We start from the raw sequence: 112698 nt of genomic DNA, 5'->3' as shown, positions 1-112698 counted from the left end.
ATTCGTCCCGGCATGCAGGCACAACACGCCGCGGGCTGTACTTTGCAGGCTGTTGCCACGACAACAGGAGGCTAGATGAAAGCACAGACACAGTGGGCGGCCGCGGCGCTGCTGCTGGCGGCCATGGCGGCGCCGGCGCGGGCGGAGCTGGTCATCATCGTCAACCCGCAAAACCCTGCCACCCGTATGTTCCCCTCGCAGGCGGCCCAGTTCTTCCTGGGCGGGTCGGTGTTGTTCACCCCCGTCGAGCAGGCCGAAGGCTCGCCGATCCGGGCCGAATTCACCAAGAAAGTGCTGGAGAAGACGCCGGCCCAGGTGGAAGCCATCTGGTCCAAGATCGTGTTCACGGCCAAGGGCAAGCCGCCCAAGGAATACAAATCCAGCGCCGAAGTGAAGAAGGCGGTGGCCGAGAACGTGAACGCCATCGGCTACATCGAAAAAGCGGCCGTCGATGATACCGTGAAGGTCATCGCCACCGTACCTTGAACGCCCTGTCCTGAACTGGAGATAGCTCGATGAAAAAAAATATCATGGCTTGGGCGATAGCGTTGCTGGCATCCGGCAGCGCCGCCGCCATCGACCTCAGCGACGATGGTTCGCTGAAACTGACCGGCTTTTACAACCTGACCGGTGCCAAGGTGCTGAGCGGCTCGGCCCAGGGCAGCAGCGCGCCGTGGACCTACCAGCAGTGGAAGTGCCCGTGCACGGTGCAGGGCTGGGAATACGCGTCCGTCTACGAGAAAAGCGAAGGCTGGCAGTTCGACCGCGAATCGCTGGTGGGCTTCCAGCTGAAGAAGGAATTCTCGCCCACGCTGTCGGCCACGGCCCAAATGCTGGTGCGGGCCAACAATCCCAACCGCGGCTCGCGCCCCACGCTGGACTGGGCTTATGTGACGTGGCAGCCGTCGGCCGATTCCGCGTGGACGCTGCAGGCCGGCCAGTTCCGCATCCCGCTCTACTACTACAGCGACTACCTGTACATCGGCTACGCCTACCCGTGGGTGCGGCCGGCGCCGGACGTGTATGGCTGGCCGATCTACTCCTACCAGGGCGCCAACGTCACCTACCGCACGCAGCTGGGTGCCAGCGACTGGGCCGGCACCTTCCACGTGTGGGGCGGCGGCTACACCCAGCACAACGACGCCTACGACACGCTGATTTACTACACCACGCCCACCCACGAATCGTGGAAGGACATGATAGGCGGCTACGTGTCGGCCAACAACGGCGTGTTCGACGTGCGCGCCATGCTGATGCACTACAAGGACACCACCTGGCAGGACGCGCCCGGCGGCGGCCGCACCACGCTGGTCGATGCGCAGGGCACGCGCATCATGGGCATCTCGGCCAACATGGACTACAAGGACTGGCTGGTCAAGTCGGAGCTGGACCGCTACGAGCAGGTGGACGACGCCAAGGGCATCAACAACGTCTACAAATACGCGCTGATCGGGGTCGGCTACCAGTACGGCGAGTGGACGCCCATGTACACCTTCTCGCGCTACACGACGGTGACCGAACCGATCGAGGCGCGCAACACCCAGTACCTGTCGCTGCGCTGGGACTTCCGCAAGAACATGGCGTTCAAGGTCCAGTACGACGTCAGCAAGGACAAGTCGCATTATTCGTATCCGTTCTTCGGCGACTCCAAGCTGCTGTCCGTTTCCTTGCAGGGCCTGTTCTAACCCACCGCCACCTCACCAGACGCCGCACGTTCCCTCCGGGGCGTGCGGCGTTTTGCATTTTGGGGCGGCCCTGCGCGGGCCAGCGCAGGGCCAAAAATTCGCTTGAATTTGGTTGACTTAGTTGTATAGACAACTTATCCTTCAAGGATGCAGCAGGCTGCGCGTGCCGTATCGCGTCCGGCCGCCCCCCATCAACTTGAGGAGACACCATGACCACCCCGACCACCGCCCTGGACAACGATCCCCGCTACGACGCCAGCCGTGACATCCGCGCCCCGCGCGGCCCCGAGCGCACCTGCAAGAGCTGGGGCGCCGAGGCGGCCTACCGCATGATCCAGAACAACCTGGACAAGGAGGTGGCGGAGAATCCCAAGCACCTGGTGGTATACGGCGGCATCGGCCGCGCGGCCCGCAACTGGGCCTGCTACGACCAGATCCTGGCCTCGCTGCGCGAACTGGAGGACAACCAGACCCTGCTGATCCAGTCCGGCAAGCCGGTCGGCGTGTTCCAGACCCACGAGGACGCGCCGCGCGTGCTGATCGCCAATTCCAACCTGGTGCCCAAATGGGCCAACTGGGAACACTTCAATGAACTGGACCGCAAGGGCTTGTTCATGTACGGCCAGATGACGGCCGGCAGCTGGATCTACATCGGCACCCAGGGCATCGTGCAGGGCACCTACGAGACGTTCGCGGAGGCGGGCCGCCAGCACTTCGGCGGCGACATGAAGGGCCGCTGGATCCTGACGGCGGGCCTGGGCGGCATGGGTGGCGCGCAGCCGCTGGCCGCCACCATGGCCGGCGCCGTGTCGCTGAACGTGGAGTGCCAGCAGAGCAGCATCGACTTCCGCCTGCGCACCCGCTATCTGGACAAGCAGGCCGCCACCATCGACGAGGCGCTGGAGCTGGTCAAGCACCACACGGCGCGCGGCGACGCGATCTCGATCGGCCTGCTGGGCAACGCGGCCGAAGTGCTGCCGGAACTGGTGCGCCGCGCCAAGGACGGCGGCCTGATTCCCGACCTGGTGACGGACCAGACCTCCGCCCACGACCTGATCAACGGCTACCTGCCGCGCGGCTGGAGCGTGGCCGACTGGAAGAGCGCGCAGCAGGACCCGGAGCGCCACGCGCGCCTGAAGGCCGCCGCCGCCGATTCGTGCGCCGCCCATGTGCAGGCCATGCTTGAATTCCAGACGCTGGGTGCGAAAGTGGTCGACTACGGCAACAACATCCGCCAGGTGGCGTTCGACCAGGGCGTGCAGAACGCGTTCGACTTGCCCGGCTTCGTGCCGGCCTACATCCGGCCACAGTTCTGCGAAGGCCGTGGGCCGTTCCGCTGGGTGGCGCTGTCGGGCGACCCGGAGGATATCTACAAGACGGACGCCAAGATCAAGGAGCTGTTCCCGCACCACGCGCAGGTGCACCGCTGGCTGGACATGGCGCGCGAGCGCATCGCCTTCCAGGGCCTGCCGGCGCGCATCTGCTGGCTGGGCCTGGGCGAGCGCCACATCGCCGGCCTGGCCTTCAACGAGATGGTGCGCAACGGCGAACTGAAGGCGCCCATCGTGATCGGCCGCGACCACCTGGACACGGGTTCCGTGGCCAGCCCGAACCGCGAAACGGAGAGCATGAAGGACGGCACGGACGCCGTGTCGGACTGGCCGCTGCTGAACGCGCTGCTCAACACGGCCGGCGGCGCCACCTGGGTTTCGCTGCACCACGGCGGCGGCGTGGGCATGGGATACTCGCAGCATTCTGGCGTGGTGATCGTGGCCGACGGCACGGACGCCGCCGCGCGCCGCCTGGGCCGGGTGCTGGTCAACGATTGCGGCTCGGGCGTGATGCGCCATGCCGATGCGGGTTACGAGACGGCCATCGCCTGCGCCAAGCGCAACGGCCTCAATCTGCCCATGATCAAATAATTCAGGAAGCACTACGATGAAACAAGCACAGAAAAACGCATGGACCCTCAAGCCGGGCAAGATCACCTTGTCTGAACTGCGGACCGTATGGAACGAGGCGGGCCGGTTGACGCTGGCCGCCGAAGCCTATCCCGTGATCGAAGCGTCGGCCGCCGCCGTGCAGGCCATCGTCGCCAAGGGTGACGCGGCCTACGGCATCAACACCGGCTTCGGCCTGCTGGCCAAGACCCGCATCCCGGACGAGAAGCTGGAGCAGTTGCAGCGTAACCTGATCCTGTCGCACTCCGTGGGCACGGGCGAGCTGCTGTCGGACGGCGTGGTGCGGCTGGTGATGCTGATGAAGATCGGCAGCCTGGCGCGTGGCTATTCGGGCGTGCGCCCGCTGATCGTGGACACGCTGATCGCGCTGTACAACGCCGGCATCATGCCCGCCATCCCGGCTAAGGGCTCGGTGGGTGCATCGGGCGACCTCGCACCGCTGTCGCACATGACGCTGGCCATGCTGGGCGTGGGCGAGGTGCGCGTGAACGGTGAGCGGATGCAGGCGGCCGACGCGCTCAAGGCCGCCGGCATCGCGCCGGTGGTGCTGGCCGCCAAGGAAGGCCTGGCGCTGATCAACGGCACGCAAGTATCGAACGCGCTGGCGTTGCACGGCCTGTTCATGGCCGAACGGTTGCTGGAAGCGGCCATGGTCACCGGCTCGCTGTCGCTGGACGCGGCCAAGGGCAGCGATGCGCCGTTCGACGCGCGTGTGCACGAGGTGCGCGGGCAGCCGGGCCAGATCGCCGCCGCCGCCATCTACCGCCAGCTGGTGACGGGCAGCGCGATCCGCGCCTCGCACCTGGTGGGCGACGAGCGCGTGCAGGACCCGTACTGCCTGCGCTGCCAGCCGCAAGTGATGGGCGCCTGCATGGACCTGATCGCCAACGCCGCGCGCACGCTGCTGATCGAAGCCAATGCCGTCACCGACAATCCACTGATTTTCCAGGACGCTGCCGGCGGCCTGCCCAACATCGTCTCGGGCGGTAACTTCCACGCTGAGCCAGTGGCCTTCGCGGCCGACACGCTGGCGCTGGCCATCGCGGAAATCGGCAGCATCTCCGAGCGCCGCATCTCGCTGCTGATTGACGCCACCCTGTCCGGCCTGCCGCCGTTCCTGGTGCGCGACCCCGGCGTCAACTCCGGCTTCATGATCGCCCATGTGACGGCGGCCGCGCTGGCGTCCGAGAACAAGTCGCTGGCCCATCCTGCCAGCGTGGACACCATTCCCACCTCGGCCAACCAGGAAGACCACGTGAGCATGGCCACCTTCGGCGCGCGCCGCCTGGACGACATGGCCAACAACACGGCCGTCATCGTCGGCATCGAACTGCTGGCCGCCGCACAGGGCATCGACTTCCACCGTCCGCTCAAGACGTCGCCGCAGCTGGAGCACGTGCACGCGCAGTTGCGCCAGCAGGTGCCGTTCTTCGACGCCGACCGCTTCTTCGCGCCAGATATCGAAGCGGCCAAGCGCATGGTGTTGAAGGGCGAATTGAGTGCCAAGTGCAAGAGCCTGTTCGCGCCGCTGCATCCCTGACGCGGGAGAGATGACATGAACTTTCAATTCAAGGCGGGCAGCATTCCCCTGCTGGTGTCGATGCCGCACGTGGGCACCGACATCCCGGACGACATCGCGGCCCGTATGACGCCAGCCTCGGTGGAGAAGGCCGACACGGACTGGCATCTGGTGCGGTTGTACGAATTCCTGGGCGAGATGGGCGCTTCGACGCTGTCGGCGCGCTGGTCGCGCTATGTGATCGACTTGAACCGGCCGCCCGAGAACACCAACCTGTACCCGGGCCAGGACACGACGGGCCTGTGCCCGCTCGACACCTTCCACCGCCAACCGCTGTATCCCGACGGCGGCGCGCCGGACGAGGCGGAAGTGCAGCGCCGCCTGCTGCAGTACTGGCGTCCTTACCACGACCAGTTGCGCGCGGAGCTGGACCGGCTGCTGTCCATCCACGGCAAGGTGGTGCTGTGGGATGCGCATTCGATCGCGTCCGTCGTGCCGCGCTTCTTCGAGGGCAAGCTGCCCGACCTGAACTTCGGCACGGCGGATGGCGCCAGTTGCGCGCCCGGCCTGACGGAAGCCATCGTGTCCCATGCGCACGCGCAGCAGCGCTACACGGTGGCCGTCAACGGCCGCTTCAAGGGCGGCCATATCACGCGCCACTACGGCAAGCCGGACGCGCGCGTGCACGCGATCCAGCTGGAGATGTGCCAGTCCACCTACATGAACGAGAGCGCGCCGTTTGCCTACCGCCCGGACCTGGCTGACCAGGTTCAGGGCCTGCTGCGCCAGATGACGCAGGCGGCCGCCGACTGGGTTCGCGCATGACGGCCGGCCCGCATACGATGTCAGACGCTGGCCGTGCGCTGTACGCACGCCACGCGCTGCTGCCCGAAGGCTGGCGTCAGGACGTGCTGCTGGCATGGGATGCGGCTGGCAATCTGACGTCCGTCACGCCCGATGCCGCGCCACCAGCCGGCGTGGAAGTGGCGCAGTACGCGCTGCCCGGCATGATCAACCTGCATTCGCACAGCTTCCAGCGCGCGCTGGGCGGCAAGACGGAGCGGGCCGGCGATGGCCCGGACAGCTTCTGGACCTGGCGCGAGCTGATGTACCGCTTCGCCCGCAACATCACGCCGGCGCAGATGGAAGCCATCGCCGCCCAGCTGTTCTCGGAATGCCTGCGCCACGGCTACACGGCCGTGTGCGAATTCCACTACGTGCAGCGCACGCCGGACGGCGCCATGTACCCGCGTCCGGCCGAGACCGCCGAGCGCGTGATCGCGGCCGCACGATTGGCCGGCATCGGCATCACCATGCTGCCCGTGTTGTATAGTTATTCCGGCTTTGGCGAGCAAGCCCTCAAGCCGGAGCAGCAGCGTTTCCGCACGGACGTGGGTGACGTGCTGGCCGTGATCGAGGTGCTGGAACCGTTGCGCGACGGGCAGACGGAGGTGGGCGTGGCCCCCCATTCGCTGCGCGCGGCCACGGTGGGGCAGGTCGCGCAGGTGCTGCAGGTGCTGCCGCCCCAGCGCCCGGTCCACATCCACATCGCCGAACAGCAGGCGGAAGTGGCGCAGTCGCTGGCCTGGAGCGGACGCCGCCCGGTGCAGTGGTTGATGGACAATGTGGTCGTGGACCAGCGCTGGTGTCTGATCCACGCCACGCATTTGCTGGAGGACGAAGTGGCGGCGCTGGCGGCCAGCGGCGCCGTGGCGGGCCTGTGTCCGACCACGGAAGCGAACCTGGGCGACGGCCTGTTCCCTCTGCAATCGTACCTGGCGGCCGGCGGCCGCTTCGGCATCGGCAGCGACAGCCACATCTCGCAGGGCGCGGTGGAGGAATTGCGCTGGCTCGAATATGGGCAGCGTTTGGCCCAACAGCGGCGTAATATTGCGGTATCGTCCGCGCAGCGCAACGTGGGCGACTTTTTGTGGCAGGGCGCCCTGCATGGCGGGGCGCAGGCGGCGGGACGGCCGCTGGGCGCGCTGGCGCCCGGCAAGCGTGCCGACGTGATCGTGCTGGACGACGATCATCCCAACCTGTTCGGGCTGGCGCTGGAGGAGGTGTTGGGCACCTTCATCTTCAGCGGCAACGACAACCTGGTGCGGGACGTGATGGTCGGCGGCCAGTGGGTAGTGCGCAAGCAGCAGCACGTGGCGCAGCAGGCCATCGCCGCGCGCTTCCGGCAAACCTTGGCCGAACTGAGGGAGTTCCGATGACCCAGCTGATCCAGTACGCAAGCCTACGGCCCACCCCATGGAAGAACGGTGGCGGCAGCACCACGGAAATCGTCGTTATGCCGCCGGGCGCGGACTTCGACCATTTCGACTGGCGCGTCAGTCTGGCCACCATCACCCAGGACGGGCCGTTCTCGCCGTTCCCCGGCATCGACCGCTCGCTGGCGCTGGTGGACGGCGACGGCGTGCTGCTGGACTTCGGCCACGAACGCTTCGTGCTTAGCCCCAGCGAACCGCTGATCGAATTTCCCGGCGAATCCACGGTCGAAGCCACCATCACGGGCGGGCTGACCACGGACTTCAACGTGATGACGCGGCGCGGCCGCTGCCGTCACCGGCTGGAGCGGCGCGTGGTGCGCGGCCGGCAGGAGCTGGTGCGGCGCAGCGCCACCACCGTGCTGTTCCTGGCCGAGGGAGAAAGCCTGACCGTGAGCAGCGCCACCGAGCGCATCGCGCTGGTGCGCTACGACGCCGTGGTGCTCGACTCGGACGAAGCGTGGACCATGGACACCATCCAGGCCACGGTGCTGGTGGCCGACATCATCCCCCATTAAAAAGAAGGACGCATGAGCGCAACCTGGGACACCCTGTTCATTAACGTCCACCTGGCCACCATGGCCGACGGCTATGGCGAAATCCGCGACGGCGCCATCGCCGTGCGCGACGGCCGCATCGCCTGGCTGGGGCCGCGCGCGGAGTTGCCGGCCGGCGCGCTGGAATCGGTCCGCGCCGTGCATGATGGCGGCGGCTGCTGGCTTACGCCCGGCCTGATCGACTGCCACACCCACATCGTCCACGCCGGCAACCGCAGCGATGAATTCGAGGCGCGCCTGAACGGCGCCACCTACGAGGACATCGCCCGCGCCGGCGGCGGCATCATGTCCACCGTGCGCGCCACCCGCGCCGCCACCGAGGACGAGCTGCTGGCGCAAAGCCTGCCGCGCGTGGCCAGCCTGCTGGCCGAAGGTGTGACCACCATCGAGATCAAGTCCGGCTATGGCCTGGACCTGGAGACGGAAGCGAAGATGCTGCGCGTGGCGCGCCGCGTGGGCCGGGAGCTGCCGGTAAGCGTGGCCACCACCTTCCTGGGTGCGCACGCGCTGCCGCCCGAGTTCGCGGGCCGCCCCGAACACTACATCGCCGAAGTGTGCGCCATGCTCGACACGCTGGCGGAGCAGGGCCTGGCCGACGCCGTCGATGCGTTCTGCGAGCGCATCGGCTTCTCGGCCGAGCAGACCGAGCGCGTGTTCGTGGCCGCGCAGCGCCACGGCCTGCCCGTCAAGCTGCACGCCGAGCAGTTGTCCGACCAGGGCGGGGCGCAACTGGTGGCCCGCTACGGCGGCCTGTCGGCCGATCACCTCGAACATCTGAGCGCGGACGGCATCGCCGCCATGGCGCGCGCGGGCACGGTGGCCGTGCTGCTGCCGGGCGCCTATTACTTCCTGCGCGAGACGGTGCAGCCGCCCGTGGCCGCATTGCGCGCGGCCGGTGTGCCGATGGCGCTGGCCACCGACTGCAATCCCGGCACATCGCCCATGACGTCGCTGCTGCTGACCATGAACATGGGGTGCACGCTGTGGCGGCTCACGCCGCAGGAGGCGCTGGCCGGCTGCACCATCCACGCGGCGCGCGCGCTGGGGCGGGCACACGACATCGGCAGCCTGGCCGTGGGCAAGCGCGCCGATTTCGCCTTGTGGCGCATCGCCCGCCCGGCCGATTTGTCGTACGCGATCGGCTTCAATCCCTGCGTGGGCGTGGTCAATGCTGGCCAGTGGCGGGCGCCGGCGATTTAGAGGGAATCCTCGAAATTCCGTCCGTGCGGCGGTTTGATCAGGTACATTATCACGAGCGTTTTTCCCGACTTACCGCTTGTGCCAGGATCGCCATGCCCGTGTTGCCGCCGTCGTTCGCCCTGAAATCCCTCGTTTCCACCGTGCTGCTGGCGCTGGCCGCCCAGGCGCTGGCGCAGGACCCCGCTCCCGCCACCGCGCCGCATACGGGCGAGGCGCAAGCCGCCGCGGCGGGCGCCAACCCTGCCGCCGCGCCGGTCAACCCGCTGGCGGCCATGCTGGCGGCGGCGGCCGCGCCCAAGCCGTTCCTGGAAGTGGTGCGCGGCGCGGCCCACGTGCCGGGCTTCCTGCCCTTGTACCAGAAGGATGAAAAAGTGTGGCTGGAGCTGCGCCCGGAGATGTTCGACCGGCCCATCTTCATGTCCATCAACACCACCAACGGCATCGGTGAACGTGGCCTGTACGGCGGCCAGATGGGCGAGAGCCAGGTGGTGTACTTCCACCGCATCGGCAACCTGGTGCAGATGATCGCCAAGAACACCCGCTACAGCGCGCGCGGCGGCACACCGCAGGCGCTGGCCGTGTCGCAGGCGTATTCGGACAGCCTGCTGGCCGCCGCGCCCGTGGCCAGCGCGCCCCATCCGCAGACCCACGGGGTGCTGATCGAGGCCAACGCGTTGTTGTTTAGCGACATTCCCGGTTATTCCACGCGACTCGAATATGCCTACCGTTTGCCGTTCGTGCTCGATGCGCGCAACAGCAGCTTCGTCACGCTGCGGGCCGACGAGTCCATGACGGGCCTGCGGGTGAGTGCCCACTACGCCGTGCCCCGGATCGCCGCCACGCCCATCACGCCACAGCCTTTGCCGCTGCCCGGCCCGCCCACCACGCTGCCCGACCCGCGCAGCATGTTCCTCGGTTTCTACTACAGCTTTATGCCGCTGCCGGCCGAACCGATGCACGCGCGCCCGGCCGATGACCGCATTGGCCACTTCGTCACCACCACCCAGGACTTCACTGACGATATCCGTCCCACCACGGCCAGCCACGTGATCGAGCGCTGGCGGCTGGAGAAGAAGGACCCGGCGCTGCCGCTGTCGGAACCGAAGCAGCCCATCGTGTACTGGCTGGACAAGAACATCCCCGAGAAATACCGTAAGTCCGTCGAGCAGGGCGTGCTGGCCTGGAACGCTGCGTTCGAGCGGATCGGCTTCAAGGACGCCATCGTCGTGCGCCAGCAAACGGAGCAGGACCATTTCGACACGCTCGACGCGCGCCATGCCTCGATCCGCTGGTTCATCGGCAGCGACGCCGCCTTCGCCATCGGCCCGACCCAGGTCGACCCGCGCAGCGGCGAGATCCTCGATGCCGACATCGCCATGTCCGACGTGTTCGCGCGCGATGCGCGCCGCGTGGCCGGCGAGAGCGGTGAGAGCGCTGGCGCTGCCGCGGCGCAGCCGGCCGCCGACGGCGAAACCCATTGCGACTACATGCTGGACTCGGCCCAGGAGATGGGCTTCGCGCTTGACCTGCTGGAAGCGCGCGGCGAAGTGGGGCTCGATAGTCCGCAGGCCGACGCCGTGGCCCAGGCCTATGTGCGCTCGGTCGTCATGCATGAAGTGGGGCACACGCTGGGTTTGCGCCACAACTTCCGCGCCTCCACCGTGTATGACCTCAAGCAGTTGCAGGATCCCGCGTTCACGGAACGTAACGGCATGACCGGTTCGGTGATGGACTACGCGCCGTTCAACTTGTCCGTCAAGGGCGAGCGCCAGGGCGAGTACGTGGCTTCCGCGTTGGGGCCTTACGATTACTGGGCCATCGAATACGCATACAAGCCGATCGCGCAGGACCAGGAGAAGGACGAACTGGCGAAGATCGCGGCCCGCTCGAACGAGCCGCAACTGGCCTTCGGCACCGACCAGGAAGTGGATGGCCGGGCGGCCGATCCTGACGTCAACGCCTTCGATCTGGGCAGCGATCCGCTGGCCTATGTGCAGCGGCGCCTGACCCTGTCGCGCGAACTGTGGGACCGCCTGCAAACACGTCAGCTCAAGCCGGGCGAGAGCTATGAATCGCTGCGCCGCAGTTTCGATTATGGCTTCGTCCAGTTCGCGCGCGCATTGCCGGTGGTGGTCAAGTACGTGGGCGGCCAGACCTATCTGCGCGACCACGCGGGCACCGGGCGGGCCACGTTCACGCCGGTGGCCTTGCCGCGCCAGCGCGCGGCGTTGCAAATGCTGACGAATAGCTTGTTCCAGGCCGACAGCTTCAAGTTCGCGCCATCCATGATCAGCCGCCTGGGACCGGACCATTTCGAAGCGCGGGGCCGGCCGGACGTGTCGGTGAGCGGGCGCGTGCTGCTGCTGCAATCGGCGGCGCTGGATCAGCTGATGTCGGATGCTGTCGCCACCCGCGTGCTCGACTCGCAGGAGAAGCTGGACGACGGAAAGAAGGCGCTCAGCCTGGACGAGCTGTATGGCACCGTGCAGTCGGCCGTATGGAGTGAGCTGAAGACGGGCAAGGAGATCACGGGCATGCGGCGCAACCTGCAGCGTGCGCATCTGAAGCGGCTGGCGAACATGCTGGTGCGGGCAACGCCAACGACGCCGGCGGACGCGCGCAGCCTGCAACGCGAACACGCGCTGGAACTGCAGCGTGAAATCCGCGCCGCGCTGGCCAAGCCGGGTAGTCGCGAGAACAAGGCGCATCTGGATGAGTGCTACGAAACGCTGAACCAGGCGCTCAAGGCCTCCATGGTGCGCCTGGGCGCTTGACGCGTCCTCGCGTACGCTCACACGCCCCGCGCCTTCGCGCCCCCGCGCTCCGCGCGCGCGAGCCCGAGCCCGCGCTCGCGCGTAGGTGGACCGGCAATGGTAAGCTTGCCCCACTGGCGGAACGATAGGGAGGGCGCGTGCTCAAACGGGGAGAACGGGGTGGGCGGGGCAACGCAGATCGGGTGAACGTCGGGCTGCGATGGCTGACCGTTTGCTGGCTCATGTGCGCATGCGCGTTGGCGGCGTCCGCGTCACCAGCCGCGGTGGCCTCGTTGGCCGATGGCGGGCAAGCCACGCTGCGCATTGGGTCCAAGCGGTTCACGGAATCGTACATCCTCGGCGAGCTGCTGGCGCAGACGGCGGCCCCTTATGCCCATACTGAGCACCTGCAAGGCTTGGGCAACACGGCCATCGTGCTGGCCGCGCTGCGGGCAGGGAAGATTGACCTGTATCCCGAATACCTGGGCACCATCGACCAGGAAATCCTGCGCCACAAGCAACCGGCGACGTTGGAACAGATCGGTCGCGAACTGGCGCCGCTGGGCCTGGGCGTAGCGGTGCCATTCGGCTTCAACAACACCTACGCCCTGGCCGTGCGCGAAGGCCCCGATGGCCCGCGCACCTTGAGCGCGCTGGCGGACCGGCCCAAGCTGCGTTTCGGCCTGTCGCATGAATTCATCGGTCGTGCCGACGGCTGGCCCGGACTGGCACAGCGCTATGGCTTGCCGCAACAACCTTCCGGCCTCGATCACGGTATCGCCTACGACGCGCTTAAACAAGGCCAGGTGGACGTGATCGACATCTATTCGACCGACGCCAAGATTGCCCGCTACGGCCTGCGCGTGCTCGACGACGACCGCCACTACTTTCCCCGTTACGACGCCGTGCTGCTGTACCGGCTGAACGCGGCGGTCCGCTTTCCCGCCGCCTGGGCCGCGCTGGGGCGGCTGCAAGGCCGCATCAGCGCGGCAGACATGATCGCCATGAACGGCGCCGCCGAGATCGACGGCCAGAGCTTCGCCGCCGTGGCGCGTGGCTGGCTGGCGGCGCATCCGTTGCCGCCGCCATCAGCCGCGCCAGTCGCTGCGCCAGCGCCATCGTCTGCCACACCATCGTCCGCAACGTCAATGCCCGCGACGCCGACTGCCCCGCACGACGGTCTGCTGGCCAAAGTCTTCGACGACAAGCTGTGGCTCCTCACGCGCCAGCACATCACGCTGGTGCTGATCGCCGTGGGACTGGCCTGCCTGGTGGGCATCCCGCTCGGCGTGCTGGCCGCTTATGTGCCGCGATTGCGGCAGGTGGTGCTGGCGCTGGTGGGCGTGCTGCAAACGGTGCCGTCGCTGGCGCTGCTGGCGTTGTTGATTCCCTTGCTGGGCATAGGCGCCGTACCGGCCCTGGTGGCGTTGTTCGTGTATGCGTTGCTGCCCGTGGTGCGCAATACCTGCACCGGCATGCTGCAGGTGCCGCCAGGGTTGCGGCTGGCGGCGCAGGCGCTGGGCCTGCGGCCATATCAACGGCTGCGTCACGTGGAGCTGCCGCTGGCGCTGCCCGTGATCCTGGCCGGCGTGAAGACGGCCGCCGTGATGAGCGTGGGCACGGCCACCATCGCCGCCTTCATCGGCGCCGGCGGCTACGGCGAGCGCATCACCATCGGCCTCGCGTTGAACGACAACGCGATGCTGCTGGCCGGCGCCATTCCGGCCGCCGTGCTGGCCCTGCTGACCCAGGGCGCGTTCGAACTGCTGGAGCGGCTGGCGGGACGCGCCACGTCACAGCGTATGTAATTTCGCGCGCACCACGGCCACTTCACGGTGCAGCAGGCGTTCCGCCTGGAAGTCGTTTTCGCGCTGGGCGGCGATGGTGTGCAGGTGGCGCTGGCAATGGTCGAGCCGCGAGCGCAGGTAAGCCTTGTAAAGCAGCAAGGCGATGGGCGGCAACTTGTTCATGGCGGGCTCCGGACGAGGTGACAGTCCATGGTACGGCCCGCTACGGAGCGGGCCTTGTGCCGCGTCAAGGGCGCCGGTCAGTGAGAGAATGTTAGGTGAATGTAAGCAAGATTGAGCTGGCGTAAGCAAATGTAAAGTACCTGCGCACGCCGTCGAAGGGAGGCTTATAGTGAAGGCGTTGCTTCAATCTCCCCTCCCACTCACATGGGTTCAATCCCGCGCGGCGCCTGGCGCTCGCGGGATTTTTTTTCGTCAGGCCGAGGCCAGTTGCTGCAGGGCGTCACCGGTGACGCGGCAGATGCGCCAGTCCGGCAGCAGGTCGGCGCCCACGCCACGGTAGAAGTTGATGGCGTTCTCGTTCCAGTCCAGCACCGACCATTCGAAGCGGCCGCAATTGCGTTCCACCGCCAGCTGGGCCAGCGCCACCAGCATCTGCTTGCCGTAACCTTTGCCGCGGCACGATTGCTTGACGTACAGGTCTTCCAGGTACAGGCCCTTGCGGCACAGGAAGGTGGAGAAGTTGTGGAAGAACAGGGCGAACGTCACCACCACGCCCGCTTCTTCGCCGACGATGGCTTCGCAGGCGGGATGGGCGCCGAACAGGCCGTCCTGCAGCATGGCGGGGTTGGCCACCACCAGGTGTTCCAGTTTTTCGAACACGGCCAGTTCGTGGATCATGCCGAAAATGGCGTCCACGTCGGCCGGGGTGGCGGGGCGGATGGTCAGGTGCGAATTGCTCATGGATTATGCGGCGCTTTCAAGTTCAGGGTTGACGGTAGGGGCGGGCGCGTCGGCCCGCAAGGCCCAGGCCACGCTGGCCAGGCAGACCAGCATGCCCAGCCATTCGAGCGGGCCGGGGCGGAAGTGTTCGAGCCGGATCGACAGCAGCACGGAAATGACCGGCGTGACAACCCCGATGTAGACGGCCTTGTGCGAGCCGATGCGCAGGATCAGCGTGAAATAGGCGGCGAAGGCGATCACGGAACCGAACAGGGCCAGGTAGAACAGGCCGCCCCAGTAGCGTACCGTGGTGGGCAGCATGAACGACTGGCCGCTGACAAGCACCCAGGCCGCCACCAGCAGCGTGCCCCACAACATGGACCAGGCCATGGTCAGCAGCACGTTGGACGATTGCGCGCGCACCTTGACCACCAGTACGTTGCCGACCGAGCTGGAGATGGTGGCGCACAGGGCCAGTCCCAGGCCCAGCAGGAAGTGGCTGTTGCCGCCGCTGGCCATGGCCGTCCAGGCGCTGGCGATGGATTGGTAGAACAGCAGCGTCACGCCCACCACGGCGGCCGCGCCCGCCGTCCAGATGCGGGCCGTCAGTGGCGTGCCCAGCATCAGCCGGCTGCAGATCGGGGTCCAGAACACCATCAGCGCGAACAGCACGGCCACGAAGGCCGACACCAGGTATTGCTCGGCCGTGTAAGTGCAGATGTAGCTCAGGCCGAAACTGGCGATGCCTTGCAGCAGCAGCCAGCGCTGGGTGCGCCACGGCAGTCGCGGGTCGTCGCCGCGCGCCAGGCACCAGGCGAACAGGACGGCCGAGGCGATGGCGAAGCGGTAGACGACCGAAACGGCCGGCGCGACCTGGCCCAATTGCAGGGTGATGGCGAAGAAGGTGGAACCCCAGATCAGGCAGGCGGCAAGGAACAGGATGGGTGAGGACATCGATGCAGTATACCGGGCTTGCGGCGAGCTTGCCTAGCAGCCACATTGTTGACAATTTAGTCACATGTGTGCTTGATGTGGCGCAGTGGCATGGGAAAAAACGGGGCGCTGGCCGGCGAACGGACTATTATAAAAAAACCATCATTATTTCCGGAGAAGATCATGTCCACCGCGCTGCGCCTCAAAGTCGCCACCCTGATCGGCTACGTGTTGCTGAGCACGGCCGTCGTCGTCCTGGCGGCCGACGACAGCCCCGCGCGCGGCCAACTGGCGTTCGCCATCGCGGGCCGGCCGTGAGCAGATCGGCCGCTGCTGGATGATGCCCCATGTCGGCATTCCTGATCCTTTACGTTTTCTTGCCCCGCAGAATGTCGGCGAAAGCCATGACGTTCGCCTGCGGCGTATCCTTCCGCCAGACCAGTAAGGTTCGGCTTTTGCGGAGCCTGGCGCTGAGTTCATGAACGCTCAGTCGTGCGCGTTCCGTGTACGTGTTCAGTACGCTGCGCGGCATTAACGCCACCCCCATGCCCGCAATGGTACAGCCAAGAATGGCATGGTACGAACCCAGTTCCACCACCCGGTCAGGCACAATGCCGCTGCCCGCGAACCAGCTCTCGAGTCGCTTGCGGTGCGGGCAGCCTTGATGGAATGCCAGCAGGGTTTTCATCGCTGCGTCCCTGGCTGACGTCATTGGTGGATGGCCGGCCATCGCGACAACAATCAGTTCTTCTTCAAATGCCGTCAGCGTCGCCAGGCGCGGATCGGCGACGGGTTCGGCCACCAGCGCCGCATCCAGCTCGGCTGTCAGAACCCGTTCCACCAGCAGCCGCGGGTCGCCGGTATGCAGTTCCAACGTCACCTCCGGGCAGGCTTGATGAAACCTGCTCAACGGCCCGGGCAGACGCGCCGCGGCCGTGCTTTCCATGGAACCGAGGCGCAGCATGCCGTGAGGCGGGCCGTCCTGCACGGACGCGCGCGCCTCATCGGCCAGCGACAGCAGCCGATCCGCATAGTCGAGCAGGATCTTGCCGGCCGCCGAGAGTCGCAGCCGCCGCCCTTCGCGCAGGAAAAGCTCGGCGCCAAGATCCGCTTCCAGCGTTTTGATGCGGGTCGTGATATTCGATGGCACGCGATGCAAGTGCTCTGCCGCGCGGATGATGCCGCCCGTGCGCGCCACAGTGCGGAAGATGTGCAGATCGGAGAGATCCATTGTTCTTTAATTAAGAATGAAATAGTCATAATAATTCATTATCTATTTATCCAATGGCCGCGTACATTGAGGACTTCTAGATTGATGGAGGTCCGACATGATCGTGACGATTTCTCGCTCGCGGGTGAAACCAGAGGCGGAACAGGGGTACAAGCAAGGGGCGGAACGGATGTCGCGGCTGGCGCGCGGCATGCCGGGCGCATGAGCCCCGCGATGGATGCTGGCCATCGCTTCGATGGGTACAGCTGGGACGTCGATTATTTGCACGTCGATGGGCGCACTTTGCAGGCCACGATTTACCAGCCCGAAGGCGCCGGCCCTTTTCCTGTCATCGTCGATGTGCATGGCGGCGCCTGGGTACGCGGCGACGTCGGCAGGACCGAACACGCGCTGATGAACCAGTCCCTGGCGGCACTGGGCATGGTCGTGGTGGCGGTCGATTTTCGCCAGAGCGAGCACAATCATTATCCCGACTCGGTAGCGGATGTGAACTTTGCGCTACGCTGGGTGCGCGCCCATGCGTCGGAATTCAACGGCTCCGCCCGCTGCATAGGCGCGCTTGGTTCGTCGAGCGGCGGGCATCTGGTCTTGCTGAACAGCTTGCGGCCTGATGATCCCCGCTACGCAACGTTGGCGCAGGATGGCGTCGCGCCGGACGGCGCCCGGCCGGATTACCTCATCCTGTTGTGCCCGATTCCGGACCCGCAAGCCCGGCTGGCGTATGCGCGCGAGGTCGGCAACCACAATATCGTGAAGTTCACGGAAAGCTATTTTTGCACGGCAGGCAGTATCGAAGACGGCAATCCCCAGCGTATTCTGGCGCGCTGCGAACAGCTCAAGCTACCGCCCGCGCTGCTGCTCCAGGGCGGTCCGGGCGCTGCCGGTGTGGTGGAAGATAAGAACGTGTCGCCGGAAATCCAGCAGCGATTTGCCGCCGCCTATCGCGCCGCAGGCGGACAGATGCAGCTGGAGCTGTTACCGGGCGCTCCGCACAACTTCGTCAACACCGCTGGCGAGCATCTCGATGCGGCGCTCGCCATGATGGAAGTCTTTATACGGCAACGGCTGCACGGCTAGCAATGTCGCGCATATAAGTTGTCAGTTGCATGTTGCATTCGCAGTGCGTTCGTGTCACGATCCACCCCTCTTTCAGGGGCAATCACTTGCCGGAACCAAGGCATGACACCATCGAGCCAGCATCAAACCGCGCGCAAACAATGCTTCGATCCTGTTGTCGACGCGCGTACCCGTCTCTTGATGCTGGGCAGCCTGCCGGGCGATAAATCGCTGGAGATCCAGGAATACTACGGGCACCCTCAGAATCGGTTCTGGCATCTCATGAGCGAAGTGCTGGGCGTCGATCTGGTCCGCGCCGATTATCGGGCGCGCCTGCGCACTTTGCTCGATCATGGCGTGGGCCTGTGGGACGTGGTGGCCGAGGCGCACCGGCAGGGCAGCCTCGACAGCCAGATCCGTGCGCGTGCGGACAATGATTTGCCGGGGTTACTCGCACGATTCCCCCAGATCCGGATCATCGCCTTCAACGGCGGGACGGCCGCCAAACTGGGATTGAAAATATTGGGCGACCATGCAGCCGCTTACCAGATCGTCGCACTCCCATCGAGCAGTCCGGCTTATACCTTGCCGTATGAGAAGAAGCTGGAACTGTGGCGCCAGCTTCGCGGGTGCTGACCCGCATCCCACGCACCTGCGCCTTACCGCAGCTGCTGCAGGATCTCGTAGCCGGCCTTCACCCGCGCAGGGATGGGGAAGCTTTTATTCGCCAGCATCACGATGCCGATCTTCTGCTCGGGCACGAACGCCACGTAAGCGCCGAAGCCCCGCGTCGAGCCGGTCTTGTTGAACAGTGTGCCGCGTGGCGCCGCTTGGGGCGGTGTCAGCGCCGTGGCGGGATTGGCGTCGTTGATCATCGTTTCCGAATTGCCGGCCAGCAGGCGCTCCAGCGTCACGGGCGCGCGATATTGTTCCCAGCCCAGGCCTTGCCGCATCTCACCGATATCGAAATAGCCGATGTGGGTGCCTTCGACCGCGCGCCGCATCGGCTCCGCCAGCCGCTCCGGCGCGATGTTGGCTTGCACAAAACGGATCATGTCGGCCGAGGTGGACTTCACACCATACGTCTCCGCAGCGAACACGTCGGGCCGCACCCGCACCGGGTGGTCGTTCCTGTCGTAGCCCCATGCATAGTCGGACATCGCGCTGTCCGGCACCTGGATGTAGCTATGCCGTAAGCCGAGCGCGGGGAACAACTGCTGCTCCATCGCGGCGCGAAAATCGGTGTGCAGCGCCAGCGCCGTCACGTGGCCGAACAGGCCCAGGCTGGGATTGGAATACCGGCGCTGGGTGCCGGGCGCCGCGTCGGGCTTCCAGTTGCGGAAGTAGGTCAGCATCTGCGCGTCGTCGTTGGCCGCCACCTCGTCCGGGAATTGCAGCGGGAAGCCGCCCGCCGTATAGGTGCCAAGATGGAGTACGCTGGCCCGGTCGACCGCGCTGCCTTTCAGCTGCGGCATGTACTTGCCGGGATGATCGTCGAGCGACAGCTTGCCCTGGTCGATGGCATGGCTGGCCAGCGTCGCCGTGAACGTTTTGCTGACGGAGCCCAGCTCGAACAGCGTGTGCTCGCTGACCGGCGCCTTGGCTTCTTTCGATGCCAGCCCATAGTTGAAGAACATGGTCTGGCCATCGACCGTCACAGCGACGGCCATACCCGGCACCTGGTACTGCGCCATCAGCGGCGTGATGATGCGGTCGACCGCCGTGCGGAGCAGGGCGGGATCGGCGGCCTGGCTTGGATTCGGTGCGCTGGACAGGGCGGCCAGCGCGATGCTCAGGCAGGTTTTCGGGAAGATGTTCAAAGCTGACTCCAGTAATTGGTTCACGGTGAAGCAGAGCTTACCGAACACGCCGGTGCCTGCGACAGCGCGGCCATCCCAGCCTTCCGGCCCCTCGTCACATGGACGCCCTGAGCGCGGCCAGATAGCGCTCGCTGACCGGTACGGCGCCGCCGCAGCGCAGCGTCAGGCGGTAGCTGCCTTCGCCGTTGGTTTCCAGGCTGGCGATCTGATCGCGCCGGACGATGGCGCTGCGGTGCACGCGCAGGAACGCTTCGGCGGGCAACTGCGCTTCCAGGCGGTTGAGCGTGATCCGGTGCAGCACCGTGCGCGATGCCATATGCAGCTCCACGTAATTGCCGGCCGATTCCACCCACAATATTTCGTCCACGAGGATGCGCTCGATGCGGCCCACCGAGCGCACGTTGACATGCGCGATGGGCTGGGTGTCGCCGCCGTCGACGTAGTCGCGGACGGCCGCGCCGTAGGCTTCGCGCTGGCGCTGGCGCAGCATGGCGGTGGCGCGCTCCACGGCCTGCGCCAGCCGGGCGTCGTCGAGCGGCTTTAACAGATAATCGAGCGCATGCACTTCAAACGCTTCGATGGCGTGCTCGCCGTAGGCAGTGACGAAGATGATCAGCGGCGGCTCCGGCATCCGGCAGATCTCGCGCGCCAGCGCCAGGCCAGATTCGGCGGGCATCTGGATGTCGAGCAGGATCATGTCGATGGCGCGGCTGTCCAGCGCCGCGCGCGCGCAGGCGGCGCTGCTACATTCGGCGGCCAGCACCCAGTCCGGATGCGCGGCCAGCGCCATGCGCAGGTTGGCCCGGCTGGGCGCCTCGTCATCGACGATCAGGTAGTGCACGGTCATGGCGCTAGTCCACCAAGGGCAGGCGCACTTCTGCCACGAAGCGGCCGTCGTGCGCAGCGGCACGCAGCGACGCGCCTTCATGCATCAGTCGCAGGCGGTCGCGCGTGTTGGCCAGCCCCAGCCCGGTGCCGGGATTGGGCGAGGCCTGGGCGCTGATCGGGTTCGTCACCCGGACGGACAGGGTGTCGCCATCGCGCGCGAACGACAGGCGGATGTCGCTTGGCCCCTCATGGCAATCGAGGTCGTGGCGCAGGGCGTTCTCAATCAAGGGCTGCAGCAGCAACGGCGGGCAGGCGACGTCGTGCAGCAGGTCGCCGTCGCCGTCGATGTGCACGCGCAGACGGTCGCCGTAGCGCAGGCGCTGCAAGGCCAGGTAATCGTGGACGAAGCGCAGTTCATCTGCCACCGTCGCCGTGTTGCGGCCGCTGGCCGCCAGCGCGTAGCGCAGCAGGTCGCTGAGGCGGCCGATGCCACCGAGCGCCAGCGGTTTGTCGCCGCCCCGCACCAGCGCGCTGATGGCGTTGAGCGCGTTGAACAGGAAGTGTGGTTCGAGCTGCGCGCACAGGGCCAGCATGCGCTGCTCCTCGAGCGCCAGCCGCAGGTTGAGCATGTCGGTCTGCGAGCGCTGCCAGGCCAGCTCGCGCTCGCGCGCCTGGCGGAAGTAGGCGATCGCCAGGATGGCGGCAAAGGTGCCGGTGGTCGAGAACCAGCCCACCAGCAGCATCTTCAACAGCAGCTGCCTGGCGTCGTCCAGGCTGGCGATATGCAGATAGCCGCGCAGCCAGGCCATGTAGGTCCATTGCGCCGGCTGGAACACCAGCACCAGGCCGAGGAACAGCGCCACCACGTTGCGCGGGCGCCGTATCAGCGCCGGCCAGCGCGCCAGCGCCGCGCTCAGGCCCGCGCTCAGCGCGATCAGCGGCAGCGCGTATTCGATGAACCAGGTGACCAGCAGGGTCGGATAGTGGCTGGAGCGGCCGACACGCAGATTGTCGCTGTAGGTCTGCAGCGCGCCCAGCGCGCTGATCGCGGTCCACAGCAGCACCGTGATGGCGAGGGCTTTCGCGTTCTTGAAGTAGGGGCGGTCCGTCATCCGCAAAAGTATAGCAGCGGCCCATGGCGCCGGTAAGGCGGGACCGGCGGCGGTCGTCACGCGGAACCGGCGTTTCATCACCCGGCTGCTGCCCGGTGCTGCGGGCTGCGCAAAAATGGTTCGCAGTCCTGCAACCCGATGGAGCGCACTTGAAACACATCCTGAACCTGATCCTTCTTTGCTGCCTGGCCGGCGGCGCCGCCGCATCCACGCCCTACCAGCTCGACGACACCGAGGTGCGCGACATCCATGCCCGCGCGCTGGACCGCGACTACCAGCTCTACGTGGCCTTGCCCGAGTCCTACCGCACGTCGCAGCGGCGCTATCCGGTGTTGTTCGTGGTCGATGCCAACTACGCGTTTCCCGTGGTGCGCAGCATCGCGCAACGGCTGAGCAAACACGCTGGTCTGGAAGAGGCCATCGTGGTCGGGCTGTCGTACGCCAGGGGCGACGGCCCGGTGTACAGCCGGCGCCGCGATTACACGCCATCGGTGCCGCGCACCGAACACTACGTCTCGGACATGCCGGGCCGCGCGCCGGCATTCGGCCAGGCCGACGCCTATGGTCGCTTCATCGCCGCTGAGGTGTTCCCCGTGATCGTGGCGCAGTACCGTGCCGACATGGGCCGCGCGGTGTTCATCGGCCACTCCTATGGCAGCCTGCTTGGCCTGCAGGTGCTGCTGACCCGTCCCGGCACGTTCGCCCACTACATCCTCGGCAGCCCGTCGCTGTGGTACGACGGCGGTGTGATGTTCGGGCGCGAGCAGGGGTATGCGCAAGCGCACCGTGATCTGCCCGCCTCGGTCTATTTCGGCATCGGCGGACTGGAGACGCTACCGGCCGGCAAGCGGCGCGCGCGCAACGAGGCCGACGCCGACATGGTGGCCGACCTCCGGGATTTCGATGCGGCGCTGACGTCGCACCGCTACCCGGGCCTGAGAACGCGGCTGGAAGTGTTTGCCGGGGAGGACCATGCCAGCGTGTTCCCCTTCCTGCTCACGCATGGTTTGCGCGCTTACCTGCGCAAGGTGAAGTAAGCCGGACCGCCGTGGCGCATGGCGCTCACGGCCCCACCGGCACGATGTTGAGCACACCGTCGTCGTTGAGCCCGATCAGCATGAAGCCGTCGCCCGAGATCGCCATCTGGCGCGGGGCCAGCTGGCGTCCCACGGGGACGAACTTGAGCTGGCGTTGCAGCACGCCGGCCGCGCTGTAGACCCACACATCGGCCGGCGCCGTCTTGCCGGCCACGCCGCAATAGACGCGGCCATCGCTGCCCACTTCCACGTTGTCGGGCGCGTTGTTGCCGCTGGGCAGGTAGGACAGCGTGCCGAGGTCGTTCGTGCCCAGCACGCTGCACTGGGTGGGACTGCTGCTGGCCGCGTACAGCACGCTGCCATCGGCGCTGGCGGCGATGTCCTGGCCGCCGCTGCCATTGCCCACGCGGGTGGCGGCCGGCAGTTGCGCCGCGAACAGGGTGCCGCCGGCCAGGTTGGCGTAATCGATGGCGTAGGTGGCCAGGTGGATGCCCGTGCCATCCTCGTCCTGCACATACAGCCGCTTGCCGTCGGCCGCCGCGCTCAGCGTGCCGCCCTGGATCGGCAGGGTGGTCAGCAGCTTGCCGCTGGCGTTGAAGATGCTGCCGTCGTTGAGCGCCACCAGGTCCACGCCGTTGGGCCGCATCAGGGCCAGGCGCGACGTGCGGTCCGGTTTGTGCGCCAGCGCCCAGCGGCCCAGCACGGCCTTGCTGGCCAGCGCGCGCACTTCCAGCCTGGCGTTGTCGAGGTCGTAGGCATAGAGCCGCGCGCCATCGGCCGACACGGCCATGTCGCCAAGGGTGCCGCCGAAGCCCGAGATGGTGCCCACCTGCAGGCCCGTGTACACGTTGTAGATGTCGACGCTGGTGCCGCCGTTGTGGGCGTACACCAGCGGCTGGACCGGGTCGGCCACGATGTTGCGGTACAGCGGATGGGGCGAGACGGGCGCGGCGGGATTGGTCGAGCCTTTCCACAGCGCCACCTGGATCGGCGCCGGCCCCACCATGGTGCCGTCGGTGGGCGACACGGTGACGGTGGCCAGGTTGATGGTGTCGGCGACCAGGCTGCTGGGGTCGGCCGTCAGGACCAGGCTGGCGCCGCTGCCGCTGACGGTCAGCCATGCCTGGTTGCTGCTGGCGGTCCAGTTGGGCGCCTGGCCGTAGTTGTCGACCATGGCGATGGTGCGCGTGAGGCGCGACCAGCCGGGCGTTGCGCTCAGGGCCACGCCCGATACGGCCGGCAGCAGCTTGTGCTGGTCCTTGTTGATGGCCAGCGTGATGGGCGCGGCCACCAGGTCGCCGTTGACGGTCACCGAGGGTAGCAGCGAGGTCGTGGTGCCGCCGGCCGGCGCCAGTGCCGGGCTGGGCGTGAGCACGATGGTGCTGCCGCCGGCGCCCACGGTGCCCGTGAGCGGGCTGGCACTGGCCCAGGCGGGCAGTGCGGCGAGCCGCCACGGCCACAGGTTGCTGCCCGTGTTCAGGCTCAGGGTCACGCTGCGCGGCGTGAAGTCGCGCCCGTAGGTGCCGCCCAGCGTGACCGTGGTGCTCGACGCCAGCAACGTGGCCGGCAACAGCTTGAGCGACACCGGCAACTGGCGCGTCGCGAGGCCGGTGGCAGTCAGCGACAGCGTGGCGTTGTAGTTGCCGCTCACCAGCGGGCCGACCGTGGGATCGATGGACAGCGTGGTCGTGGTAGGGGTGTAGCCCTGGCTGGGGTTGGCGCGCAGCCAGCCGGCGCTGCTGCTGGCGCTCCAGCGCGTGGCCTGGGCGTTGTCGGTGCCGATCTGCACGTCCTGGGGCGCGATGGGCGCGCCATTGACGGCCGTGAACGCGACCCCGTCGCTGCTGACCTGGAAGCCCGGCGCCAGTACCGTCAGCGCCACGGGCACGGTGGCCACCGCGCCGTCGCTGGCCGTCAGCGTGATATTGGTGTTGTACTGGCCGGCCGCCAGGCTGGCGGCCGCATAGGTGGCGGTGATGGTGGCGTTGCCGCTGCCGCCGGTGCTGCTCAGGCTAAGCCAGGCGGCGCCGCTGGCCGCGCTCCAGCTGCGGCCCGTGGCCTGCACGTTGATGGTGGCCGGGGCCGGCACGGCGCCGCCCTGGTGCATGGTGACCGTCAATGGAACGGCGCTGCTGGCGCCGAACGGCACCGAACCGGCTGGCGCCACGTCGATCGCGTAGGGCAGCAGCATGGGCGAGCCGGGGAACTGGCTGGCGCACGCGCTGTCGCGGCACAGCTTGACGGTGAAATTGCCCTGGTAGCTGCCGGCGGCCAGCGTGGGCGCCGTCTGCAAGGTGGCGTGATATGCCTGGCCGCTGTCCTGCACCAGTTGCGCGTTGGGCAGCAGCACGCCGGCGCCGTCGACCAGGACCGGGTAGACGGTGGCGCCGTTGAAATCGGTGGGCCGCGCCACGGCCGCATTGACGGTGGCCGTGGCCGAGGTGCCGGCGACGGCCGAGATGGCGACCTTGTCCGGACTGAAGGTGAGCGCCGCGTTGCTGGCCGGCACTGGCGTGCCGCTTGTGCTGCCGCCCCCGCCACCGCCGCAGGCAGTCAACAGGGAGGCGAGCGTGAGAGCGGACCAGAGTCGTTGCATGGCGTTATCCTTGGGCGGACAGTTTATTTATTTTGCAATTGTTGCGCATGCGCAACATCCTGTCAAGCCATCCAGGTGCCGATGCAACACCCATCCTGCGCGGCCCGGCCGGGCCAAGGCGTATTTATTGCCGGCTGGTCTGCGCCTCATACGCTTTGAGCCGGTCCAGCTTGGCCGCGTACAGGTCGTGGTCGCCGCGCGTGGTGCTATTCTCCATGGCCTGCTTCATGTGGATGTCGGCCCGCGCCAGGTCGCCCAGCTTGAACGAGGCCACGGCCAGCCAGAAGTGGAACTCATGGTAGTCGGGCGAACGGTCCAGTTCGCGCTGGAACAGGTCGCGTGCGCGCGCGTAGTCGCCGGCCCGCATGGCTTGCTGGCCCTGGTTGAAGAAATAGAACGGCGGGTACGGTTCCAGCTGGGCCAGCCGCGAACGCAGTGCCTGCGCCTCCTGCGTGCGGCCCATTTCGCCCAGCGACTGGGCCAGGTTGTACAGGAACACAGTGTTGTCGGGCGCCTGGTTCCAGGCGTAGCGCAACACCTGCTCGGCCGGCGCCAGGTCGCCGTGGTGCTGGTAGACCACGCCCAGCGTGTTGTAGGCGTTGAGGAAGCCCGGGTCCTGCGCCACGGCCCCGCGGGCCCACCAGTAGGCGTCGTCGAGCTTGTTCTGCACCAGCAGTTCGGCGGCCCGGTTGTTCATGTACATGGCCACCACGGTGCGCTCCTCAAGCGGCTGGGCCTGCTGCTTGGCCAGCGCCGGGATGGGGATGAAGTCCACCGTCATGTATTGCGCCGCGTTGTAGCCGCGGCTCATGTCCAGCTTGGGCTGCCCCAGGATCAGGTTGACGTGGCCGCTGGAGAAATACAGGTTGCCGCTGCGGCTCCAGGCGTCATCCATGGTAATGCGCTGGTATTGCACTTCCAGCCCCAGCTTGTTGGCCAGCGCGGCCGTCATGATGACCAGCGACAGGCAGTTGCCGCGCCGCGCCTCGAAGGTTTGCTGGGCGTTGCGGGTGATGGCCGAATCGTATTCCAGTTGCAGCTTGTCGCGCCGGTACAGGGCGTCGAACAAGGCCTGGCGCTTGTCCTTGCCATGCTGCTGGTGCAGCACTTGTTCCTGCAGATACGCTTCCATGGCGGGCGTGACGGTGAACAGCTGGTCGGTGCTGACGGGCGCCGACGGTGGGGCGAACAACTGGTCCTGGAACAGGCGCGCGGGCGGGGCACTGGCGACGCGCTCCGGGGACAGGCTGGCGCAGCCGGACAACAGCGCGGCGCACAGGATAACAAGGCGGCTCAACATGACGATCTCCTCCGCGGCGTCCGCGTGGGGCGCCGATCTTGTACGGCGGAGCTGTTCGCCTGCGCCGCCCAGGCCGCGGCCGGGAGCCGCTGGTGAGGCCAAGTATCCTCGGCTCCCCGGCCACTGTCAAACGGCCGCGGGTGCGTCCCGATCGGCCCGGACGTTACAGCGCCTGGGGCGCCACGGGCACGCCATCGGGGCCGAATTTCATGGCCACCGACAGCTGGCGCAGGCCGATGCTGGCCAGCGCGTCGCGCACGTCGGCCACTTCCGTCTCCAGGTCGGCGCCCAGGTCCAGCGGCTTGTCGTAGGCGGCCAGTTGGGCGCCGTCCAGGTACAGGCAGGTGCGCAACTGCATCTCATGGTCGACATCGGCCGGGCCGACGATGGCCGTGGCCTGGGCCGCGTCGGCACCGCGCGCGGCCAGCGCCTGGTTCAGCGTGGCCAGCATCTGCAGCATGTCGTGTTCGGCCACGCCCTGCTGCTTGGCGCCGAAGAACAGGTCCTGATACAGGAAGTTCAGTTCCACCGGCCGCACCCCGGCCAGGCAGCGCCGTACCAGCGGGCCGTATTGCTCGGTCCAGCGCTGGTAGCGTTCCATGCGGCGCGCAAAATAGGCGTCGGCCGCCGCCTCATCGGACGGCACCCGGTAGAACGGATCGTCCGCCCGCTTGAGCGCGAATCCGACCAGGAAGCGCAGTTCCACGGCCGCGTCATCGGGGCCGAAGCTGGTGGCGGTCCAGCCGGCCAGGCTGCGCTCGATGGCCGGCGTGGGCACCAGTTTCTTCTCCATCATCGAAGTGGCCGCGTCGCGCACCATCTCGTGCAGTGCGCTGTAGGTAATGCGGTCGATCTCGCCCAGGTCGTAGGCGTGGCCGATCAGCACCACCTTCGCCTTGGGGCTTTCCAGTTCGGCCTGCTTGAAGCTGGCCAGCAGGGCGTCGTAGGCCTCCGGATCCTGGAACTCGTGGGCAGCCTCCAGGCCGCCCGTGCTGTGCACGAACACGGGGATGGCGAAGGCGTCGATCTCCAGCTCGGGCGCGTTGTCGCGCCGCAGCAGCACGGTGCCGGCCGCCTCCTCGATGGCGTCGCGCAGGTAGTGGTAGGCGCCCACGTCCTCGTACTTGGCCAGCTCGACGGCGCCGTACAGCACCTCGTCCTTGTGCTGGTTGAGCAGCTTGCGCACCAGCTTGTGGAAGGTGGTCTCGCGCTGGCGCAGCAGCTCGCTCATGGTGTCCGGGTCTTCCTGCTCGGCCAGCTCCAGCGCCAGTTCGCACAGGTTGCGGGTCAGCAGTTCATCCTTGTGTTCGGGCGTGTCGGCCGGTTTGCGGGGCACGGGGCGCTTGTTTTTTGGCATGGTTTCCTGAAATGAAAGGGCCGCAAAGGCGGCCCCGGCGCAGGCGACAGGGTCGTGTCAGCGCTCGTTGTGAAAAGTTTCGTGCAGCTCGTCCAGCAGGTCGGCCGTCTCGTCCTCGGACAGGCCCAGGTGGCGGCAGGCCGGCGCGCCGCCTTTGTCCCACTCCAGCGAGACCGGGTTGCCATGGTAGCGCTGGATGCCTTTTTCGGCCAGCACCGACAGCGCCACCAGCGAGCGCACGGCGTCGTCGGTGGCCGGGTCGTCCAGCACGCGGTAGTCGTGGTGCAGCAGGATGGCCCACGACACGTCCGGCGACAGGCCCCAGTTGCGCGCCAGCAGGCAGCCGATGGCGGCGTGGTTGGTCTGGTGGCGCGCATCCTCCACTTCCGTGAAGCGGCGCACCGGGTCGTTGCTGGCGGCGGCGAAGGTGTCGACGTAGCCGGGGAAGCGATTCATCAGCAAGGGCACGCCGATGTCGCAGAACAGGCCGAAGGTGTGGGCGATGTCGGGCGGGGCGATGCGCAACTGGCGCGAGGTGTACACCAGGGCTTGGGCGCGCCGGGCCGAAGTTTCCCAGAACTGTTCCAGGGTGGCGCCGTCGCCTTCGATGGCTTGCTTGGCCAGCAAGCCCGTGAGCAGGGCCGCGCAGTGGTTGATGCCGAGGAAGTTGATGGCCTGCTCCACCGACTTGGCCTTGCGCCCGGCCCCGTAGAACGGCGAATTGGCCAGCTTGAGCAGGGCGCCCGACATGCCCACGTCGTTGCCGATGATGCGCGCGATGCGCCGCGGCGACGGGTCCGGCTCGGCCAGCTCCTGCTGCAGGTCGACCAGCAGGCTGGGCCGAGGCGGGATGCGGATGGAACGCAGCAGGGCGTCTTCCACCGTGTTTTCGACTGGCAAGGCTGGGGCTGCGGCTGGGGTCATGATGGTTATCGGGTTACAGGACGGCGACGGCGGCGAAAGCGGCGCGGCGCCAAAACCAGCACTATAAACCAGCCGGGCGCCTGGCGCTGAGTCCGCGCAGTTCCGATTATCGCCGCTTCCCGCCCCCCATTGCGCGGCTTTGGCGTGAAAATCTGCAGAAGATGCTGGATTTTCAGGCGCGGCGGACCTGTGGCGGCCGGTTTTGATAGCCATTTGTCATGCTTGCCGGCGTCGGCCGCAACGGTTGTGGCCGGGGTGGCAAGATTGCGGCCGGGGTGGCTGCGGGGACGCTTTCCGCCGCGTCGTCGTCGAGCTGGAACACGGCCACCGCCTGGGTCAGGTTTTCCGTCTGCTCCTGCAGGCTGGCCGCCGCCGCCGCGGCCTGTTCCACCAGCGCCGCGTTCTGCTGGGTCATCTCGTCCATCTGGACCATGGCCTGGTTCACTTCCGCGATGCCCTGCGCCTGGTCGGCGCTGGCGCTGCTGATGCGGCGGATGATGTCGTTCACCTGGCGCACCGACGCGGCCAGCTCGCCCATGCGCTCGCCGGCCTGGCGCACCGAGGCGCCGCCGGTGTCGATGGTGGCCACGGAGGCGGCCACCAGGCCCTTGATCTGGCTGGCGGCGGCGGCCGAGCGCTGGGCCAGCGTGCGCACTTCGGCTGCGACGATGGCGAAGCCGCGTCCCTGCTCGCCGGCGCGGGCCGCCTCCACGGCCGCGTTCAGGGCCAGGATGTTGGTCTGCAGGGCGATGGCGTCGATCACGCCCGTGATGTCGACGATCTGGCTGGCGCCGGCGCGGATCGACTCCATCGTCTCCACGGCCTCGCCCATGGCCGCCCCGCCGCGTTCGGCCAGTTGCGAGGCGCCGTCGGCCAGCTGGCAGGCTTGCTGCGCGTGGGCTGCGTTGTCGCGCACGGCCACGGTCAGGCTGTCCATGGCGCTGGCCGTTTGCTCCAGCGAGCCGGCCTGGCGCTCGGTGCGGTTCGACAGGTCCAGGTTGCCGCTGGCGATGTCGTGCGCGGCCAGGTCGATGTTCTGCACGGCGGCCAGGATGGTGCGCAAGGTGGCGCTGAGCTGCTCCATGGTGCCGTCGAGCAGGCGGGCCGTGTGGGCGATCTCGTCGTGGCCATCGTTGCCGCGGCCGGGCGCCAGCTTGCCGGCGGCCAGCTTTACCACCACGGCGGCGATGGCCTGGATGTCGCGCAGCATGGCGCCGCGCACCCGCATCGTCACCACCAGCGACAGCGCCACCGACAGCGCCAGCAGGCCGGCCATGGTCAGGCCCAGCGTGTGGAATTCGGCCTTGGCGCGCCCGTGGGCCTGCACGCTCAGTTGCTGCTCCAGCGCTGCCAGCTTGGCCAGCGCGCCGTTCAGGCGGCTGAACTGCTGCTCGGCCTTGGCCATGGAGTTGGCCGCGATCGACTGGTCCACCTGGGCGATTTCCATGGTCTCGCGCACGGCCTTGCGGTAGGCCGCCAGCGCCTCGGCCGAGGCGTCCACGAAGGGGCGCTCGGCCGGATCGGCCACCCGCGCCAGCGCCGCCAGCTGGTCGGCGATGGCGGCGTGGCGGCCGCGCAGCTCGCGGGCCAGCGCGTCGATGCGGTCCTGGGCGAAGCTGCCGTTGGTCCAGGCCAGCAACTGGTAGATGTTGGCGTGCGCGTGCTTGGCTTCGCCACCCACGTCGGCCGCCGCCTTCAGGCGCGCGGCGCGCACCTGCACCAGGTTTTCCAGCGACGCGTTCTGGCGCACCATGCCGTAGTAGCCGGCGCCCGAGGTGCACATCAGCAGCACCAGCACCAGGCCGGGCGCCAGCAGCAGTTTCGGACCTATCCTCAGTTGCTTCAGCATGGCGGCTCCCGGACCAGATGGATTATTTTTTGTAGATGCCCGCTTCCAGCACCACGTCGCCCACCCGCAGGATGTAGGTGGTCTTCGGTTCGATCTTGCCGTTGCTGGGGTTGCGGTACTGGTAGTCGACCCAGCCCTTGCCCTGTTTCTGGGCCAGCTCGATGATGTCGCGCCGGTAGCGCTTGCCGCTGGCGTCAGGCACGTCGAGCAAGTCCTTGCCGACGATGGAGGGGGTGATCGGATGCGCCAGCACGATGCCGGTGTGCAGGTCGCGCATATCCACGTACAGCGTGCCCTGCACGAAGTCGGGGTCTTTGGCGCTGATGCGCTTCATCATTTCGTCGCGGCCGTGGCTTTTCATGAAGGCCGCGCCCCGTTCGGCCATGGCGATGGCGTCTTTTTCAGTCGGTTCGGCGGCGGCGTGGGCCGCGCCGGCCAGCCCGGTCAGCACGATGGCGAGGGCGGCGGAGCGTGGTAAGCGGTTCATGGCGATCCTTGGTGGGGGGGGGCGGAGTAGGGGAAATGTTGCCTGTGCGCATGACGTACTGTACGCCGCCCGTGCCGCCTCCCATTTGCGCTATCGCAAGCGCGTGGTCGGGTGCGGCGCCGGTGGGCGGGGCAAGTCAAAGACTTATTCCGCAGCGCAACTTTTCAAGCAGCTAGTTGATGTGCGGCAACCCCAGGCGCACGCCACGGCCTAGCATGGAATTCCCGGCCACCCCATCGCCACAGGAGCACGCCATGACCACCGAAGCCGCCGCCGTCAAGTTCAAGCCCTATATCCGCCAGACCATCGCCCAGGCGCCCCAGTGGGCCGCCATGGCGCCCGAGTTGCGCGAAGCCGTGCAGGTGGTGTCGCACGTGCTGCCGTTCCGCACCAACGCCTATGTGATGGACCATTTGATCGACTGGAGCAACATCCCCGACGATCCCATCTTCCGGCTCACCTTCCCGCACCGCGACATGCTGCCGGCGCACGAGTACGCGCGGCTGCGCGAGCTGGTGCTGGGGCGCGCCGACCAGGCCGCGCTGGTCAAGCTGGTGCGCGAGATCCGCATGCGCATGAACCCCCACCCGGCCGGCCAGATGACGCACAACGTGCCGCGCGTGAACGACGCGCCGCTCAAGGGCTTGCAGCACAAGTACAAGGAGACGGTGCTGTTCTTCCCCAGCGCCGGCCAGACCTGCCACGCCTATTGCACCTTCTGCTTCCGCTGGCCCCAGTTCGTGGGCATGGACGACATGAAGTTCGACGCGCGCGAATCGAACGAGCTGGCCGCGTACCTGAAGCTGCACCCGGAGGTGACGGACGTGCTGATCACGGGCGGCGATCCGCTCATCATGAACACGCGCTCGCTGGCGGCCTACATCGAACCGCTGCTGGTGCCGGAGCTGGCCCACATCCAGAACATCCGCATCGGCACCAAGTCAGTGGCCTACTGGCCGCAGCGCTTCGTGACGGATGCCGACGCGGACGACTTGCTGCGCCTGTTCGAGCGCGTGGTCGCCAGCGGCAAGAACATGGCCATCATGGGCCATTACAACCACGCCGTGGAACTGCGCCAACCCATCGCCCAGCAAGCCGTCAAGCGCATCGTCGGCACCGGCGCCACGCTGCGCATGCAGGGGCCGCTGATCCGCCACATCAACGAGGACCCGAAGAGCTGGGCCGAGCTGTGGCAGACCGGCGTGCGGCTGGGCGCCATCCCGTATTACATGTTCGTCGAGCGCGACACGGGGCCGCGCGAATATTTCCAGCTGCCGCTGGTGAAGGCACACGAGATCTTCCAGGCCGCCTACCAGATGGTGTCGGGCCTGGCGCGCACGGTGCGCGGGCCGTCCATGAGCGCCTTCCCTGGCAAGGTGGTGATCGACGGCGTGGCCCACATCGGCGGCGAGAAGGTGTTCGCGCTGCAGTTCCTGCAGGCCCGCAACGCCGACTGGGTGCGCAAGCCGTTCTACGCGCGCTACGACCCGCAGGCGACGTGGATGGACGACCTGCGCCCCGCCTTCGGCCGCGACAAATTCTTCTTCGAGACGGAAGGCGACGGCCATCCGTCCGCGCCGCGCAAGGTGATCCCGCTCACGCCGGTCCGCCACGAGGACGATGGCGGCGGCGCCTGCGCGGTCCACAGCAACGTGGCCTAGGGCGCGCGCCATGGCCACGCCCACGCGGCAACCGGGCCAGCTGGGCGGGCTGGCCATGTTCTGCCTGGTGTTCCTGCCATTCGCGCTCGGGCATTACCTGTCCTGCCTGATGCGCACCGTGAACGCCATGCTGGCGCCGCAGCTGGTGGCCGCGCTGGGCCTCACGCCCGGCCAGCTCGGCCTGCTGACCAGCGCCTTCTTCTTCGCGTTCGCGGTGGTGCAGCTGCCGGTGGGGATGGCGCTGGACCGCTGGGGCCCGCGCCGCGTGCAGCCGGTGCTGCTGCTGGTGGCGGCGCTGGGCGCGCTGGCCTTCTCGGGCGGGCGCAACTTCAGCGAACTGGTCTGGGCGCGGGCCGTGATCGGCTTTGGACTGGGCGGCTGCTTCATGTCGGCCGTCAAGGCCATCTCGACCTGGATCGCGCCGGCCAGGCTGCCCTCCGTGCACGGCTACCTGATCGCCGTGGGCGGGCTGGGCGCCGCCTCGGCCACCTTGCCGGTGCGGCTGGCGCTGCACTACACGGACTGGCGCGGCCTGTTCATCGGCCTGGGACTGGCGGCGGCCGCCATCGGCCTGCTGATCCACCTGCTGTCGCCGGCGCCGCCGCCCACCCGCGGCGCGCCGCTCACGCGCGAGGCCGTGCTGGCCGTGTACCGCCATCCCGCGTTCCGCGAGACGGCGGCGCTGGTGCTGGTGCCGCACACGGTGTTCTTCGGCATGCAGGGCTTGTGGATAGGGCGCTGGCTGAGCGACGTGGCGCGCTTCTCCGACGCGGCCGTGGGCTACCTGCTGTACCTGGGCATGGCGGCCATCATCTTCGGCGCCATCTTCGTCGGCATGGTGACGGAATGGGCCGGGCGGCGCGGCGTGCGGCCGCTGACGGTGGCGGCGGCCGGCATCGCGCTGTTCATCGCCGTGCAGCTGGGCTTCGTGATCGGCTACGCGCCCAGCTACCAGCTGCTTTCGGTGCTGTTCACGCTGGTGGGCACCATCACCGGCATCGAATACGCGATCGTCGCGCAAAGCATGCCGCCAGCCCTCACGGGACGGGCGGCCACCTGCCTGAATTTGCTGATCTTCCTGGGCGCGTTCGCCGTGCAGGCCGGCTTCGGGCAACTGGTGGGCTGCTGGCAGGCCAACCTGCTGCACCAGTACCCGGCTGTGGCCTACCGCTGCGGCTTCGCCGTGCTGGTGGCGCTGCAGTTGCCGGGACTGTTGCGTTTTGTGTGGCGCCAGTGGCGCCCGCGCACGCCGGTGCGCGCGGGTGCGGCGCATGGGGGTAAAATCAACCTTCCATCCGGCAGTCCGGCGCACTGACACTGCACTCTACTGGGGAGGTAGCACATGACCACTTCCGTGTTCGCCACCCTGCCACCCGACTGGCAGGCCTGGATCAGGGACAACCTGGCGCGGGCGTGCAGCCCGCACGACATGGCCGACAGCATGGCCCGCTCCGGCCAGTACAGCATGGCGTTCGCGCGCGCCGCCATTGGCGAAGCACTGGGCGCCGATTCGCTCGCGGCGCTGGGCCAGCGCGAAGGCATGCCGCAAGTGGACACGTCCAGCAACCGGCTGGCCGTGGACGACCGCGCGGTCGACATCCTGTGCGCGCTGCGCCAGCCGCGCGTGGTCCTGCTGGGGAACGTGCTGGGCGAGGACGAGTGCGACGCCATCGTGGCCCATTGCGACGGGCGCTACGCGCGCTCCACCGTCACCAGCGAGGAGGACGGCGCCAGCACCGTGCATGACGGGCGCACCAGCGAGATGGCCTTCATCCAGCGCGGCGAGTGCGCGCTGGCCGACCGCATCGAACAGCGGCTGGCCGTGATCGCCCAGTGGCCGGTGGAGCGCGGCGAACCGTTCCAGCTGCAGAAATACGGCGTGGCGCAGGAATACCGTCCCCATTTCGACTGGCTCAATCCCGACTCGGACGGCCACCGCGCCCACCTGCGGCGCGGCGGCCAGCGGCTGGCCACCTTCATCCTCTACCTGAGCGACGTGGAGCAGGGCGGCGGCACGGCGTTTCCCAACATCGGCCTGGAAGTCTTTCCCCGCAAGGGCAACGCGCTGTTCTTCCTCAACACGGACGCCAGCCGCCGGCCGGACCAGCAGACGCTGCACGCGGGCTGCCCCGTGGTGTGCGGCACCAAGATCATCGCCAACAAGTGGTTGCGCGCGGGCGTGTACTAGCTGAGCCTTCGGTTAGAATGGCGGGCTTCAAGCTACCCGTTCAGGCAACCAAGGAAAAGTATGAGACTCGTGCGTTACGGCCGTCCCGGCAAAGAGAAACCAGGTTTGATCGACGACTTCGGCAAGCTGCGCGACCTGTCGGGCGTGATCGACGACATCGGCCCCGAACAGCTGTCAGCCAAGGCCCTGCGCAAGCTGGCCAAGCTCGATCCCGAGACGCTGCCGGCCGTGCGCGGCAATCCCCGTTTCGGCGTGCCGCTGGCCAAGGTCGGCAAGTTCATTGGCATCGGCCTCAATTACTCGGACCATGCGGCCGAATCGGGCATGCCCGTGCCCAAGGAACCGATCGTGTTCATGAAAGCCACCTCCTGCCTGAACGGCCCGGACGATCCCATCATGCTGCCGCAAGGCTCCAAGAAGACGGACTGGGAAGTGGAACTGGGCGTGGTGATCGGCACGCGCGCCCAATACGTGAGCGAGGAAGATGCGCTTAAGTACGTGGCCGGTTACTGCGTCGTCAACGACGTGTCCGAGCGCGCATTCCAGCTGGAGCGCGGCCCGCAGTGGGACAAGGGCAAGGGTTGCGACACCTTCGGCCCCGTCGGCCCATGGCTGGTGACGCAGGACGACATCTACGACGTGCAGCAGCTGGACCTGTACCTGGACCTGAACGGCAAGCGCATGCAGACTGGCAGCACGGCGACCATGATCTTCACGGTGGCGCAGCTGGTGAGCTACCTGTCGAAGTTCATGACGCTGGAGCCGGGCGACATCATCGCCACCGGTACCCCGCCCGGCGTGGGCCAGGGCCGCAAGCCGCAGCGCTTCCTGAAGAAGGGCGACCAGCTGCGCCTGGGCATCGCCGGCCTGGGCGAACAGCAGGCCGACGTTATCGCCTGGCAGGCGCGCTGAGTTCAGTCTAGCCGACGCGGGCCAGCGCCCGCGTCAGCGCGTCGTCCAGCCGCGAAACGATTTCGGCCAGGTCGGCCTCGGTGGCGATGAACGGCGGCGCCAGCAGGATATGGTCGCCGCGCCGGCCATCGATGGTGCCGCCCATCGGATAGACCATCAGGCCGCACGCCATGGCCTGCTCCTTGATGGCGGCGTGCAGTTTCAACTCAGGCGCGAACGGCTCCTTGCTGTCCCGGTCGCGCACCAGTTCCAATCCCAGAAACAGGCCGCGCCCGCGGATGTCGCCCACGTGCGGGTGGGCGCCGAACGTTTGTTCCAGCATGCCCCGCAAGGCAGCGCCACGCGCGGCCACCTGTGACAGCAGATCGTCGCGCCGGATCACCTGCTGCACGGCCAGCGCGGCCGCCGCCGCCACCGGATGGCCCATGTAGGTGTGCCCGTGCTGGAACACGCCGCTGCCTTCGCGCAGGCGTGTGACGATGGGCGCGCGTGCGAGCACGGCACCGATAGGCGCGTAGCCGGCGCCCAGGCCTTTGCCCAGCGCCACCAGGTCCGGCACCACGTCCTCCTGTTCGATTGCATACAGCGTGCCGGTGCGGCCCATGCCGCACATGACTTCATCCGCGATGAACAGGATGCCGTACTTGTCGCACAGCGCGCGCACGCCCCGGAAGTAGTCGGGCGTGGGCGGCACGGCGCCGCCGGTGGCGCCCACCACAGGCTCGGCGCAAAACGCGATCACCCGTTCCGGCCCCGTCTCGACGATGCATGCCTCCAGCTCCGCCAGCAGGGACAAGGTGTAGTCATCCACGCTCTGGCCGGGCGCGCGGTCGCGGTATTCGTAGCAGGGGGAGACGCGCGCCACGTCCATCAGCAGCGGTGCGAAATGCTGGCGGCGCCACTCGTTGCCGCCCAGGGCCAGCGCGCCCAGCGTGTTGCCATGGTAGCTCTGGCGGCGGGCGATGAACATGGTGCGCTCCGGCTGGCCGGCCTCGACGAAATACTGGCGCGCCAGTTTGAGCGCCGTTTCGATCGCCTCCGAGCCGCCGGACACGAGGTAGACATGATCGAGGTCGCCCGGCGCGTCCGCCGCCAGCGTGGCCGCCAGTTCCTCGGCCACCTCGGTGGTGAAGAAGCCCGTATGGGCGTAGGCGGTGCGGTCGATCTGCGCGTGCATGGCGGCCAGCACGTCGGGGTGGCCGTGACCCAGCGACGACACGGCCGCGCCGCCGCTGGCGTCGATATAGCTATTGCCGCTGGCGTCGCGCACCAGTATGCCGGCGGCGCTGACGGCGGTGGGCGGAAGTTGACGCAGGTTGCGGTGGATGATGTGGCTGTTTTTGCTCATGACGTTCTCTGGGTGTGGGTGCGGAATTGGATGACGGACAGCAGAAGATATACGGGAACGGCTTGTGTTCTGTTGATATATACCCGACTATGGGCGAATATTTTTACATCTTCCTTAAGGACCGCATGTCGATGACAGACCGCCTCCCACCCATTCCCTTTGCCCAGCTCAGCGCCGCCCAGCAGGTGGCGGCGCGAGCCGTAATCGACGGCCCGCGTGGTGCCCTGTACGGGCCGTTCGTGCCGTTGATACGCAGTCCGGAATTGATGGAGGCAGCCCAGCGCATGGGCGAATATTTGCGCTACCGCAGCGCCATCGGCACGCGCCTGTCGGAACTGGCGATCCTGGTGACGGCGCGACAGTGGAGTCAGCCGGTGGAATGGGCCATCCATGCACCCATCGCGCAGGACAGCGGCATCGCGCCGGCCATCATCGAGGCCATCGCGGCGCGCCAGCGGCCGGAAAACATGACGGAGGACGAGGCCCTGGTGCACGACTTCTGCATCGAACTGCAGCAGCGCCAGCGCGTCGGCGACGATACCTATGCGGCCGCGCTGGCGCGCTTCGGCGAACACGGCGTGGTCGACCTGATGGGGATAAATGGCTATTACACTTTTCTGGCGATGGTGATGAACGCGGCACAGACGCCCGCGCCACCATCGCGCGCGGCGCCGTTGGCGCCCTAGCCGGCGGCCGGCCAGGGTAAGCGGGCGCCTGGCCAACGCCGGGCATCATGCGCCGGCGCCGGCGCTGGTGCCAGCCTTATGCCAGCACGCGCTTGAGCCACGCGCTGATGTGCACCACTTCCTCCTGGCACACCGAGTGCTGCATCGGGTACTCGTGCCATTCCACGTTGTAGCCCAGTTGCTTGAGCAGGTCGCGCGACTGTTCGGCGCGCGCCACGGGCACCACCGGATCCATGCGGCCGTGGGCCATGAAGATGGGCGTGGCCTTGCTGGCGGCCGTGTGCTCGGCGATGGCCTTGTCGGCGATCGGCACGTAGCCCGACAGGCACATCATGCCGGCCAGCTTGCCCGCCTGGCGCAGACCCGTTTGCAGCGTCATCGCGCTGCCTTGCGAGAAGCCGGCCAGGATGATGCGCTCCAGCGGAATGCCGCGCGCGTTCTCGCGCGCGATCAGCGCTTCCACCTGGCCCTGCGAGGTGCGCAAGCCTTTCTCGTCCTCGTGGCGTCCCAGGTCGGTGGCCACGATGTCGTACCAGGCGCGCATCACGTAGCCGCCGTTGATCGTGACGGGCATCATTTCGGCGTTGGGGAACACGAAGCGGATGCCGGGCAGGCCGGCCAGGTCCAGTTCGCGCACCATGGGCACGAAGTCGTTGGCGTCGGCACCCAGGCCGTGCATCCAGATGATGGCCACGGTGGGATTGGGGGCCGATTCGATGTCGATGGTTTGCAGCAGAGTGCTCATGGGTTTCCTTGCTTTCTTTGCATATGACGGGACGGTGACCAGCGCGCCGGCGGCCAGCACGGCTTGAACAAACGCGCGCCGGCGCATGCGGGTCAGGTGGCTCAGGTGGCTTAGGTGGCGGCCGGGCGCAGCGCCGACTTGGGCCGGAACGCCTTGCAGACGGCGGGATCGGTTTCCATGTACGGGCCGCCGATCAGGTCCACGCAGTACGGCACGGCGGCGAAGATGCCGCCCACGATGCTGTTGCCGCTGGCGTCCTTCAAGCCTTCCAGGGTCTCCTGGATGGCCTTGGGCTGGCCCGGCAGGTTCATGATCAGGGCCGCGTGGTCGGCCGTCTCGCGGATCACGGCCGTCTGGCGCGACAGGATGGCGGTCGGCACGAAGCGCAGGCTGATCTGGCGCATCTGCTCGCCGAAGCCCGGCATTTCTTTGCTGCCCACGGCCAGCGTGGCCTCGGGCGTGACATCGCGCCGCGCCGGGCCGGTGCCGCCCGTGGTCAGCACCAGATGGCAGCGGGCCTGGTCCACCAGCTCGATCAGGGTGGCTTCGATCAGCGGACGCTCGTCGGCGATCAAACGGGTCTCGACCCGGAACGGGGTGGTCAAAGCGCGCGTGAGCCAGTCGCGCAGCGCGGGGATGCCCTGGTCCTGGTACACGCCGCCGCTGGCGCGGTCCGACACGGACACCAGGCCGATCACCAGTTCCACGTCCTTACTCATCGCCGGACTCGTCGTCTTCGTCGGCCGCGTCATCGGCGGCGGCCGGCTTGTTCTTGTTGGCCTCGATCTGCTTGAGGATCTGGAAGATCTCGCGGTAGGCCTTTGGCGGCTTGTTCTCGGCCTGCTCCTTGCGGGCGTTGCGGATCAGGGTGCGCAGATGTTGCGCGTCCAGCTCCGGGTTTTCGGCCAGCAGGGTGGTCAGGGCCTTGTCGTCGGCCAGCAGCTTTTCGCGGCGCCGTTCCAGCGCGTGCATGGCGGCCGTGTCGGCCTTGGAGGCGCCTTTCCAGCCGTCGATGGTCTTCTGGATCAGGGCCACTTCGGCCTCGTCCAGCGTGCGCATCTTCTTGCCGACGAACTGCATCTGGCGGCGCCGGCCTTCATGGTTGGTGATGGTCTGGCATTCGAGGATGGCCTCGCGCACGTCCTCGGGCATGGGCACGCGCTTGACGCGGTCGCGCGGCTCGGCCACCAGCGCCTCGCCCAGCTCCTGCAGCGCGTTCATCTGGCGCTTGAGCTCCGATTTGGATGGGCGTTCGTATTCCTGCTCGAACTCGGAAGATTGGTAGCCGACGGCACCGCGGTTTGGATTTACCATAATATTAACTTGCGGTTTGGCGCAAGGCCGCCCCTATAAACTGTAAACGACTGCTATGATAACTGTTTTAGCGGTCATCCGAAGAAATCACCACATGAGCGACTCCGTTTTTACCCATACCCAGGACCAATTGAAACAGCTCGCGCGCGACGTGCTGGCCTACGCCCGCGAGAAGGGCGGCACCGATTGCGCGGTCGAGATCAGCGAGGGCAGCGGCCTGTCCGTCTCGGTCCGCAAGAGCAAGATCGAGACGATCGAGCAGAACCGCGACAAGGGCATGGGCGTGACGGTGTTCATCGGCCAGAAGCGCGGCAATGCCAGCACCTCCGACTTTTCGCCGGCCGCCCTGCGCGCCACGGTGGAAGCGGCCTACAACATCGCCTGCTTCACGGCCGACGATGATTGCGCCGGCCTGGCCGACGCCGACATGCTGGAAATGGCCCCGCAAGACCTGCAGCTGTTCTACCCGTGGAATATCAGCACCGAGGAAGCCGTGGCGCTGGCCCAGCGCGCCGAGGCGGCGGCGTTCGCCGTCGACCCGCGCGTGACCAATAGCGAGGGTGCCGGCGTGCACGTGCAGCAGTCGCATTTCGTGTCGGCCAATTCGCGCGGCTTCATCGGCGGTTATCCTTATTCGCGCCACACGCTGTCGGTGGCGCCCATCGCCGGCAAGGGCGCCAAGATGCAGCGCGACGACTGGTACAGCTCCGTGCGCGATCCGGCCAAGATGTCCTCGCCCGAGGCGATCGGCCGCTACGCCGCCGAACGCGCGCTGGCGCGCCTGAACGCGCGCAAGATCGACACCCGCACCTGCCCCGTGCTGTTCGAGGCGCCGCTGGCCGCCGGCCTGCTGGGCGCCTTCGTGCAAGCCACGTCCGGCGGTGCGCTGTACCGCAAGTCCACCTTCCTGCTCGATTCGCTGGGCAAGGCCGTGTTCCCGTCCCACATCCAGGTCACGGAAGACCCGCACATCCTCGGCGCCGTCGGTTCGGCCCCGTTCGACGAGGAGGGCGTGCGCACCGTCAAGCGCGACGTGGTCAAGGATGGCGTGGTGCAGGGCTACTTCCTGTCCACCTATTCGGCCCGCAAGCTGGGCATGAAAACCACGGGCAACGCGGGCGGTTCGCACAACCTGTCGCTCACTTCGTCCAATACAAAGCCGTCCGACGACTTTGTCGCCATGCTGAAGAAGATGGGCACCGGCCTGCTGGTGACGGAGCTGATGGGCCAGGGCACCAACTACGTGACGGGCGACTACTCGCGCGGCGCCTCCGGCTACTGGGTCGAGAATGGCGTGATCCAGTACCCGGTGGAGGAGATCACCATCGCCGGCAACATGAAGGACATGCTGGCCCAGATCGTGGCCGTGGGCGCGGACGTGCTGGTGCGCGGCACCAAGCAGACCGGCTCCATCCTGATCGAGAAGATGGTGGTGGCCGGCGCCTGACGACCGGTCCGTATTCGCCGCAGTGCAGCACGGCCGCCTCGCGCGGCCGTCTTTATTTTCGTTGCAAGGTTTCTCCACTGCTCATACACTGTGACGTGCATCAGCGTTATGCCTTCACACACACAGAGGAGATACCCAGCATGGAACGTCGTTCCTTCCTGAAGAAAGCGGCAGCGGGCACGGGCGCCGGCGTGATCGCCGCACCGGCCCTGGCGGCCGACGCCCTACCGAACATCAACTGGCGCCTGGCGTCGAGCTTCCCCAAGTCGCTGGACACCATCTTTGGCGCGTCCGACACCTTCACGCGCCGCGTACACCAGCTCACGGGCGGCAAATTCAACATCCGCAGCTTCGCCGCCGGCGAGATCGTCCCCGGCCTGCAGGTGATGGATGCGGTACAAGCTGGCACGGTGGAGATGGGCCACAGCGCTTCGTACTACTACTTCGGTAAGGACGCCACCTTCGCCTTCGACTGCGCGGTGCCGTTCGGCCTCACGTCGCGCCAGCACACGGCCTGGTTCGACCAGGGCGGCGGGCGTGACCTGACGCGCGAGTTCTTCAAGGGCTACGGCATCATGAACTTCTTGGGCGGGAACTCGGGCACCCAGATGGGCGGCTGGTTCCGCAAGGAAGTCAAGACCGTGGCCGACCTGAAGGGCACCAAGATGCGCATCGGCGGCTTCGCCGGCAAGGTGATGGAGCGTCTGGGCCTGGTGCCGCAGCAGCTGGCCGGTGGCGACATCTACCCGGCGCTGGAGAAGGGCACCATCGACGCGGCCGAGTGGGTTGGCCCGTACGATGACGAAAAGCTGGGCTTCTACAAGGTGGCGCCGTTCTACTACGCGCCGGGCTGGTGGGAGGCGGGCGCTAATTTCTCGTTCTATGTCGGCATCAAGGAATGGGAAAAGCTGCCCAAGGAATACCAGGCCGCGCTGGAAGTGGCGACCTATGAGGCGCACGTGGTGATGCAGGCCGAGTACGACGCCAAGAACCCGGTAGCGCTGGCGCGTCTGCTGAAGAACGGCGTCAAGCTGCGCAACTTCCCGAAAGACACGATGGACGCATGCTACAAGGCGGCCAACGATGTGATGAACGACGAAGCGGCCAAGAACGCCAAATTCAAGAAGATCTACGAGCCGTGGAAGCGTTTCCGCCAGGACCAGAACCAGTGGGCTTCGGTGGCCGAGGCGACCATGCAGAACTACCTGATCAGCGCCGGCCGCGGCGGCCGTTAAGCAGCAACCGGGGTCAGGTCATGAAGGCAGGCAAGTTGCTTGTCGCAATGACCTGACCCCGGTTTTCATTTTGCTACGTGTAGTCCCTTATTGAAACGCAATTGATTGCGGAGCGATACTAGTTGGTAGACCACCCAAAGGAGACATTAACATGCGCAAATTCATTTCGGCGTTCCTGATCAGCGCGCTGTGCCTGGTCAGCAACTGCTTCGCAGAAGACCACGGAACGGCCGAGCAGGCCGTGCAGATGGTGCACAAAGTCATCGCCGACATCAAGGCCCATGGCCGCGACAAGACCATCGCAGAGATCAATACCCTCAGCCCTAACTACCGCGACCGCGACCTGTACGTGACCATCATGGACTTGAAGGGCGTGGAACTGGCCCATGGCAGCAACAAGCGCATGCAGGGCGTCAACCTGATCGACATCAAAGACCAGGACGGCAAGCTGTATATCCGCGAGCGGCTGGAAATGGCCAAGGCCAAGGGCAAGGGCTGGCAGGACTACAAGTTCGTCAACCCCGTCTCCAAGACCATCGAACCGAAGTCCATGTACTTCGAAAAATACGAAGACCTGATCGTCAGCTGCGGCATCTACAAGGACAAGTAAGCGCCTATTTGTCGCAGCGCGCGCTGGCCGGCTGGCCGCACACGATCAGCCGGTCTACGTCCGGATTGCCAAGGTAGTCCAGGTGGGCCAGGTCGGGCCGTTCCAGCAGCCCGAGCCAGGTGGGCGCGTTCGAGACGAGGATGTTGAACACCACCACGCCCGCGCCGTCGTAGCGTTGCGGCGGCAGGGTGTAGGACAGCAGGTCGTTCGGGTCGGTGAAGCCGACCAGCACCAATGGCGACGTCGCTGCGCGTACGTTGCCTGCCGACGCCTTGCCCGCACCCGTACCTGCGCCCGCACCCGCACCCGCACCCGCGCTTGTGCCCGCGCCTGCGCCTGTGCGCACGCGGCGCAAGGCCAGCAACTGCTGCAAACTGTCTTGCGATTCTGCCGGGGCGCGTAGTTCTTTTCCAGCCATGAGCGGCTGGTCGGCCATCGCCAGCAGCGGGATCTGGTTGGCCGCCATCACCAGGTAGCGCAGCCGGTCCACGGCTTGTCGCGCCAGCCGCGCCGGCGGCGAGGCCCCATCTTCATTCGTCATGCGCAGCAGTGTGTCGAACAGCAGTTTGCTGCCCATGCTGTGGGAAATCACCACCAGCGGCACTTGCGCCGCCATGTTGCCCATCCGTTCTGCATTTTCCTTCTGCCGCGCCGCCAGCACCTGCACGATGGCATCCCGCATGGCCAGCTGCATCTGCTCGCGCGCTGCGCCTTCGTAGATGATGGCGTCGGGCAGGCAGTCGTCCACCAGTGTGTCCTTGCCTCGCGCGTTCAGGCGCGCGCGCGTGAGGCCCACCGTGGGCTGGCCTGCGCATTCGGCGGATGCTTCGCTGTGGTCGTAACAGAGCTGGCTCTTGATGCGCCGGGTCAGGGGGGACCAGATCAGGGCGTCCACGCGCAGCTTGCCGTAGCGGGTGTCGAGCGTGGTGGGGATGACCTGTACGCGGCCATCTTCGGCCGGGGGCGGGGGCGGCGCCGGTTCGGCGGAGGCGGCGCCCATGGCCTGGCCCAGTTGCGTCGCCACGCGCGGGGCCCAGCTGGCGTCGTGGCTGCAGATGCCGTGCACTAGCAATACATCGACGGGTTTTCCATTGGCGTTGGCCAGCAGGTCGGCCAGGCCGGGGAAGCGGGTGTCCGCCTGCATGTTCACTGGCGGATGGTAGGGTGTGCCGCAGGCGGAGAGCAGCAGCGCGGCCAGCAGGGCCAGCGCGGATGCCGGGCATGGCGACGGGCGTGGCGTGGGGCAGGTGGGGGACTTCATGACGGATCTCCAGAGTAGCGCACGGGCGCGCGATGGAGTCCAGTGTATTTTTCCTGCGGCGGCCAGCTTTGCGGCGCCGCAGGGGAGGCGCGGGTCTAGTGGTGGTGATGCGGGTTGCTGCGCCGTCCCAGCACCACGTGCAGCACGAACAGCGCGCCCGTCGCCAGCCCCACCACCCAGTGCAGCGCCGACCACACAGGGCGGTCGCCCTCGCCGGCCAGGTAGTACAGGCCGAAGCCGGTGGCGATCAGGAACAGCAAGGTGACGATCATGCCCCAGCCCGTGGCCAGGTTGCGGCCGGCCTTGAGCGCGCGCCGGATATGGGCGTTCATCAGGCTGCCGACGAAGAACAGGGACAGCATGACAGCCGCGCCGTGCAGCTTCATCGACCACGGTTCCAGCGGGTGGACCGTCTCACCGAATTCGCCGGCCTGGCGCAGCCAGTAGCGCGCCACCAGCCACGCGGCGCCGCTGGCCAGCAGCAGGGCCAGGCTGGCGTACACGCAGCGGCGGTGCCAGCGTTCGAGCTTGAGGTTGATGTGGAGGCGGGCGGCGGCCCGTTGTTGGGTGGTCTGAGTGTGCATCGGCTAGATTATAAGCGCTGTGGCGTTCATGGCGCGCAGCGCCGGGTGTTCGCGGTCGCCGCTGGCCAGCACCACCTTGGTCAGCGCGTCGGCCACGGCGCAGCTGGCGGCGCGCACGGAGACACTGGCGCCGTCCGTGATGGGCATGCCATCGCGGCCATCGACCAGCGCGCTGATGGTGCGCCCGGCGTGCTGGCGCGCTGTGAAATAGTTGGCCGAGGTGGCCAGCGCCTCGTTGCGGATGGTGATGCGGGCGCCGGCCCGCGCCAGCGCGCGCGGATCGCGGATCGTCACCGGCCACGGCGCGTCGCCGATGGCGCGCAAGTCGCCGCCCGCGTTGACGCAGGCGCTGGTCACGCCGGCTGCGCACAGCGCTTCGATGGCCAGGTCGACGGCGTAGCCCTTGGCGATGCCGCCCAGGTCCACCCAGCCCGGCGCCGCCTTGCGCACCATGTTGTTCGCTTCGCAGCGCAGCACGGTCACGCCGGGGCGGTAGGCCGGCAGGTCGGCTTGCGGCGCGGGCAGGCACTCCCAGTCCACCAGGCGCGGCGCGCAGGCGATGTTGAAGATGCCGTCCGACTGGTCGGCCACTTGCTGGGCCAGGTGCAGCACCTGCCAGGTGTGGGGATGGACGGCGAGGGTGTCGCTGGCCCAGGCCAGGTTGAGGCGGGCCACGTCGCTGGCGCTGTCGTGAAAACTCATCAGGCGGTGCACCAGCGCCACTTGCGCGAACGCTTGCGTGACCGCCTGTTGCGCGTCGTCCGGCGCCAGCGCGGCGTCGGCCACGGTGATCTCCACCATGGTCCCCAGCCAGGGCTGGGCGCGCCGTATCATTTTTTCAGCGCCACCTGGGCGATGGCGGTGATGCGCCGCACGCCGTCCGTCAGGTGGGTGCACGACAGCGTGGCGCCGCTGATGTTGTTGATGCCGTCGCCGATGGCCAGCCCGGCCGGCGCCGTCTTGCCGACGAACTGGCGGCGCCACGCCGGGGTGCGGATTTCGCCGCCGTGGCTTTCGCGGTAGGCCAGGATTTCCACCTGGCGGATGGTGGCGTCCGGATTGAGGCCGACGGCGTACGAGATCAGCTCGAACTTGCCGACCACGTCGTCGAGCACCATGTAGCCGAGCAGGGCGTCGCCCTTGTAGGCGCCGAACACGCGCCAGTTCACGGAGCGGGCCGGCAGGCCGGCCAGCTTTTCCACCTGCTGCATCTGCGGCAGGGTGAGCGCCACGTTCTGTTCGCGGAAGCTGGTGGCGTCCGCGAACATCAGCTTTTGCGCCTGCGCCACGTCCAGGTACTGGGTGGCGAAGGCGGGCGCACAGGCGGCACCGGCCGCCAGCGGGATCAGGGCGAGGTAGCGCATGGCCGGCCCGGCGATCAGTACGAGAAGCCCACGCCCAGGTTCAGGCGGTCGCGGGTTTTGTCTTCGCGGAATTTCTGGTAGTCGGCCTTCAGCACCACGCCTTCGCCCACTTTCAGGTTGGCGCCGACGGTGGCCACTTTCTCGTCCGTGCCGGCGGCCACGTCCAGGCCCTGCGGCAGGGCGGCGTAGGTCTTGGCCGTGTTGAACTGCTCATAGCGCACGAAGGGGCTCAGCACGTAGTCGCCCGATTTGAGCAACTGGTAGGCCGCCTGCATGTACCAGCCGGCGAAGCTGCTCGGCACCGGAGTCGGGCTGCCGACCAGCGTGGCGTTCAGCGCTTCCGTGTTGCTGATCTGGCCGCGCGCATACAGGGCCGACAGGTCCCAGTGGCCCGGCGTGTAGCGGGTGTGCAGGTCGTAGACGGTGACGCGGGCGTCCTGGCCGGCGAAACCGGCGGCCTTGTGGCCAGCCTTGCCAGTGAAGACCGAGCCGCCCACCAGCAGGCCCGGCACGCCGCGCCAGTTCAGGGCCGCGTGCACGCTCAGGTCGCGCGACTTGGCTTGCTGGCCTTCCTGGTGGATGGCGCCCAGCGGCGATTCACGGCCGTCTTCCGAGGTGGCGTCCCACTTGCCCAGGTCGAAGCCGGTGGTGATGCCGGTGTCCCAGGTCAGGCCGCCGGCCGTGTCGCCCGACAGGCCCACGCCCACTTCACGCCAGGTGGAGGGGATGATGGCCGTCTCGACGAAGTTGCGCTCGACGCCGTAGTAGGCGGTCGGCTCGTGGTTGGTGTTGAGCAGGCCCGATGGGATCAGGAACAGGCCGGCCTTGCCGCGCAGGCCGTTGGAAAATTCGCGCTCGATGTACAGCTGTTCGACTTCGCTTTCGCCCTTGTCGTCGGCCGAGACGACGGCGTGTTCCCATTCGAACTCGGAGACCATCTTGGTCTTGTCGTCGAAGCGGTGGGTGATGCCGATCACGGCGCGGCGCACGTCGGCCTGGGCGGCGCTGGCGTCCTTGGTGGGACGGTTGTAATTGATCTCGCCGTAGCCGGTGACGATGGTGGCCGGGGCGGAGGCGGCTGCTGCCCATGCCGCTGCGGGAGCGGCGGGAGCGGCAGGCGCGGCCGGTGCTGCTGGAGCGGCAGGGGCTGCGGGGGCAGCAGGGGCTGCAGGGGCGGCCGGCGCGGCGGCCATGGCTTGCTGGCGCTGCTCGACGGCTTCCGTCTTCTTGACGCTGGCGCGCAGTTCAGCCTTCAGCTGTTCCAGCTCGGCGGACATTTTCTCGATACGCTGCAGCAGTTCCGCTTCGCTCGCCGTGGCGGCCAGCGGTGCGTTCAGGAAGGCTGCCGCCAGGGCCACCGCGATCACACGTTTGTTCATCATCTTGCTCGTCGTTTTGCTCATCATGTTCTCTCTATCGTCTGCAGGTCTGAAGGTTAATGCTTGTAGCCGTCGGTGAGGGTGCCGAGGAACTGCACCAGGTCGTCGATTTCGGCCGGCGACAGGGCGGGCGCCATGCCGGGCTGGCGGTTGTAGGGCACTTCCGTCACGTTGACGTTGGCGCGGTATTGGGGCGGCAGGTCGTTGAACTTCTCCACCGAGCCGTCGGCGTTGACCGGATACCACAGCGCGGGATTGGTGTCGCGCGTGACGTAGAAGCGCACCACGTCGGTCAGGTTGCTGAACGCGCCGTTGTGGAAGAACACCTTGCGCGTGGCCACGTTGCGCAGCGTGGGTACCTTGAAGGCGCCGCACAGGTCGGCGCGGTCGGCCAGGTCGGTGCGGTCCGGGCCGCACAAGCCCAGGTCGAAGTAGCTTGGATCGGCGGTGGCGGCCAGGCGCGGGTTGCGCGGCACGCCCAGGTTGTCGAAGGTGAAGTCGGTGAACAGGGGCGCCGCGCCGTCCGCACCGCGCGCGCTCGTGTGGCAGGCCGCGCAATTGCCCTTGGTGGGGTTGTTGAACAGGGCCAGGCCGCGCAGTTCGGCGTCGGCCAGTTGCACTTTACCGGCCAGGAACAGGTCGTACTTGGAATCGTAGGGGTGGAACGACGGGTCTTCCAGCTGGAACTGCTGCAGCGCGTAGGTCATGCGGCTGAAGGCCTGCTCGGGCTGGTCGAGGATGGTGTCGCCGAACTGCTGGCGGAAGCGGGCCGCGTATGGCGTCTGCTTCAGGCGGGCGATGACGTCGGCCACGCTGGCGTTGGCCATTTCGTGTGGCGCCAGGAACGGGCGCTGGCCCTGCTCGGCCAGCGACTGGGCGCGGCCGTCGCGGTCGAAGCCGCCCGTGGGCGTGCCATCCTTGGCGAAGGCGAAGACCGGGGTGCGGTCCAGGTAGCGCAGCGAGGGCGCGGCGCGGAAGCCGGGCGTGGTGCCGTCCGGGCCGCCCAGTTCCGCCGCCAAGTCGCTGGTGGGGCCGTGGGCGTTGGCCGGGTTGTGGCAACTGGCGCACGACTGGCGGCCGGAGGCGGACAGCGACTGGTCGCTGAAGATCAGCGCGCCCAGTTGGGCCGGTTCGCTCAGCTTGGCTGTGGGCGTGGGGGCGGTGCTGTTACCAGAGGAGGAACCGCCGCCGCAGGCGCTCAGGGCCAGCAGCACGGCGGCGCCTGCCAGGCGCGTCAAGGTCGCAGGAAGTGTCATTCGCATTGCAAGAGCGTTGTTGGTTTAACTGCAAATGAGAATGATTATAATTTGCGATTTGTTTGAAGGCAATACGCCGGACGGCGTAGCTTGATTTGATGCGGGTTGGAAATTGGACGGGGGCCAGGTCCAGCATGCGTACATGGGTTCCTGTATGCAGCTTGGTGCTGGCCCCCTGGTGACGAAGATGTAAGTGAGTGCTTACTGTGCGCGCAGCGCTTGCAGGACCGGCTGCAGGATGGATTTGCCCAGCTCGGCGCTACGGGCGCCGCTCCAGCCGGCTTCCGGGTCGGGATCGTTGGCGTTGTCCTTGAACGGCATTTCCAGCGTCAGCGACAGGCAGCCGAAGGCGTGGGTGACGTAGGGCGAGCCCATGGTCAGCGTCTCGGCCGTGAACGGGGTGGCGCCGTAGCCATGCTCGTCCTGGAAGTCCGGGCTGGCGATCTTGAAGTCGGCGATGAACTTCTGCTGGGCCGCCGCCTGCTCGGCCGTGAACTCGGGCAGCGATTCGCTGCCGGCCACGAACACGTAGGGCAGGCCTTCGTCGCCATGCACGTCGAGGAACAGGTCGCAGCCCACTTCGTGCATTTTCTCGCGCACCAGGAACACTTCCGGGCTGCGCGCCATGGTGGGGTTCATCCACTCGCGATTGAGGTTGGCGCCGGCCGCGTTGGTGCGCAGGTTGCCGCGCACGGAGCCGTCCGGGTTCATGTTCGGCACCACGTAGAATTCCGCCTCCGTCAGGCACTGGCGGCCGAACGGGTTGGCCGGGTCCAGCAGCGCCTCGACCATGCCTTCGACGAACCATTCGGCCATCGTCTCGCCCGGATGCTGGCGCGCGATCACCCACACTTTTTTCTCGGCGGCCGGATTGCCGATCACCAGCATGTTGAGGTCGCGGCCATCGATGGTGCTGCCCAGGTCCACCAGCTGCACCAGCGGCGACAGCTGCGCCGAGTCGAGCAGGGCCAGGTGGCGTTCCCACGAGTAGGGCTCGAAATAGGCGTAGTACACGCTGTCGTGGGTGGGCGTGTGGTCGATCGTCATCACCTGGCCATCGAAGCTGGTGGGCACGCGGAACCAGGTTTCGCGGTCGTAGCTGGCCACGGCCTCGTAGTCCTTCCAGCCGTCCGGATAGGCGCTCTGGCCGGCGTTCAGGAAGCGCATGGTGAGCGCCGTTTCGCGCGCGCCCTGCACGCGGAAGAAGAACCACTGGGTGATGTCGGCGTGCGAGTCCTTGCGGATATTGAGCTCGATGGCGGAAGGGGCGTCCGCGCGCAGCACGTCGATCGCGCCGGCATCGAATTGATGGCTGATTTTGATAGGCATTACAGGTGTCCTGTTGAATTCAGAGTGAAAGTCCATTGCGCTTGTGGCGCAATTGTCGCAATGATACTAGCTTTGGTCACGTGCAGGCCGCAAACGGGGCGTGTGCGATTGCCCGTCTGGCAAGATGGCTCTACACTTAACGGCCCGCTTGTCGTTCCGGCGAAACCAATTATTCGGAGTCCAGTTCATGCAGCGTCGTTCCTTCCTCACCAAATCCGCCGCCGGCGCCACCGCCGCCGCCCTGTCCGCGCCGGCCCTGGCGCAAAGCCAGCCCGCCATCAGCTGGCGCCTCACCTCCAGCTTCCCCAAGACGCTCGATACCATCTTTGGCGCCTGCGACAAGTTCACCAAGCGCGTGGCCGAGCTCACGGGCGGCAAGTTCGTGATCCGCGCCTTCGCGGCCGGCGAGATCGTGCCCGGCTTCCAGGTGCTGGACGCGGTGCAGGCCGGCACGGTGGAGATGGGCCACACGCCGTCCTACTACTATTTCGGCAAGGATCCGGCGTTCGCCTTCGATTGCGCCGTGCCGTTCGGCCTCACCTCGCGCCAGCAGACGGCGTGGTTCGACCAGGGCGGCGGCCGTGAGCTGATGCGCGAATTCTTCAAGGGCTACGGCATCGTCAACTTCATGGCCGGTAACACGGGCACCCAGATGGGCGGCTTCTACCGCAAGGAGATCCGCTCGGTGGCCGACATGAAGGGCCTGAAGATGCGGGTGGCCGGTTTCGCCGGCCGCGTGATGGAGCGCATGGGCGTGGTGCCGCAGCAGATCCCGGCCGGCGACCTGTATGCGGCGCTGGAAAAGGGCACCATCGACGCGGCCGAGTGGGTCGGCCCGTACGATGACGAGAAGCTGGGCCTGGCCCGCGTGGCGCCGCACTACTACGCGCCGGGCTGGTGGGAGGCCGGCCCGCAGCTGTCGTTCTACATCAACCACAAGGAATGGGACAAGCTGCCCAAGGAATACCAGGCGGCCATCGAGGCAGCCAGCTACGAGTGCCACGTGGTGATGCAGGCCGAGTACGACGCCAAGAACCCGGCCGCGCTGGCGCGCCTGCTCAAGGCCGGCATCAAGCTGCACACGTTCTCGAAGGACATCATGGACGAAGCCTACAAAGTCACCCAGCAGGTGATGGAGGAGGAAGCGGCCAAGAACGCCAAGTTCAAGAAGATCTACGAGCCGTGGAAGCGCTTCCGCCAGGACCAGAACCAGTGGGCCTCGGTGGCCGAGGCGACCATGCAGAACTACCTGATCAGCATGGGACGCAAGTAAGACGCTGTTCCAGCCAGTCGCTCACCAGCGGCCACAGGATGGTTTCCTGCTCACGGCGGAAGAAGCCGAAGTGGCCGATGCGTTTCAAGCCGAACTGGCCGGGACTCAGTTCGCGGTAGTCCACCCGGGCGCCGCGGTAGGCCTCGTGCAGCATGCGCGAGCCTGATTCCAGCAGCAGCTCATCGTCGCTGAACGTCAGCCCCAGCACGGGCTGGCGCACGCGCGCGTACGCCTCGCGCGCGCCCGGTTCCCCTTGCAGCAGGTAGTCGGGCTGCAGACACCAGTGGCGCCACTGGTACATCACGCGGCGCGGGATGTCGCCCACCACGCCGATGCGGGCGCCGGGGAAGTAGCCGAACACGGGACACAGCAAGGGCGTGAACACATGCCACATCAACGGCGCCTTGCGCCGCACGCTGGGCTGGTTGTGGCGCAGCGCGCCGCTGCCCACGGCGATGTTGATCACGCCGCTCACTTTTTCTATCGAAGGCAGCAGCGGCACAGTCTGGCCACCGAGGCTGTGGCCGAGCACGAACAGCGGCAGGCCGTCTTGCCCTGCGCTGGCGTGGTGCAGCACGGCGTCGTAATCGAGCGTGACCCAATCCGTGATGTTGGCCGTGCAGGCGCGCCGCGCGCCGTGCCGCGATTCGCCCATGCCCCGGTAGTCGAAGGTCCAGACCCGGTAGCCCTGTTTGGCGAGGAAGGTGGCGAAGTCGTTGTAGAACGACTGGGGCACGGCCATCGCCGGCCCGATCACGATGTGGGCGCGCAGCGGCTGCGCCGGTTCGTAGGAATAGGCGGTCAGCGCGTGGCCGTCGTGGGCGTGCAGGGTGTGGCGGGTGCGGGTCATTGCTTCGGCTCCTGGTGGACGGGGCGGGGCAGGGTGGCGGCCAGGGCATCGTCCGTGGCCAGGCTGCGCCAGGCGGCGGCGCTCAGTTCGTCGATGGCGGCGCGCGGGTCGTGCAGCAATCGGCCGCCCAGCCAGTGGCGCGCCAGTTCCTGCGCGGGGCCCAGCAGCAGCGGGGCGTACAGCTCGGGCGCGAGGCGGCGCAATATCCCTTGCTGGAACCACGGCTTGAGCAGGGCCAGCATGGTCTTGAAATGGTTGGCCGTCAGTTCGCGGATGGCCTGGTCGTGGGCCGGGCTCACGGCCTGGCGCCGCGCGAACAGGAAGCGCGCCAGTTCGGGGCGCGCCACGATCCATTCCAGGTGGGTGGACAGCAGGTTGTGAATGGCGGTACGCGCGTCTTCCGCGGCGCGCACGCCGGCCAGCAGGCCGTTCCAGTAATCGTCCAGCCCTTGCGCGAACAGGGCGGCGGCGATGTTTTCCTTGGTGCCGAAGTGATGGTAGATGCTGCCCACGGAGGCCTGGCTGCGCTGGCGGATGTCGTCGATGGTGGCCGCTGCTATGCCTTTTTCGGCGAATACGGCCAGCGCGGCAGCCAGGATGGCGCTTTTGCGGTCGAGTGGGATGGTGGTGTCGGCTGTTTTCATGACTAGAATATTGTTCTAGAATTTTATTCTAGTCAAGACATGGACAAGCTAACAGATAGACTCCGGGCTCTAAACCCGGGATCTGAACGTGGGGAGAGGCTGGCTTAGCGCAGCCCGCCGAAACGCTGGTAGAAGCTGTCGTCCGCCTCGGGGGCCTGCTCGTCCTCGCGGCGCAAGGTGGCCATGATGAAGTCCTCGGCTTGCGCGAATACGAGGCGGTAGATGTCGCGCGCCAGTTCGTAAGCCTGGGCGCCCGGCCACGGGTCGGGCAGCAGTTCCACCGGCAACTGGGGATCGTGCAGTTGCACGCGACGGTAAGCGTGGATCAGCAGGCTGCGCACGACGAAGGCCTGCTGGGCGGAGATGGCAGGCTGCCCGCGCAGCAAGTCCAGCAGCGGCGTGAACTGGCGCATGAAATTCTGGTAGCCCGCTCCCACGTCCGACAAGTCCCAGCCCTCGGCCACCATGTCGCTGAGCGGGCGCGCGCTCACCTGCGGCAGCGTGCTGGCGCGGCACACGTACAGCTTGCCCCGCACGCCCACGCGGCCCAGCAAGGCTTCCAGCACATCGGCCTCGGCGGCCGGATGGCCGAAGATGCCGGGCGCGATCATGCTGTAGCCTTGCCACAACAGTTCCTTGCGCAGCGCGCTCCGTTCGGCCGGCGTGATGTTGCCGCCTGCGCTCAAGAGCAGGGTCCAGTTGCCGTCCCAGTGCAGTTGTAGCGGCGCGTAGATGCGGCGGTAGGCGCGGCTGAAACGGGCCATGGCCTCGGCTGGAATCGCATACGAGCTGCGGCGCCCGTCACGCTGCGCGCCCAGCCAGCCTTCCTGCGCCAGGCGGAACACGGAAGTGCGCAGCAGCCTGTCGTTTACGCCGAACGGCTCCAGTAGGTTGATCAGGCTGCCCAGCCACACCATGCCGCCGTGCGGCACCACGGCGTCGCCGAAGATGGTCACCACCAGCGATTTGGAACGGGGTGGGTCGGTGGCGAGGAAGTGGGCTATCCAGTCGTCGCAAGTCATCGTTGTCATGGGCAAAATCGGATCCGGCAAATTGAATGATGCAAACCAGGCAGCAGTTTACTTTGCCCCGGCTTGAGCGCAGCATTATTTTCATGCTTGCCTATGACAAGATACGAAATTTCGATATGACTCAAAAAACGTGTAGCCAAACGAAAATTCGTATCGTATGATGCGTTCTCTCACTAGGAGATCAATCATGTATGCACAGATGGTGGAAACGGGGCTCAAGCAAGTTCGCAACCTGGATGACATGAGCGCGGAAGAACGCGCGTTCCAGGAACGCATCGACGCCGGTGTCAAGATCGAGGCCAAGGACTGGATGCCGGACGCCTACCGCAAGACGTTGATCCGCCAGATCTCGCAGCACGCCCACTCGGAAATCGTGGGCCAGCTGCCGGAGGGGAACTGGGTCACGCGCGCCCCCACGCTCAAGCGCAAGTCCATCCTGCTGGCCAAGATCCAGGACGAGGCGGGCCACGGCCTGTACCTGTACAGCGCGGCCGAAACGCTGGGCGTCTCGCGCGACGAGCTGCTGGCCGCCCTCCATGCCGGCAAAGCCAAGTATTCAAGCATCTTCAACTACCCCACGCTGTCGTGGGCCGACATGGGCGCCATCGGCTGGCTGGTGGACGGCTCGGCCATCATCAACCAGATCCCGCTGTGCCGCTGCTCGTACGGCCCGTACTCGCGCGCCATGATCCGCGTCTGCAAGGAGGAATCGTTCCATGCGCGCCAGGGCTACGACATCATGCTGGCGCTGTCGCGCGGCACGCCCGAGCAGAAGGCCATGGCGCAGGACGCGCTGAACCGCTGGTGGTGGCCGTCGCTGATGATGTTCGGCCCGTCCGACGCGGCCTCGGTCAACAGCGCGCAATCGGCCCAGTGGCGCATCAAGCTGTTCTCCAACGATGAACTGCGCCAGCGCATGGTGGACCAGACCGTGCCCCAGGCCGAGTACCTGGGCCTGACCATTCCCGACCCCGACCTGAAGTTCAACGCCGAAACGGGCCACTACGAATTCGGCGAAATCGACTGGGATGAATTCCACGCCGTCCTGAAGGGCAACGGCCCCTGCAACCGCGAGCGCCTGGCCACCCGCGTCAAGGCCTACGAGGACGGCCAGTGGTTCCGCGACGCGCTCACGGCCTACGCCGACAAGCACGCCCCCGCCAAGGCGGCCGCCTGATAACGATAAAACGAGGAGAATCGCATGAGCAAAGAATGGCCATTGTGGGAAGTGTTCATCCGCAGCCAGCACGGCCTGGCGCACAAGCATGTGGGCAGCCTGCACGCGTCGGACGCCGAAATGGCGATCAATAACGCGCGCGACGTCTACACCCGCCGCAACGAGGGCGTGAGCATCTGGGTGGTGCGCGCGGCCGATATCGTGGCCAGCAGCCCGTCCGACAAGGGCGCGCTGTTCGAGCCGTCCAACAGCAAGGTGTACCGCCATCCGACCTTCTTCCCGATGCCGGAAGAAGTCAAGAACCTGTAAGCGGGAGTGTCCACCGTGGATCAAAACAAGTTCGACTATCTGCTGCGCCTGGGCGACAACGCCCTCGTGCTGAGCCAGCGCATCTCCGAATTGTGCGGCAAAGGGCCGGCGCTGGAGGAGGACATGGCGCTCACCAACGTCTCGCTCGACCTGCTGGGTCAGACCCGCCTGTGGTACAGCTACGCCGGCGAACTGGAAGGCGCGGGCCGCGACGAGGACCGCCTGGCCTTCCACCGCGACGCCCACCAGTTCCGCAACTGCCTGCTGGTGGAACAGCGCAACGGCAACTACGCCGACACCATGATGCGCCAGTTCTTCTTCGACACCTGGCACTACTTCCTGATCGGCGCGCTGACCAAATCGTCCGACGCGCGCATCGCCGGCATCGCCGAGAAGTCGCTAAAGGAAGTGACCTACCACCTGCGCCGCAGCGGCGACCTGGTGGTGCGCATGGGCGACGGCACGCCGGAGAGCCACGCCAAGGTGCAGGCCGCGGCCGACGCGCTGTGGATGTACACGGGCGAGATGTTCAACTACGACGCCGTCGACCAGGCCATGGTGGACGCGGGTGTGGCGCCGGCCGCCGCGCCGCTGCGGGCCCAGTGGCTGGAGCACGTGGCCGCCATCTTCGCCGAGGCCACCCTCGTCATGCCGTCGCCGGACGCGTGGATGCAAAAGGGCGGCAAGCAGGGCGTGCACAGCGAACACCTGGGTTACCTGCTGGCCGAGATGCAGTTCCTGCAGCGCGCCTATCCCGGCGCGGAATGGTGACGAAGGTGATGGCCATGCAAACCGCCGCCGTCACCGCCGAGCAGGTGTGGGCCTGGCTGGCCGAGGTGGCCGACCCCGAGATCCCCGTGATCTCGGTGGTGGACCTGGGCATCGTGCGCGCGGTCGAGGTGGCCGAAGACGGCGCCTGCACCGTCACCATCACGCCCACCTATTCCGGCTGCCCGGCCATGCAGGTGATCGCGGACGCCGTCACGGACGCGCTGCGCGCGCGCGGTGTGGCCGATGTGCGGCTGCAGACCCAGCTCACGCCAGCCTGGACCACGGACTGGATGAGCGAATCGGGCAAGGCCAAGCTGCGTGGCTACGGCATCGCCCCGCCGGTGCAGCAGGCCATCGACATCAGCGGCTTGCGGGACCGCCAGGGCGTCAAGCGCGGCGCCTTGCCGGGACTGGGCGCGCAGCCCGTCGTCGCCTGTCCGCAGTGCGGCTCCACCCATACGGAACTCACCAGCCAGTTCGGCTCCACGCCATGCAAGGCGCTCTATAAATGCCTGGATTGCCGCGAGCCTTTCGACTACTTCAAGTGCCACTGACCACCATGAGCAAATTCTATCCGTTGACCGTCTCTCAGGTGCGCAATGAAACGCGCGACACCATCGCCGTCACCTTCGCCGTGCCGCCGGAACTGCGCGACAGTTTCGCGTTCCAGCAGGGCCAGCACCTCACGCTGCGCACCCACATCAACGGCGAGGACGTGCGCCGCTCGTATTCGATCTGCTCGGCGGTGCAGGATGGCGCGCTGCGCGTGGCCATCAAGCGCACCACGGGCGGCCTGTTCTCGGGCTGGGCCAACGACACGCTCAAGGCCGGCGCCACGCTGGAAGTGATGCCGCCCATGGGCCACTTCAATGTGCCGCTCGATCCGCAAAGCCGCCGCCGTTACGTGGCCTTCGCGGCGGGCAGCGGCATTACGCCCATCCTGTCCATCATCAAGACCACCTTGCTGGCCGAACCGCACAGCAGCTTCACGCTGTTCTACGGCAACCGCGCCTCCTCGTCCGTGATCTTCAAGGAGGAACTGACGGACCTCAAGGACCAGTACCTGGACCGCCTCAACCTGGCCTACGTGATGAGCCGCGAGCAGCAGGACATCGACCTGTTCAACGGCCGCATCACCAAGGAAAAATGCCAGCAGTTCCTGCAGCACTGGATCGATATCAAGGACTACGACGTGGCCTTCATCTGCGGCCCGGAGGACATGATGCATGGCGTGTCGGAGGCGCTGCAGGAGGCGGGCATGCCCAAGTCGCAGGTCAAGATCGAGCTGTTCGCGGCCAGCATCCCCAAGCACCAGCACCAGAAGCGCGCGCTGGACCCGGCGCTGGCGCGCCACGAGACGGAGGTGACGGTCATCATGGACGGCAACCACACCACCTTCACCATGGACAAGGACAAGGAGTCCGTGCTGGACGCGGGCCTGCGGGCCGGCATCGACATGCGCTATTCGTGCAAGGGCGGCGTATGCTCGACCTGCCGCTGCAAGGTGGTGGACGGCAAGGTGGACATGGACGTCAACTACGCGCTGGAGGATTACGAGATCGCGCGTGGCTTCGTGCTGAGTTGCCAGAGCTTCCCCGTGACGGACAAGCTGGTGGTCGATTTCGACCAGGCTGAATAAATCCCATCAACAGAATAATCATCCGCGAGACGCCATGAACTACGAAAACATCCTGTTCGAGATCAACGACGGCATAGCCCAGCTCACGCTGAACCGCCCGGACAAGCTCAATAGCTTCACGCAGGCCATGCACGATGAAGTCAAGCACGCGATCCACCGCGTGAACGGCGACAAGAGCGTGCGCGTGTTCGTGCTCACGGGCGCCGGGCGCGGCTTCTGCGCCGGACAGGATCTGGCCGACCGCGCCGTCGAACCGGGCGCGCGCGGCGTCGATCTGGGCGACTCGGTCGAGAAGAACTACGCGCCGCTGGTGCTGTCGCTGCGCGCGTTGCCCATGCCCGTGATCTGCGCCGTCAACGGCGTGGCGGCGGGCGCAGGCGCCAACCTGGCGCTGGCCTGCGATATCGTGCTGGCTGCCAAATCGGCCAGCTTCGTGGAAGTGTTCTGCAAGCTGGGCCTGATCCCGGACACGGGCGGCACCTATTTCCTGCCACGGCTGGTGGGCACGGCGCGCGCCATGGGCATGGCCATGCTGGGCGAGAAGCTCAGCGCCGAACAAGCCGAAGCCTGGGGCCTGATCTGGAAGTGCGTGCCCGATGACGAACTGGCGCAGCAAACTTCTGCCATGGCCAGGCACTTCGCCAGCGCGCCCACCAAGGGCCTGGCCTTCACCAAGCAGGCGCTGTACGCCAGCCCGGCCAACACCCTGCAACAGCAGCTCACGCTCGAATGCGGCATGATGAGCGAACTCGGTAACAGCGACGACTACCGCGAAGGCGTGGCCGCCTTCATGGCCAAGCGCGCCCCCAACTTCACGGGTAAATGAGCATGACGGCCCTCCCGACTTCGCGCGCGGTGGCCGTGATTGGCAGCGGCGCCATGGGCAGCGGCATCGCCCAGGTGGCCGCCGCCGCCGGCTACACCGTCAAGCTGTTCGACACCCGGCCGGAAGCGGTGGCCAAGGCCATCGCCGGCGTCATCGGCATGTTCAACAAGCTGGTGGAAAAGGAGCGCATGAGCGCGGCCGACGCGGCCGCCGCCGGCGCGCGCCTGCAGGCCGCCGTCACGCTGGCCGATGTGGCCGATGCGGGACTGGTGGTGGAAGCCATCGTGGAGAACCTGGATGCCAAGCGCGCCCTGTTCACGGAACTGGAAACCATCGTCGGCGACGACTGCATCCTGGCCACCAACACCTCGTCCATCTCCGTCACGGCCATCGGCGCGCCGCTGCGCCTGCCGCAACGGCTGGCGGGCATGCACTTCTTCAATCCCGTGCCGCTGATGGCGCTGGTGGAAGTGGTGAGCGGCCTGGCCACCGACGCCGCCGTGGCGGCCACCGTGTTCGACACGGCCGCAGTGTGGGGCAAGAGCCCCGTGCATGCCAAGTCCACGCCCGGCTTCATCGTCAACCGGGTGGCGCGGCCGTTCTATGCCGAAGGCTGGCGCCTGCTGAACGAGCAGGCCGCCGACGCCGCCACCATCGACGCCGTGCTGCGCGAGGCGGGCGGCTTCCGCATGGGGCCATTCGAGCTGATGGACCTGATCGGGCACGACGTCAATTTCTCTGTCACCCAGTCCGTGTTCCAAGCCTATTTCAATGATCCGCGCTTCACGCCGTCCGTGCAGCAGCTGGAGCTGGTCAACGCCGGCTTCCTGGGCCGCAAATCGGGCCGTGGCTGCTATCCGTATGGCGAAGGCGCGGCCGTGCCGCAGCCGCGTTGCGAAATGACGCAACCGCGTCCCGCCCAGGTTAATTTTGAAGTGGAGCCGGGCACCCATGGCCCCGTCACCGAAGCGCTGGCCGCCCGCCTGCGCGAACGCGGCATCGACGTGCCGCTGCGCCATGCGCCCGAAGGCCATGCGAGCGGCGAGGCGCCCGCCTTCCACTGCAACGGCGCCGCCGTCTACCTGACCGATGGCCGCACGGCCACCGCCCGCGCGCGCGACAACCAGCATGCGGACACGGTGCTGTTCGACCTCGCGCTGGACTTCGCCACGGCCAAACGCATCGCCGTGGCCTGCGCCGACCAGTGCGACCCGGCCGCGTTCAACGCCGTGGTCGGCCTGTTCCAGGCGGCCGGCTTCACCGTCACCCGCCTCGACGACGTGCCGGGACTGGCCGTGATGCGCACCGTCGCCATGCTGGCCAACGAGGCGGCCGACGCCGTGCACCAGGGCGTATGCAGCGCGCAGGCGGCCGACATCGCCATGCAGAAGGGCGTCAACTATCCGCGCGGCCCGCTTGCCTGGGCCGACGCCGTGGGCGTGGACCATGTGGTCACCGTGCTGCACAACCTGGCACAGGGTTACGGGGAGGACCGCTATCGCGTCTCGCCGCTGCTGCGCCGCCATCATGCTTCGGGAGTGCCCATCCATGCATAACGTCGCCAATCAGGAAGTCCACAAGGACGTGCACAAAGAGGCGCATAAAGAAGCGCATAAAGACGCCCATGCCCACCGCCCTGCGCTGACGCCCGAGCAGGCGCAGGCGCTGGCCGAGGCAGCCGGCGCCGCCATGTACGCGCGTGATCCTGCCAGCCAGGGGCTGGGCATGACCCTCGATTCCATCCGTCCGGGCTATGCGCGCATGAGCATGCCGGTGCGGGCAGATATGCTGAACGGGCACCAGACCTGCCACGGCGGCTTTATTTTCGCGTTGGCCGACAGCGCCTTCGCGTTTGCGTGCAACAGCCACAACCAAAACACGGTGGGCGCCGGCTGCACGATCGAGTACCTGGCCCCCGGCCGGCTGGGCGACATCCTCACCGCCGAGGCGGTGGAGCAGGCGCTGGCCGGCAAGAGCGGGGTCTACGACATCCGGGTCAGCGACCAGAACGGGCGGGTGCTGGCGCTCATGCGCGGCAAATCGCACCGTGTGAGCGGCGAGGTGACGCCGCCGCCTTCTTTCGTCTGATCCGTCTCGCATCGCAGCACCGGGCGCCACAGCGCCCGCAAGGAGAGAGCAATGGTAAATCGTATTCCCGGCCCGGACGATCTGGAGCCCATCGAACGCGCCAGCAAGGATGAACTGCAGGCGCTGCAACTGCAACGCTTGCAATGGTCGCTGCGCCACGCCTACGACAATGTGCCGCACTACCGGGCCGCGTTCGATGCGGCCGGCGTGCATCCGGACGATCTGAAGACGCTGGCCGACCTGGCCCGCTTCCCGTTCACGGGCAAGAAGGAGCTGCGCGACAACTACCCGTTCGGCATGTTCGCCGTGCCGCGCGAGCAGGTGGTGCGGGTGCACGCGTCCAGCGGCACCACTGGCAAGCCGACGGTGGTCGGCTACACCCAGAACGACATCGACACCTGGGCCAACGTGGTGGCCCGCTCGATCCGCGCGGCCGGCGGCCGGCGCGGCGACATGGTGCACATCGCCTACGGCTACGGCCTGTTCACGGGCGGCCTGGGCGCGCACTACGGCGCCGAGCGGCTCGGCTGCACGGTGGTGCCCATGTCGGGCGGGCAGACGGAAAAGCAGGTGCAGCTGATCCAGGACTTCAAGCCGTCCATCATCATGGTCACGCCGTCGTACATGCTCAACATCGTCGAGGAATTCCAGCGCCAGGGCCTGGACCCGGCGGCCAGTTCGCTCAAGGTCGGCATCTTCGGCGCCGAGCCGTGGACGGATGCCATGCGCGCCGAGATCGAACGCCGCGCCGGCATCGACGCGGTCGATATCTACGGCCTGTCCGAGGTGATGGGGCCGGGCGTGGCCAGCGAGTGCATCGAGAGCAAGGACGGCCCCGTGATCTGGGAAGACCATTTCTACCCCGAGATCATCGACCCGGAAACGGGCGAAGTGCTGCCCGACGGCAGCGAGGGCGAACTGGTGTTCACCTCGCTCACCAAGGAAGCGCTGCCCGTGATCCGCTACCGCACGCGCGACCTCACGCGCCTGCTGCCGCCGACCTCGCGTTCCATGCGCCGCATCGGCAAGATCACCGGCCGCTCGGACGACATGCTGATCATCCGCGGCGTGAACGTGTTCCCCAGCCAGATCGAGGAACTGGTGCTGAAGATGCCCAAGCTGGCGCCCGTGTACCAGCTGGTCGTCTCGCGCGAAGGCCACCTGGACAAGCTGGACGTGATCGGCGAGCTGCGTCCCGAAGTGTCGGGCCGGTTGACGGAGTTCGAGACGGAAGCCCTGTCGCGCGAACTGGAACACCACATCAAGACCTACGTGGGCGTGAGCACCAAGGTGCGCCTGCTGGCGGCTAACAGCATCGAACGCACGCTGACGGGCAAGGCCAAGCGCGTGGTCGACAAGCGCCCTAAGTCTTGAACGCCAGCCTGAAACCCTACATTGAACCATCCCAACGAGGAGCCTACGTGAACGACGCCTTCATCTGTGACGCCATCCGCACCCCCTTCGGCCGCTACGGCGGCGCCCTGGCCGGCGTGCGCGCCGACGACCTGGCCGCGCTGCCCATCGCCGCCCTGATGGCGCGCAACCCCGGCGTGGATTGGACCGCCGTGGACGACGTCTACTACGGCTGCGCCAATGGCGCCGGCGAGGACAACCGCAACGTGGGCCGCATGGCCGCGCTGCTGGCCGGCTTGCCGGTGGAGGTGCCGGCCAACACCATCAACCGCCTGTGCGGCTCCAGCCTGGACGCGGTGGGCATCGCCGCGCGCGCCATCAAGTCCGGCGAAGCGCAGCTGGTGATCGCCGGCGGCGTCGAGAGCATGACGCGCGCCCCGTTCGTGATGGGCAAGGCCGACAGCGCCTTCTCGCGCGCGGCGAAGATCGAGGACACCACCATCGGCTGGCGCTTCGTCAACCCCGTGATGAAGGCGCGCTACGGCATCGACAGCATGCCCGAGACGGCCGAGAACGTGGCCACGGAGTTCAACATCAGCCGCGCCGACCAGGACGCGTTCGCTGTGCGCAGCCAGCAGCGCTGGGCCGCCGCCCACGCGGCCGGCGTGTTCCGCGACGAGATCGTGCCCGTCACGCTGCACCAAAAAAAAGGTGAGCCTAAGGTGGTGGACACGGACGAGCATCCGCGTCCCGACACCACGCTGGAGATGCTGGCGAAACTGAAAGGCGTCGTCACGCCGGACGGCAGCGTCACGGCCGGCAACGCCTCGGGCGTGAACGATGGCGCCTGCGCCATCCTGCTGGCCTCGGCCACCGCCGCCGAACAGTACGGCCTGAAGAAGCGGGCCCGCGTGGTGGGCATGGCCACGGCCGGCCTGGCGCCGCGCATCATGGGCTTCGGCCCGTCGCCGGCCACCAAGAAAGTGCTGGCCCAGACCGGGCTCACATTGGCGCAGATGGACGTGATCGAACTGAACGAGGCGTTCGCCGCCCAGGGCCTGGCCGTCACGCGCGACCTGGGCCTGGCCGACGACGCGCCGCAGGTGAATCCCAACGGCGGCGCCATCGCCATCGGCCACCCGCTGGGCGCGTCCGGCGCGCGGTTGGTGCTGGCGGCGCTGAACCAGCTGGAACGCACGGGCGGACGCTATGGCCTGTGCACCATGTGCATCGGCGTGGGGCAGGGCATCGCCCTCATCATCGAGCGCGTGTAAGGAAAGGAGCGGCCCCATGGTCAAGGTCTATCAAATCAACGGCGTCACCCCGGTCGTGCATCCAACCGCCTACGTGCACCCGAGCGCGGTGCTGATCGGCGACGTGGTGGTCGGCCCGCGCTGCTACATCGGCCCGCTGGCCGCGCTGCGCGGCGACTTCGGCCGCCTGATCCTCGAGGAGGGCGCCAACCTGCAGGACACCTGCGTGATGCACGGCTTCCCCGGCTGCGATACGGTGGTCGAGCGCGATGGCCACATCGGCCACGGCGCCGTGCTGCACGGTTGCCGCATCGGCCGCAACGCGCTGGTGGGCATGAACGCGGTGGTGATGGACAAGGCCGAAGTGGGCGCTGACAGCATCGTCGCTGCCATGGCCTTCGTCAAGGCCGGCATGGTGATCCCGCCGCGCAGCATGGCCGTCGGCTCGCCCGCGCGCGTGCTGCGCACGCTGAGCGACGATGAGATCCGCTGGAAGAGCGAGGGCACGGCCCAGTACCAGGAGCTGGCCGTGCGCTCGATGCAGACCATGCGCGAAGTGGAGGCGCTGACGGAAGTGGAACCGGACCGCCCGCGCATCGAATGGGAAACCTCGCTGCCGCTGCACCTGCACAAGAACGCCACGCCCTGATTAACGAACTCCGGCCGCCCCGCACTGGCCGGACCAAGAACCGAACGGAGACTACAGTATGGCCCACACCCCGACCCTGCAAAGCCTGATCGGCGGCCGCTGGCTTGGCGCCGAAGCGGCCACGCCGCTGCACAACGCCCTGACCAACGCCGTCGTCTACCACACCCACGCCGAAAAGATCGACTTCAGCGAAGCCGTCCACTACGCCCGCAAGACCGGTGTGCCGGCCCTGATGGCGATGGACTTCCAGCAGCGCGCCGCGCGCCTGAAGGCGCTGGCCCTGTACCTGGTGGGCCGCAAGGAGGAGCTGTACGCGATCTCGCACCTGACGGGCGCCACCCGCGCCGACAGCTGGGTCGACATCGAGGGCGGCACCGGCACCCTGTTCGCCTACGCCAGCATGGGCAGCCGCGAGCTGCCGTCGTCCAACGTGCTGCACGAAGGCCCGGCCATGGCGCTCGGCAAGAGCGGCGGCTTCGCCGGCACCCACATCCTGGTGCCGCGCGGCGGGCTGGCCGTGCACATCAACGCCTTCAACTTCCCGATCTGGGGTTTGCTGGAAAAATTCGCGCCCAGCTTCCTGGCCGCCATGCCCTGCATCGGCAAGCCCGCCACGGCCACCAGCTACCTGACACAGGCGCTGGTGCGCATGATGCACGAATCGGGCCTGCTGCCCGAAGGCGCGCTGCAACTGGTGATCGGCGGCACGGGCGACCTGCTGGACCGCCTGACGGGCGCCGACGTGGTCACTTTCACGGGCTCGGCCGACACGGCCGCGCGCCTGCGCACTAACGCCAACCTGGTGGCCAACTCCGTGCCGTTCACGGCCGAAGCGGACTCGCTCAACTGCGCCATCCTGGCGCCGGACGTGACACCGGACGATCCCGAGTTCGACCTGTTCATCAAGGAAGTGGCGCGCGAGATGACGGGCAAGGCGGGCCAGAAATGCACGGCCATCCGCCGCATTATCGTGCCGCAGCAGCAGGTGCAGGCCGTGGGCGAACGGTTGCGCGAGCGGCTGGCCAAGGTCAGCGTGGGCGACCCGTCCGTGGAAGGCGTGCGCATGGGCGCGCTGGCTTCGAAGGACCAGCAGCGCGATGTGGCTGAACGGGTGGCGATGCTGGCGCGCGGGAACGAGATCGTGTTCAGCGCCGGCGACGGCTTCAAGCCCGTGGGGCAGGGCGTGGAAAACGGCGCCTTCTTCGCGCCCACGCTGCTGCTGTGCCGCGACGGCCTGCGCAACGACGCCGTGCACGACGTGGAGGCGTTCGGCCCCGTCAGCACCATCATCGCCTACGACGGCATCGACGAAGCGATGGCGCTGGCCGCGCGCGGCAAGGGCAGCCTGGTGTCCACGCTGGTGACCAAGGACGCCCGCACGGCCGCCTATTGCGTGCCGATGGCCGCCGCCTCGCATGGCCGGGTGCTGATCCTGGACCGTGTAGCGGCCGTCGATTCCACCGGCCATGGCTCGCCGCTGCCGCAGCTCAAGCACGGCGGCCCGGGCCGGGCCGGCGGAGGCGAGGAACTGGGCGGCATCCGCGCCGTGCGCCATTTCCTGCAGCGGGCCGCCATCCAGGGCTCGCCCACCATGCTGGCCGCCGTCACGGGCGAGTACGTGCGCGGCGCGGCCGTGCGCGAGAGCGAGCAGCACCCGTTCCGCAAGTACTTCCAGGACCTGCAGATCGGCGACTCGCTGCTGACCCACCGCCGCACGGTGAGCGAAGCGGACATCGTCAACTTCGGCGGCGTCTCGGGCGACTACTTCTACATGCACTTCGACGAGATCGCCGCTCGCGACACGCAGTTCGGCAAGCGCATCGCGCACGGCTACTTCGTGCTGTCGGCGGCGGCCGGGCTGTTCGTCTCGCCCGCGCCCGGCCCCGTGCTGGCCAACTACGGGCTGGACAACCTGCGCTTCATCACCCCGGTGGCGATCGGCGACACCATCCGCGCGCGCCTCACGTGCAAGCGCAAGGTGGACCGCAACCGCACCGACGACAAGGGCGTGGGCCAGGGCGTGGTGGCGTGGGACGTGCAGGTGACCAACCAGAACGACGAGCTGGTCGCCAGCTACGACATCCTCACGCTGGTGATGAAACGCAGCTGAGGTCCGCCGTCGCCATGCGCGCCCGGACGAAGGCTTCGAAGGCGTCGGGCGCCAGCGGCTGGCTGTAGTAGTAGCCCTGGATGTCGTCACAGCCCTGCTCGCGCAGCAGGGCCAGTTGCTGCTCCGTCTCCACCCCTTCGGAGACGGTGCTTAGACCCAGCCCGCGCGCCATGCTGACGATGGCGGCCACGATGGCCCGGTCTTCGGGGTTGCTGTCGATGTCGCGCACGAAGCTGCGGTCGATCTTGAGCTTGCAGATCTTGAACTGCTTGAGGTAGCTGAGCGACGAGAAGCCCGTGCCGAAATCGTCGATCGCCATGCGCACGCCCCGTTCGTGCAGGCGGTTCATGGTATGCACGGCGCCGTGCGGGTCGTGCATGGCCACCCCTTCCGTCAGTTCCAGTTCCAGGTATTCGGGCGCCAGCCTTTCCTCGTGCAGGATGCGGCTCACCAGCGCCGGCAGGTCGGGATGGCGGAACTGGTGCGCCGACAGGTTGACGGCCATCGTCAGCGGCGGCAGGCCCGCGTCCATCCACGCGCGCGCCTGGCGCACGGCCTGGCGCAGCACCCATTCGCCCAGCGGCAGGATCAGGCCACTGTGTTCGGCGGCCGGGATGAATTCGCCCGGCGCCACATTGCCCAGTTCCGGGTGCCGCCAGCGCAGCAGCGCTTCCGCGCCCACCACGGCGCCGCTGTGCAGCGCCACCTGCGGCTGGTACGCCACGTGCAGCTGCGCACTGCCGAGCGCCTGGCGCAGCGCCGCCACCAGTTGCAGCTGGCGCGTGAACCGGGCTTGCATGTCCGGCGCGAACAGCCGGTAGCCGTTGCGGCCTTCATGCTTGGCGCGGTACATGGCCATGTCGGCCCGTTGCAGCAGCAGTTCCAGTCCGTCGCCGTCTTCCGGGTAGATGGCGATGCCGATCGAGGCCGACAGGTTCAGGTCATATTGTTCGATGCGGCACGGCGCGGCGACGGCCGCCAGCAGCCGTTGCGCGCGCGCGGGCGCCTGTGCGCGCCCGGCGTCGCGCAACAGCAGCACGAATTCGTCGCCGCCCAGGCGGCAGGCCACGTCCTCGGGGGCGAGCTGGCCGCGCAGCCGGCGCGCCAGTTCGGCCAGCACGGCGTCGCCGGTGCCGTGGCCCAGCGCGTCGTTGATGTCCTTGAAGTTATCGAGGTCCAGGAACAGCAGCGCCACCGGGCGGCCGGCCAGGGCGGCGTCGCCGAATGCTTGCCGGGCCAGTTGCTGCATGTGGGCGCCGTTGGGCAGGCCCGTGAGCGGATCGAAATGGGCCAGGTAGCGCACCTGCGCTTCGGCCGCCGCGCGGCTGGCGTCGCTGCTGGCCAGCTTGGCGCGGGTGGCCGCCAGCCAGCCCTGCACGCTGTGCTCACGTCCCGGTTCCACGGCGATCGGGGTCTCGAAGTCGCCCCTGCCCAGGCGAGCGATGCTGGCGTGCAGGGTCCGGACGGACGCGCCCAGTGTGGTGCGCAGCAGCCACACCACGCGCAGCAGCAGCGTCACCAGCAGTGCGCCGGCCAGCAGGAAGGCCCGGCGCGCCCACACGGCCCGCTCTTTTGCATCGAACACGCTGGCGTCCGTGCGCTGTTCCAGCTGGAGCTGGAATTGCATGATGGGGCGCATGATGCCGGCCTTGGCCTGGTGGTAGGCCGCGTCGTTCAGCATGCGGTTGGCCCGGGCGCGGGCCGCCGCGTCGGCGTCCGGTCCGGCCAGCGCCATGGCCGCCTGCTCGATCCCTGTCAGGCGGTCGGAATTGGCTTTCGATTGCGCCAGCAGCGCCAGTTCGGCGGGGGTGATGCCGGCCTGGCGCATCAGCGTCAGCAGCGGCACGGCCGGCCCGTCCGCGCGCGGCGCATGGCCGTCGGCTGGCACCAGGTCCCAGTAGATGATGTGGTATTCGAGCGGGCGGGGGGCGCGGCCATCGCGGATGGCGAGGATGGCGTCGTAATGGTGGCGGAAGGCCGGCTCGCCCGTGGCCACGTAGCTGCGCGCCATGTGGGTCAGGTCGTCCGACGACTGGCGCAGCTCCTCCGACAGCAGCTCGCTCTCGTGGCGCATGTCGTTGGCCTGGTCGATCTGCTTTTCGCTCCACACATACAGCGTGAACGCGGCGCAGAACAGCAACGACAGGCCGGCCGTGAGCCAGGCGTAGCGCGCGAATCCGTTAGTGTCGGTCGTTGCCATGATGGAACAGATTGTGGAGTGCGCCGCCCGATCCGGCGAGCGGCATCCCTGATGACTATAGCATCGTGCTAGCCACTTGGGCTGCATAAGAAACCGGGGTCAGGTCATGAATTGAGGAAAAATTCCTCAATTCATGACCTGACCCCGGTTGTGGCCTTACTTGTGGCCTTACTTGTGACCTTACTTGCGTTGCAGGCGGAACGGGTCGTCGATGCTGTAGGCCGGCTGCGTGAACCACTTCGGGCCCTGCTCGGTCATGTAGAAGTGGTCTTCATGGCGCACCCCGAAATGGCCGGGGATGCAGATCATCGGCTCGTTCGAGAAGCACATGCCCACGTCCAGCGGGGTCTCGTCGCCGCCCACCAGGTAGGGCCACTCGTGGATGTCGAGGCCGATGCCGTGGCCGGTGCGGTGGGGCAGGCCGGGCAGCTTGTAGCCGGGGCCGTAGCCGTCCTCCTCCAGCGCGCGGCGGGCGGCGCGGTCCACGTCCTCGCACGGCACGCCCAGCTGCGCCGCATTGAAGGCGGCCAGCTGCGCCTTCTGCTCGCTGGCCCACACGGCCCGCTGATGGTCGCTGGGCTGGCCGTACACGTAGGTGCGGGTGATGTCGGAAATGTAATTGTGCAACTTGCAGCCCGTGTCGATCAGCACCGTGTCGCCGCGCTTGAGCGTTTGCACGTAGCTCACGCCATGCGGGTAGGCCGTGGCCTCGCCGAACAGCACGATGCAGAAGTACGAGCCGGAGGCGCCCACCTTGCGGTGCGCGCGCTCGATGAATTGTTCCACTTCCACCGTGGTGATCCCTTCGTGCAGGATGCTGGCCGTGGCCACGTGCACGGCCAGGGTCATGTCCTTGGCGCGCTGCATCAGGGCGATTTCGGCGGCCGATTTGCGGCTGCGGCACCAGGCCGTCACGGTGCGGGCGTTTTCCAGCGTGTAGCCGGCCGCCAGCGGGCGGATGCCGTCGACGATAAAGAAGGCGGCGCTTTCGCAGATGCCCACGCGCGGCGGGCGGTCGGCGTCCGGCGCCACGCCCATGCGCCGCAGGGTGGCGATGAACAGGTGGTAGGGGCTTTCATGCTCGTCCCAGCAGTTGACGGGGCCTTCCACCTGCATGAAGTCCTTGATCGTGGCTTCCTCGAAGGCGGGCGCGATGTATTCGAGCGCGCCGTAGGCCGGCAGGATGGCGCCCACCATGCGCTCGCTGGCCGACCAGCGGGTGCCGGTGAAGTAGGTGAGGTTGGCGCCGGCGTTCAGGTAGATGGCCGCGATGCCCTGGTCGCGCATATAGGCTTGCGCCTTGTGGATGCGTTGCCGGTATTCGTCCTTGCCGATGGGGACGGCGCCCGTTGTCATGTCGGAAAGGGTGGCCAGTGCCTGCTCGATGGTGCTGCCGCCTATGGTCATAATGTCTCCTGAGGGTATGTCGTGGGAGCGCGGATCATGGTGTCTGCGCTGCGCCGATGATAGCAGTTTCAGCCTGTCCGGCGGCGGTCGGGGGCCGCCTAAAATGCAGGCAAGTGGTGGAAGATGTACAATTGTCGTTTCGGCGCCCGCGCGCCATGCTTTAGATGCAACTCCATCAACTTGCAACCTCTACCTGTATGACCACTGCCAATTTCCCGAATTACTACTCAGAAACGGTGACCGAGGTCCATCACTGGAACGACACGCTGTTCAGTTTTAAAACCACGCGCAACGCTGGCTTGCGTTTCCTGTCCGGCCAGTTTGTGATGATGGGCCTGGAAGTGGAGGGCCGTCCCCTGGTGCGCGCCTACAGTATCGTGAGCCCCCATTACGACGATTTGCTGGAGTTCTACAGCATCAAGGTGCCGAACGGCCCGCTGACGTCGCGCCTGCAGCACCTGAAAGTGGGCGACACCGTGCTGGTGGGCAAGAAGCCGACCGGCACCCTGATCAAGGATAACCTGAAGAAGGGCCGCAACCTGTACCTGCTGAGCACCGGCACCGGCCTGGCGCCGTTCATGAGCATCATCCGCGACCCCGAGTACTACGAGGATTACGAGCATATCGTGCTGGTGCACGGCGTGCGCTTCGTGAGCGAATTCGGCTACAAGGACTTCATCGAGGCCGAACTGCACGACCATGAATACCTGGGCGATCTGATCAAGGACAAGCTGATCTACTGCCCGGTGGCCAGCCGCGAACCGTTCGTGCGCTCGGGCCGCATTCCCGAACTGCTGGAAACGGGCGCCCTGGCGGCCGAATTCGGCCTGGACCAGCTCGATCCCGAGCAGGATCGCGTGATGATTTGCGGCAACCCCGCCATGCTGCACGACCTGTCCGAGATGCTGAAGGCCAAGGGCTTCAATGAAGGCAATATGAACCACCAGGGCAGCTACGTGGTGGAACGCGCCTTCGTCGAGAAGTAACTCGTCCCACCGCCCCGGCCGGCCTGGCCGGGGTGTCAATGTTCCTGAAGACGGCGCAACTGGGCGGCCTGGTAGGCCCCGAAGGCGTCGTTGAACAGGCAGCGGATCAGGGGATCGTCCACGATCTCCGCGTCCGCGATCTCCTCCTCCGTCACCGCGTCGAAGCGTGCATCGTTGATGCGCATGTACATCGACGTCAGCGATTCTCCCAACGCCAGCGCCGCATACACCTTGGCCAGCGGGACTTCCGTCGTCCAGCCCAGCGGACTGTCGTCGTCATCGGGCAGGCGCGCGATGCTGTCGCCGTGCACCCGGTAGCGCAAGTGGGTGACCGAGCCGTCATGATCGTACAGAGACAGGCGCCATACGCGCGGCTGGTCGAAATAGCCGCCCGGTTCCAGTTCCATGTCCGCGTACTTCTCCAGCAGCCCGGCGTGGCAATAATCGCGCACCGTGCGCGCCTGCTCCGCGGTCAACGGCGCGAAGTGGCGCGCGATGTCGGCCGTCGCTGGCGGGGCTGCGTGGCCGTCGTACTGGTAATCGACATCCTGCTCGCCGACGGGGATCACCCACGGCAGCGGGGCCGAAGGCCGCAGCGTGGTGGCGTCCAGCGTCACGGAGACGGACGGATTGAGGCGCACCACCCGCGCCTGGGGCAGCGTGGCCTCCACCGTTTGCTGGAACAGCCGGTAGGTGAGCGGGAAGAAGGCGCGGTTGTACCACGACCACGGCTCCTGCTGGAACTGGCACGAGCTAGGCACCACGTAGCGCGGATTGAGCACCTTGAGCTGCGCCAGCCATTCGGCGGGAATCTCGACCGGGTCGATCTCCGATCGCGAGGGCATCAGCACCTCCACTTCGCGCATGGTCTGGAATGGCCACAGCACCATGTCCCATGGCGCCTCGCGGGCCAGCACGCCCAGCGTGACGGGGGCGATCCACGCGTCCACCACGTTGAGCACATTGAGGCCATCGGCCCGCACCTGGAACATGGAATCCACGTCGGCGTCGATCGCCTCGCGCGGGGTGATCTCCATGCTGCCGATGGTGACGGCTGCATCGACGCGCAGCGCATGCACGTGGCGGAAGCCCAGTTCGCGCAGCATGGCGAACAGCTCGTCGAACAGGCAGTACAGGTAGATGGGCGTGTCGCGGTCCAGCAGGTCCAGGCTTTCGAGCGAACAGTGGTCGTCGTGGAAGTGTGAGATGAAGACGGCGTCGAAGCGCTGTTGCCTGATCTGGTCCAGGTCGAAGCGTACGTCGGGGAAGGCGTGGCAGTTGCGGCTGAACGGATTTTCGAAGATGGGATCGAAGGCGATGCGCGTGGCGCCGCACTCGAACACATAGCCGGCGTGCAGGATACGGGAAATTTTCAGGCTCATTGGGGGCGCTGGCGTGCAGCGTGGCGGTTCTGCTCAAACCGCCATTTTATCCTCCCCGCATGGCAGAACCTCCGGGCGCGGCATTGGGCGCCGGGCCGGGCGTGGGCGTGGCGCCGTTCTCGGGTGGGATGAACAGGTCGTGCGGGTAGGTGAACACCCAGTCGGCGTAACGGGCTTTCAGGCGCAGTCCCGCGTCGTCGTCCTCGAAATTGTCCTGCTTGATGGGCTGGCGGGCCGACAGAGAATGCACGCCCACGATGCGGCCTTGCAGCAGCACCAGCGCCCATTCCGCCTTGCCCGTGACGGGATCGGCGTACAGGCGGCGCAGGTGGCGCGTGGCGCCGGCGAAGCGCGGGTCCTTGAGCAGTTCGTCCAGCGTTTGCGGATACTGGTTGCGCCCGTTGGCCTTGTAGTAGCTGGCGATGGCGTTGCGGAATTCGTGGCCGATGAACAGCAGCTCGCGCTCCTGGTCGCGCCGCGCGGCCGTCGCATACAAATCGCCTGCGATGGTCAGGCCCACGCCCATGAACGCCACCATCAGCAGCGTCCACAGGTAGGCGAAGCCGCGCGCGCGCTGCCGCCGCCATGGTTGGCTACAGCTGGCCATACGGCACCCCTTCGCGCGTGTTGCCCTTGGCGCCGCTGCGCACGTCGGCCACGCCCGGTTTGTCCACGTCGGGCGAGGGCAGCAACTGCCAGGTGGACGACGATTCCGTCACCGGGTCCAGCGGCACCGTGCGGAAGTAGTGCTGCGCCACCAGGTCGGCCAGCGCGGACGGGTATTCGCCCTTGTCGGCGTAGTATTTGTCGATCCCGCTGCGCAGCACCTGCAGGTTCTCCCTGAGCGCCACTTCCTTCGACTTCTCCACCGAGCCGAAATAGCGCGGCAGGGCGATGGTCAACAGCAGCGAAATGATGGCCAGCACCACCAGCAGTTCGATCAGCGTGAAGCCGCTCCGCGCGCGCCTGTGCATGGCCGTCACCATAGCTTGAGCGGCACGCCGTTCAGGCCCACCGCGTCCGAGCGCGAGGCGACGTCGAACACGTCCTCGCCTTCGGTGGGATTGTCGGGCGGCGAGGCGTAGCTGCGTTTGGCCCAGCTGGCCGCCGCGCTGGTGCCGGGCGGCGCGAATGGGTCGCGCGGCAGGCGGCGCAGGAAGTACATGTTCTGTTTGCGCGGGCTGCGCTGGTCGGGCACGCCGTCCACCAAGTCTTCCAGCTTTTTCGGGTAGCCCGATTCGCCCAGACCCGGCTTGATGTGGCCGTTGTCAGCGGCCCGCTTGTAGGCGTCGATCGCCTCGCGCAGTTCGATCAGGGCCGTGCGCAACTGGCGTTCCTTGTCGCGTTGCAGCGCCACCTGCGCCATCGGCACGGCCACCGTGGCCAGCGTGGCCATGATGGTGAGCGTGATCATCAGCTCGATGAAGGTGAAACCGCGCTGGCGTCCGGGATGGGTCGTCACGGTCACTGTCCCTTTTTCGGCGCGTACGGGATGCCGCCCGGCGGAATTGGCTTGGTGGAAGGCTGCGCGGGGAGAGCGGAGGCGCCGTCGCCGGCGTCGGGGACGGCTGGCGGCTCGGTCGGGGCCGACGTCGGCGCGTCCGCGTCGGTCATTGGCGCGCCGCCCGTCATGGCCGTGGCGGCGCGCGCGGGCTGGCCGGCGCCGGCGCCGGCTCCCGTGCTGGCCCCGGCCGAAGCCAACACCAGGCCGGCCGCGCCGCGTCCACCGATATCGGTCTCGGTGCCGGAATTGAATTCGGCCGCGCTCATTTCGGGGCGCTGGATGGCGCGCAGCACGTGCGGGGTGATCGACAGCACGATCTCGCTGCGGGTGCTGTCGTCCTTCTGGCTGCCGAACAGGCGGTCCAGCACGGGCGCTTCGCCCAGGCCCGGCACCTTGTAGGCCGTCTTGCGGTCCTCGTCGTTGATCAGGCCCGCCAGCACCTGGGTTTCGCCGTCGTGCAGGCGCAGCACGGTGGCGGCGCTGCGGGTGCCGATCTGGTAGGCCTGGGTGCCGGACTTGCTGGTGATGTCCTTGACCACGCTGCTCACTTCCAGGTTGATCTTGATGGCCACTTCGTCGTCCAGGTAGACGTTCGGCTCCACGTCCAGCTTCAGGCCCACGTCGACGTAGTTGACGCTGTCCGAACTCACGCCCTGGTTGGTGGTGACGGTGATGACGGGCACGCGGTCGCCGATCAGCACCTTGGCCTTGTCCTTGTTGCGCACGCGGATGCGGGGATTGGCCAGGATGTTGCTGTCGGTGTCCGTCTTGGTGGCGTTGAGCGTGACGGAGCCGAGGCCCAGCGCGATGTTCTCGCCGTTGATGCGGCGCAGGTCGGCCAGTTTCAAGCTGCCCGGCAGGCTGTTGCCCTGGCCGAGCAGGGTCAGGCCGGCGCCGTCGGGCCAGCGTATGCCCAGCTCCTGGCCGCGCGTGCGTTTGACCTCCAGCACCTCCACTTCCAGCATCACTTCGGGATCGGCCACGTCCTGCACGGCGATGATGCGTTCGGCCATGCGCACCATTTCCGGTGTGTCGCGCATCATGATCATGCCGATCCGTTCGTCGGTGACGATGTCGCGTGCCTTGAGCAGGGTCTTGAGCGTGAAGGCCACGGTCTTCACGTCGGCGTTGGCGAGGAAGAAGCTGCGCACCACCAGTTGCTGGTAGTCCTTCACCTTCTGCGGCGTGTTGGGATAGATGGTGATGGCGCGCTCGCCCGTGACGGTCTGCTCCAGCTGGTTGGCGCCCAGCAGCATGGAGATGGCCTGCTCGATGCTGGCGTCGCGCACCGAGATGGTGGCGCGCAGGTTGGGATCAACGTCGCGGTCGAACACGAAGTTCAGGCCCGACACCTTGCCGATGAAGTCGAACACGGAACGCAGCGGCGCGTCGCGGAATTCGAGCGTGACGGGCTTGCGGTAGGCGGCGGCCAGCCGTCCGCCCGCAGGATGCAGCCGGGTCTGGGCGTCGGCGATGCGGGTCTTCAGGCGCAGGGCGTCGCGCTGGTTGGGGCGTTCCAGCAGCAGTGGACGCAGCACGTCCTGCGCTTGGGCGAGATTGGCGTCGCCGCCTTTGGCCAGCAGTTGCTCCGCCTCGGCCATGATCTGACGGTGGCGGGCGTCCTGCGCCAGCGCGGCCAGTCCCTGGCGCGCCACGCTGTTGGCCGGATCGACGGCCAGCGCTTGCCGGAAGCTCTGTTCGGCGCCAGCCGTGTCGCCCTGTTCGCGTTGCAGCTCGGCGCGGGCGTTGTAGCTGTTGACGATCTTCAATTTGCGGTTCAGCAGCACCATGCGGTATTCGGCGTTGTGCGGATCGTCGCGCACGGCCTGTTCCAGCTTGGCGAGGCCCTGGTCGAACTGGCCCGCGTCGAGCAATGCGTTGCCTTCCTTGTAGTTGGGACTGCCGGCGCAGCCGCACAGCAGGGCGCTCAGCGACAGGACGGCGAATGCGGCGTGATGGTTCAATTGTTGTCCCCTACGGCTAAGGTCTGGCGCTCGTTGAGCGGCAGGTAGATGAATTGGAGCGCGCCGTTGGCCGCGCTTTCGAGCAGGTAGTTTTCGTCGATCTTTTCGCCGGGGCGGGCCACCACGTTGCGCCCGTCCTGTTGCAGGAAGTAGGCGCTCTTGCCATCCTCGACGAAGCGGCCCATGAACTGGAACGGCAGCGGCGGCGCACCCGATGGCGTGGTTGCCGCGCGCGCCGGTTGCGCCGCTTCGACCACCTGCGGCGGTAGCACCTTCTTGGGTGCGTCCGGTTGCCAGCTCTGCTTGGCGAACAGGTTGCCCAGTTCATCGTCGTTCACACGGGGGTGGATTTGCAGGTCCAGCCAGTGTTGCGGGGCGGGGGCGCCGTTGGCATCGGCGGGAGCGACAGCCGGATTAGGCACGGCGCCACCCGCTGCACCGGCTGCCGCGCCGTTGTTGGCATTGCCGGTATTGTTGGTATTGTTCGCGTTGTTTGCACTGCCGGCGTTGGCGCCAGTGTCGCCAGCATCGCCGGTGGCGCGGGCAGGGTTGGCAACGGCCGGTTCGCGCGTGGTGGCGGCGGCCGGTCCGACCACGCCGCCGTCCTGGTCAGGTGCGAACCATGCTGCCAGCAGGGTGGCGGCGGCGGCCACGCCGAGTACGAGCTTTCTCATCGGCGCACCCCACGCAGCCGCACCAGAAGCACGAACTGGATGCGTGCTTCCACGTCGCCGCTTTCGATCTGTTCGCGCTTGAACGCCACGGAATCGAGCGTCAGCGCAGGCACGGCTTGCAGCGCGCCGACGATGAAGTTCTGCACGCTGGCGTAGTCGGCGCGCACCGGCAGCGTGATCTGGTAGCGCAGGAACGCCGCCTGGCTGTCCTGCTCCGCCTTGTATTCGGCTTTGGCCAGGGTGACGCCGCTGTCCTGTGCCACCTTGGCCAGTGCGCTCAACTGGTCGGGGATGGTGTCATGCGCGGGGAGGTAGGCATAGAACGCGGCCACGCCGTCCGCTTCCGTGGCCACGGGGATGGCGGGCACGGCGGCGGCGCGCGCGGCGACGGCCAACTGGCGGCTCAGCGCGGCCTGTCGTTGGTCGAGTTGCGCGCCATGCCAGGTCGCCAGTGCGGCCAGCGCAAGGCAAGCCGCGCCTGCGATGACGGGCAGGCCGGTGCGGCGCAGCGCGCGGCGCGTTTGCCATGCGAGGCGGGCCGACAGGTTGGGCGGCAGCGTCAGCTTCGGTGCGCTCATTGATGCCATTGGGCCTCCATCTGGAAGCGGTAGGGGTGGTCCGGTGCGTTCACGTTCATTTCATGCTTGACCAGGTAGACCGACTGGAACAGCGGTTGCTGGTTGAGGAAGGCCAGGTAGTTGATCATGTCCTGCATGGTTTCCGCTTCGGCGGCGATCTTCAGGGCGCCGGCGGGCGTTGTGGATGCGCCAGCGTCGGCGGCAGGCTGGCTGTTCAGGTCCAGTGCCAGCAGGGCCACGCGCACGTCGCGTGGCGCCTGCACGGTCTTGATCAGGCGCGCCACGGGCAGGTTGAGCTGGCGCACGGCGGCGGCAACGGCCTTCACCTGCTGTTCCAGCGCGCGCTGCTCGGCCGGCGCGCGCGCGGGGCGGGCGACGGGACGGGGGCGCGCCTGCGCCAATTGGTTTTCGAGCCGGGACACGGCCTGCTGGCGGGCGCTCCAGCCGATGGCGGCCGGCGCCAGTGCGAGCAGGCCGGCCGCCAGCAGGACCAGCCGCCAGCCCGACAAGGGCGCCCCGGTCGGCAGGAAGTTGATCTGGCTGACGTGGCTGGAGCGTATCGGCAGCAGCCGCGCCAGCCGGTTCCGCAGGCGCGCCATGGCCGATGGCGGCGGTGCCCCCGGCAGTGCGCCGGGAGGACCGGGCGGCAGGTGCGCAGGCGGCTGGTGATGGAAGTTCATGCGGCCTCCTCTGCCGCGCCGGGCGCCTGCACGGTGCCGAACGGACTGTCGGCCAGCCGGAACGGCGGCGGCAATACGTCGGCGCCGGCCGTGCGGGCCAGGCGCAAGTTGGCGCCGCTCAGGTCGACCACCGCGATATCGGCGGTCAACGGCGCGGCCAGTAGCGTCAGTTCCGGCGTGCGCAGCGTCCAGCGCTGCCACGCCTGCACCAGCTCACCGTGCCAGGCCGCGCCGCAAGGCTGGGAGGCGATGGCCGTGATGCGGTCTCCGGTCAGCGCGGCCAGCGTCAGCCGGCCCGCCTCCACCACCGCCAGCGCTTGTGGACGCGACGCCATCAGCGTGCGCAGCACCACACTGATGGCTGGCTCGATGGCGTGGCAGCGTGCGCCGGTTGCTGCCCGCAGGTCGGCCAGCAGGGTCGCATCGATGCCGCAGACGAGGCGTGGCAGGCCATAGGGCGCGTCGTCTGCCGCCACGCTCCAGCCGCGCGCCGCGTCGCCGTACAGGGCGGCCAACTGGGTTTGCAGGAAGCGGGTGGCGCCCGCCTCCGTCAGCAGGGCGTCGCTCCACGGTGCCACCAGCATCTGGCACCAGCGGCCCGCCAGGCTCAGTTCCAGCGGCAGGCCGGCACCGGTCTGGCCGGCCCGGGCCAGCCAGGCGCGCAGCGCGTCCACGGCGGGCTGCCAGTGGCCGGTGGGATTGTCGATGGCCACGCGCACGGTGCTGGCATCCAATGGCCGACCGCCACGGCAGACGACGGCCAGCAGCTGTTGGGGCGCCAGGTGTACGCGCAGCGTGCGTGCGCCCAAGCTCGCTCCCGGGCCCGCCAGCGCGCTTGCGCGCGAGCCGTCACTGTTGCGCCCTTGCCGCCGCGCGGCTAGCCACATGCCCAGTCCATCAATAAGTGACACGATTGAGCTCCGTTAAAGTCGTTTCCCCCAGCCGCACCAGGTCCAGCGCCGCTTCGCGCGCAGGCCGGAACGCCATCGTGGCGGCTTCCTCCTTCATGCGTCCCACCGGTGCGCGGGTGCAGATCATTTCGCGCATGGTGTCGTTCAGGATCAGCACTTCGGCCACGGCCTTGCGGCCCTTGTAGCCGGTGCCGCGGCAATGGCCGCAGCCGGCGCCGGCCTTGAAGCGCCAGCCCGCAACCTGCTGCGGCGTGAGGCCGCTGTCGCGCAGGTCCTGCGGATCGGGCGCCACGTCCACTGCGCAGTGCTCGCAGTTCAGGCGCAGCAGGCGCTGGGCCACGATCCCGTTCAGCGCGGCCGCGAAGCTGTACGGGTCCACCCCCATGTGCAGGAAGCGGCCCACCACGTCGAACACGTTGTTGGCGTGGACGGTGGTGAACACCAGGTGGCCCGTCAGCGAGGCCTGCACGGCGATCTGCGCCGTCTCGTCGTCGCGGATCTCGCCGATCATGATTTTGTCCGGATCGTGGCGCAGGATGGAGCGCAGCCCGCGCGCGAAGGTCAGGCCCTTCTTCTCGTTGACGGGGATCTGCAGCACGCGCGGCAGCCGGTATTCGACCGGGTCCTCGATGGTGACCACCTTGTCGCGCCCCGTGTTAATTTCCGTCAGCGCCGCGTACAGGGTGGTGGTCTTGCCGGAGCCGGTCGGCCCGGTCACCAGCAGCATGCCGTGCGGCTTGGCGGCCAGGCGCCGGATGTGGGCGATGGCGTCCTCGTTCAGGCCCAGGCTTTCCAGCCGCAGCGACTGGGCCGCCTCCGTCAGCGCGCGCCGGTCCAGCAGGCGCAGCACGGCGTCCTCGCCAAAAATATTGGGCATGATGGAGACGCGGAAGTCGATCTCGCTGCCTTTCACGCGCACCTTGAAGCGGCCGTCCTGGGGCACGCGGCGCTCGGCGATATCGAGTTCGGCCAGCACCTTGATGCGCGAGATCACCTGCTCGGCCATCTGCAAGCCCTGCACCTGGCCGGCCTGCACCAAAACCCCGTCGACCCGGTACTTGATGACCAGGCTGGCCACGTCGCATTCGAGGTGGATGTCGCTGGCCTGGAACTTGAGCGCGTCGTAGATAGTGGAGTTGACCAGCTTGACCACGGGGCTGCTGTCCTCGCTGATGCGGATCAGCGAAATGTCCTCCACGTCCGCGTCGTCGCCCGGGCCAGCGCCATCCTCGCCCAGCATGCCGGCCATGGCTTGCTGGGCCGATTCGAGCTGGGTCAGGTAGGCGGCCAGGTCGTCGGCGTGGGCCAGCGCCACCGTGAACGGCACGGGCACGGCATAGCCGGCCCATTGCAGCACGTCGTCGGCCAGCGGGTCGGCGATCACCAGCACCGGCGCGCCACCATGGCCGTGGCCATGGTCGTGACCACCTTCGTGCAGCAGCACGCAGTCGCGCTGGGCGCAGTCGGTGTAGGGCAGCAGATCGAACGCCGGTTGGGCCGCTTGCAGCCGGGCCATGGGCCAGGCCGGATAGTGGAACAGCGCGGCCAGCTGGCGCGTGAATTCCTCGGGCGTGAGGCCGGCCAGTTCCTGCAGCACGGCCAGTTGCGGCCGGCCTTGTTCCATCGCCGCCGCGCGCGCCGCCTGCAGCAGGGCGGGGCCGAGAATGGACGGTTCGCGCGCGTTCATGACAGGCTCCCGGCCAGCTCAAAAATCGGCATGTACATCAGCACCACCACGCCGCCAATCACGACGCCGATCACCGTCATCAGCAGCGGTTCGATCAGGCGCGAGGCCCAGTCCACCCAGCGCGCGAATTGCTCGTCGTGGAATTTGGCCGAGCGTTCCAGCATGTCGCCCAGGCGGCCCGTGTTCTCGCCCACCTTGAGCAGCGACTGGGCCACGGGCGTGGCCAGCCCGTGCTGTTGCAGCGCGACGGAGAACGGCAAGCCTTGTTCCACGGCGCGCCGTGTCAGCGCCAGTTGTTCCTGCTGGGCCGGCAGCAGCATGGCGTTGGTCATGGCCAGCGCCTTGGCCAGTGGGATGCCCGCGTGCAGCAGCAGGCTCAGGGCGCGGTAGCAGCGCGCCAGCCGGAATTCTGCCGCCCGCGCGGCCAGCACGGGCAGGCGCAGCACGGCCAGGATCAGGCGCGCGCGCAATTGCGGGTGGCCGAGGCCCAGCGCCACACCGCCCACGGCGCCGCCCAGCGCGCCCAGCGACAGCCATGGGTGGCCGGCCAGTGTGCGGCCGAACCCCAGCAGCAGCTGCGACATGAACGGGATCTCGCGGCCCGAGCTTTCATACACCACGCTGAAGCGCGGCACCACATAGCCCAGCAGGAACAGCGTGACCAGCGTGCCCACCACCAGCAGCATGGCCGGGTAGATGGCGGCCGACACCAGCTTCTTGCGGATGGCGTCGAACTGCAACTGGTAGGCCACGTAGCGGGCCAGCGCTTCGGGCAGGTTGCCCGAGCGTTCGGCCGCGTGCACGGTGGCCACGTAGATGTCGGGGAAGATGGCCGGCAGGTCGGCCAGCGTGTCGGAAAAACTCTGGCCCTGTTGCAGCGCGCGTTCGATGGCCACCAGCGTGGCGCGGGCGCCGGGCCGGTCTTCCTTGTTGCGCAGGGTGGCGATGGCTTCGCCCAGATTCAGGCCCGCTTCGAGCAGGGCCAGCAGCTCCTGGCTGAATTGCAGCAGGGGGAAGGGTTGGGCGCCGCGTACGCCGACACCCGCGCCGGCGGCGCCCGCGTCAGCGTTGCCGGTGGCGCCCGGGGCCGCGACGGCCAGCACGCGCCAGCCTTGGCGGGCCGCCAGTCGGATCGCTTCCGCCTCGCTGGCCGCTTCCAGCGCCACGCTGTGGCGGGCGGCGCCGGCGCCTTGCACCTGCAACTGGAAGCGCATGTCAGGTCCGGGCCCGGGCGCGCTTCAACGGCATGGGGGAGGGCACGGCGGGGATATTCGGTGTACGCATCGGTGGTTCACAATCGAAAAAATCTCAACGGTCGGACAGCCCTGCGCTACCTTAGACCGCTGCTGCAAAAAAGGCAATGTTGCTCTGCAACCGGCGGCGCCGATACAACAGCGCCGCCGGGTTTTACTGCGTTACCGCTTCAGCGGCTTACTGGGTCAGCACGCTGACCTTGTCGATCACGAACGAGGTTTGCAGCGACGAGTCCTCCGTCTCCGAGAACGACAGCGTCACGGTCTGGCCCTTGTACGGCAACAGGTTGAAGCTGCGGATCTGGTAGCCCGAAGCCGCGTTCACGTTGCTGTAGGTGGCCAGCGTGCCCAGCGTGGTGCCGGCGCTGTTCTTCACGCTCACCGTCAGCTTGTCGTAGGCGGTGCTGCCGCTTTCGGCCGTGTCGATGTGCAGTGCGAAGCTCAGCGTGGCGCTGGTGGCCGTCGACGGGATCACCACGGCCTGGGTCAGCTTCTCGGTGATGGCGCTGCCGTTGCCGCCCATCCAGGCGTACTTCGTGCCTTCGTAGGCTGCCTCGCCGCTGAAGGAGCCGATGTCGCCCGTGTTGCCGCTCCAGCCCGTGGTGCCGGACTCGAAGCCGCCGTTGGTGACGCGCTCGGTGGTGCCGCCGGTGCTGCTGACGGTCAGCGTGGCGTTACCCGAGGTGGCCGTGACCGGCGTGGCCGACGAATCGGTCACGGTGGCGTTGAACACGGCGCCGTTGTCGGTGCTCTGGGCCGTGAAGCTGTAGGTGGCCGCGTTCGCGCCGCTGATCAGGGCGCCGTTGCGGTACCACTTGTAGGTGTAAGGCGCGGTGCCGCCCGTGGCGCCGACGGCGAACGATGCCGTGGAGCCGGCCGCCACGGTGATGCTGGCCGGCTGGGTGCTGATGCTTACGCCACCGCCGCCCGCCACTTCATCCACGTCGCTGCCCACGTTGATGGCCGCGTAGGCGCGCTGCACGGCGATCGCTTCCGGGCTGCCCACGCCATACAGTTCCTGGGCCGAAGCGAGCACCTTGGCGCGCGCGTCGGCGTAGTTGGTGGTGGAGGTGAACTTGGTGGTGTTGGCCTTGAACCAGATGCGCCATGCCTTGTCGTTGCCGATGCCGGTCATGTTGGCCGGGCTCTTGACCAGGTAGCGGCTGTAGTAGTCGCTGGTCGAATCGGCGCTGGAACCTTGCGACAGGAAGTAGAACATGCGGTTGTTCGGGCCGGAGCTGTAGTGCACGTCCAGGCTGGAGATGGTGCTGGTCCAGGCATCCGGGCTGCTGCCATCCTTGCTCGGCTTGTACATCCAGCGCAGCGGCTGGCCGTCCTTGGAGATGTCCTTGCCCATCATCCAGTCGTTGCCGGTGGCCGGCACCACGGTGCCGGTGCCGCCGCCGTGGGCGTAGGCTTCGATCATCTCGCCGCCGATGTCGGAGTTCGATTCGTTCAGGCCACCCGATTCACCCGAGTAGTTCAGGTTGGAGCTGGAATCGGTCACGCCGTGCGACATCTCGTGGCCGATCACGTCGATCGAATCGAGGCTCTTGAAGCTGCTGCCGTCGCCGATGTACATGCACTTGCAGCCCGAATCGTAGAACGCGTTGTCGTAGGAGTTGTCGACGTGGACGGCGATGTAGGTGGCGGTGTTGTTGCCGTCCAGGCTGGACCAGCCCAGCACGTTCTTCATGCCGTCGTAGGTGTTCATCAGGCCCCACAGCGAATCGACGGCGGCCGTCTGGCCGTTGGCGCTGGTGGTGCTGCCGCCGCTGTAGTTCTGGCCGTCGCCCCAGGTGTTGGTCGAGTTGGTGTAGATGCTGCCGGCGCTGGGGCTGCTGGCCGAGCTGTGGTTGGCGTTGGTGATGGCCATGCCGCCGTAGGTGCCGCCCGTGCCGCGCGAGGCGTCCTTCATCGAGTAGGTGCTGCCGCTCAGGGTGGTGTTGATGGGCACCGTGCCGCTGTACTGGCTGTTGCCGGTGCCGACCACGGTCTGCAGGGCCTTCCACTGGGCGATCACGGCGCCCGTCTTGGCGTTGACCACCGTGTCATGGTAGACCAGGCGGGTGCCGTCGGCCATGCGGGTGTGGACCAGGTAGGCCAGCTCGTAGTGGTCGATCACCTGCTCCAGGTCGAGCGCGTTCAGATCCGCTTCCGCCTTGTTCAGGGCCGAGGCGATGCGCACCGATTTCATCACGGGGTAGACCAGCAGTTCCGAGGTCGGCATCCAGCGGTGCACGCCGCGCGGCGCCACCTGCTTGACCACCAGCGCGATGGCGTCGCTGCCGCTCAGGGTGGGCGTCAGGTCCGGCGCGGCCGGGGTGGCCATGGCGACGCGGCCCCGCGCGTCGGCGACATGGACGCCGGGACGGCGCTCGGAGACGGACTGGCTGACGATGTCGCCGGCCGCGTTGGTGACGACCACGGCTTCCGAACCGAACACGCGCAAGCCGTTGTAGGTGTGGTTCAGGCGCACGATCTTGGTGCCCGCCACGCCCGGATGCTGGCTGGCGATCTGGAAGCTGTGTTGCGCACCCAGGCCCAGCGCGCTGTCCTTGGCGGTCAGCTTGGCCACCAGGCTGGCGCTCTCTTGTGGAGAAGCCAGGGCGACGGGGGCCGCCATCAGGGGACCGGCCGCGTGGGCGGCGGTGGACGCCACCACCGGCAGGGCGGCGATGGATGCGGCAAGTAAGGTCTTACGTAAATTCATCTCTTCTCCATGGGGTATGTTCGTTCGATTGAAGGTCTGGCCGGGGGTAGCGGTGGCCAGCCCGGCGTTTCCCGCGCTTGCCCGGCGGGGTGGCCGGGCGGGCGCTGGATGGGGCGGAAACAACGGGCAGGGGGCACACTATGCCGTTGGCTGGGGCCAAGTCAAAAAACTTGGAAAATTGGTCGCAAGACACAAAAATGTTAAAAATGGGACATTCTCAAAAGCATCATCGCGGCCGCTTTTACCGCAACTTGGCGTGGGAATCGCGCACGATAGGGCGGTTTTGTGTGAATTGCGCCACGGAATAGGTGTAACACTCTAAATTCGCGTGATAAGCAACACTTCGCCTGTCTTGGCGCAAGGTAAAGGTTGCGAAAATTTAATATTGCGAATTACACTAGGTTGCAAGGCGGGCGGAATACCATTCCGGCCGACATACAAAAAGCGCGGGGCACGACCCTCGGCACATCGCGCATATCGGGAACCACAGGAAGAAAAACATGACTGCTCACCCACGTCTGTCCAGACACGATCGCCTCTCCCGCAACGTGATCAGCGCCGCGCTGCCCCCTCCCACTTAACACGGCTTCTGAGCTGTCCGGTCCGCGCCGTGCCCACCCAGCCCGGGTGCATGGCGCCTTTGTCATTTCAGTGGATATGTACGCCGTCCCGCGGGGCCCCTTTGCCCGCCGCGTCGGGACGGCGCGACGCAAGCGGGAGTTCACTATGCTGTCGATAGCTACCAAAGTAGAGCGCATCGTCATGGAATCGGCATTCCTGACCGAAGGGCTGGGCCGTGGCCTGATCAATTTATCGGAACTGGCGCGCCAGCTGCAGCCGCAGCTGGAGAGTGATTTGTGGAAGCCGGTCGGCCAGGCGGCCGTGGTGATGGCGCTGCGGCGCGTCTCCGAGCGCCTGCCGCCCGTGCGCGACAGCCAGATCGTGGTGGCCCAGAAGACGGGCGAGCTGACCACCCGCACCGAGCTGACGGAATTCACGTTCCGCTATTCCGAGCACACGCACGAATGCCACCGCCAGTTGCTGGCGCTGACGGAGCCGGTGCGCGGCGCCTTCATGACCGTCACGCGCGGCGTGAACGAGGTGATGGTGATCTGCAGCCGGCCGCTGACCGGCGTGGTGGAGCAGGTGTTCGACGGCGAGCGCCTGCTGGCGCGGCTGGAGAACCTGAATGCGGTGACGTTGCACCTGAATCCGGAGACCTGCCGCACGCCGGGCATCTACCACGCCGTGCTCAAGCAACTGGCGTGGGACAAGATCAGCCTCGTCAACATGATCTGCACCTACACGGAATTGACGTTGCTGCTGGAGCAGAACCAGACCGGGGCCGCGTTCTCGGTGCTGTCCAAGATCGTGGCGCCGTCCCGGCCGGGACTGGGGCGCTAAGACAGGCGCGCCCCAGGGCGGCCCGCCATCGGCGGCGGGCCCTTGCCGCTTACGCCATCCAGAAGAACACGGCCGTCATGCGCTTGTCGGCATGGTCGCAGCCGAAGTAGCCGCTGGCCGAGTGCACCAGGTTGGCCTTGTACAGCAGGATGCGGTTGTAGACGTTGTCGATTCGCAGATCCTCCTGCCACGCTTGCGGCGGCAGGCTGGTGACGCCCAGCGCCTCGCGCAGATTGGCGTGCGGCGGGCTGCAGACATTGCCGCCCAGCGTGCCGTCCGGATAGCGCAGCCGGTAGAACGAGGTGCCGGCCGCCGGCAGCGGATCGGGCGACAGGTAGATCACGGCCGCGTAGCGGCACAATTTGGTCGAATCCGTGTGCGGCCGTGCGCCCGATTCGATACCGCCCACCAGCTGCACGTAGTTGTGATTGAGCGTGCTGCCCTGCGGCGTGGCTTCCTGCCACAGCCGCCTGGCGCCCGTTACCTTCTTCACCCACGCCTCCACCTGCGCCAGTTCGTCCGGCAGCAGCGCGCCGGCGCTGCGCATGCCGGGCCAGGGTTCGGCCCGGTGCGGCGCGCCCAGCTCCCATTCCGCCTTGCCGAAGCAGCGCTGCGAGACGGCGTCCGCGTTGGGCAGGATGCCGTCGGCCACCCAGTAGTCGCGGCCCAGCTGCGGCTTGCGGTAGGTGAGGGCAGGCCGGCGGGCTGGCGCCGGCGCGGTGGCGCGGAGGTCGCGCATCACTTCTTGTCCGTGTCGGTCGAGAAGTTCAGCTGCGGCGCCTCGTCATCCTGCTTTTGCTCGGGCGGCGGCGCACTCTCCTCGCTGGACGGGGTGTCGATCTTCAGTTCCAGCTGCTCGTGCATGTCGACCTTCTTCTCCACCGACACCAGGCGCGGGAAGGTGATGATTAAGGCCACCATGATGATCTGGATCAGCACGAACGGGATGGCGCCCCAGTAGATGTCGGAGGTCTTCACTTCTTTCGAGGCCACCGAGCGCAGGTAGAACAGGGCAAAGCCGAACGGCGGGTGCATGAACGAGGTCTGCATGTTCACGCCCAGCAGCACGCCGAACCAGATCAGGTCGATGCCGAGCTTGTCGGCCACGGGACCGACCAGCGGCACCAGGATGAAGGCCAGCTCGAAGAAGTCGAGGAAGAAGGCCAGCAGGAAGAACATCAGGTTGACCACGATCAGGAAGCCGGTGCTGCCGCCGGGCAGGGACGACAGCAGGTGTTCGACCCACAGGTCGCCGTTCACGCCGCGGAACACCAGCGAGAACACGGTCGAACCGATCAGGATGAAGATCACGAAGCAGGCCAGGCGCGTGGTCGAATGCATGGCCTGCTTCGTCAGGCCCCACGACAGGCGGCCGTTGAGCATGGCCAGGATGATGGCGCCGGCGGCGCCCATGCCGCCGCCCTCGGTGGGCGTGGCCAGGCCGACGAAGATGGTGCCCAGCACCAGGAAGATCAGGGCCAGCGGCGGGATCATCACGAACACCACGCGTTCGGCCATGCGCGACAGCAGGCCCAGTTTCAGGTGGCGGTTGAGCAGCGCGAACAGGAAGGCGCCGACGATGCCCACGCCGGCCGAGAAGATGCCCAGTTCATCGGCCGCCAGCGCCGGATGGCCGGCGCCGTAGTAGCGCGCGAACGCGTACGAGGCGGCGGTGGCGCCCACCAGCAGGGCCAGCAGCGAACGCACGCCGCTGTCGCCGTTCGGTTCGCGCAGGTTGCGCGCTTCCAGCGGCAGGGCCGGCACCATCTTGGGCCGGAAGATGGAGATCAGCAGCACGAAGCCGGCGTACATCACCGTCAGCAGCAGGCCCGGCACGAAGGCGGCCTTGTACATGTCGCCCACGGAGCGGCCCAGCTGGTCGGCCATCACGATCAGCACCAGCGACGGCGGGATGATCTGGGCCAGCGTGCCGGAGGCGGCGATCACGCCCGAGGCCAGGCGCTTGTCGTAACCATAGCGCAGCATCACGGGCAGCGAGATCAGGCCCATCGAGATCACGGAGGCGGCCACCACGCCGGTGGTGGCGGCCAGCAGCGCGCCCACGAAGATCACGGCGTAGGCCACGCCACCGCGGATGGGGCCGAACAACTGGCCTATGGTGTCGAGCAAGTCCTCCGCCATGCCGGAGCGTTCCAGCACCAGGCCCATGAAGGTGAAGAAGGGGATGGCCAGCAGCGTATCGTTGGCCATGATGCCGAAGATGCGGTTCGGCAGCGCCTGCAGCAGCTCGATGTTGAGCAGCCCCAGCTCGATGCCCACCAGGCCGAAGAACAGGCCGTTGGCGGCCAGGGAAAACGCCACCGGGAAGCCCGATAGCAGGAAGATCACCAGGGCGCCGAACATGATGGGCGCCAGATTCGCTGTCAAGAATAATTCCATGTCTCGCGTTCCGCTCTTATTGTGTGTGGGGGATTACTGCAGCTTGTTGGCGGCCTTGATGGCCGCGATTTCTTCTTCCGGCGTGGCCACATGCTTGGCGAATTCATGGCCGTCGATCTTCCCGGCCAGGAAGGCGATGCGCTTGATGATCTCGGAGACACCCTGCAGCACCATCAGCGCGAAGCCGGCCGGCACCAGCAGCTTGGCCGGCCACACGATCAGGCCGCCGGCGTTGCTCGACATTTCGCCGCTCTGGATGGAGCCGATCGCGAACGGCACGCCGAAGTACAGGATCACCAGCGAGATGGGCATCAGGAAGAACACGAAGCCGAACAGGTCGATCCAGACCTGGGTGCGCTTGGAGAAGCGGCCGGCGATCACGTCGATGCGCACATGCTCATCGCGTTTGAGGGTATTGCTGGCGGCCAGCATGAACATGGCCGCGAACAGATACCACTGGATTTCCAGCCAGGCGTTGGAGCTGGCGTTGAAGATGTAACGCACCAGGGCGTTCACGGTGCAGATGGCGACGGCCGCCAGCAGCGCATAGGCCACCACGTTCGCCACTTTTTCGTTGAGCAGGTCGATGGCCCGCGATATCGACATAAACATTCAGGTCTCCTCGTTCTCGTTTTTGGCGTTGCGATCGGGGCGCTGCGTGGGCGCCCCGTGTTATGTCTTGCATGCCGCCCCGTATGGGAGCGGCATGGGCAGCATGGACAGCCTGCGGCCGGCGCGCGCAGTGAACGCGCGCCGGGGTCAGCCGGCCAGCTGGGCGCGCACGCGGGCGATGGCGGCGCGCACCTGGTTGGGCGCGGTGCCGCCCACGTGGTCGCGCGCGGCCACCGAGCCTTCCAGCGTGAGCACGGCGAACACGTCGTCGGTGATCAGGTCGGAGAAGGCGCGCAGCTGCTCGAGCGACAGGTCGGCCAGGTCGCAGCCCTGGTCCACGCAGGCGCGCACGGCGCGCGCCACGGCTTCGTGGGCGTCGCGGAACGGCAGGCCCTTCTTGACCAGGTAGTCGGCCAAGTCGGTGGCCGTGGCGTAGCCTTGCAGGGCGGCGCTGCGCATGGCGTCGGGTTTGACGCTGATGCCGCTGGCCATGTCGGCGAAGATGCGCAACGTGTCGACCACGGTGTCGACCGTGTCGAACAGCGGTTCCTTGTCTTCCTGGTTGTCCTTGTTGTAGGCCAGTGGCTGGCCTTTCATCAGGGTCAGCAGGCCCATCAGGTGGCCGTATACGCGGCCGGTCTTGCCGCGCGCCAGTTCCGGCACGTCCGGGTTCTTCTTCTGCGGCATGATGGACGAGCCGGTGCAGAAGCGGTCGGCGATGTCGATGAAGCCGACGCGTGGGCTCATCCAGATCACCAGTTCCTCCGACATGCGCGACACGTGGGTCATGATCAGCGAGGCGGCGGCCGTGAATTCGATGGCGAAATCGCGGTCCGAGACGGCGTCCAGCGAGTTGTGGCAGACGTCATCGAAGCCCAGGGTCTTGGCCACGTGCACGCGGTCGATCGGGAAGGTGGTGCCGGCCAGCGCGGCCGCGCCCAGCGGCAGGCGGTTGACGCGCTTGCGGCAGTCGGCCATGCGCTCGGCGTCGCGGCCGAACATCTCGACGTAGGCCAGCATGTGGTGGCCGAAGGTGATGGGCTGGGCCACCTGCATGTGGGTGAAGCCGGGCAGGATGGTGTCGGCGTTGTCCTCGGCCAGATCGGTCAGGGCGCCGCGCAGCGAGGCCAGGAGGGCCAGGATGTCGTCGATGGCCGAGCGCACGTACAGGCGGATGTCGGTGGCCACCTGGTCGTTGCGCGAGCGGCCCGTGTGCAGGCGCTTGCCGGCGTCGCCCACCAGTTCGGTCAGGCGTTTTTCGATATTCAGGTGCACGTCTTCCAGGTCCAGCAGCCATTCGAACTGGCCGGCGTCGATTTCCTGGGCGATCTGGGTCATGCCGCGCTCGATCTCGGCGCGGTCGGCGGCGCTGATGATGCCCTGTGCGGCCAGCATTTCGGCGTGGGCCAGCGAGCCCTGGATGTCGGCCTTGGCCAGGCGTTTGTCGAAGAAGACGGAGGCGGTGTAGCGCTTGACCAGGTCGGAGACCGGTTCGGAGAAACGCGCCGACCAGGCTTCGGCTTTTTTGGAGAGTTGTGCTGTCATGGTGATAAGAAGAGGCTAGGTGGTCCGGAAGATTTGATTGATTATAAACAAGGATGGCCCGCCACAGCATAAATCGGGCCGGATCGGGCGCGATTGGGGGCCGTGGCGGGGGCAAATGGCGACAATTCGTCCTGGACCGGGGTGGAAAACATGGCGGCAAGGCCATCCTGCGCCGCCGGACATGACCGGAAAAGGGGATATATTTGCGCGCTCATAAACCCAGCCGCCAAATCAGGTATATTGTCTCCTGAGGCGGGAGTATTCTGGCCCGGCCTGATTTCCTGGATCGGACGAGATATGCGAGTGCTCAAGACTTTGCTGGCTTATCTGGGGAGCGCGGCGTTGTTATGCTGCGCTGCGGGCAACCTGTACGCCGACGAGGCGCCGGCGCCCAAGGGCTCGCTGGTCATCATCGGCGGCGGCCTGCGGGGCGACAACGCCGAAGTGTGGCAGCGCATCGTGCAGCTAGCCGGCGGCAAGGGCGCCCGCATCGCCGTGTTTCCATCCGCCTCGGCCTATCCTGAGCAGGCCGGCCTGTCCATCATCAAGCGGCTTGACCAATATGGCGCCAATGCCTTCCTGGTGCCGGTGGCCGTCAAGCTGGCCGACAGCGACTTCCGCAAGGCCGCCGACGACGCCCGTCTGGCCGATTCCGTGCGCCACGCTGGCGGCGTGTTCTTCGCCGGCGGCGATCAGGCCCGCATCACGCGCGCGCTGCTGCGCGAGGACGGCCAGCGCAGCGCCACCCTGGACGCCGTGTGGGAAGTGTACCGGCGCGGCGGCGTGATCGCCGGCACCAGCGCTGGCGCTGCCATCATGAGCAGCACCATGTTCTACGAACCGAAGACCGTGCTGGCCACGCTCAAGCAGGGCGTGACGGAGGGGCGCGAGATCGCGCCGGGGCTCGGCTTCATCGGCGACGACGTGTTCGTCGACCAGCACCTGCTGGTGCGCGGTCGCTTCGCGCGCATGATCCCCGCCATGCTCAAGAAGGGCTACCAGATCGGGCTGGGGGTGGACGAGAACACCGCCATGGTGATCGACAGCCGGCGTGAAGTGGAAATCGTCGGCTACACAGGCGCGCTGCTGATCGACCTGTCGCGCGCCACGACAGACGAGGCGGCGGCCGAATTCAACGTCAAGAACGTCGTGATCAGCTATCTGGATCATGGCGACAAGTACAGTCTGGCCACGCGCCGCTACACGCCCGCGCCCGACAAGGCGGCCGGCAAGCTCGATCCGGCGCGGCCGTATTCGAAGATGCCCGTGTTCAGCGGCGACATCCTGGGCAGCAACGCCGTCGTGCAATTGATGGAGAAGCTGATCGACAACAGCCAGGAGGAAGCGCTGGGCCTGGCCCTGTCGCCGCCGGACGAAGCGTCGCCGGACCTGGGCTTCGAGTTCAAGTTCACCAAGACGGCCGACAGCGTGGGCTACCAGTCGCCGATGGCCGAGGCGTATTCGATCTATAACTTGCGGCTCGATATCCGGCCTATCCACTTGCAGCTGCCGCTGTATCAGTACAAGTAATACCAATAGGGCGGCGCGACCATCGCGGGTCGCCCGCTTTTTTCCTCGTCCCCGGCGTCCGGAAGGCAACGACGGATTTACAATACGGCCCACTTGCCGATTGAATCCGTCTCCAGGAGCCGCCATGAATTTTTGCCTCCCTTATTCCGCCACGCGCCGTGTGCTGGCTGCCGCGCTGGCTTGCGCCGTCACGCTGCCCGTCGCTGCCGCCTTTGCCGCGCAAGCCCCCGCACCCGCCACCCTACGCCTCGACTACCTGCACACTGGCAACGCCAGTACCGAGCAGTACGCCATCGAGCGCGTCGTGATCGAACCGCTGCCGTGGCCGGGCAACATGGCGCGCACGGTGGACGACACGGATCGTGGCGTCAACAAGGTGGAAGTGGTGGACAAGGCCAGCGGCAAGTTGCTGTACTCGCGCGGCTTTTCCACCGTGTTCAACGAGTGGCGTTCGACGGCCGAGGCGGAGAAGGTCAATCGCGGCTTCGAGGAGTCGGTGCGCTTCCCCAAGCCTGACCACGCCGTCACCGTGCGCATCCTCAAGCGCGACGAGAACAACGCCTTCACGCTGGCCTGGAGCACGGAGCTGGACCCGGACGCGCCGGACGTGGTGCGCAAGCAGGAACCGTCGGCGCTGCGCCCCATCCCCATCCGCGTGAGCGGCCCGTCGCCCGACAAGGTGGACCTGCTGATCCTGGGCGACGGCTACACGGCCGGTGAAATGAAGAAGTTCGAAGCGACGGCGCGCCGCATGGCCGATCAGCTGTTCTCCGTGTCGCCGTTCCGCGAGCGGGCCGGTGACTTCAACGTGTGGGCGCTGGCCGCGCCGACGCCGGAATCGGGTGTCTCGCGCCCATCCACCGGCGTGCATCACGCCTCGCGCCTCGGCACGCGCTACGACATTTTCGGCAGCGAGCGCTATGTGCTGGCCACCGACAACCGCGCCCTGCGCGAACTGGCGCAGAACGCGCCCTACGAATTCATCGAGATCATCGTCAACAACGACACCTATGGCGGGGGCGGCATCTTCGGCCAGTTCAGTACGGCGGCCGCCAACAGCGACTGGGCCAAGTATTTGTTCATCCACGAATTCGGCCACCATTTCGCCGGTCTGGCCGACGAGTACTACACGTCGCCGGCCGTGTACCAACCCAGCGGCGCGAGGGTCGAGCCGTGGGAGCCGAACGCCACGGCCCTGCGTGATCCGGCCAATGTGAAGTGGAAGAAGTTCGTGGCGGCGGGAACGGCGCTGCCCACGCCGTGGCCGAAGGCGGAGTTCGAAGCCTATTCGCGTGACATCCAGCAGCAGCGGGTGGCCTTGCGCAAGGCGCAGCGGCCCGAGTCCGAGATGAGCGCGCTGTTCAAACGCGAACTGGCGCATGAGGAGGAGCTGTTTTCGCGCGCGCCCAACCGGCATGCGGTGGGCGCGTTCGAGGGCGCCAATTACGAGGCGACCGGCTACTATCGCCCGCAGCTGCAGTGCATGATGTTCGACCGCAGCGAGCAATTCTGCACCGTGTGCCAGGACGCCATCAGCACCATCATCGACCTGTATTCGCGGCCCGCGCCACACTGACGGGGCGGGCGCTGCCGGCAGGAAATTGTCGAGCTTGGTTATGTAACGCACAGAGCGGCAACAGTGCGACCCTTAACCTGCACTTCGCTTAACCGAACCTTAAAAAGGAGTGAAGATGACTAAGCTGATGACCGCCCTGCTGGCCTCCGTGCTGGCCACCGCCGCCTACGCCCAGGCGCCTGCTGCACCGCAAACGGACGCCGCCCCAGCCGCAGCACCGGCCGCCGCGCCGGCCGCAGCGGCTGCGGCACCAATGGCGCCTGCCGCACCCGCAGCTCCGGCCACCGAAGCGCAAGCCGCGCCCGCCGCCCAGATGGACGCCAACGCCGCCGCCGTCAAGGCCGACGCGACCGACATGAAGGCGGCCGCGCAGGCTGACCAGACGGCCATGGACGCCAAGCCGGAGGCCACGCAAGCGAAAGCCAAGACCAAGGCCAAGCACCACCGCACCAAGGTCGCCAAGGCCGAGCAGCCGGACGCGATGAAGTAAGCCGCCCGCGCGTCGTAAAAAAACCGGGGTCAGGTCATGCGCTCACGCATCTTGCGTGATCGCATGACCTGACCCCGGTTTGTTTTTTTGACGGTGGATCAGGCGATGGCCGTCAGCGTTTCCGGCTTGATCTTGGAGGCCAGCGGCTTGCCCTTGCGGGCGCGCTTGCCGATGTGACCCAGCAGCGTTTCACCGACGATGCGCAGTTCCTGCGGCTTGGCGCCACGGCCGATGCCGTTCACCAGCACGCCCTTCTGGCTGATCGGCCGGGCCGCCACCAGGCTTTCCTTGGCGTCCAGCTCCATCAGGATCACGCCACGGCCGCCATTGGCCAGCGTCTTCATCTCGTCCAGGCCGAACACCAGCAGGCGCGCGCCTTCCGACACCACCGCCACGGCGCTGGCCGTGGAAGGCACCACGGCCGGCGGCAGCGGCAGGTCGCCTTCGTCCAGCGTGATGAAGGCCTTGCCGCCCTTGATGCGGCTGACCATGTCGCCGGCCTTGGCCAGGAAGCCATAACCAGCCGTCGTGGACAGCATCAGTTGGGTGGCGGCCGGTCCCGCGTAGTAGTGCTCGATGCGGGCGCCACCGGACAAATCGACCAGCGTGGTGATCGGCACGCCGTCGCCGCGCGCGTTGGGCAGGGCCGCCACCGGCACCGAGTACACCTTGCCGTTGCCGCCGAAGCCGAGCAGGGTGTCCACCGTGCGGCATTCGAACGCGCCATACAGGGCGTCGCCGGCCTTGAAGGTGAACTGGGTCGCGTCGTGGCCGATGCCGGTGCGCGCGCGCACCCAGCCTTTTTGCGAAATGATGACGGTGACCGGTTCGTCCACCACCTTCTGCTCGGCCACGGCCTTCTGCGCTTCCTCGATCAGCGTGCGGCGCGCGTCGCCATACAGCTTGGCGTCCGCTTCGATTTCGCGGATGATCAGGCGCTTCATCGACGATGGGTTGTCGAGCAGGTCTTGCAGCGTTTGCTTTTCCTTGCGCAGGTCGGCCAGTTCCTGCTGGATCTTGATCGCTTCCAGGCGGGCCAGTTGGCGCAGGCGGATTTCCAGGATGTCTTCGGCCTGGCGGTCCGACAGCTTGAAGCACTCGATCAGGGCCGCCTTCGGTTCGTCCGAATTGCGGATGATGTGGATCACTTCATCGATGTTGAGCAGGATGGTTTCGCGGCCCTCCAGGATGTGGATGCGGTCGTCCACCTTGCCCAGCTTGAATTTGCTGCGCCGGGTCACCGTCTCGAAGCGGAAGTCGATCCATTCCTGCAGGATCTCGCCCAGGCCCTTCTGGCGCGGACGGCCATCGCCGCCTATCATCACCAGGTTGATCGAGGCCGACGTCTCCAGCGACGTATGGGCCAGCAGCATCAGCATGAAGTCGGTCTGGTCCTGGTTCTTGGACTTCGGTTCGAACACCAGACGCACGGGGGCGGCGCGGCCCGATTCGTCGCGGATGGTGTCGAGCGAATTGAGGATCAGCGATTTCAGCGCCAGCTGTTCCGGCGACAGCGCCTTCTTGCCCAGTTTGACCTTGGGATTGGTCAGTTCCTCGATCTCCTCGAGCACCTTCTGCGACGAGGTGCCGGGCGGCAGTTCCGTGACCACGGCCTGCCACTGGCCGCGCGCCAGTTCTTCGATCTTCCAGCGGGCGCGCACCTTCATGCTGCCACGGCCGGTCGCGTACATCTCCTGGATCTGCGCGGCCGGCGTGATGATCTGGCCACCGCCAGGGAAGTCCGGGCCGGGGATCAGCGCCATCAGCTCGTCGTGGCCGATCTTGGGGTTGCGGATCATGGCCACGGTGGCCTGCGCCACCTCGTTCAGGTTGTGCGACGGGATCTCCGTCGCCAGGCCGACGGCGATGCCGGAGGCGCCGTTCAGCAGCACCATCGGCAGGCGCGCCGGCAGCAGCGACGGTTCCTCGGACGAGCCGTCGTAGTTGGGCTGGAAGTCCACCGTGCCCAGGTCGATCTCGTCGAGCAGCAGCTTGGCGATCGGGGTCAGGCGGGCTTCCGTGTACCGCATCGCGGCCGCGCCGTCGCCGTCGCGCGAGCCGAAGTTGCCCTGGCCGTCGATCAGCGGGTAGCGCAGCGAGAAGTCCTGCGCCATGCGCACCAGCGCGTCGTACACCGACTGGTCGCCGTGCGGGTGCAGCTTACCGAGCACGTCGCCCACCACGGTGGCCGACTTGCGCGGCTTGGCCGTGGCGTTCAGCCCCAGTTCGTTCATCGAGTACAGGATGCGGCGCTGCACCGGCTTCTGGCCGTCGCACACGTCGGGCAGGGCGCGGCCCTTGACGACGGAGATGGCGTAATCGAGGTAGGCCCGTTCGGCGAAGGTGGACAGGGTCAGCGTTTCGCCGCCGTCGGTGGGGCCGCCGGGCGTGCCCGCGTCTTCCGGCTCCGGCAGGGGATCGTCAAAGAGATTGGCTTGAGTCATGGTCTAGTCGTTGTGTATTCGGGGGATCAGATGTCGGCTTCGGCTTCGTTGCCGTGTTCCTCGATCCAGGCGCGGCGGGCGGCAGCTTCGCCTTTCCCCATCAGCATGTTGAAGCGGGCGGCCGATTCCGTGTGCGCGTATTCGCCCAGCGCCACCGGCAGCAGGCGCCGCGTATCCGGGTTCATGGTGGTTTCCCACAGCTGCTCGGCGTTCATCTCGCCCAGGCCCTTGAAGCGGGAGATGGCCCAGGCGCCGTCCTTGACGCCGTCCTTGCGCAGCTTGTCCTCGATCGCCACCAGTTCGCCGTCGTCGAGCGCGTACAGCTTTTGGATCGGCTTCTTGCCGCGCGCCGGCGCGTCGACGCGGTACAGCGGCGGGCGGGCGATGCAGATGTGGCCCTTGGCGATCAGCGCCGGGAAGTGGCGGAAGAACAGCGTGAGCAGCAGCACCTGGATGTGCGAGCCGTCCACGTCCGCATCGGACAGGATGCAGATCTTCCCGTAGCGCAGGCCGGACAGGTCGGGCGTGTCGCCGGCCGTGTGCGGATCGACGCCGATGGCCACGGCGATGTCGTGGATCTCGTTGTTGGCGTACAGGCGGTCCTTGTCGGTCTCCCACGAGTTGAGCACCTTGCCGCGCAGCGGCAGGATGGCCTGGAATTCCTTGTCGCGGCCCATCTTGGCCGAGCCGCCGGCCGAGTCGCCCTCGACCAGGAACAGTTCATTGCGCTGCACGTCCGACGATTCGCAGTCCGTCAGCTTGCCCGGCAGGACGGCCACGCCCGACGATTTTTTCTTCTCCACCTTCTGCAGCGAGCGCAGGCGCGACTGGGCCTGTTTGATCACCAGTTCGGCCAGCTTCTTGCCATATTCGACGTGCTGGTTCAGCCACAATTCCAGCGGCGGCTTGGCGAAGGTCGACACCAGCCGCACCGCGTCGCGCGAGTTCAGGCGCTCCTTGATCTGGCCCTGGAACTGCGGATCAAGCACCTTGGCCGACAGCACGAACGAGACGCGCGCGAACACGTCCTCGGGCAGCAGCTTGACGCCTTTGGGCAGCAGCGAGTGCATCTCGACGAAGTTCTTCACGGCGCCGAACAAGCCTTCGCGCAGGCCCGATTCGTGGGTGCCGCCGTTCGGGGTGGGGATCAGGTTCACATACGATTCGCGCACCACGGCGCCTTCCTCGGTCCAGGCCACCACCCAGGCCGCGCCTTCGCCCTCGGCGAAGCCCTCCGCGTCCGGGCCGGCGAACTGCGCGCCTTCGAACAGGGGGATCACGGTCTCGCCGTTCGAGCACTGGGCCAGCGCTTCCGTCAGGTAGCCGCGCAAGCCCTCGTTGTATTGCCAGGTCTGGGTGTCGCCCGTTTTGGCGTTGGTGAGCGTGACGGACACGCCGGGCAGCAGCACGGCCTTGGAGCGCAGCAGCCGTTGCAGCTCGACCTGCGAGATCAGCGGCGAATCGAAGTATTTGGGATCGGGCCAGGCCGTGACGCGGGTGCCGGACTTCTTGCCGTCGCGCGGCGCGGGCGCCGACGACAGCGGCTCGACCACGTCGCCATGCTCGAAGGCCAGCTTGTGCAGGCCGTTGCCGTCCGGCTCCTTGCGCCAGACCGTGATCTCCAGCCGCTTGGACAGCGCGTTGGTGACCGACACGCCCACGCCGTGCAGGCCGCCCGAGAAGGCATAGGCGCCGCCCGAGCCCTTGTCGAACTTGCCGCCCGCGTGCAGGCGGGTGAACACGATCTCCACGGTCGGCACGCCTTCCTCCGGGTGCAGGCCGACCGGGATGCCGCGGCCGTCGTCCTCCACGGTGATGCTGCCGTCCGCGTTCTGGGTCACGACGATATTCTTGCAATGGCCGCCGAGCGCTTCATCGGAGGCGTTGTCGATCACCTCCTGGATGATGTGCAGCGGATTCTCGGTACGGGTGTACATGCCCGGGCGCTGCTTGACGGGCTCCAGGCCCTTGAGGACGCGAATCGATGATTCGCTGTAGTCGGATGCGGGTTTTTTAGTGGCCATACGTGGTCAGGCTTGTCAATTCGATACTGGGTTTATGTACAGGTTTATGCAAACGCCTGCGTATTCTATCCTCAACGGGCCGCCGAGGTGGTATTCGCACGGCCGGGATGGGGCACAAACTGTGGTTAAATAGGAAAAAAGCTCTCCAAATCCTATGGCAACCGAGCATTTCCCCTTCGCCGTGCGCCTGCTCGGCTTCGCGCCGGACGAGGCGCAGACCCTGGCGGCCCAGCTGGCGTGCGCCCCCGGCCCGGGGCCGGCGTATTTTTGCCTGTCCGAACACAGTTTGCAAGAGCCGGACCTGTTGATCGCCAACGGCGACGACCTCAAGGCACTGGCGGCGCTGTCGGCGCTGACGGCCGGCGCCCTGCGTCCGGCCCTGATCCTGGGCACGCCGGCGCTGGCCCTGCCTTACCCCAACCTGGAGCGGCCGCTGGACTGGGACGCAGTGTACGCGGAGCTGGCGCAGCTGGTGGCCCGCCGCGCCGACGCCATGGCCAAGCTGACGGCGGCGGGCATGCCGCCGCTGCCCGAGCGGCGCCGGCGCGAACGGCTGGACCTGGACCTGACCGATCCGGCCGACTACGCGGCCATGCGCCGCCAGCCCGCGCGAGGCACGGTGCTGGTGGTGGACCACAATGCCACCTTCGCCACCCACCTGGGCAAGCTGCTGCAGCCGCTGGGCATTCCCGTGGAATGGGCCGGCAGCGAGAAGGAGGCGGTGCTCACCTGCGGTGCGCGGGCCGTGTCCGTGGCACTGATCCATACGGCCATGCATCTCGATCCCTATCTGCTGTGCACCGAACTGCGCGCCAGCGGCGGCCCGCTGCAGCCGGCTGTGGTGGTGCTGGTGGCGCCGCCGTTCGTGTACGACGCGCGCAAAGGCAGCGACGCGGGCGTGGAAGGGATACTCGATCTGCCGGCGACCGATCCGCTGCTGCGAGCCACCATCAAGAAGCTGATGGGCATGGCCTGAGCGGCCGCTTTCTCTATGCCGTTCTGCCGCTTTGTTGCGCTCTTGCCGTCCTCATCATGCGCAACTAAATGGTTGCATTTCTCCGGTGCGTGACCTATGCTGTTCTTGCAGCCATGTGGTTGCATATCAACCGCAGACGAATGGAAAGGAGAACCGCAGCATGACTACCGCAACGGAAACCGACCGTATCGAACGCAGCATCCTGATCAACGCCAGCCGCGAGCGCGTGTGGCGCGCCCTGTCGGACGCCGAACAATTCGGCGTCTGGTTCGGCGCCGACATGGCGGGCCAGAGCTTCAAGCCCGGCCAGCGCGCGCGCGGGCGCATGACCTCCGAGGGCATGGAACACATCTTCCTGGACGTGGTGCTCGACCGCATCGAGCCGCAGGACCTGCTGTCGTTCCGCTGGCATCCCTACCCGATGGACCAGACCATCGACTACACCCAGGAGCAGCCCACGCTGGTCACTTTCACGCTCAAGGACGCCCCCGGCAAGGGCATCCTGCTGACGGTGGTGGAGACGGGCTTCGACAGCATCCCGCAGCATCGCCGGCGCAAGGCGTTCGAGATGCACTCGGGCGGCTGGGAGTACCAGCTCAAGAATGTGGAACGCTATGTCACCCAATAGTACGCATCACCACGGCAAGGCAGGCGGAGGCGGGGCCTCCGCGCCTGAGCCATCGCTGGCCCACGTGTTCGCCGCGTTGGGCGATCCCACCCGTTTGAAACTGGTGTCGGTGCTCAGCGCCGGCGGCGCGCTGTCGATCGCGCAGCTGACCCAGGGCACGGACATCAGCCGCCAGGGCGTCACCAAGCACCTCAACGTGCTGGCCGAGGCGGGCGTCGTCAGCGACATCCGTCTGGGGCGCGAGCGCCTGTGGCAACTGGACCCGGCCAGCATCAACGACGCCAGCCGCGCGCTCGACGCCATCGGCCGCGAATGGGAGCTGGCGCTGTCCCGTCTCAAGCGCTTTGTCGAGAAAGACGACTAGCCCTCGAATGGGGTCAGGTCCAACATTCATACACAAGCTCAGGTATGAATGTTGGACCTGACCCCACAGGGGGGATTTTTACGGCTTGTTTACACCCCATCCCTGAGTCTTTACACCACTTTTAGACCGATCCCGATAACCTGCTCACTGTCAAAACAAGACTCGTGAGGGGCGAAATGGATATCGTTTTTGTGGGTGCGATCGTGGCCTTGCTGGCCGTGACGGTGGCCTTTGCCGCCGGCTGCGACAAGCTGGGAGGCCGGCAATGAACACCTTCTATGTGATCGGCGCGCTGGCCTCTGCCGGTCTGCTGGTCTACCTGGTGCTCGCGCTGTTGAAAGCGGAGGACCTGTGATGACCATGCAATCGCTGATGCTGCTGGTGCTGTTCCTCGTCGTGCTGCTGGCGCTGGCCTACCCCTTGGGCATCGTGCTGGCGCGTGTGGGCGACGGCGCGGCCGTCCCCGGACTGGGCTGGCTGGGCAAGGTGGAACAACTGCTGTACCGCGCCGCCGGCATCGCCGGAAAAGACGGCAAGGTCGAAGGCCAGGGCTGGAAAGCCTATGCCGTGGCCCTGCTGGCGTTTAACGCGCTGGGCGCGCTGGCCGTGTATGGCTTGCAGCGCGTGCAGCAATGGCTGCCCCTGAATCCACAGGCCATGGCCAATGTCAGCCCGGATTCGGCCTTCAACACGGCCGTCAGCTTCATTTCCAACACCAACTGGCAAGGCTATAGCGGCGAACAGGCCATGAGCTACCTGACCCAGATGCTGGCGCTGGCGGGCCAGAACTTCTTCTCGGCCGCCACTGGCATCGCCGTCGCGTTCGCGCTGATCCGCGGCTTCTCGTCGCGCTCGGCCAAATCGATCGGCAACTTCTGGGTCGACCTCACCCGCTCCACGCTGTACGTGCTGCTGCCGCTGTCGCTGCTGTTCGCCGTTTTCCTGGTGGGGCAGGGCGCGATCCAGAACTTCTCGGCCTACAAGGAGGTGACCTTGCTCGACCCCGTCACCTACACCCAGCCGAAAGCTGGCGCCGACGGCCAGCCGCTGAAGGATGCCAAGGGCGAGCCGGTCACGGAGACGCTGACGGCCACCACCCAGACCCTCGCCATGGGCCCGGTCGCGTCGCAGGAGGCGATCAAGATGCTGGGCACGAATGGTGGCGGCTTCTTCAACGCCAACTCCGCCCACCCGTACGAGAACCCCACGCCGCTGGCCAACTTCTTCCAGATGATTGCCATCTTCCTCATCCCGGCCGGCCTGTGCTTCGCGTTCGGCCGCATGGTGGGCGACCTGCGCCAGGGTTGGGCCGTGTTGGCCGCGATGACGCTGCTGTTCGTCGTCTGCACCGTGGCCGTGATGGGCGCCGAGCAGCAAGCCCACCCGGCGCTGCAGGCGCTGGGCGTGGACCAGCAGATGAGCGCCCTGCAGGCCGGCGGCAACATGGAAGGCAAGGAAACCCGCTTCGGCATCAGCGCCTCGACCCTGTTCGCCGCCGTCACCACGGCCGCCTCGTGCGGCGCCGTCAATGCCATGCACGACTCGTTCATGCCCTTGGGGGGCATGATCCCCATGCTGCTGATCCAGTTTGGCGAAGTGATCTTCGGTGGCGTGGGCTCGGGCCTGTACGGCATGCTGATCTTCGCCATCCTGGCCGTGTTCATCGCCGGCCTGATGATAGGTCGCACCCCGGAATATCTGGGCAAGAAGATCCAGTCGTACGAAATGAAGATGACCTCGATCGCCATCCTCGTCACGCCCACGCTGGTGCTGGCCGGCACCGCCATCGCCGTGCTGACGGCGGCCGGCAAGGCTGGCCTCGCCAACCCCGGCGCGCACGGCTTCTCGGAGATCCTGTACGCGTTCAGCTCGGCCGCCAACAACAACGGCAGCGCCTTCGCCGGCCTGTCCGCAAACACGCCGTTCTACAACACCATGCTGGCCATCGCCATGTGGTTCGGCCGCTTCGCCATGATCGTACCCATCCTGGCCATCGCCGGTTCGCTGGCCGGCAAAAAACGGTTGGAGGCCAACGCCGGCACCATGCCCACCCACGGCCCCATCTTCATCGGCTTGCTGGTGAGCGTGGTGGTGCTGGTCGGCGTGCTCAATTATGTCCCGGCGCTGGCGCTCGGCCCTGTGGTCGACCACTTGCAGCTGTTCGCCCGTTAATCTCAGGAGCTCAAGATGTCACACACACAAACATCTCAACAAGGGATGACGCTCTTTACCAACCTGCCCGCCGGGAAGCTCAAGCTGCTCGATTCCGCGCTGGCGATGCCGGCCATCGTGGACGCGTTCAGGAAACTGAGCCCGCGCACCCAGTTGCGCAGCCCCGTGATGTTCGTCGTCTACGTGGGCAGCATCATCACCACGCTGCTGTACGCGCAGTCGCTGGCGGGGCAGGGCGAGGCGCCGTCCGGCTTCATCCTGGCGATCTCGGTCTGGCTGTGGTTCACCGTGCTGTTCGCGAACTTTGCCGAGGCGCTGGCCGAGGGCCGCAGCAAGGCGCAGGCGGCCTCGTTGCGCAGCCTGAAACAGACCGTCACGGCCAAGAAGCTGGCCAGTCCAAAACATGGTGCAACCTGGGCGCCGCTGGCTGCCACCGAGCTGCGCAAGGGGAATTTTATTCTGGTCGAAGCGGGCGACGTGATCCCCATCGACGGCGAAGTGCTCGAAGGCGTGGCCTCGGTCGACGAGAGCGCCATCACGGGCGAATCGGCGCCCGTGATCCGCGAATCGGGCGGCGACTTCTCGTCCGTCACCGGCGGCACCCGCGTGCTGTCGGACTGGCTGGTGGTGAAGGTGACGGCTAACCCCGGCGAGACCTTCCTCGACCGCATGATCTCCATGGTGGAAGGCGCTAAGCGCCAGAAGACCCCCAACGAGATCGCGCTGACCATCCTGCTGGTGGCGCTCACCATCGTATTCTTGGTGGTGACGTTGACGCTGCTGCCGTTCTCGCTGTTCTCGGTGGACGCGGCCCGCGCCGCCGGCATCGCCAGCAGCCCGATCTCCATCACGGTGCTGATCGCGCTGCTGGTGTGCCTGATCCCCACCACCATCGGCGGCCTGCTGTCGGCCATCGGCGTGGCCGGCATGAGCCGCATGATGCAGGCCAATGTGATCGCCACCTCGGGCCGCGCCGTGGAGGCGGCCGGCGACGTCGACGTGCTGCTGCTCGATAAAACGGGCACCATCACGTTGGGCAACCGCCAGGCCTCGGCCTTCTTCCCCGCGCCCGGCGTGACGGAGCAGCAGCTGGCCGACGTGGCGCAACTGGCCTCGCTGGCAGACGAGACGCCGGAAGGGCGCAGCATCGTGGTGCTGGCCAAGCAGCGCTTCAACATCCGCGAGCGCGACATGGGCGCGCTGCACGCCACCTTCGTGCCGTTCTCCGCCAACACCCGCATGAGCGGGGTGGACGTGGGCGATCGCCAGGTGCGCAAGGGCGCGGCCGACACGGTCAAAAAGCACGTCGAGTCGCTGGGCATGCCGTATCCGGCCGAGGTGACGCGTACCGTGGACGACGTGTCGCGCCGCGGCAGCACGCCGCTGGTGGTGGTCGATGGCGGCCGCGTGATGGGCGTGGTCGAGCTGAAGGACATCGTCAAGGGCGGCATCAAGGAACGCTTCGCGGAACTGCGCCGCATGGGCATCAAGACCGTGATGATCACGGGCGACAACAAGCTGACGGCGGCGGCCATCGCGGCCGAGGCCGGGGTGGACGACTTCCTGGCCGAGGCCACGCCGGAGGACAAGCTGAAACTGATCCGCAGCTATCAGTCCGAAGGCCGGCTGGTGGCCATGACGGGCGACGGCACCAACGACGCCCCCGCGCTGGCCCAGGCCGACGTGGCCGTGGCCATGAACTCGGGCACCCAGGCCGCCAAGGAGGCGGGCAACATGGTGGACCTCGATTCCAACCCCACCAAGCTGCTCGAGATCGTGGAGATCGGCAAGCAGATGCTGATGACGCGCGGCTCGCTGACCACGTTCTCGATCGCCAACGACATCGCCAAGTACTTCGCCATCATCCCGGCCGCCTTCGTGGGCACCTACCCGGCCTTGAAGGCGTTGGACGTGATGCACCTGGCCAGCCCCAACTCGGCCATCATGTCGGCCGTGATCTTCAACGCGCTTATCATCGTGTTCCTGATCCCGCTGGCGCTTAAGGGCGTGCGCTACCGCGCCATCGGCGCCGCCGCGCTGCTGCGCCGGAACATCTGGATCTACGGCGTGGGCGGCGTCATCCTGCCGTTCGCGGGCATCAAGTTGATCGACATGGTACTGGCCGTGTTCCACCTCGTCTAATCGTTCGCCCCGTCCCGCGCGCGCGGGGCGGGGCCTGCGCACTCACACTCTGGAGTCATCGTGTCTTCCAACACCTTTTCCACCATCCGTCCCGCCGTCGTCCTGTTCGGCGCCCTGACCCTCATTTGCGGCGTGCTCTATCCGCTGGCTGTGACCGGCGTGGGCGCCGTCGCCTTCCCGGCCCAGGCCGGCGGCAGCATCATCGAAGCCGGCGGCAAGCCTGTCGGCTCCGAACTGATAGGCCAAGCCTTCACCTCGCCCAAATACTTCTGGGGCCGTCCGTCCGCCACCAGCCCCATGCCCAACAACGGGGCCGGTTCCGGCGGCGCCAACCTGGGCCCCAACAACCCGGCCCAGATCGACGCCGTCAAGGCCCGCATCGCCGCCCTGCGCGCCGCCGATCCCGGCAACCAGCTGCCGATCCCCGTGGACCTGGTGACGGCCTCCGGCAGCGGCCTCGATCCCGAGATCAGCCTGGCCGCCGCCCAGTACCAGGCGCGCCGCGTGGCCGCCGCCCGCCAACTTGACCCGGCCCGCGTGGCCGAGCTGATCGCGGCCCACCGTCAGAATCAATACCTGGGCTTTTTCGGCGAGGCGCGCGTCAACGTGCTGGCATTGAACCTGGCGCTGGACGCGGAAGCGGGCCAGAAGCGCTAAACTGCCCATTGCTGGCCATTTCGACAGGCATCCATGTTCCCCAACGATAGCGAACGACCCGACCCCGACGCCTTGCTGGCGCAAGTGCAGGCGCAGGAGCGCAAGGCCGCGCGGGGCAAACTGCGCATCTATTTCGGCGCCTCGGCCGGCGTGGGCAAAACCTACGCCATGCTGGCGGCCGCCCGCAAGCTGCAGGCCGACGGCCAGCCCGTGCTGGTCGGCGTGATCGAAACCCACGGCCGCAGCGAGACGGCCGCCATGCTCGACGGGCTGGACGTGCTGCCGTTGCGCCAGTTCGACTACCGGGGAAAACAACTGGCCGAATTCGACATCGACGCGGCGCTGGCGCGCCGTCCGCCCCTGATCCTGATCGACGAGCTGGCCCACTCCAACGTGCCCGGCTCGCGCCACCCCAAGCGCTGGCAGGACGTGGAGGAATTGCTGGACGCGGGCATCGACGTGCTCACCACCGTCAACGTGCAGCACCTGGAAAGCCTGAACGACGTGGTGGGCGGCATCACCGGCATCCGCGTGGCCGAGACCCTGCCCGACACCGTGTTCGATGAGGCCGACGAGGTGGTGCTGGTCGACTTGCCGGCCGACGAGCTGCTGGCCCGCCTCAAGGGCGGCAAGGTGTACCAGCAACAGCAGGCCGAGCGCGCGTCGCAGAACTTCTTCCGCAAGGGGAACCTGATCGCGCTGCGCGAGCTGGCGCTGCGCCGCACGGCCGACCGCATCGAGGACGACGTGCGCGCCTACCGGGTCGAGCAATCGATCGGCGACATCTGGAAGACCGGCGCCGCGCTGCTGGCCTGCGTGGGACCGCGTCCGGGCGCCGAGCACGCGGTGCGCAGCACGGCGCGCCTGGCCAGCCAGCTCGGTTCGGCCTGGCACGCTGTCTACGTGGAGACGCCGGCCCTGCAACGCCTGCCGGCCGCCGAGCGCGAACGCATCCTGAACACGCTCAAGCTGGCCGAGAGCCTGGGAGCCACCACGGCCGTGCTGTCGGGCGAGGACGTGGCCGTGGCCATCGCTGACTACGCGCGCGGCCACAACCTGTCGAAGATCGTCATGGCGCGCGCGTGGCGCCGCCGCCGTCCGTGGCACCGCACCCAACTGCGCCGCGTGGCCGAATACGCGCCCGAGATCGACCTGATCGAGGTGGCCGCCCAGCAGCAGGACGAGCAGGACGGGCAGGGCGGGCGGGGCACGTCAGCGCGCGCGCGGGCCGAGCCGGACGGCGACGTGGAACCGGACGAGGGCAAGCGCCTTGCCGCCTACGCGTGGGCCGGCGCCGCCAGCCTGGCCACGGCGCTGGCGGCCACGCCCATGCTGGCCTACCTGGACCTGGCCAACATCGCCATGCTATTCCTGCTGGCCGTGCTGCTGGTGGCCGTGCGCTTCGGGCGTGGCCCGTCCGTGGTGGCCACCTGCGTCAGCGTGGCCTGCTTCGATTTCTTCTTCGTGCCGCCGCGCTTCACGTTCGCTATCTCCGACCTGCAATACCTGATCACATTCGCCGTCATGCTGGCCGTGGGCCTGATCACCGGTCACCTGACGGCCGGCCTGCGCTTCCAGGCCCACGTGGCCTCGCGCCGCGAGGCCCGTTCGCGCGCGCTGTACGAGTACGCGCGCGAGCTGTCCGGTGCGTTGCAGACGGAGCAGATCTTCGAGATCACCCAGCGTTTCATCCAGGGCGCGTTCCGGGCCCGCGCCACATTGCTGGTGCCGGATGCGGCTGGCCGCCTCAAGCTGCCGCCGCAAGACCCGTCCGACGCCGCCGCCATGGCCCACATGGCCGTCTTCGACAGCGGCATCGCCCAGTGGGCCTTTGACCATGCGGAATGCGCGGGCCTGGGCACGGACACGCTGCCGGCCAGCCGCATCTTCTACCTGCCACTGGTGGCGCCCATGCGCACCCGCGGCGTGCTGGCGATCCAGCCCGAACACCGGCGCTGGATCATGATCCCCGAACAGCGCCAGCACCTCGACACCTTCGCCACCCTGGCCGCCATCGCGCTGGAACGCGTACACTACATCGAGGTGGCGCAGGAGGCGCTGGTGAACATGGAATCGGAGCGGCTGCGCAATTCGCTGCTGGCTGCCCTGTCGCACGACCTGCGCACGCCGCTCACGTCGCTGGTGGGCATGTCCGAATCGCTGGCCGGCTCGCGCCCGCCGCTGGCGCCGGCCCAGCTGGCACAGGCCAACGCGCTGCACGACGAGGCCAGGCGCATGAGCGCCCTGGTCGCCAACCTGCTCGACATGGCCCGCATCCAGAGCGGCGAAGTGACCTTCAACCTGCAATGGCAGCCGCTGGAGGAGGTGGTGGGCAGTGCGCTGCGCGCGAGCGGCGCCCAGCTCAAGGCGCACGTGGTGGCCACCCGGCTGGCGCCGGACCTGCCGCTGCTGCGTTTCGACGCCGTGCTGATCGAGCGCGTGCTGTGCAACCTGCTGGAGAACGCGGCCAAGTACACGCCGCCCGGCGCGCACGTGACGCTGGCCGCCGAGCTGCGCGGCACGTGGGTCGACGTGATGGTCTATGATGACGGCCCCGGCTTGCCGCACGGGCGCGAGGAAGCCATCTTCGAGAAATTCACGCGCGGCGAACGCGAATCGGCCAAGCCGGGCGTGGGACTGGGACTGGCCATCTGTCGCGCCATCGTCGAGGCGCATGGTGGCAAGATCAACGCCGCGCCATCGCCGGCCGGCGGCGCCGCCTTCGTGTTCTCGCTGCCGGTGGGCAGTCCGCCGCCGCTGCCCGAGCCGGAAGCGGAGCAGGAGCGCGAACGACAAGGACACAACCATGAATGAACCGATGCCGACCGCGCTGCTGATCGAGGATGAACCGCAGATCCGCCGCTTTGTGCGCGGTGCGCTGGAGGAGGAGGGCTGGCAGGTGCACGAGGCGGCCACGCTGCAGCGCGGCCTGATCGACGCAGGCACCCGCAAGCCCGACCTGGTGGTGCTGGACCTGGGCCTGCCCGACGGCGACGGCGTGGACTTGATCGCCGACCTGCGCAAATGGTCGTCCGTGCCGGTGATCGTGCTGTCGGCCCGCGCCAACGAGGCCGACAAGATCCGCGCCCTCGACGCCGGCGCCGACGACTACCTGACCAAGCCCTTCGGCGTCGGTGAGTTGTTGGCGCGGGTGCGCGCCACCCTGCGCCGTCAGCGCCAGCCAGCCGCCGGCAATGCTGGGCCGGTGCGCTTTGGCGCGGTGGAAGTGGATTTGCCGAACCGGCGCGTCACGCGGGACGGCCAGCACGTGCACCTGACACCGACCGAATACCGGCTGCTGGCCGTGCTGGTGGCCAACGCCGGGCGCGTGATGACCAATCCCCAGCTGCTGCGGGCCGTGTGGGGGCCGTCGCAGGCCGAGAACGGCCACTACCTGCGCATCTACATGGGCCATTTGCGCCACAAGCTGGAGGACGACCCCACCCAGCCCCGCTACCTGCTGACGGAAACGGCCGTCGGCTACCGGCTGCAACTGCCGGCCTGATCGGCTCGCTTCAGGGGCAGACCCTAGGGGCTGACCCTTGTGCCACCGCCTTATTTGCTCAGGGTGCGCATGGCCCGCTCCAGCCCCTCCATCGTCAGCGGGAACATGCGGTTGTTCATCAGCTGGCGGATGATGGAGACGGACTGGCGGTACTGCCAGATGCCTTCCGGTTCCGGGTTGAGCCACACGAACTTGGGAAACGCGTTGGTGAAGCGGGCCAGCCATTCCGAACCCGCCTCCTCGTTGTTGTACTCCACTGAGCCGCCCGGCTGCAAGATCTCGTAGGGGCTCATGGTGGCGTCGCCGACGAAAATGAGCTTGGTGTCGGGCGGGTACTTGCGCAGGATGTCCCAGGTGGGGAAACGTTCCGCGTGGCGGCGCCGGTTGTTCTTCCACAGGTGGTCGTACACGCAGTTGTGGAAGTAGAAGAACTCCATGTTCTTGAACTCCGTGCGCGAGGCCGAGAACAGTTCCTCGGTGCGCTCGATGTGGTCATCCATGGTGCCGCCCACGTCGAACAGCATCAGCACCTTGACCTTGTTCTTGCGCTCGGGGCGCATCTTGATGTCGAGGTAGCCGGCGTTGCTGGCCGTGGCGCGGATGGTGGCGTCGAGCGCCAGTTCCTCCTCGGCCCCTTCGCGCGCGAACTTGCGCAGCCGGCGCAGCGCCACCTTGATGTTGCGCGTGCCCAGTTCGCGTTCGCCGTCGTAGTCCTTGTAGGCGCGCGCTTCCCACACCTTGACGGCCGTGCGGTTGCCGCCCTTGCCGCCGATGCGCACCCCTTCCGGGTTGGTGCCGCCGTGGCCGAACGGCGAGGTGCCGCCCGTGCCTATCCACTTGCTGCCGCCCTCGTGGCGCTCCTTCTGTTCCTTGAGCAGCTCCTTGAGCCGGTCCATCAGCTTGTCGTAGCCGAATTTCTCCAGCTGGGCGATCTGCTCGTCGGTCAGCTCGCGCTTCATGCGCTGCACCAGCCAGTCGAGCGGGATGGCGCTGTTGGTCTCGAAGGCGGCGTTGATGCCCTTGAAGTACTGGGCGAACGCGCGGTCGAACTTGTCGAAGTGGGCCTCGTCCTTGACCAGCGCGAGGCGCGACAGGTAGTAGAAGTCGTCCATCGACGGCGCGATGACGTTCTTCTGCATCGCTTCGAGCAGGGTCAGGAACTCCTTGATCGTGACGGGGATCTTGGCGTCCTTGAGGGTGAAGAAGAAATCGATTAGCATGGTCAGCGCCCCCCGCCCTGGTGCAGCTTGTAGTGCAGATGGGCTTTGATTTCCGGCCACTCGCCGCGCACGATGCTGTACATGACCGTGTCGCGCACGGTGCCGTCGCGGCGCAGCGCGTGGTGGCGCAGCACGCCGTCGCGCTTGGCGCCCAGCCGTTCGATGGCGCGCTGCGACGTGTGGTTGAAGATGTCGGTGCGCAGGCCGACCACGGCGCAGCCCAGCGTGTCGAAGGCGTGGCCGAGCAGCAGCAGCTTGCAGGTGGTGTTGACGTGGCTGCGCTGGCGGCTGCGCGCGTACCAGGTGTAGCCGATTTCAAGGCGGTCCAGTTCCGGCACGATGTCGTGGAAGCTGGTGGTGCCCATTACGGTGCCGCTGGCCGCGTCCACCACGGCGAACGCCAGGCGCGACGGGCGCATGGCGATGGCCTTGTCGATGTAGGCGTCGGTCTCCTCGGGTGCGGGCACGGAGGTGATGCGCAGCTGCCACAGCTCGCCGTCGGCGGCGGCCGAGCGCAGGCCGTCCGCGTGGTGCGGCGCCAGCGGTTCCAGCCGCACGCCGTTCCATTCCAGCGTCACGGGCACGGGCGATTGCAGGGCGGCGTTCATCAGCGGTTGGTCCGGGCCATGTACACCAGGCGTTCGAACAGGTGGATGTCCTGTTCGTTCTTGAGCAGGGCGCCGTGCAACGGCGGCACGATGGTCTTGGCGTCCTGGCTGCGCAGGGCTTCGGCCGGGATGTCCTCGGCCATGAGCAGCTTGAGCCAGTCGAGGAACTCGGAGGTGGACGGCTTCTTCTTCAGGCCCTGGACTTCGCGCACCTCATAGAAGGTCTGCAGGGCCTGGGCCAGCAGTTCGCGCTTGAGGTTCGGGTAGTGCACGGCCACGATCTGCTCCATCGTGTCGCGGTCGGGGAATTTAATGTAGTGGAAGAAGCAGCGGCGCAGGAAGGCGTCCGGCAATTCCTTCTCGTTGTTGGAGGTGATGATGACCAGCGGGCGGTGCTTGGCCACCACCATCTCGCGCGTCTCGTAGACGTAGAACTCCATGCGGTCCAGCTCGCGCAGCAGGTCGTTGGGGAACTCGATGTCGGCCTTGTCGATCTCGTCGATCAGCAGCACCACCGGCTCGGGCGCCGTAAACGCCTGCCAAAGCACGCCCTTGACGATGTAGTTGTGGATGTCGCGCACGCGCTCGTCGCCCAGCTGCGAATCGCGCAGGCGCGACACGGCGTCGTATTCATACAGGCCTTGCTGGGCCTTGGTGGTCGATTTCACGTGCCACTGCATCAGCGGCATGTTGAGTGCGGCCGCCACTTCCTCGGCCAGCATGGTCTTGCCGGTGCCCGGCTCGCCCTTGATCAGCAGCGGGCGTTGCAGTGTCAGCGATGCGTTGACGGCCAGTTTCAGGTCGTTGGTGGCGACGTAATTGTCGGAACCCTCGAAGCGCGGGGCGGGTGCTTGGTTGGCGTGCATGGGTGGCGGTCTCACTGTGGAAAGGGGGGATCGATGCTGCTTCTCGCAGAAGTTATCTTTGAAGTATAAAACAAGTCGCTAGAGGCCACCCTCAAAGCGCGCTGGGAACAATGCGCCACGCCTAGCGAAGATCGGCCGGTTTGTCCATGATTCTTGATAGACTATGGAAACATTCTTGGGTTAGAATCGGCGATTGATAGCGCAAAAGTTAAGTTTTGCGCTTGGGCTGTATCCGATTCCTATTGATTACTTAGCCACCACACCATGAAAAAAATCTACGCACTTCTCGTGCTCGCAGGTTTCGCCCACGCCGCGTCCGCGGCCGACATCGTAGGGAACGCCCAGGCCGCTCCCGCCAAGATCGAAATGTGCATCGGCTGCCACGGCATCCCCGGTTACAAGGCGACCTTCCCGGAAGTGTTTCAGGTGCCCATGATTGGTGGCCAGTCGGCCAAGTACATCGAGAACGCGCTCAAGGCCTACCAGAAGGGCGAGCGCAAGCATCCGTCCATGAAGGGCATCGCGGCCAGCCTGTCGGAGCAGGACATCGCGGACGTGGCAGCATACTATTCCCAGCAAACGGCGAAATAAGGACTGAACGATGAAAAAACTGATCACCGCCCTGTTCTGCTCCGCCATCTCGCTGTCGGCTTTCGCCAGCGGCAACATCGAGGCCGGCAAGGCCCTGACGGAAAAATACAGCTGCTTCGCTTGCCACGGCAAGGATTTCAACACCCCGATCGACCCCAGCTATCCCAAGCTGGCCGGCCAGCACAAGGACTATCTGGAACACGCGCTGACCGCCTACAAGCGCGGCGACGGCGCCAACGGCCGCGGCAACGCCATCATGGGCGGCCAGGTCAAGCCACTGAGCAACCAGGACATCAAGGACCTGGCCGCTTACCTGCACAGCCTGCCAGGCACGCTGGTGACACCGCACCGCTAAGCCAGCCGGCATAAACAAACCGGGGTCAGGTCATACCATTAAGCAAGATGCGCGCATCTTGCTTAATGGTATGACCTGACCCCGGTTAATGAGATGGTCACCCTCACCCTATAAGTCCTAATCTTATAGGGTGTTTTCATTTCTGGAGGGCGCCATCATGGACAGCGTAACGTTGATCGGTATCGACCTT

General features: G+C 67.0%; 103 protein-coding genes. 53 read left to right on the top strand and 50 right to left on the bottom strand.

The window, feature by feature from the left end; translation table 11 throughout:
* The first annotated feature begins 75 nt into the window (after positions 1–75).
* The 10 genes from H3H37_RS21445 (at position 76) to H3H37_RS21400 (ending at position 13756) form a co-directional block, all read left to right on the top strand.
* Positions 76–486, top strand: coding sequence for a type 2 periplasmic-binding domain-containing protein (locus tag H3H37_RS21445; protein WP_229218951.1), 411 nt, complete (start codon positions 76–78; stop codon positions 484–486).
* 44 nt (positions 487–530) lie between these two features.
* Positions 531–1685 (top strand): hypothetical protein, encoded by a 1155-nt coding sequence (locus tag H3H37_RS21440; protein WP_229218950.1) that lies wholly within the window; start codon positions 531–533, stop codon positions 1683–1685.
* A 209-nt stretch (positions 1686–1894) separates the two neighbouring features.
* Positions 1895–3607, top strand: coding sequence for a urocanate hydratase (gene hutU, locus H3H37_RS21435; RefSeq protein ID WP_182166321.1), 1713 nt, complete (start codon positions 1895–1897; stop codon positions 3605–3607).
* Positions 3608–3623: 16 nt separating this feature from the next.
* Positions 3624–5186 carry a histidine ammonia-lyase gene (gene hutH, locus H3H37_RS21430; RefSeq protein ID WP_182166319.1) on the top strand — a complete coding sequence of 521 codons (1563 nt, stop codon included), beginning with the start codon at positions 3624–3626 and terminating at the stop codon, positions 5184–5186.
* Between the two features lie 15 nt (positions 5187–5201).
* Complete coding sequence (hutG, locus tag H3H37_RS21425) at positions 5202–5990, top strand: N-formylglutamate deformylase (RefSeq protein WP_182166317.1); 789 nt, start codon at positions 5202–5204, stop codon at positions 5988–5990.
* 17 nt (positions 5991–6007) lie between these two features.
* The gene (locus H3H37_RS21420) at positions 6008–7384 is read left to right on the top strand and encodes a formimidoylglutamate deiminase (RefSeq protein ID WP_182166315.1); all 1377 of its coding nucleotides are present in this window, start codon (positions 6008–6010) and stop codon (positions 7382–7384) included.
* On the top strand, positions 7381–7956 hold the full coding sequence (locus tag H3H37_RS21415) for a HutD/Ves family protein (protein WP_182166313.1): 576 nt from the start codon (positions 7381–7383) through the stop codon (positions 7954–7956). The genes H3H37_RS21420 and H3H37_RS21415 overlap by 4 nt, the downstream gene beginning before the upstream one ends.
* A gap of 12 nt (positions 7957–7968) precedes the next feature.
* Positions 7969–9195 carry an imidazolonepropionase gene (gene hutI / locus H3H37_RS21410; RefSeq protein ID WP_182166311.1) on the top strand — a complete coding sequence of 409 codons (1227 nt, stop codon included), beginning with the start codon at positions 7969–7971 and terminating at the stop codon, positions 9193–9195.
* A 92-nt stretch (positions 9196–9287) separates the two neighbouring features.
* Positions 9288–11969 (top strand): zinc-dependent metalloprotease, encoded by a 2682-nt coding sequence (locus H3H37_RS21405; RefSeq protein WP_182166309.1) that lies wholly within the window; start codon positions 9288–9290, stop codon positions 11967–11969.
* Positions 11970–12190: 221 nt separating this feature from the next.
* The gene (locus H3H37_RS21400) at positions 12191–13756 is read left to right on the top strand and encodes a glycine betaine ABC transporter substrate-binding protein (RefSeq protein ID WP_182166307.1); all 1566 of its coding nucleotides are present in this window, start codon (positions 12191–12193) and stop codon (positions 13754–13756) included.
* Here H3H37_RS21400 and H3H37_RS21395 read toward each other — a convergent pair.
* The 3 genes from H3H37_RS21395 to H3H37_RS21385 form a co-directional block, all read right to left on the bottom strand.
* Positions 13742–13918, bottom strand: coding sequence for a hypothetical protein (locus H3H37_RS21395; protein ID WP_182166305.1), 177 nt, complete (start codon positions 13916–13918; stop codon positions 13742–13744). The genes H3H37_RS21400 and H3H37_RS21395 overlap by 15 nt on opposite strands.
* Before the next feature lie 252 nt (positions 13919–14170).
* Positions 14171–14659 (bottom strand): GNAT family N-acetyltransferase, encoded by a 489-nt coding sequence (locus H3H37_RS21390; protein ID WP_182166303.1) that lies wholly within the window; start codon positions 14657–14659, stop codon positions 14171–14173.
* A gap of 3 nt (positions 14660–14662) precedes the next feature.
* Positions 14663–15592 (bottom strand): DMT family transporter, encoded by a 930-nt coding sequence (locus tag H3H37_RS21385; RefSeq protein WP_182166301.1) that lies wholly within the window; start codon positions 15590–15592, stop codon positions 14663–14665.
* 162 nt (positions 15593–15754) lie between these two features.
* Here H3H37_RS21385 and H3H37_RS26070 point away from each other — a divergent pair, with 162 nt between their 5' ends.
* Positions 15755–15889 (top strand): hypothetical protein, encoded by a 135-nt coding sequence (locus H3H37_RS26070; protein WP_255459162.1) that lies wholly within the window; start codon positions 15755–15757, stop codon positions 15887–15889.
* 49 nt (positions 15890–15938) lie between these two features.
* Here the strand turns inward: H3H37_RS26070 and H3H37_RS21380 are convergent, their stop codons facing one another.
* Positions 15939–16802, bottom strand: a complete 864-nt coding sequence (locus H3H37_RS21380; protein WP_182166299.1) for a LysR family transcriptional regulator — start codon at positions 16800–16802, stop codon at positions 15939–15941.
* A 97-nt stretch (positions 16803–16899) separates the two neighbouring features.
* Between H3H37_RS21380 and H3H37_RS26260 the strand changes: the two genes are divergently transcribed.
* The 3 genes from H3H37_RS26260 to H3H37_RS21370 all read left to right on the top strand — a co-directional run bounded on the left by H3H37_RS26260 (position 16900) and on the right by H3H37_RS21370 (position 18494).
* Positions 16900–17007 (top strand): antibiotic biosynthesis monooxygenase family protein, encoded by a 108-nt coding sequence (locus H3H37_RS26260; protein ID WP_375540025.1) that lies wholly within the window; start codon positions 16900–16902, stop codon positions 17005–17007.
* Entirely contained in the window at positions 17004–17879 is an 876-nt protein-coding gene (locus tag H3H37_RS21375; RefSeq protein WP_182166297.1) for an alpha/beta hydrolase, read from the top strand. The genes H3H37_RS26260 and H3H37_RS21375 overlap by 4 nt, the downstream gene beginning before the upstream one ends.
* 102 nt (positions 17880–17981) lie before the next feature.
* The gene (locus tag H3H37_RS21370) at positions 17982–18494 is read left to right on the top strand and encodes a DNA-deoxyinosine glycosylase (protein ID WP_182166295.1); all 513 of its coding nucleotides are present in this window, start codon (positions 17982–17984) and stop codon (positions 18492–18494) included.
* Between the two features lie 23 nt (positions 18495–18517).
* On the opposite strand, the gene ampC is transcribed toward H3H37_RS21370, so the two are convergent.
* From ampC to H3H37_RS21355, 3 genes are all read right to left on the bottom strand, one after another.
* A complete protein-coding gene (gene ampC, locus H3H37_RS21365; protein WP_182166293.1) occupies positions 18518–19678 on the bottom strand; it encodes a class C beta-lactamase in 1161 nt (386 codons plus the stop codon).
* A gap of 94 nt (positions 19679–19772) precedes the next feature.
* A complete protein-coding gene (locus tag H3H37_RS21360) occupies positions 19773–20525 on the bottom strand; it encodes a LytR/AlgR family response regulator transcription factor (protein ID WP_182166291.1) in 753 nt (250 codons plus the stop codon).
* A gap of 4 nt (positions 20526–20529) precedes the next feature.
* On the bottom strand, positions 20530–21696 hold the full coding sequence (locus H3H37_RS21355; RefSeq protein ID WP_229218949.1) for a sensor histidine kinase: 1167 nt from the start codon (positions 21694–21696) through the stop codon (positions 20530–20532).
* Between the two features lie 71 nt (positions 21697–21767).
* Here H3H37_RS21355 and H3H37_RS21350 point away from each other — a divergent pair, with 71 nt between their 5' ends.
* The gene (locus tag H3H37_RS21350) at positions 21768–22655 is read left to right on the top strand and encodes an alpha/beta hydrolase (protein ID WP_220456521.1); all 888 of its coding nucleotides are present in this window, start codon (positions 21768–21770) and stop codon (positions 22653–22655) included.
* A gap of 25 nt (positions 22656–22680) precedes the next feature.
* Here the strand turns inward: H3H37_RS21350 and H3H37_RS21345 are convergent, their stop codons facing one another.
* The 6 genes from H3H37_RS21345 to H3H37_RS21320 form a co-directional block, all read right to left on the bottom strand.
* Positions 22681–25251 carry a YncE family protein gene (locus H3H37_RS21345; RefSeq protein WP_182166285.1) on the bottom strand — a complete coding sequence of 857 codons (2571 nt, stop codon included), beginning with the start codon at positions 25249–25251 and terminating at the stop codon, positions 22681–22683.
* A 124-nt stretch (positions 25252–25375) separates the two neighbouring features.
* Positions 25376–26551, bottom strand: coding sequence for a tetratricopeptide repeat protein (locus tag H3H37_RS21340; protein WP_182166283.1), 1176 nt, complete (start codon positions 26549–26551; stop codon positions 25376–25378).
* Positions 26552–26714: 163 nt separating this feature from the next.
* On the bottom strand, positions 26715–27908 hold the full coding sequence (locus H3H37_RS21335) for a DUF2863 family protein (protein WP_182166281.1): 1194 nt from the start codon (positions 27906–27908) through the stop codon (positions 26715–26717).
* Between the two features lie 57 nt (positions 27909–27965).
* Complete coding sequence (locus tag H3H37_RS21330; protein WP_182166279.1) at positions 27966–28832, bottom strand: HDOD domain-containing protein; 867 nt, start codon at positions 28830–28832, stop codon at positions 27966–27968.
* Positions 28833–29004: 172 nt separating this feature from the next.
* Entirely contained in the window at positions 29005–30681 is a 1677-nt protein-coding gene (locus tag H3H37_RS21325) for a methyl-accepting chemotaxis protein (RefSeq protein ID WP_182166277.1), read from the bottom strand.
* 22 nt (positions 30682–30703) lie between these two features.
* Entirely contained in the window at positions 30704–31168 is a 465-nt protein-coding gene (locus tag H3H37_RS21320) for a cache domain-containing protein (RefSeq protein WP_182166275.1), read from the bottom strand.
* A gap of 254 nt (positions 31169–31422) precedes the next feature.
* On the opposite strand from H3H37_RS21320, the gene H3H37_RS21315 reads away from it, so the two are divergent.
* The 4 genes from H3H37_RS21315 to H3H37_RS21300 are packed head-to-tail and all read left to right on the top strand — an operon-like array spanning position 31423 to position 35929.
* Positions 31423–32829, top strand: coding sequence for a KamA family radical SAM protein (locus tag H3H37_RS21315; protein ID WP_182166273.1), 1407 nt, complete (start codon positions 31423–31425; stop codon positions 32827–32829).
* A 10-nt stretch (positions 32830–32839) separates the two neighbouring features.
* Entirely contained in the window at positions 32840–34144 is a 1305-nt protein-coding gene (locus H3H37_RS21310) for an MFS transporter (protein WP_182166271.1), read from the top strand.
* Positions 34145–34171: 27 nt separating this feature from the next.
* Positions 34172–35017, top strand: coding sequence for a prolyl hydroxylase family protein (locus H3H37_RS21305; protein WP_182166269.1), 846 nt, complete (start codon positions 34172–34174; stop codon positions 35015–35017).
* A 60-nt stretch (positions 35018–35077) separates the two neighbouring features.
* The gene (locus tag H3H37_RS21300; RefSeq protein ID WP_182166267.1) at positions 35078–35929 is read left to right on the top strand and encodes a fumarylacetoacetate hydrolase family protein; all 852 of its coding nucleotides are present in this window, start codon (positions 35078–35080) and stop codon (positions 35927–35929) included.
* A gap of 7 nt (positions 35930–35936) precedes the next feature.
* On the opposite strand, the gene H3H37_RS21295 is transcribed toward H3H37_RS21300, so the two are convergent.
* Positions 35937–37277 (bottom strand): aspartate aminotransferase family protein, encoded by a 1341-nt coding sequence (locus H3H37_RS21295; protein WP_182166265.1) that lies wholly within the window; start codon positions 37275–37277, stop codon positions 35937–35939.
* Positions 37278–37408: 131 nt separating this feature from the next.
* On the opposite strand from H3H37_RS21295, the gene H3H37_RS21290 reads away from it, so the two are divergent.
* Positions 37409–37963 carry a carboxymuconolactone decarboxylase family protein gene (locus tag H3H37_RS21290; protein WP_182166263.1) on the top strand — a complete coding sequence of 185 codons (555 nt, stop codon included), beginning with the start codon at positions 37409–37411 and terminating at the stop codon, positions 37961–37963.
* 76 nt (positions 37964–38039) lie between these two features.
* On the opposite strand, the gene H3H37_RS21285 is transcribed toward H3H37_RS21290, so the two are convergent.
* The 3 genes from H3H37_RS21285 to yjgA all read right to left on the bottom strand — a co-directional run bounded on the left by H3H37_RS21285 (position 38040) and on the right by yjgA (position 40022).
* Complete coding sequence (locus tag H3H37_RS21285) at positions 38040–38708, bottom strand: alpha/beta hydrolase (protein WP_182166261.1); 669 nt, start codon at positions 38706–38708, stop codon at positions 38040–38042.
* A 110-nt stretch (positions 38709–38818) separates the two neighbouring features.
* Entirely contained in the window at positions 38819–39427 is a 609-nt protein-coding gene (mog, locus tag H3H37_RS21280) for a molybdopterin adenylyltransferase (protein ID WP_182166259.1), read from the bottom strand.
* Entirely contained in the window at positions 39420–40022 is a 603-nt protein-coding gene (gene yjgA / locus H3H37_RS21275) for a ribosome biogenesis factor YjgA (RefSeq protein WP_182166257.1), read from the bottom strand. Before yjgA ends, mog begins: the two co-directional genes overlap by 8 nt.
* 94 nt (positions 40023–40116) lie before the next feature.
* Here yjgA and pmbA point away from each other — a divergent pair, with 94 nt between their 5' ends.
* From pmbA to H3H37_RS21260, 3 genes are all read left to right on the top strand, one after another.
* On the top strand, positions 40117–41469 hold the full coding sequence (pmbA, locus tag H3H37_RS21270) for a metalloprotease PmbA (RefSeq protein WP_182166255.1): 1353 nt from the start codon (positions 40117–40119) through the stop codon (positions 41467–41469).
* Positions 41470–41609: 140 nt separating this feature from the next.
* Positions 41610–42704 (top strand): TRAP transporter substrate-binding protein, encoded by a 1095-nt coding sequence (locus tag H3H37_RS21265; protein WP_182166253.1) that lies wholly within the window; start codon positions 41610–41612, stop codon positions 42702–42704.
* A 151-nt stretch (positions 42705–42855) separates the two neighbouring features.
* The gene (locus H3H37_RS21260) at positions 42856–43314 is read left to right on the top strand and encodes a cache domain-containing protein (protein WP_182166251.1); all 459 of its coding nucleotides are present in this window, start codon (positions 42856–42858) and stop codon (positions 43312–43314) included.
* A 4-nt stretch (positions 43315–43318) separates the two neighbouring features.
* On the opposite strand, the gene H3H37_RS21255 is transcribed toward H3H37_RS21260, so the two are convergent.
* The 7 genes from H3H37_RS21255 to H3H37_RS21225 all read right to left on the bottom strand — a co-directional run bounded on the left by H3H37_RS21255 (position 43319) and on the right by H3H37_RS21225 (position 50487).
* Positions 43319–44575: a hypothetical protein gene (locus H3H37_RS21255; RefSeq protein ID WP_182166368.1), complete on the bottom strand. Its 1257-nt coding sequence runs from the start codon at positions 44573–44575 to the stop codon at positions 43319–43321.
* 95 nt (positions 44576–44670) lie between these two features.
* Positions 44671–45159, bottom strand: a complete 489-nt coding sequence (locus H3H37_RS21250; RefSeq protein WP_182166249.1) for a DUF4405 domain-containing protein — start codon at positions 45157–45159, stop codon at positions 44671–44673.
* Positions 45160–45162: 3 nt separating this feature from the next.
* Positions 45163–45993, bottom strand: coding sequence for an FAD:protein FMN transferase (locus H3H37_RS21245; protein WP_182166247.1), 831 nt, complete (start codon positions 45991–45993; stop codon positions 45163–45165).
* Positions 45990–46523 carry an FMN-binding protein gene (locus H3H37_RS21240; RefSeq protein WP_182166245.1) on the bottom strand — a complete coding sequence of 178 codons (534 nt, stop codon included), beginning with the start codon at positions 46521–46523 and terminating at the stop codon, positions 45990–45992. The genes H3H37_RS21245 and H3H37_RS21240 overlap by 4 nt, the downstream gene beginning before the upstream one ends.
* A 14-nt stretch (positions 46524–46537) precedes the next feature.
* On the bottom strand, positions 46538–47929 hold the full coding sequence (locus tag H3H37_RS21235) for a putative porin (protein ID WP_229218948.1): 1392 nt from the start codon (positions 47927–47929) through the stop codon (positions 46538–46540).
* 29 nt (positions 47930–47958) lie between these two features.
* Complete coding sequence (locus H3H37_RS21230; protein ID WP_182166243.1) at positions 47959–49164, bottom strand: cytochrome-c peroxidase; 1206 nt, start codon at positions 49162–49164, stop codon at positions 47959–47961.
* A gap of 195 nt (positions 49165–49359) precedes the next feature.
* A complete protein-coding gene (locus H3H37_RS21225; protein WP_182166241.1) occupies positions 49360–50487 on the bottom strand; it encodes a M14 family metallopeptidase in 1128 nt (375 codons plus the stop codon).
* 187 nt (positions 50488–50674) lie between these two features.
* Here H3H37_RS21225 and H3H37_RS21220 point away from each other — a divergent pair, with 187 nt between their 5' ends.
* On the top strand, positions 50675–51760 hold the full coding sequence (locus H3H37_RS21220) for a TRAP transporter substrate-binding protein (protein WP_182166239.1): 1086 nt from the start codon (positions 50675–50677) through the stop codon (positions 51758–51760).
* Here H3H37_RS21220 and H3H37_RS21215 read toward each other — a convergent pair.
* The 3 genes from H3H37_RS21215 to paaX all read right to left on the bottom strand — a co-directional run bounded on the left by H3H37_RS21215 (position 51741) and on the right by paaX (position 54285).
* Positions 51741–52610: an alpha/beta hydrolase family protein gene (locus H3H37_RS21215; RefSeq protein WP_182166237.1), complete on the bottom strand. Its 870-nt coding sequence runs from the start codon at positions 52608–52610 to the stop codon at positions 51741–51743. The genes H3H37_RS21220 and H3H37_RS21215 overlap by 20 nt on opposite strands.
* Positions 52607–53254 carry a TetR/AcrR family transcriptional regulator gene (locus H3H37_RS21210; RefSeq protein ID WP_182166235.1) on the bottom strand — a complete coding sequence of 216 codons (648 nt, stop codon included), beginning with the start codon at positions 53252–53254 and terminating at the stop codon, positions 52607–52609. Before H3H37_RS21210 ends, H3H37_RS21215 begins: the two co-directional genes overlap by 4 nt.
* A 104-nt stretch (positions 53255–53358) precedes the next feature.
* Complete coding sequence (paaX, locus tag H3H37_RS21205) at positions 53359–54285, bottom strand: phenylacetic acid degradation operon negative regulatory protein PaaX (RefSeq protein ID WP_182166233.1); 927 nt, start codon at positions 54283–54285, stop codon at positions 53359–53361.
* Positions 54286–54472: 187 nt separating this feature from the next.
* On the opposite strand from paaX, the gene paaA reads away from it, so the two are divergent.
* The 12 genes from paaA to paaZ all read left to right on the top strand — a co-directional run bounded on the left by paaA (position 54473) and on the right by paaZ (position 66460).
* Positions 54473–55462, top strand: a complete 990-nt coding sequence (paaA, locus tag H3H37_RS21200) for a 1,2-phenylacetyl-CoA epoxidase subunit PaaA (protein ID WP_182166231.1) — start codon at positions 54473–54475, stop codon at positions 55460–55462.
* A 24-nt stretch (positions 55463–55486) separates the two neighbouring features.
* On the top strand, positions 55487–55771 hold the full coding sequence (gene paaB / locus H3H37_RS21195; protein WP_182166229.1) for a 1,2-phenylacetyl-CoA epoxidase subunit PaaB: 285 nt from the start codon (positions 55487–55489) through the stop codon (positions 55769–55771).
* 15 nt (positions 55772–55786) lie between these two features.
* Positions 55787–56542, top strand: coding sequence for a 1,2-phenylacetyl-CoA epoxidase subunit PaaC (paaC, locus tag H3H37_RS21190; RefSeq protein ID WP_182166227.1), 756 nt, complete (start codon positions 55787–55789; stop codon positions 56540–56542).
* Positions 56536–57096, top strand: coding sequence for a 1,2-phenylacetyl-CoA epoxidase subunit PaaD (gene paaD, locus H3H37_RS21185; protein ID WP_375540024.1), 561 nt, complete (start codon positions 56536–56538; stop codon positions 57094–57096). The genes paaC and paaD overlap by 7 nt, the downstream gene beginning before the upstream one ends.
* Before the next feature lie 5 nt (positions 57097–57101).
* Positions 57102–58181, top strand: a complete 1080-nt coding sequence (gene paaE, locus H3H37_RS21180; protein WP_182166223.1) for a 1,2-phenylacetyl-CoA epoxidase subunit PaaE — start codon at positions 57102–57104, stop codon at positions 58179–58181.
* A 34-nt stretch (positions 58182–58215) separates the two neighbouring features.
* The gene (paaG, locus tag H3H37_RS21175; protein ID WP_182166221.1) at positions 58216–59007 is read left to right on the top strand and encodes a 2-(1,2-epoxy-1,2-dihydrophenyl)acetyl-CoA isomerase PaaG; all 792 of its coding nucleotides are present in this window, start codon (positions 58216–58218) and stop codon (positions 59005–59007) included.
* Between the two features lie 2 nt (positions 59008–59009).
* Positions 59010–60563 carry a 3-hydroxyacyl-CoA dehydrogenase PaaH gene (gene paaH / locus H3H37_RS21170; protein WP_182166219.1) on the top strand — a complete coding sequence of 518 codons (1554 nt, stop codon included), beginning with the start codon at positions 59010–59012 and terminating at the stop codon, positions 60561–60563.
* 133 nt (positions 60564–60696) lie between these two features.
* Positions 60697–61095, top strand: a complete 399-nt coding sequence (gene paaI / locus H3H37_RS21165; protein ID WP_229218955.1) for a hydroxyphenylacetyl-CoA thioesterase PaaI — start codon at positions 60697–60699, stop codon at positions 61093–61095.
* A 51-nt stretch (positions 61096–61146) separates the two neighbouring features.
* Complete coding sequence (gene paaK / locus H3H37_RS21160) at positions 61147–62469, top strand: phenylacetate--CoA ligase PaaK (RefSeq protein ID WP_182166215.1); 1323 nt, start codon at positions 61147–61149, stop codon at positions 62467–62469.
* 47 nt (positions 62470–62516) lie between these two features.
* Entirely contained in the window at positions 62517–63722 is a 1206-nt protein-coding gene (pcaF, locus tag H3H37_RS21155; protein WP_182166213.1) for a 3-oxoadipyl-CoA thiolase, read from the top strand.
* Between the two features lie 16 nt (positions 63723–63738).
* Positions 63739–64350 (top strand): phenylacetic acid degradation protein PaaY, encoded by a 612-nt coding sequence (paaY, locus tag H3H37_RS21150; protein ID WP_182166211.1) that lies wholly within the window; start codon positions 63739–63741, stop codon positions 64348–64350.
* Positions 64351–64408: 58 nt separating this feature from the next.
* Positions 64409–66460 carry a phenylacetic acid degradation bifunctional protein PaaZ gene (gene paaZ / locus H3H37_RS21145; protein WP_182166209.1) on the top strand — a complete coding sequence of 684 codons (2052 nt, stop codon included), beginning with the start codon at positions 64409–64411 and terminating at the stop codon, positions 66458–66460.
* Here the strand turns inward: paaZ and H3H37_RS21140 are convergent.
* Positions 66435–68660, bottom strand: a complete 2226-nt coding sequence (locus H3H37_RS21140; RefSeq protein ID WP_182166207.1) for a putative bifunctional diguanylate cyclase/phosphodiesterase — start codon at positions 68658–68660, stop codon at positions 66435–66437. The two genes, paaZ and H3H37_RS21140, sit on opposite strands and share 26 nt — an antisense overlap.
* Positions 68661–68840: 180 nt before the next feature.
* Positions 68841–70067, bottom strand: coding sequence for a M24 family metallopeptidase (locus H3H37_RS21135; protein WP_182166205.1), 1227 nt, complete (start codon positions 70065–70067; stop codon positions 68841–68843).
* Between the two features lie 197 nt (positions 70068–70264).
* Here H3H37_RS21135 and H3H37_RS21130 point away from each other — a divergent pair, with 197 nt between their 5' ends.
* On the top strand, positions 70265–71053 hold the full coding sequence (locus H3H37_RS21130; protein ID WP_182166203.1) for a ferredoxin--NADP reductase: 789 nt from the start codon (positions 70265–70267) through the stop codon (positions 71051–71053).
* A 35-nt stretch (positions 71054–71088) separates the two neighbouring features.
* Here H3H37_RS21130 and H3H37_RS21125 read toward each other — a convergent pair whose 3' ends face one another.
* The 12 genes from H3H37_RS21125 to H3H37_RS21070 all read right to left on the bottom strand — a co-directional run bounded on the left by H3H37_RS21125 (position 71089) and on the right by H3H37_RS21070 (position 84399).
* Positions 71089–72435, bottom strand: a complete 1347-nt coding sequence (locus H3H37_RS21125; RefSeq protein WP_182166201.1) for an MBL fold metallo-hydrolase — start codon at positions 72433–72435, stop codon at positions 71089–71091.
* Positions 72436–72481: 46 nt separating this feature from the next.
* Entirely contained in the window at positions 72482–73042 is a 561-nt protein-coding gene (locus H3H37_RS21120) for a type II secretion system protein (protein WP_229218946.1), read from the bottom strand.
* Positions 73029–73409 carry a type II secretion system protein gene (locus H3H37_RS21115; RefSeq protein WP_229218945.1) on the bottom strand — a complete coding sequence of 127 codons (381 nt, stop codon included), beginning with the start codon at positions 73407–73409 and terminating at the stop codon, positions 73029–73031. Before H3H37_RS21115 ends, H3H37_RS21120 begins: the two co-directional genes overlap by 14 nt.
* Before the next feature lie 5 nt (positions 73410–73414).
* Positions 73415–73897: a type II secretion system protein gene (locus H3H37_RS21110; RefSeq protein WP_311197571.1), complete on the bottom strand. Its 483-nt coding sequence runs from the start codon at positions 73895–73897 to the stop codon at positions 73415–73417.
* Between the two features lie 2 nt (positions 73898–73899).
* Entirely contained in the window at positions 73900–75903 is a 2004-nt protein-coding gene (locus H3H37_RS21105) for a secretin GspD/PilQ domain-containing protein (protein ID WP_182166197.1), read from the bottom strand.
* Positions 75900–76577, bottom strand: a complete 678-nt coding sequence (locus H3H37_RS21100; RefSeq protein ID WP_182166366.1) for a hypothetical protein — start codon at positions 76575–76577, stop codon at positions 75900–75902. The genes H3H37_RS21105 and H3H37_RS21100 overlap by 4 nt, the downstream gene beginning before the upstream one ends.
* A complete protein-coding gene (locus tag H3H37_RS21095) occupies positions 76574–77164 on the bottom strand; it encodes a hypothetical protein (RefSeq protein ID WP_182166195.1) in 591 nt (196 codons plus the stop codon). Before H3H37_RS21095 ends, H3H37_RS21100 begins: the two co-directional genes overlap by 4 nt.
* Positions 77152–77835, bottom strand: coding sequence for a hypothetical protein (locus tag H3H37_RS21090; RefSeq protein ID WP_229218944.1), 684 nt, complete (start codon positions 77833–77835; stop codon positions 77152–77154). Before H3H37_RS21090 ends, H3H37_RS21095 begins: the two co-directional genes overlap by 13 nt.
* Entirely contained in the window at positions 77832–78644 is an 813-nt protein-coding gene (locus H3H37_RS21085) for a hypothetical protein (protein WP_182166193.1), read from the bottom strand. The genes H3H37_RS21090 and H3H37_RS21085 overlap by 4 nt, the downstream gene beginning before the upstream one ends.
* A gap of 88 nt (positions 78645–78732) precedes the next feature.
* Positions 78733–80433, bottom strand: coding sequence for a GspE/PulE family protein (locus H3H37_RS21080; RefSeq protein WP_182166191.1), 1701 nt, complete (start codon positions 80431–80433; stop codon positions 78733–78735).
* A complete protein-coding gene (locus H3H37_RS21075) occupies positions 80430–81647 on the bottom strand; it encodes a type II secretion system F family protein (RefSeq protein ID WP_182166189.1) in 1218 nt (405 codons plus the stop codon). Before H3H37_RS21075 ends, H3H37_RS21080 begins: the two co-directional genes overlap by 4 nt.
* 217 nt (positions 81648–81864) lie before the next feature.
* Positions 81865–84399 carry a M4 family metallopeptidase gene (locus H3H37_RS21070; protein ID WP_182166187.1) on the bottom strand — a complete coding sequence of 845 codons (2535 nt, stop codon included), beginning with the start codon at positions 84397–84399 and terminating at the stop codon, positions 81865–81867.
* Between the two features lie 726 nt (positions 84400–85125).
* Here H3H37_RS21070 and H3H37_RS21065 point away from each other — a divergent pair.
* Positions 85126–85803 (top strand): hypothetical protein, encoded by a 678-nt coding sequence (locus H3H37_RS21065; protein WP_182166185.1) that lies wholly within the window; start codon positions 85126–85128, stop codon positions 85801–85803.
* A 49-nt stretch (positions 85804–85852) separates the two neighbouring features.
* Here H3H37_RS21065 and H3H37_RS21060 read toward each other — a convergent pair whose 3' ends face one another.
* The 4 genes from H3H37_RS21060 to argH form a co-directional block, all read right to left on the bottom strand.
* A complete protein-coding gene (locus tag H3H37_RS21060) occupies positions 85853–86542 on the bottom strand; it encodes a DUF6445 family protein (protein WP_182166183.1) in 690 nt (229 codons plus the stop codon).
* Complete coding sequence (locus H3H37_RS21055) at positions 86542–88203, bottom strand: TRAP transporter large permease (RefSeq protein ID WP_182166181.1); 1662 nt, start codon at positions 88201–88203, stop codon at positions 86542–86544. Before H3H37_RS21055 ends, H3H37_RS21060 begins: the two co-directional genes overlap by 1 nt.
* Before the next feature lie 33 nt (positions 88204–88236).
* Complete coding sequence (locus tag H3H37_RS21050) at positions 88237–88809, bottom strand: TRAP transporter small permease subunit (protein WP_182166352.1); 573 nt, start codon at positions 88807–88809, stop codon at positions 88237–88239.
* A 153-nt stretch (positions 88810–88962) separates the two neighbouring features.
* Positions 88963–90360, bottom strand: coding sequence for an argininosuccinate lyase (gene argH / locus H3H37_RS21045; RefSeq protein ID WP_182166179.1), 1398 nt, complete (start codon positions 90358–90360; stop codon positions 88963–88965).
* Positions 90361–90657: 297 nt separating this feature from the next.
* Between argH and H3H37_RS21040 the strand changes: the two genes are divergently transcribed.
* The 3 genes from H3H37_RS21040 (at position 90658) to H3H37_RS21030 (ending at position 93956) form a co-directional block, all read left to right on the top strand.
* Complete coding sequence (locus tag H3H37_RS21040) at positions 90658–91890, top strand: cyanophycinase (protein WP_182166177.1); 1233 nt, start codon at positions 90658–90660, stop codon at positions 91888–91890.
* Positions 91891–92014: 124 nt separating this feature from the next.
* Positions 92015–93466 carry an IgA Peptidase M64 gene (locus H3H37_RS21035; RefSeq protein WP_182166175.1) on the top strand — a complete coding sequence of 484 codons (1452 nt, stop codon included), beginning with the start codon at positions 92015–92017 and terminating at the stop codon, positions 93464–93466.
* 115 nt (positions 93467–93581) lie between these two features.
* Positions 93582–93956: a hypothetical protein gene (locus tag H3H37_RS21030; protein WP_182166174.1), complete on the top strand. Its 375-nt coding sequence runs from the start codon at positions 93582–93584 to the stop codon at positions 93954–93956.
* 98 nt (positions 93957–94054) lie between these two features.
* On the opposite strand, the gene parC is transcribed toward H3H37_RS21030, so the two are convergent.
* Both parC and H3H37_RS21020 read right to left on the bottom strand, forming a co-directional pair.
* A complete protein-coding gene (parC, locus tag H3H37_RS21025; RefSeq protein ID WP_182166172.1) occupies positions 94055–96400 on the bottom strand; it encodes a DNA topoisomerase IV subunit A in 2346 nt (781 codons plus the stop codon).
* A 26-nt stretch (positions 96401–96426) separates the two neighbouring features.
* The gene (locus tag H3H37_RS21020) at positions 96427–98424 is read right to left on the bottom strand and encodes a DNA topoisomerase IV subunit B (protein WP_182166170.1); all 1998 of its coding nucleotides are present in this window, start codon (positions 98422–98424) and stop codon (positions 96427–96429) included.
* 154 nt (positions 98425–98578) lie between these two features.
* On the opposite strand from H3H37_RS21020, the gene H3H37_RS21015 reads away from it, so the two are divergent.
* From H3H37_RS21015 to kdpE, 10 genes are all read left to right on the top strand, one after another.
* Positions 98579–99400 (top strand): response regulator, encoded by an 822-nt coding sequence (locus tag H3H37_RS21015; RefSeq protein WP_182166168.1) that lies wholly within the window; start codon positions 98579–98581, stop codon positions 99398–99400.
* Between the two features lie 160 nt (positions 99401–99560).
* Complete coding sequence (locus H3H37_RS21010) at positions 99561–100028, top strand: SRPBCC family protein (protein WP_182166166.1); 468 nt, start codon at positions 99561–99563, stop codon at positions 100026–100028.
* Positions 100015–100392 (top strand): ArsR/SmtB family transcription factor, encoded by a 378-nt coding sequence (locus H3H37_RS21005; protein WP_182166164.1) that lies wholly within the window; start codon positions 100015–100017, stop codon positions 100390–100392. The genes H3H37_RS21010 and H3H37_RS21005 overlap by 14 nt, the downstream gene beginning before the upstream one ends.
* Positions 100393–100568: 176 nt before the next feature.
* On the top strand, positions 100569–100661 hold the full coding sequence (locus H3H37_RS25655; protein ID WP_220456520.1) for a potassium ABC transporter ATPase: 93 nt from the start codon (positions 100569–100571) through the stop codon (positions 100659–100661).
* Complete coding sequence (locus H3H37_RS21000) at positions 100658–100747, top strand: potassium-transporting ATPase subunit F (protein ID WP_182166162.1); 90 nt, start codon at positions 100658–100660, stop codon at positions 100745–100747. The genes H3H37_RS25655 and H3H37_RS21000 overlap by 4 nt, the downstream gene beginning before the upstream one ends.
* Positions 100747–102564: a potassium-transporting ATPase subunit KdpA gene (gene kdpA, locus H3H37_RS20995; protein WP_182166350.1), complete on the top strand. Its 1818-nt coding sequence runs from the start codon at positions 100747–100749 to the stop codon at positions 102562–102564. The genes H3H37_RS21000 and kdpA overlap by 1 nt, the downstream gene beginning before the upstream one ends.
* 45 nt (positions 102565–102609) lie before the next feature.
* Complete coding sequence (kdpB, locus tag H3H37_RS20990; RefSeq protein WP_182166160.1) at positions 102610–104706, top strand: potassium-transporting ATPase subunit KdpB; 2097 nt, start codon at positions 102610–102612, stop codon at positions 104704–104706.
* Between the two features lie 60 nt (positions 104707–104766).
* Entirely contained in the window at positions 104767–105363 is a 597-nt protein-coding gene (kdpC, locus tag H3H37_RS20985) for a potassium-transporting ATPase subunit KdpC (RefSeq protein WP_311197568.1), read from the top strand.
* A gap of 33 nt (positions 105364–105396) precedes the next feature.
* Positions 105397–108177 carry a two-component system sensor histidine kinase KdpD gene (gene kdpD, locus H3H37_RS20980; protein ID WP_182166158.1) on the top strand — a complete coding sequence of 927 codons (2781 nt, stop codon included), beginning with the start codon at positions 105397–105399 and terminating at the stop codon, positions 108175–108177.
* Positions 108170–108868 (top strand): two-component system response regulator KdpE, encoded by a 699-nt coding sequence (kdpE, locus tag H3H37_RS20975; protein WP_182166156.1) that lies wholly within the window; start codon positions 108170–108172, stop codon positions 108866–108868. Before kdpD ends, kdpE begins: the two co-directional genes overlap by 8 nt.
* Positions 108869–108918: 50 nt before the next feature.
* On the opposite strand, the gene H3H37_RS20970 is transcribed toward kdpE, so the two are convergent.
* From H3H37_RS20970 to H3H37_RS20960, 3 genes are read right to left on the bottom strand one after another with little or no spacing between them, the layout of a single operon-like run.
* Complete coding sequence (locus tag H3H37_RS20970) at positions 108919–110088, bottom strand: vWA domain-containing protein (RefSeq protein WP_182166154.1); 1170 nt, start codon at positions 110086–110088, stop codon at positions 108919–108921.
* Positions 110089–110090: 2 nt separating this feature from the next.
* A complete protein-coding gene (locus H3H37_RS20965; RefSeq protein ID WP_182166152.1) occupies positions 110091–110696 on the bottom strand; it encodes a GNAT family N-acetyltransferase in 606 nt (201 codons plus the stop codon).
* Positions 110696–111562: an AAA family ATPase gene (locus H3H37_RS20960; RefSeq protein ID WP_182166150.1), complete on the bottom strand. Its 867-nt coding sequence runs from the start codon at positions 111560–111562 to the stop codon at positions 110696–110698. Before H3H37_RS20960 ends, H3H37_RS20965 begins: the two co-directional genes overlap by 1 nt.
* A gap of 264 nt (positions 111563–111826) precedes the next feature.
* Between H3H37_RS20960 and H3H37_RS20955 the strand changes: the two genes are divergently transcribed.
* Both H3H37_RS20955 and H3H37_RS20950 read left to right on the top strand, forming a co-directional pair.
* A complete protein-coding gene (locus H3H37_RS20955; protein WP_182166148.1) occupies positions 111827–112153 on the top strand; it encodes a c-type cytochrome in 327 nt (108 codons plus the stop codon).
* A 10-nt stretch (positions 112154–112163) separates the two neighbouring features.
* Positions 112164–112508, top strand: a complete 345-nt coding sequence (locus H3H37_RS20950) for a c-type cytochrome (protein WP_182166146.1) — start codon at positions 112164–112166, stop codon at positions 112506–112508.
* Positions 112509–112698 lie beyond the last annotated feature (190 nt).

Origin of the sequence: Rugamonas brunnea, from assembly GCF_014042345.1 — a bacterium.
Taxonomy (GTDB): domain Bacteria; phylum Pseudomonadota; class Gammaproteobacteria; order Burkholderiales; family Burkholderiaceae_D; genus Rugamonas; species Rugamonas brunnea.
Note: the sequence above shows the minus strand (reverse complement) of the source record. Positions and strands in the feature narration are given on the sequence as shown.

What these genes read in the sequence shown, in the direction of transcription:
- H3H37_RS21445 (WP_229218951.1), top strand. Translation starts at nt 76, where the DNA reads ATGAAAGCACAGACACAGTGGGCGGCCGCGGCGCTGCTGCTGGCGGCC.
- H3H37_RS21440 (WP_229218950.1), top strand. Translation starts at nt 531, where the DNA reads ATGGCTTGGGCGATAGCGTTGCTGGCATCCGGCAGCGCCGCCGCCATC.
- hutU (WP_182166321.1), top strand. Translation starts at nt 1,895, where the DNA reads ATGACCACCCCGACCACCGCCCTGGACAACGATCCCCGCTACGACGCC.
- hutH (WP_182166319.1), top strand. Translation starts at nt 3,624, where the DNA reads ATGAAACAAGCACAGAAAAACGCATGGACCCTCAAGCCGGGCAAGATC.
- hutG (WP_182166317.1), top strand. Translation starts at nt 5,202, where the DNA reads ATGAACTTTCAATTCAAGGCGGGCAGCATTCCCCTGCTGGTGTCGATG.
- H3H37_RS21420 (WP_182166315.1), top strand. Translation starts at nt 6,008, where the DNA reads ATGTCAGACGCTGGCCGTGCGCTGTACGCACGCCACGCGCTGCTGCCC.
- H3H37_RS21415 (WP_182166313.1), top strand. Translation starts at nt 7,381, where the DNA reads ATGACCCAGCTGATCCAGTACGCAAGCCTACGGCCCACCCCATGGAAG.
- hutI (WP_182166311.1), top strand. Translation starts at nt 7,969, where the DNA reads ATGAGCGCAACCTGGGACACCCTGTTCATTAACGTCCACCTGGCCACC.
- H3H37_RS21405 (WP_182166309.1), top strand. Translation starts at nt 9,288, where the DNA reads ATGCCCGTGTTGCCGCCGTCGTTCGCCCTGAAATCCCTCGTTTCCACC.
- H3H37_RS21400 (WP_182166307.1), top strand. Translation starts at nt 12,191, where the DNA reads ATGTGCGCATGCGCGTTGGCGGCGTCCGCGTCACCAGCCGCGGTGGCC.
- H3H37_RS21395 (WP_182166305.1), bottom strand. Translation starts at nt 13,918, where the DNA reads ATGAACAAGTTGCCGCCCATCGCCTTGCTGCTTTACAAGGCTTACCTG.
- H3H37_RS21390 (WP_182166303.1), bottom strand. Translation starts at nt 14,659, where the DNA reads ATGAGCAATTCGCACCTGACCATCCGCCCCGCCACCCCGGCCGACGTG.
- H3H37_RS21385 (WP_182166301.1), bottom strand. Translation starts at nt 15,592, where the DNA reads ATGTCCTCACCCATCCTGTTCCTTGCCGCCTGCCTGATCTGGGGTTCC.
- H3H37_RS26070 (WP_255459162.1), top strand. Translation starts at nt 15,755, where the DNA reads ATGTCCACCGCGCTGCGCCTCAAAGTCGCCACCCTGATCGGCTACGTG.
- H3H37_RS21380 (WP_182166299.1), bottom strand. Translation starts at nt 16,802, where the DNA reads ATGGATCTCTCCGATCTGCACATCTTCCGCACTGTGGCGCGCACGGGC.
- H3H37_RS26260 (WP_375540025.1), top strand. Translation starts at nt 16,900, where the DNA reads ATGATCGTGACGATTTCTCGCTCGCGGGTGAAACCAGAGGCGGAACAG.
- H3H37_RS21375 (WP_182166297.1), top strand. Translation starts at nt 17,004, where the DNA reads ATGAGCCCCGCGATGGATGCTGGCCATCGCTTCGATGGGTACAGCTGG.
- H3H37_RS21370 (WP_182166295.1), top strand. Translation starts at nt 17,982, where the DNA reads ATGACACCATCGAGCCAGCATCAAACCGCGCGCAAACAATGCTTCGAT.
- H3H37_RS21360 (WP_182166291.1), bottom strand. Translation starts at nt 20,525, where the DNA reads ATGACCGTGCACTACCTGATCGTCGATGACGAGGCGCCCAGCCGGGCC.
- H3H37_RS21355 (WP_229218949.1), bottom strand. Translation starts at nt 21,696, where the DNA reads ATGAAACGCCGGTTCCGCGTGACGACCGCCGCCGGTCCCGCCTTACCG.
- H3H37_RS21345 (WP_182166285.1), bottom strand. Translation starts at nt 25,251, where the DNA reads ATGCAACGACTCTGGTCCGCTCTCACGCTCGCCTCCCTGTTGACTGCC.
- H3H37_RS21340 (WP_182166283.1), bottom strand. Translation starts at nt 26,551, where the DNA reads ATGTTGAGCCGCCTTGTTATCCTGTGCGCCGCGCTGTTGTCCGGCTGC.
- H3H37_RS21335 (WP_182166281.1), bottom strand. Translation starts at nt 27,908, where the DNA reads ATGCCAAAAAACAAGCGCCCCGTGCCCCGCAAACCGGCCGACACGCCC.
- H3H37_RS21330 (WP_182166279.1), bottom strand. Translation starts at nt 28,832, where the DNA reads ATGACCCCAGCCGCAGCCCCAGCCTTGCCAGTCGAAAACACGGTGGAA.
- H3H37_RS21325 (WP_182166277.1), bottom strand. Translation starts at nt 30,681, where the DNA reads ATGCTGAAGCAACTGAGGATAGGTCCGAAACTGCTGCTGGCGCCCGGC.
- H3H37_RS21320 (WP_182166275.1), bottom strand. Translation starts at nt 31,168, where the DNA reads ATGAACCGCTTACCACGCTCCGCCGCCCTCGCCATCGTGCTGACCGGG.
- H3H37_RS21315 (WP_182166273.1), top strand. Translation starts at nt 31,423, where the DNA reads ATGACCACCGAAGCCGCCGCCGTCAAGTTCAAGCCCTATATCCGCCAG.
- H3H37_RS21310 (WP_182166271.1), top strand. Translation starts at nt 32,840, where the DNA reads ATGGCCACGCCCACGCGGCAACCGGGCCAGCTGGGCGGGCTGGCCATG.
- H3H37_RS21305 (WP_182166269.1), top strand. Translation starts at nt 34,172, where the DNA reads ATGACCACTTCCGTGTTCGCCACCCTGCCACCCGACTGGCAGGCCTGG.
- H3H37_RS21300 (WP_182166267.1), top strand. Translation starts at nt 35,078, where the DNA reads ATGAGACTCGTGCGTTACGGCCGTCCCGGCAAAGAGAAACCAGGTTTG.
- H3H37_RS21295 (WP_182166265.1), bottom strand. Translation starts at nt 37,277, where the DNA reads ATGAGCAAAAACAGCCACATCATCCACCGCAACCTGCGTCAACTTCCG.
- H3H37_RS21290 (WP_182166263.1), top strand. Translation starts at nt 37,409, where the DNA reads ATGACAGACCGCCTCCCACCCATTCCCTTTGCCCAGCTCAGCGCCGCC.
- H3H37_RS21285 (WP_182166261.1), bottom strand. Translation starts at nt 38,708, where the DNA reads ATGAGCACTCTGCTGCAAACCATCGACATCGAATCGGCCCCCAATCCC.
- mog (WP_182166259.1), bottom strand. Translation starts at nt 39,427, where the DNA reads ATGAGTAAGGACGTGGAACTGGTGATCGGCCTGGTGTCCGTGTCGGAC.
- yjgA (WP_182166257.1), bottom strand. Translation starts at nt 40,022, where the DNA reads ATGGTAAATCCAAACCGCGGTGCCGTCGGCTACCAATCTTCCGAGTTC.
- pmbA (WP_182166255.1), top strand. Translation starts at nt 40,117, where the DNA reads ATGAGCGACTCCGTTTTTACCCATACCCAGGACCAATTGAAACAGCTC.
- H3H37_RS21265 (WP_182166253.1), top strand. Translation starts at nt 41,610, where the DNA reads ATGGAACGTCGTTCCTTCCTGAAGAAAGCGGCAGCGGGCACGGGCGCC.
- H3H37_RS21260 (WP_182166251.1), top strand. Translation starts at nt 42,856, where the DNA reads ATGCGCAAATTCATTTCGGCGTTCCTGATCAGCGCGCTGTGCCTGGTC.
- H3H37_RS21255 (WP_182166368.1), bottom strand. Translation starts at nt 44,575, where the DNA reads ATGAAGTCCCCCACCTGCCCCACGCCACGCCCGTCGCCATGCCCGGCA.
- H3H37_RS21250 (WP_182166249.1), bottom strand. Translation starts at nt 45,159, where the DNA reads ATGCACACTCAGACCACCCAACAACGGGCCGCCGCCCGCCTCCACATC.
- H3H37_RS21245 (WP_182166247.1), bottom strand. Translation starts at nt 45,993, where the DNA reads ATGATACGGCGCGCCCAGCCCTGGCTGGGGACCATGGTGGAGATCACC.
- H3H37_RS21240 (WP_182166245.1), bottom strand. Translation starts at nt 46,523, where the DNA reads ATGCGCTACCTCGCCCTGATCCCGCTGGCGGCCGGTGCCGCCTGTGCG.
- H3H37_RS21235 (WP_229218948.1), bottom strand. Translation starts at nt 47,929, where the DNA reads ATGATGAGCAAAACGACGAGCAAGATGATGAACAAACGTGTGATCGCG.
- H3H37_RS21230 (WP_182166243.1), bottom strand. Translation starts at nt 49,164, where the DNA reads ATGCGAATGACACTTCCTGCGACCTTGACGCGCCTGGCAGGCGCCGCC.
- H3H37_RS21225 (WP_182166241.1), bottom strand. Translation starts at nt 50,487, where the DNA reads ATGCCTATCAAAATCAGCCATCAATTCGATGCCGGCGCGATCGACGTG.
- H3H37_RS21220 (WP_182166239.1), top strand. Translation starts at nt 50,675, where the DNA reads ATGCAGCGTCGTTCCTTCCTCACCAAATCCGCCGCCGGCGCCACCGCC.
- H3H37_RS21215 (WP_182166237.1), bottom strand. Translation starts at nt 52,610, where the DNA reads ATGACCCGCACCCGCCACACCCTGCACGCCCACGACGGCCACGCGCTG.
- H3H37_RS21210 (WP_182166235.1), bottom strand. Translation starts at nt 53,254, where the DNA reads ATGAAAACAGCCGACACCACCATCCCACTCGACCGCAAAAGCGCCATC.
- paaX (WP_182166233.1), bottom strand. Translation starts at nt 54,285, where the DNA reads ATGACAACGATGACTTGCGACGACTGGATAGCCCACTTCCTCGCCACC.
- paaA (WP_182166231.1), top strand. Translation starts at nt 54,473, where the DNA reads ATGTATGCACAGATGGTGGAAACGGGGCTCAAGCAAGTTCGCAACCTG.
- paaB (WP_182166229.1), top strand. Translation starts at nt 55,487, where the DNA reads ATGAGCAAAGAATGGCCATTGTGGGAAGTGTTCATCCGCAGCCAGCAC.
- paaD (WP_375540024.1), top strand. Translation starts at nt 56,536, where the DNA reads ATGGTGACGAAGGTGATGGCCATGCAAACCGCCGCCGTCACCGCCGAG.
- paaE (WP_182166223.1), top strand. Translation starts at nt 57,102, where the DNA reads ATGAGCAAATTCTATCCGTTGACCGTCTCTCAGGTGCGCAATGAAACG.
- paaG (WP_182166221.1), top strand. Translation starts at nt 58,216, where the DNA reads ATGAACTACGAAAACATCCTGTTCGAGATCAACGACGGCATAGCCCAG.
- paaH (WP_182166219.1), top strand. Translation starts at nt 59,010, where the DNA reads ATGACGGCCCTCCCGACTTCGCGCGCGGTGGCCGTGATTGGCAGCGGC.
- paaI (WP_229218955.1), top strand. Translation starts at nt 60,697, where the DNA reads ATGTACGCGCGTGATCCTGCCAGCCAGGGGCTGGGCATGACCCTCGAT.
- paaK (WP_182166215.1), top strand. Translation starts at nt 61,147, where the DNA reads ATGGTAAATCGTATTCCCGGCCCGGACGATCTGGAGCCCATCGAACGC.
- paaY (WP_182166211.1), top strand. Translation starts at nt 63,739, where the DNA reads ATGGTCAAGGTCTATCAAATCAACGGCGTCACCCCGGTCGTGCATCCA.
- paaZ (WP_182166209.1), top strand. Translation starts at nt 64,409, where the DNA reads ATGGCCCACACCCCGACCCTGCAAAGCCTGATCGGCGGCCGCTGGCTT.
- H3H37_RS21140 (WP_182166207.1), bottom strand. Translation starts at nt 68,660, where the DNA reads ATGGCAACGACCGACACTAACGGATTCGCGCGCTACGCCTGGCTCACG.
- H3H37_RS21135 (WP_182166205.1), bottom strand. Translation starts at nt 70,067, where the DNA reads ATGACCATAGGCGGCAGCACCATCGAGCAGGCACTGGCCACCCTTTCC.
- H3H37_RS21130 (WP_182166203.1), top strand. Translation starts at nt 70,265, where the DNA reads ATGACCACTGCCAATTTCCCGAATTACTACTCAGAAACGGTGACCGAG.
- H3H37_RS21125 (WP_182166201.1), bottom strand. Translation starts at nt 72,435, where the DNA reads ATGAGCCTGAAAATTTCCCGTATCCTGCACGCCGGCTATGTGTTCGAG.
- H3H37_RS21120 (WP_229218946.1), bottom strand. Translation starts at nt 73,042, where the DNA reads ATGGCCAGCTGTAGCCAACCATGGCGGCGGCAGCGCGCGCGCGGCTTC.
- H3H37_RS21115 (WP_229218945.1), bottom strand. Translation starts at nt 73,409, where the DNA reads ATGCACAGGCGCGCGCGGAGCGGCTTCACGCTGATCGAACTGCTGGTG.
- H3H37_RS21100 (WP_182166366.1), bottom strand. Translation starts at nt 76,577, where the DNA reads ATGAGAAAGCTCGTACTCGGCGTGGCCGCCGCCGCCACCCTGCTGGCA.
- H3H37_RS21095 (WP_182166195.1), bottom strand. Translation starts at nt 77,164, where the DNA reads ATGGCATCAATGAGCGCACCGAAGCTGACGCTGCCGCCCAACCTGTCG.
- H3H37_RS21090 (WP_229218944.1), bottom strand. Translation starts at nt 77,835, where the DNA reads ATGAACTTCCATCACCAGCCGCCTGCGCACCTGCCGCCCGGTCCTCCC.
- H3H37_RS21080 (WP_182166191.1), bottom strand. Translation starts at nt 80,433, where the DNA reads ATGAACGCGCGCGAACCGTCCATTCTCGGCCCCGCCCTGCTGCAGGCG.
- H3H37_RS21075 (WP_182166189.1), bottom strand. Translation starts at nt 81,647, where the DNA reads ATGCGCTTCCAGTTGCAGGTGCAAGGCGCCGGCGCCGCCCGCCACAGC.
- H3H37_RS21070 (WP_182166187.1), bottom strand. Translation starts at nt 84,399, where the DNA reads ATGAATTTACGTAAGACCTTACTTGCCGCATCCATCGCCGCCCTGCCG.
- H3H37_RS21065 (WP_182166185.1), top strand. Translation starts at nt 85,126, where the DNA reads ATGCTGTCGATAGCTACCAAAGTAGAGCGCATCGTCATGGAATCGGCA.
- H3H37_RS21060 (WP_182166183.1), bottom strand. Translation starts at nt 86,542, where the DNA reads ATGCGCGACCTCCGCGCCACCGCGCCGGCGCCAGCCCGCCGGCCTGCC.
- H3H37_RS21055 (WP_182166181.1), bottom strand. Translation starts at nt 88,203, where the DNA reads ATGGAATTATTCTTGACAGCGAATCTGGCGCCCATCATGTTCGGCGCC.
- H3H37_RS21050 (WP_182166352.1), bottom strand. Translation starts at nt 88,809, where the DNA reads ATGTCGATATCGCGGGCCATCGACCTGCTCAACGAAAAAGTGGCGAAC.
- argH (WP_182166179.1), bottom strand. Translation starts at nt 90,360, where the DNA reads ATGACAGCACAACTCTCCAAAAAAGCCGAAGCCTGGTCGGCGCGTTTC.
- H3H37_RS21040 (WP_182166177.1), top strand. Translation starts at nt 90,658, where the DNA reads ATGCGAGTGCTCAAGACTTTGCTGGCTTATCTGGGGAGCGCGGCGTTG.
- H3H37_RS21035 (WP_182166175.1), top strand. Translation starts at nt 92,015, where the DNA reads ATGAATTTTTGCCTCCCTTATTCCGCCACGCGCCGTGTGCTGGCTGCC.
- H3H37_RS21030 (WP_182166174.1), top strand. Translation starts at nt 93,582, where the DNA reads ATGACTAAGCTGATGACCGCCCTGCTGGCCTCCGTGCTGGCCACCGCC.
- parC (WP_182166172.1), bottom strand. Translation starts at nt 96,400, where the DNA reads ATGACTCAAGCCAATCTCTTTGACGATCCCCTGCCGGAGCCGGAAGAC.
- H3H37_RS21020 (WP_182166170.1), bottom strand. Translation starts at nt 98,424, where the DNA reads ATGGCCACTAAAAAACCCGCATCCGACTACAGCGAATCATCGATTCGC.
- H3H37_RS21015 (WP_182166168.1), top strand. Translation starts at nt 98,579, where the DNA reads ATGGCAACCGAGCATTTCCCCTTCGCCGTGCGCCTGCTCGGCTTCGCG.
- H3H37_RS21010 (WP_182166166.1), top strand. Translation starts at nt 99,561, where the DNA reads ATGACTACCGCAACGGAAACCGACCGTATCGAACGCAGCATCCTGATC.
- H3H37_RS21005 (WP_182166164.1), top strand. Translation starts at nt 100,015, where the DNA reads ATGTCACCCAATAGTACGCATCACCACGGCAAGGCAGGCGGAGGCGGG.
- H3H37_RS25655 (WP_220456520.1), top strand. Translation starts at nt 100,569, where the DNA reads ATGGATATCGTTTTTGTGGGTGCGATCGTGGCCTTGCTGGCCGTGACG.
- H3H37_RS21000 (WP_182166162.1), top strand. Translation starts at nt 100,658, where the DNA reads ATGAACACCTTCTATGTGATCGGCGCGCTGGCCTCTGCCGGTCTGCTG.
- kdpA (WP_182166350.1), top strand. Translation starts at nt 100,747, where the DNA reads ATGACCATGCAATCGCTGATGCTGCTGGTGCTGTTCCTCGTCGTGCTG.
- kdpB (WP_182166160.1), top strand. Translation starts at nt 102,610, where the DNA reads ATGACGCTCTTTACCAACCTGCCCGCCGGGAAGCTCAAGCTGCTCGAT.
- kdpD (WP_182166158.1), top strand. Translation starts at nt 105,397, where the DNA reads ATGTTCCCCAACGATAGCGAACGACCCGACCCCGACGCCTTGCTGGCG.
- kdpE (WP_182166156.1), top strand. Translation starts at nt 108,170, where the DNA reads ATGAATGAACCGATGCCGACCGCGCTGCTGATCGAGGATGAACCGCAG.
- H3H37_RS20970 (WP_182166154.1), bottom strand. Translation starts at nt 110,088, where the DNA reads ATGCTAATCGATTTCTTCTTCACCCTCAAGGACGCCAAGATCCCCGTC.
- H3H37_RS20965 (WP_182166152.1), bottom strand. Translation starts at nt 110,696, where the DNA reads ATGAACGCCGCCCTGCAATCGCCCGTGCCCGTGACGCTGGAATGGAAC.
- H3H37_RS20960 (WP_182166150.1), bottom strand. Translation starts at nt 111,562, where the DNA reads ATGCACGCCAACCAAGCACCCGCCCCGCGCTTCGAGGGTTCCGACAAT.
- H3H37_RS20955 (WP_182166148.1), top strand. Translation starts at nt 111,827, where the DNA reads ATGAAAAAAATCTACGCACTTCTCGTGCTCGCAGGTTTCGCCCACGCC.
- H3H37_RS20950 (WP_182166146.1), top strand. Translation starts at nt 112,164, where the DNA reads ATGAAAAAACTGATCACCGCCCTGTTCTGCTCCGCCATCTCGCTGTCG.